Below are 115343 nucleotides of genomic sequence, written 5' to 3' on the forward strand. Positions count from 1 at the left end.
CGAAGGTGTTCGAGAGCCAGGAGGACGCCGTCGACGGCATCCTGAACAAGCAGATCGCGCCCGGCGACGTCGTCGTCATCCGCTACGAGGGCCCCAAGGGCGGCCCCGGAATGCAGGAGATGCTCTACCCGACGAGCTTCTTGAAGGGCCGCGGCCTGGGCAAGGCCTGCGCGCTGGTCACCGACGGCCGGTTCTCCGGAGGGACCTCGGGCCTGTCCATCGGCCATGCCTCTCCCGAGGCCGCCCAAGGCGGCGACATCGCCCTGGTGCGCGACGGCGACACCGTGGTCATCGACATCCCCAACCGCTCGATGCGGCTGGATGTGGGGGGCGCGGAGCTGGACTCCCGGCGCGCCGAGCTGCTCGCCGAGCTGGGCACGTACCGGCCCCGGGACCGGGAGCGCCCGGTCACCCAGGCGCTGCGCGCCTACGCCGCGATGGCCACCTCGGCCTCCACCGGCGCGGCGCGCGACGTCGCCCAGATCGAGGGCTAACCCCCGCAGCACCCGCCGCCGCAGCATCCGCCCGCGGCGGCGGGCGCCTGGGCGACACCGCCGACGGCGACGGTGGAAAGCAGCTTGACCGTGTCGTCGTGGCCGCGGGAGCACGCCGCGGGCTCGGTAGACTCCGCCATGGGGCGGGAGCGCTCGAACGTCTCACCGCATTCGCGGCAGCGGAACTCATAGCGTGGCATGTGCACAAGAATAAGCGCCCGGCCGCGGGTGGGACCCTTCGGGCCCGCCGCCGGGCGCCGCACCGTGCGTCGCCGCCCGCGCCCGCCCGGCTCAGGAGCCCCGGGGCAGAGGCGGACCGGCGGGTCAGGCGGCCGCCCGCGCCATGTACGGCGCCCACTGCGGGTCGCCGTGGTTCTCCCCGTTGATGAGCCGCCAGTGCAGCCCGCGGGGGACGGTCGGGGTGACGTTCAGCTTCCAGCCGAGCTCGTCGAGCAGCCGGTCGGCCTTGCGGTGGTTGCACGGCTTGCAGGAGGCCACGACGTTCTCCCACACGTGGGCACCGCCCCGGCTTCGGGGGATCACGTGGTCGATGGTCTCGGCCCGCTTTCCGCAGTAGGCGCAGTGGTTGCCGTCGCGGCGCATCAGCGCCACCCGTGTCAGGGGCACGCGGCGCCGGTAGGGCACTCTGATGTAGCGTCGGAGCCGGATGACCGAGGGCACCGAGAGCGCGGTGGTGGCCGAGTGCAGGGCGGTGCCGCCGGCGTCGCCGTGCACCACCTCGGCCTTGTCCCGGAGCACGAGCAGGATCGCCCGCCGAAGCGGTACGGTGGTCAGCGGCTCGTAGCTGGCGTTGAGCAGCAGAACATGGCGATACATTGAGCCGCCCTCCGTACTGCGCGCGCCGCTCACGGCTTCTCCCCGGCCGCCGCTGCGAGCGGCCGTGTCTCATCCCCGGCAAGCCGATCGGCCAGCCAGGAGGCCTCCTTGTCGACCGGTCGGATGACCGGTGGTGTTCGCGTTGCCACACGGACCTCCCGTGGGTGGTTCCCGCCGAGTAACGTCCCGCATTCAGTGTGCTTGGTCGGACCGCTCCGCCGCCACCCCAATTATGTGTAGGCGGCGAAAACCACCGGGTAATCCATGGTCATGCCCGGACGTACGACTGTGTCCGAGGCGCGCCGCGCCGGGCGGATAGAGTTCTGGACATGCCTGAACCTCGCTATCCCGCCGCCGAGCGCACCGACTGCGTCGAGGTGCTGCACGGGCGCAGCGTCTCCGATCCCTACCGCTGGCTGGAGGACGCCCGCTCGCCGGAGGCGAAGGAGTGGAGCGACGCCCAGGACGCCCTGTACGCCGAGCGGGCCACGCGGTGGCAGGGGCGCGAGGAGTTCGCCGGCGACATCCGGGCGCTGCTGGGCGCGGGTTTCGTCGGCGCGCCGGCCTGGCGGGGCGACCGCTGCCTGTACATGCGGCGCACGGGCGGGCAGGAGCACGGGGTGCTGTACCTGGCCGAACCCGGTTCCGGCTCCGGCTCGGCCGCCGAGCGCCCGCTGATCGACCCGGTGGCGCTGGATCCGACCGGCGGCACCACGCTGGACTCCTGGCGGCCCGATCCCGAGGGGCGGCTGCTGGCTTACCAGCTCTCGGCGGGCGGCGACGAGGAGTCGCTGCTGCGGGTCATGGACGTCGGCACCGGCGAGGTCGTCGACGGGCCCATCGAACGGTGCCGCTACTCGCCGGTGGCGTGGCTGCCCGGCGGGGAGGCGTTCTACTACGTGCGCCGCCTCGCGCCCGCGCAGGTGCCCGAGGGCGACGAGCAGTACCACCGCCGCGTCTACCTGCACCGCGTCGGCACGCCCACCGAGCGGGACGTGCTGGTGTTCGGCGAGGGCCGCGACAAGACCGAGCACTACGGAGTCGAGGTCAGCCGGGACGGGCGCTGGCTGGTGCTGACAGCCGCCAAGGGGACGTCGGCGAGCAACGACGCCTGGATCGCCGACCTCGCCGAGGACGGCTGGGAGCGGCCGCGCTTCGTCACGGTACAGGAGGGCCACGACGCCGAGGCCCTTCCGTCGGTGGGCCGCGACGGGCGGATGTACGTGTTCACCGACCGAGGCGCGCCGCGCGGGCGGCTGTGCGTGGCCGACCCGCGCACCCCCGGCCCTGAGCACTGGCGCACGCTCGTGGCGGCCGACCCCGACGCCGTTCTAATGGATTTCGCGGTTCTGGACGGGCCGCAACCGGGCAGGGACGTGCTGCTGGTCTCGTGGCAGCGCCACGCCATAAGCGAGGTCAGCGTGCACGACCTTGAGACCGGCGGGCACCGCGGCGCGGTCGAGCTTCCGGGACTGGGATCGGTCGGCGGGTTCACGGCGCGCCCGGAAGGCGGGCACGAGGCGTGGTTCGGCTACACCGACACCACCTCGCCGGCGTCGGTCTACGTCTACGACGCGCGCATCGGGCGGCTGTCGCAGTGGGCGGCGGCCCCGGGTGCGCCCGAGGTGCCCGACGTCCGCACCGAGCAGGTGGCCTTCACCTCGCGCGACGGCACGGCGGTGCGCATGCTGGTGGTCTCCCCCGCCGACGGGGAGGGTCCCCGCCCGGCGATCCTCTACGGCTACGGCGGTTTCCGGATCGCGATGACGCCCGGCTACTCCGCGACCGCACTGAGCTGGGTGCGCGCGGGGGGCGTCTACGCGGTGGCCAACCTGCGCGGCGGGCTGGAAGAAGGCGAGGAGTGGCACCGCGCGGGCATGCTCGGCGCAAAGCAGAACGTCTTCGACGACTGCGCGGCGGCGGCCGAGCACCTGGTCGAGTCCGGGCGCACCACACCGGGTCAGCTCGCGGTGATGGGCGGAAGCAACGGCGGCCTGCTGGTCGGGGCGGCCGTCACGCAGCGGCCCGACCTGTTCGCCGCGGCGGTGTGCTCGGCCCCGCTGCTGGACATGGTGCGCTACGAGAACTTCGGGCTGGGCGAACTGTGGAACGTGGAGTACGGCAGCGCGGCCGATCCCGAGGCGCTCGGCTGGCTGCTGGACTACTCCCCCTACCATCGGGTGGCCCAGGGCACCGTGTACCCGGCCACCCTGTTCACCGTCTTCGACAACGACAGCCGGGTCGATCCCATGCACGCCCGGAAGATGTGCGCCGCCCTGCAGCACGCGACCGGCGCACCGCTGCGGGAGCGGCCCGTCCTGCTGCGCAGGGAGTCCGAAGTCGGGCACAGCAACCGGGCCGTCTCGCGCACGGTCGGCCTCAGCGCCGACCAGTTGGCCTTCCTCGCCCATTTCACGGGGCTGGTCAGCGCCGCAGCGTGAACGCAGCGGTGCGGGCCCGGCGGCCGTGCGGGACCCGGGGGCCGATAGCGTGGCAGGCGGGCACGGAGATGTTCGTGCCCGCCGAGTCGCGCCGTCGGGAGGGTGGACCGCAGTGGTGGAGGCCGTTACGCAGGCTGACGCGTCGAAGCCGGGCCGCGGGCAGCGCCCGCACGTGTTCCACGCGCAGGTGCGCTTCGCCGACCTGGATCCGCTGAACCATGTCAACAACGTGCGGATGCTGACCTACCTCGAGGACGCCCGCATCGCTTTCCTGCGGCCGGACTTCGGCACCGAGGGGGGCAGCCCGTTCGGCGGGCTGGTCGTGGCCCGCCACGAGATCGACTACCTCAGGCCGATCCTGCTTCGCAGCGAGCCGCTCCGCGTCGAGACACGGGTGACCGAGGTCCGCAACGCCAGCTTCCGGCTGGCCTATCAGATCTGCGACGACGACCACGTCTACGCCCGCGCGGTCTCGGTCCTCGTCGGCTACGACGTGCAGGGCCAGGCCATCCGCCGCCTCGACCAGGCCGAGCGCGACTACCTCGACGGCTTCCTGCTGACCGAGGCCGAGTTCTAGGCCCGCCTTCCACCGCGCCGGGCGGTGCCCGGCGCCCTGGCATGCCCGGACTCCGGTCCGGCGGCCGCCGCGGCGGGCGCCCGAGCCCTGCGTGTGTTCCGCGGGGCACCTCCGCCTGCACTTCCGCCCGTGCGCTTGCGGGGTGCGCGGCACCGGCCGCATGGTCTTCGCGCGGAACGACCGCCCGGGAATCGGCGGGGCGCCCCCGAGCGCATCTTCAACCCGAAAGTTTTCGGAAACCGAACGCGGCCACGGCCGCCGATTCGACGATCCTTTCAGCGCGCCGAGCGCCCCCACAGCCGAGCTGGGCCGATGAACAGCACAAACGGCTCAGTTTCCGGCAGGCTGCCGTAACCCTTGTTACCGCAATATTTCCGGAAAGTATTGACAACCTACCGGAACCGGGCCAACACTGTCTGTCTCGTGACCGAACCGACGTCGACCAGGGCCGCCCACGGCGACCCGCCCCTGCGGCCGTCGACCGGACGCGAGCGGGTCGTCCCCGCCGCACCGTCCGGCGCCGACGCCCGGCGCCGCACCCCCGGCCGCCGGAACACCGTCGGGCCGCATCCCCCAAAGTCCGGCCCAGCCGGCTTCGACCAGGAGGAGACACGCATATGACCGAGCCCGAGGACCACGGGGTCAGCCGCCGGAGACTCATCGCCGGCGCCGGCGCCATAGCGGCGGCCGTGCCCGCCGCGGCGATGCTGCCGGGGACGGCCCTCGCCGACACGACCATCACCTCCAACCAGACCGGCACCCATAACGGCTACTACTACTCGTTCTGGTCCGACGGCGGCGGCTGGGTGTCCATGACCCTGAGCTCCGGCGGAAGCTACCGGATGTCCTGGCAGGACACCGGGAACTTCGTCTGCGGCAAGGGCTGGAGCAACGGCGGATACCGGACCGTGAACTACTCCGGCAGCTTCAATCCGTCCGGCAACGGCTACCTCTGCCTCTACGGGTGGACGTCCAACCCGCTCGTCGAGTACTACATCGTCGACAACTGGGGCACCTACCGCCCTGAAGGCGAGTACCGGGGCGCCGTCAACAGCGACGGCGGCACCTACGACATCTACCGCACGATGCGCTACGACGCCCCCTCCGTGGAAGGAACCGCGACCTTCCCCCAGTATTGGAGCGTCCGGCAGTCGAGGAGGACGGGCGGCAACATCACCACCGGGAACCACTTCAACGCGTGGGCCGGAAACGGCATGAACCTCGGCGACTTCGCCTACTACATGATCATGGCGACCGAGGGGTACCAGAGCAGCGGCAGCTCCGACATCTCGGTGAGCTGACCCCCCGAAGTCCGGCGCACGACGCCGCCGGTTGATCCCCCACCCCTGCACCCGAACCGCACCTGTGGCGCGGCGGGCGCGGCCCCCCCCCCCCCCGCCACAGTGCTTCCCGCCGCTTTGCGCACCGCCCCCGGCCCCCGGCCCGCGGTCAACGGTGCTGACTAGGCTGGCCCGGTGGGCAACAGGCGTTGGATCATCCTGTGTATCGCCGTCGTATCGCAGATCGCGAGCGTCGGGGCGCTGTTCGGGGTGCCGTTCGTGCTGCCCGCGCTGCGGGAGGAGTTCGGGCTGAGCATCGCCCAGGCCGGGACGCTGGCCGGACTGCCCGCGCTCGGGCTGCTGACGACCCTGTTCGGCTGGGGCGTCGTCATCGACCGCTACGGCGAACGCTTCACGATGGCGGTCAGCTTGGCGCTGACCGCGGGCTGCCTCGCGCTGCTCGGCACCGCCGACGGCGTGTTCGGCGCCGGAGCCGTCCTGGTGTGCGTGGGCGCGTCGGGAGGTCCGGTCAACGCCGCCGGGGGACGCCTGGTGATGTCGTGGTTCGAGGTCCGCCGGCGCGGTCTGGCGATGGGCATCCGGCAGACGGCCCAACCCCTCGGCATCGGCGGATCGGCCGCGCTGATGCCGCTCGTCGCCGAGCGCTGGGGCTTCGTCGCCGCGATGACGCTGCCCGCCGTCCTCGCGGTCGGCATGGTCCCGCTGGTACTGGTCTTCGCCCGCCCTCCCCGGACCGCGGACTCCGCCCCCGATGGGGGCGCCGAGGCGGGCTCGTCGCCGACCCACCGCGACTCCCTCGCCGAGACGACCGCGCGCTCGCCCTACCGGCACGCGGTGATCTGGCGCGTCCACGGCGCGAGCATGCTGCTCGGCGTGCCGCAGTTCAGCGTCATGACCTACGCCCTCGTCTACCTGGTGAGCGAACACGGGTGGTCGGCGCCGTCCGCGGGCGCCGCCGTGGCGGTGACCCAGGCCTGCGGCGCGATGAGCCGCATGGTGCTGGGCGTCGTGTCCGACCGGATGGGCAACCGCCTGCGGCCGGTACGGGTGCTCGCGCTCCTCTCCGCGGCGGCGCTGCTCCTGCTCTCCCTCTCCCCTGCGCTCGTCCCCGAGGCCTCGGTGCCGCTGCTCCTGGCCTGCCTGGTTCTCGCGGTGAGCCACAACGGCCTGACCTTCACTGCCGTCGCCGAAACCGCAGGCATGGCCTGGTCCGGGCGTGCGATGGCCGCACAGAACTCGCTGCAGGCCCTGAGCAACACCCTGACTCCCGTGCTCATGGGCGTGGTGATCACGTGGCTGGGAATCGACGCGATCTATGCCGCGGCGGCCCTGTTCTGCGCGGCTGCGGCGGCAGTGGTCCCGGCAGGCGCCCGCGCCCGCGGAGTGTGCCGGCATTCCCGTTGATCTTGTAGCTATCGTGAAGTAAAACGATTTCCAGTGATGATGGCTACAAGATCAACAGCCCCTGGCGCGACGACGGCGCCCCGCGATCCGGCCGACGGCGGGCGCGTCCGGGGCGCCGGCGGGCCTACTCCGGAGGCGTCTGCACGCCCAGCCGGGTCTCGCCGCCGGGAGCCTCGTCCGGCGCGTTGACCATGCTGTGGGCCGCGTAGACCAGGTACTCCCAGAGCTGGCGGTCCAGCGACTCGGGCAGGTCGAGCTCGTCGACCGCGGCGCGCATGTGCGCCAGCCAGTGGTCGCGCTCTCGCGTCCCGACGCGGAAGGGGAAGTGCCGCATGCGCAGCCTCGGGTGGCCGCGCCGCTCGCTGTAGGTGCGGGGGCCGCCCCAGTACTGCATGAGGAACAGGCACAGCCGCTCCTCGGCGGGAGCGAGATCCTCTTCGGGGTAGAGCGGCCGCAGAACGGGGTCCTCGGCCACGCCCTCATAGAAGCGGCGGACGAGGCGGACGAAGGTCTCCTCGCCGCCGACGGCGTCATAGAACGTCTGGGGTTCTTCGCGCGGGGAAGTCATAGTCGATGGTTAGCCTATGCGGTGGCGCACCGCGACGCGAGTCCGCGTCCCCCTGCCGATCACCGGCGGAGCGGGCGGCGGCCGCTCCGGGGGCGGCGGGCGCAAAAGCGCGCCGCCCCCGGAGAAACCGGTGCCGGAGGTTTGCCGTCCGGTGGTCAGTCGCGGGTCAGCTTGCGGTGGGTCACCGCGTGCGGCCGCGCTGCGTCGGCGCCCAGCCGCTCGATCTTGTTCTTCTCGTAGGCCTCGAAGTTGCCCTCGAACCAGAACCAGTCCGAGCCGCCCTCCCAGGCGAGGATGTGGGTGGCGACGCGGTCCAGGAACCAGCGGTCGTGGCTGGTGATCACCGCGCAGCCGGGGAAGTCCAGCAGCGCGTTCTCCAGCGAGCCGAGGGTGTCGACGTCGAGGTCGTTGGTGGGCTCGTCCAGCAGCAGGAGGTTGCCGCCCTGCTTGAGGGTGAGCGCGAGGTTGACGCGGTTGCGCTCGCCGCCGGAGAGCACCCCGGCCGGCTTCTGCTGGTCGGAGCCCTTGAAACCGAACGCGGCGACGTAGGCGCGGCTGGGAATCTCGACGTTGCCCACCCGGATGAAGCTCTCGCCGTCGGAGATCACCTGCCAGACGTTCTTGTCACCGGCGATGCGGGCGCGCGACTGGTCGACGTAGGAGATCTGCACGGTGTCGCCGACGTTGATGGACCCGGAGTCGGGCTTCTCCTCGCCGACGATCATCTTGAACAGGGTGGTCTTGCCGACACCGTTGGGGCCGATGACACCCACGATGCCGTTGGGCGGCAGGGAGAAGTTCAGGCCATCGATCAGCACGACGTCACCGAAGCCCTTGGTGAGGTTCTGAGCGTCGACCACGCTGGTGCCCAGGCGCGGGCCCGGCGGGATCTGGATCTCCTCGAAGTCGAGCTTGCGCGTCTTGGCCGCCTCGGCGGCCATCTCCTCGTAGCGCTGCAGCCGGGCGCGGCTCTTGGTCTGGCGGGCCTTGGCGTTGGAGCGGACCCACTCCAGCTCCTCGGAGAGGCGCTTCTGCCGCTTGACGTCCTTCTGACCTTCGACCTTCAGGCGGGCGGCCTTGGTGTCGAGGTAGGTGGTGTAGTTGCCCTCGTAGGGGTAGAGCTTGCCGCGGTCGAGCTCGAGGATCCAGGTCGCGACGTTGTCCAGGAAGTAGCGGTCGTGAGTGATCGCGATGATGGTCCCGGCGTAGTTCTCCAGGTGGGACTCCAGCCACTGGACGCTTTCGGCGTCCAGGTGGTTGGTGGGCTCGTCGAGCAGGAGCAGGTCGGGCTGCTCCAGCAGCAGGCGGCACAGCGCCACGCGGCGCTTCTCGCCGCCGGAGAGGGTGGTGACGTCGGCATCGGGCGGCGGGCAGCGCAGCGCGTCCATGGCCTGGGCGAGCTGGCTGTCGAGGTCCCAGGCGTTGCGGTGGTCCAACTGCTCCTGGAGCCGGCCCATCTCGGCGAGCAGGTCGTCGGAGTAGTCGGTAGCCATCTTCTCGGCGATCTCGTTGAACTGCGCGAGCATCGCCTTGGTCTCGGCGACACCGTCCTCGACGTTCTCCAGGACCGTCTTGTCGGGGTCGAGGCGGGGCTCCTGGGCCAGGAGGCCGACGCTGTAGCCGGGCATGAGCCGGGCCTCGCCGTTGGACGGCTGCTCGACCCCGGCCATGAGCTTGAGCAGCGAGGACTTGCCCGCGCCGTTCGGCCCGACCACACCGATCTTCGCACCGTAGAGGAACTGCCCCGAGACGTCGTCGAGGACGACTTTGTCTCCGTGCGCCTTGCGCACGTTCTGCAAGCTGTAAATGAACTCCGGCATGTTTCCAGCCTAGGGCGTGGCGCAGGGGCTTAAGACCAGTCGCGGGAACGGACGGCACCCGTCGCCCGGTACCCGTCGCCCGTGCGACGCCGGTCCGGATGAACACCGGCCCACAAGGCCCGACCCTCCGTTGATCTTGTAGCTATCGTATACGGAAATCGCTTTCCCTCACGATGGCTACAAGATCGACGGTGGAGGGCGTCCCGCCGTCACGGGGCCTCCAGCGGCCAGGCCGCCTGCAGGCTCTCCGGAGGGTAGCCGCGCCAGGGCAGGCCCGCACGCAGGGCCCGGTGGACCAGGGCCGCCATGGAGTAGTCGGGATCGGTCCGGCTCACGCGTTCCAGCGCGGCGTCGGCTAGGGCGGTGTCGCCCCGCGCCCAGGCCGCGACCGCCAGCAGCGAGCCGGGGGCCGCCCGGTAGCCGGGCTCGCAGTGGCACAGCATGTGCCGCCACAGCCGCTGGTGCGCCTCGGCGGTGTCGGGTGCGATCAGGCACCAGGCCTCGTCGCGCACGCGCACACACCCCAGCAGCACCCCCAGCCAGGCGATGTGGCCGGGGTCCTCGGGTAGCGCGCCGCGCTCGGCCGCCGCGACGGCGGTGCGGACGACGCGCGCGCCTTCGACGCGGAACCGCGGCCCGTAGGCGTCGCGGTGCCCGGGCGCGCACAGGCGCGCGGCGCGCTCCTCGGCCGCGCGGGTGGCCGCGCGCATCAGGGCGCGGCGCGCGCCCTCGGCCGGGGCGAGGTGGTCGCGGATGGCCTCGCGGCTGGGCCATGCGCTCAGTCCGTTGGCCACGGCGGCGGCCGCCACGGCCGAGGTCGCGGGGTCGTGGGGCACGCCTTCGGGCGGACAGCACTCGGGCGAAGTGCAGTTGTAGGACCAGTACCGCCCTTCGGCCACCCGCAGCGCCTCGCGCAGCGCGATGCCCGCCCGCGCCGAGGCCCGCCGCAGGGCGTCGACGTTGGCGGTGACCGCGCCCGCAGGGCCGTAGCCAACGGCGAGCGCGACGGTGCAGCCCTCGTCGCGCAGGGCCGCGGCGAGGCGGTCGGCGGCCGCCTCGCGGTCGTCGTCCGCCCCGTCCGCGGCGAGGTCGCGGCAGAAGGTGGTGTGCAGGCGCGGCGCGTCGCCGCGCAGGCCGAGAACCAGGAAGGTGTCGCTCGGGTGGTAGCCGACGATGTAGGGCACGGCGGCGAGGATGTCGGAGGGGCCGGAGAGGGTGAGGCGGGAAGGGACCTGGGGCGACTCTTCGTCCTGTTCCATGTACCCACGGTCGCCTCGCTACGGTTCCCCGCACAACGCCGATCCGCGGCCTGTGGACGGTGCCGCGCGGCGCGGCGCGCTCAGTCCGGGTCGTCGCTCTCGGGCGCCGCGCCGCCGGGCGCCGACGGCACCGCCTCGCTGTGCGTGACACCGTGCGCGCCGAGCTGAGCCGGGATCTCGGGCCGGGCGAGCACCGGCAGGCACACCCGGTCGCGTCCGGCTCCCTTGGCGCGGTAGAGGGCGAGGTCGGCGGCCGCGAGCAGCCCCACGAGGTCGTCGCTGTGCTCCCGCAGGACGGCCAGGCCCAGCGAGACGGTGATCGCCACCTCCGTGCCGTCGGCCTTGAGCCCCATCCTGCCCACCCGGAGGCGCAGCCGCTCGGCGATGCGGCACGCCTCGGCCGTGTCCGCGCCGGGCAGCAGCACCACGAACTCCTCGCCGCCGAACCGCCCGACGACGTCGCTGGAGCGCAGCTGTCCGGTGAGCGTGGTGGCCACCCCGAAAAGCACGTGGTCGCCGAACAGGTGGCCGTAGGTGTCGTTGACTGCCTTGAAGTGGTCGATGTCGACGATGAGCACCGCCACAGACTCCCCCGCGCGCCGCGACCGCGCGATCTCGGTGCCGGCCTCGGCCTCCCATGTGCTCGCGTTGAGCAGGCCGGTCTTGGGGTCGGTGCGCGCGGCCGTCTGCAACTGCTGGAAGAGCAGGCTGCGCTGGAGCAGCAGCACCGGTGGCAGCACCACCGCAAGAAGCAGCGGCGACAGACCGGTGACGATGGCCGCGGTAATGCCGGCGCACAGCTCGACGCCGTCGACGATCAGCGCCTCGCGGTCGCACAGCATCTTGCGCCACGGTGCGCCGGTGCCGCTCAGGTACATCGCCACGGCCACGGCGAGGTTGTTGAGCACGGTGAACACGGCGCAGCAGGCCAGCGCCAGCAGCGCGCCCTGCACCGAGGACATGGCGCCTTCGGTGGCCGCCAGAGGCAGCGCCACCGCCTGGGACCAGTCGTCGGCCACCGCTCCGTGGAAAAGCGTCGAGGCGGCGAACCCGGCGGCGCCCACCGACGCGGCGTTGAAGACCCTGCGGTGCACCACGGCACGCCGGATGCGGAACTGCAGCAGCAGGTACACCGGTATCGGGATCATCAGCGAGTACAGCGGCGGAAGCATCAGCACGGTGGGCAGCCACCAGGCGCCCAACAGGTCGCGGGTGAGCCCCGACGGCTTGCCGAGCCGGCGCATGGCCTCGACGCACAGGCCCGCGCACACCACCAGCGCGCCGAAGGTGGCCAGCTCCGCACCCCGGATGGGGGTGAGCGCCGCCGCACCGACACCGAGCAGGGCGGCTCCGCCCACGACGACGCCGATCAGCACGGCCAGACCGCGGGGCTGGGACAGCAGCGGCCAGGAGGGCTGGCGATGCCACCATCGCAGTTTGCGGCCCACCGCGCCCCGCTCGGCCACCGCCACGTGGATCTCCCCCGCTCGCGTTCAGTGCGTCCAGCGCGGCACCGCGGAGACGGCGGCGCGGGCCGCGCTGAGCGTGCCCTCCGCGCATCCGGTGCCGATCGCTGAGGCCCCACAATGAATCACAGTCAGTGATATTCTAATCGCCGATTGTGCAGAATTCAGCTGAACCGGTGGATTGCGGGCCCGAAACGCCCGCCCCCGCGGCCGAATCGAATCGCAGGAGCCTTCCACGCACGCCCGGGCCGGAATCGACGACGCACTTTCGGTCACCGGTCACGTGCGGTAAGTGACATCTGTCCCAGGGGGATTCGGCATCGCGGCAGAATGCGGGGGCCGCGCAGGCACGGCGAGTGCGCCGAACGCCGTCCCGGCCGAGCGTGCGGGAGGGCTCAGGCCTGCGAGCCCTGCGCGGTGGCCAGGGCGCTGCACGCCTCGGCGTAGCGGGCGAGCTCCTGCTCCACCGGGGCGAGGATGCGCTGCTCAGCGAGCTCGCGGGCGCGCTGGGAGCTGCGCTGCTCGACCTGCTCGCGCCGCTGTACGGCCGACACGGCGATCAGGTTGGCGCATCCGGTCCCCAGCAGCCAGCCCGCCACGGGCGTGGCCACCGCCGTCGCGGCGGCGAAGCCGAGGAAGATCGGGGCGTCCAGCATCGCGACACCCGTCAGTCCGCCGGCCAGCCAGCTGACCAGCACCGTGCAGAACCACAGCACACCCGTCGCGGCCAGGCCGACCAGCACGTACTGCAGCCCCTGCACGAACCGCCACCACGCGGGCGTGTCTCGGGGGTCGGGCACCGAGGCGGCCACGGCCTCGCTCAGCTCCCGGGGGAGCCGGTCCAGGCCGCTGCGAGCGGCCGTCCGCACCCGGCGCGGCCAAGGGGCCGGCAGTGCGCCGGCGACGTGGTCGGCGACGTCGACGGCGGCCTTGTCGATGCCCGCGCCGTAGGCCTCGACCGGCGCGGAGCGGTCGGTGCTGCCGGCGAACTCGCCGCCGACCTTGCTCAGCGGGTCGCGGCGCAGTCCCTTGGCCCACCGGGCCAGCGGCCAGCCGACGCGGCCCTCGCCGCGGTGCTGGTAGGCGGTCTCGGCGGTGTCGGCGATGGCCTCGACACCGCCGGCCTCCACCAGGTCGCCGACCAGCCCGGAGCGCACCTTGTCAGGCACAACGGTGGCGGCTTCGCCGACGTCGCCGTGGTAGCGCTCGAACTCCGCGACGACGCGGTCGAGGTCGGCCGCCAGCCGGTCGATCATCGCCCGGCGCTGCGAGACGGTCTCGGCCAGCAGGGAGCGCAGCGTGCGGATGCCCTGGCCGGTGGCCGTGGAGGTGGTCAGCACGCGCGGATGCACGCCCGACTCGGTCTCCAGCAGCCGGCGCAGGTCGGTCAGCAGCTCCTCCAACTCCTCGGGAGCGACCCGGTCGACCTGGTTGAGCACGGCCACGGTGACCGAGCCGTGGCCGGTCATCTCGGCGAGGTAGCGGTGGTGCACGGCGGCGTCGGCGTACTTCTGCGGGTCGAGGACCCACACGAGCAGGTCGGAGGAGCCGATCAGGCGGGCGGCCTCGGCGGTGTGCTCGGCGCGCACCGAGTCGTGGTCGGGCAGGTCCAGCAGCAGCAGCCCGGACAGCTCGGAGTCGTTCCTGTCGAGCTCGCTGGTGCGCGAGTGGCGGTTCCGCCGCGGCACGCCCAGCCAGCTCAGCAGTCCTTCGGCGCCCTCGTTGCCCCACACGCAGGCGTGCGCGTCGGAGGTTGTGGGGCGAGTGATGCCCACACGTGAGAAGTCAAGCCCGCACAGGGCGTTGAACAGGGACGACTTGCCGCTGCCGGTGCCGCCGGCCAGGGCGACCACCGTGTGCTCGCCTGAGAGCCGGAGTCGGGCCCCGGCGTGGTCGAGCAGGTTCTGGGCCCGTTCGACGAGGTCGGGGTCGAAGTCGTCGGCCCCCATGCCCACCAGCGCCGAGACCGCGTCCAGCCGGGCGATCAGCTGCTCGCGGGTGACCTCGGGCATCGGCTCCCAGAAGTCATCGGCGACCGCGGGGCTGTACTCCTCGCCGCCGGGGTCGCCGGGGTCCGCCCAGTAGCGCGTCCCGGCTGCGCCTCCGGCGGGCGCCTCGTGCTGCGCGGCGGGCTCCGGCAGCGGCCGGAGCCCGGCATCGGCAGAGGTGTCCTCAACCGGGTCCACGACCGGCATCGGCCCGGTGCGGCGACCGGCGATCATGCCGGTCTCTTCGGCGTCGGCGAGGCTGCCGACCCAGTCGGCCAGGCGGTCGGGGTCGTCGGGGTCGCCTCGGCGGACACCGCGGCCCGCGCCCGCCGGGCGGGTCGGAGCCGACCCGGGCGGCGCCGCGGCGGCGTGGCGGCCGTGGCCGGAGGGCTCGGCGGCCCCGGCGCCCGGGACGGACTCGCCTTCCTGCTCGCGCCGGGCCTGGCGCGGCCCGGACTCGCCGGCGGACCGGCGCGGGAGCCGCTTCGGCAAGGAATCGGAACCGTCCGGGGCGTCGGAGTCCCCGGCGCTGTCGGGCCGTTCCGAGGAGGACTCCGCAGCTTCGGCGCGAGGCGTCCCCGGCTCCGGTTCCGCCTCCGAAGCGACGACGGGCACCGGTGCGGTGGGTACTTCGGCCGCCGGCGCACCGCCGCGTGGCGGCTCCGCCTCGGACCGGCCCTCCTCCGGATCGTCGGTGCCCGACTGCTGGTCGACGGCGCGCCGCAGCGCAGGGTAGGACGAGGCGGGCGGTCCGACCGGGCGCGAGGCCGGCCAGGCGTCACCCTCGGGCGGCGCCCAGCCCGCCCTGGTGCGCTCCTCGGTCTCCGGGACGACGTAGCCGTTCCACGGCTGGTCGCCGCTGCGCGCGTCCTCCTCGGCGCCCGGAGTCCGGCTCTGCTGAGGGCGGTCGGCGCCGCCGTTCCCCGCCGGCCCGGGCCCCTCGTCCGCGTGAGCGGCGTTCCAATGAGTCGTCATCGCGCAATCTCGAGGTTGTACGTCGCTTGGTAGAGCTGGACCGCGTCGTCCTCTTCGGGCAGCTTGACCGCCGCCAGCGTGTCGGTGAAGCGGGTGCGCTCCTCGTAGAGCAGCGTGCCGATCCGCCGCCGCAGATCATCACGGGCCCGGCTACTGATGTTACGCAGTGAATCCGCTCCGAACACACCTTTGAGCAGGCGGTTGGGCGAGGGCCCGGATCTGCGCTCGGAAGCGGCGCCCGCGGCGTCGTAGCCCAGCAGCTCCACGATCAGCACGAGGGTGAACGCCTGCTTGTCGAACCGGATCACGCGCGCCACCGAGCGCTTGGTGGCGCCGTCGGCGGAGACCATCTCGCCGACGCGGTGCATCCACTCCGAGACGGTCCCTCCGACGCGCTCGACGAAGGACTCGGGCAGCCGGCGCCCGCCGGCGCGCTCGACGATGTCCTCGCCGCCGGGCACGGCCTCCCACTCGTCGGCGGCCTTCTCGACGGCCCGCTCGGCCGAGGCCACCACCAGCGACTCGAGGCTGTCGCGCACGGCGTGCTCCAGCCCCCGCACGCGCGACTCCTCGTCCTGGTCGCCGCGCGGCTTGCGCCTGCCGCGGGTGCGCATCATCCGCATCAGCTCGCCGCTGGAGGCGATGTCCTGCCAGCGAGCCAGCAGGTTGCCGCGCATCAGCTCACCGTCGCGCAGCGCCTCGTCGATCTCGGCGCCGGCGCCCTCGTAGGCCGACTTCACCGCCGACTCCAGCGCGCGCCGGGCCTCGACCTGGACCTCCACCTGCTTGGCGAGGTCGGGTACCCGGGTGCGGAAGCTGTCGATGACCCCGATGAAGGTGCGCAGCGACACCCGGTCGCGCTGCACCAGGTCGCCGGCGACGTCGGCGAGGTACTCGCGGATGTGGTCGGCCACGTTGGAGGTGAAGCGCTCCTCCGAGATCTGGTCGGTCTCGGGGACGATGAACCGGGGCGCGTCCCCCAGCCCGTTGGCCTCCAGCATCGCGCCGAAGTGCTGGACGAGCTGCGTGTGGCCGCGCTCGGGCACGCGCGAGAGCACCACGGCCAGCGACGTGCCGCGGTCGCGGGCCACCTGGAGGAACTCCCATACACGGGCGTCGGCGTAGCGGCGGCTGGTGGTGACGAACACCCACAGGTCGGCGGCGTCGAGGAACTTGGCGGCGAACTCGTGGTGGGCCGAGACCGCCGAGTCGACGTCGGGCGTGTCCAGCAGGGCCACGCCGCGGGGCATGGCCTCGCTCGGGGCCAGCACGAGCATGCCGTCCTTGCCGGGCATGGCCAGGCCGTGCTGGCGCACGCGCGGAAGGGTGGGCAGGAACGACGCCTCGCTGAACCAGTCGACGTCGGCCGGGTTGCAGGCCAGCACGGGGCTGTTGGTGGTGGGGCGGCGCACCCCGGTCGTGGTGACCTGCTCGCCTACCAGGCTGTTGACCAGGGTGGACTTGCCCGCTCCGGTGGAGCCTGCGACCGCGATCAGCAGTGGGGTCTCGGGGCGGCGCACGCGCGGGAGGACGTAGTCGTCGAGCTGGTGCAGGAGGTTGCTGCGGGCGGTGACGCCTTCGCGGGCTCCGGGCAGGCCCTCGGCGAACTCGGTGGCGCGGATCCGACCGCCCAGATTCTCCAGGACCTTCTCGAATCGGGCGTCGAAGGAGTCGTCGCCGCGGTGCTTGGCGCCCTGGTTCTCCTGGGCGGCGGCGGGGGCGCGTTCATGGCGCCCGGCGGCGACCCGGTCCCCGTCGGCCGCCTCGCCGGTACGCGGCTCGGGCCTGCCCGCCCCTGTGGCTTCCGTCGTCGCAGACGGCCGGGACATAGCGCTTCCGCCCTCCTCATCGGTCGTCGCGGTCACAAGATGCGATTCCCCTCGGGTGGGTCGCCGACGGCGGTATCGGCGGAGGCGCCGCCGGGCCCCGACTCAGCGCGCCCCATGTGCAGTATGTCAAGTTCACCGGCCACGTCGACCACTTCTCCGATGACGATCACGGTCGGCGGGCGCACCTCGGATTCGCGGACGGCGCGCCCGGCGGTGGCGAGTGTGGCCCGGACGGTGCGCTGGGTGGGCATCGTGGCCTCCTGGACGAGCGCCACCGGGGTCTGGGGCGCCCGCCCGTGCTCCATCAGGGCGGCGGCGATTGCCTCGATCCGCTCGACGGCCATCAGGGCAACGACGGTACCTCCTGCGCGGGCCAGCGCGGGCCAGTCGACAGTGGACCGCGGGTCGCCCGGCGGCACATGGCCGGAGACCACGTGCACGTCCTGGGCAACGCCGCGGTGGGTGACGGGGATGCCCGCGCCGGCGGGAGCGGCCAGTGCGCTGGTGATACCGGGGACGACGGTGACCGGCACCCCCGCCTGCGCGCACGCCAGCGCCTCCTCGCCGCCGCGCCCGAAGAGGAAGGGGTCGCCGCCCTTGAGGCGGACGACGAACCTTCCGGCGCGGGCGTGTCGGACGAGGGCGTCGTTGATGTCGTCCTGGGTCATCGACCGCCCGTAGGGGATCTTGGCCGCATCGACGATCTCGACGTCGGCGGGCAGGGACTCCAGCAGCGAGTTGGGGGCGAGGCGGTCGACCACCACTACGTCGGCCTGGGCGAGCAACTGGCGGCCGCGCACGGTGATCAGGCCGGGGTCGCCGGGCCCACCGCCCACCAGCGCCACTCCCCGGTTGCGCTCGCGGCCGCGCCGGGCGTCCAGCGAGCCGTCGGCCAGGCCCTCGACGACGGCGTCGCGCAGCCCGGCCGCGCGCCGGGGGTCGCCATTGGCCACCACGCCGACGGTGACGCCGGCCGCGCCGCCGGTGGCGGGGGTCCAGGCGGCCGAGGCGTGGCGGTCGTCGGCGCGTACGCACCACACCCGCTCGCCTTCGGCCTCGGCGGCGACCGCGGCGTTGGTCTCGGCGGAGTCGGTCGCCGCGTGCACCAGCCAGAAGCTGCCGAGCCCGCCTCCCGCGACGTCGCCCGCGCGGAACCCGCGCCGGTGCCAGGTGATGCGCCCCGAGTCGGCGAGATCCTCAAGGGTGGCGGTGACCTGGGGCGCCACCAGGGTGACCCGGGCTCCCGACTCCAGCAGGACGGGCACGCGCCTCTGGGCGACGCGGCCGCCGCCCACGACGAGGGCGTCGCGTCCGTCCATCCGCAGGCCGAGAAGATAGGTCACCGAGGCTGCCTCCACATCGCGCCGTGCACTTCAGCCCCCGCGGGGCTCGCCGGTGCCCGCGCCGTGTCGCGGATCGCGGGCGGCAGCGCATGCACCCCGCCGATCACTGTGTCAAACGGGGGTCACGCTTTGATTGCGGCATCAACCGGCGCATCCTGTGCCGTTGTTCACTCTAATACCCGCACACGGGTACGGCCTGTCCGGTGGCTCACCGTTTCGCCGCGCCGTCAGCGACGGGACGTGCGGTCCGCGGCTCCCGCGGAGCCCGCGGCGCGGCGGAGGCTCCGCGGCGCCGCGGACCGCACGTCCCTTCGGTACTGGCCGGTGCTAGCCGCGCTCCGAGACTCCCGCGGAGTCGAAGGTCGCGACATTGCGCAGCGCACGCGCCGACCCCTGCAGGATCGGCAGCGCCAGCAGCGCACCCGAGCCCTCGCCCAGCCGCATCTCCAGGTCGACCAGCGGGCGCAGCCCGATGTGGGAGAGCACCGCGGCGTGGCCGGGCTCGGTGGAGCGGTGCCCGGCGAAGCAGGCGTTGAGCGCCAGCGGCTCCAGCTTGGCCGCCGCCAGCGCCGCGGCACCGGCGATCACCCCGTCGAGCAGGACCGGTACCCGCATCGCGGCGGCGCCGAGGATGAACCCGGCCAGCGCGGCGTGCTCCAGGCCGCCCACGGCCGCCAGCACGCCCACGGGGTCTTCGGGGTCGGTCTCGTTGGCTGCGAGCCCGCGCCGCACCACCTCGATCTTGCGCTCCAGCGCGGCGTCGTCCGCGCCGGTGCCGCGGCCGGTGACCTCGGCCGGGTCGGTCCCGGTGAACACGGAGACGAGCGCGGCCGACGGGGTGGTGTTGGCGATGCCCATGTCTCCGGTGACCAGGCAGCGGTTGCCGGCCGAGACCAGGTCGCGGGCGACCTCGATGCCGGCCTCGATGGCGTAGTCCGCCTGGGTGCGGCTCATCGCCGGGCCCCGGGTGAAGTCGGCGGTGCCGCGGGCGACCTTGCGCGGCAGGAGACCCGGCACCGCGGGCAGGTCGGAGGCCACGCCCACGTCGACGATGGTGACCTCGGCTCCCACCTGCTCGGCGAACGCGTTGACCACGGCGCCGTCGCCGAGGAAGTTGTGCACCATCTGCGCGGTGACCTCCTGAGGCCAGGAGGTCACGCCCTGGGCGTGCACGCCGTGGTCGCCGGCGAAGATCGCCACGGCGGCGGGCTCGGGTATCGGCGGAGGGCACTCCCCGGCCAGTCCCGCCAGCCGGATCGAGACCTCCTCCAGCACACCGAGCGAGCCGGGCGGCTTGGTCATGGCCGCCTGGCGTTCCTCGGCGTCGTTGACGGCACGCTGGTTCAGGGGGCCGATGGCCGCGATGGTCTCCTCCAACAGACTCGTTGCCGCCTGGCCGGGCAGGCCGCGGCGGCCGTAGTGCTCGCGGTGGACCGCCCAGTGCAGCGGGCGCCCGCGCGCCCAGCCGCCCATCGCCAGCTCGGGTTCGGGCGGGAAGTCCTCGACGTAGCCCACGCACAGGTAGGCCACGACCTCCAGGTGCGGCGGCAGGTCCAGCGACGCGGCGAGCTCGCGCTCCTCGAAGAAGCTGACCCAGCCCACGCCCAGACCCTCGGCGCGCGCGGCCAGCCAGAGGTTCTCCACGGCGAGTGCGGTCGAGTACGCGGCGGTCTGCGGCTGAGAGTGCCGGCCCAGGGTGTGGCGGCCGCCGCGGGTGGGGTCGACGGTGACCACGATGTTGACGGGGGTGTCGAGGACGGCCTCGACCTTGAGCCCGGAGAACGCGCGGGCGCGGGCGCCGGGAAGGGCGCGGGCGTAGGACTCGCGTTGCGCCTGGACCAGCTTCTGCACGCGCGAGCGGACGTCCTCGTCCTGTACGACGATGAAGTCCCACGGCTGGGAGTAGCCGACCGACGGCGCGCGGTGGGCGGCGTCGAGGATGCGCTCCAAGACCGCGTCGGGCACGGGGTCGAGGCGGAAGCCCATGCGCACGTCGCGGCGCTCGCGGATTGCGCGGTAGACGGCGTCGCGCTCGGTGTCGCCGTAGGCGTGGGCGTCGGGACTGCCCCTGCCGGGGGCGGCGGCGTGCTCCGGCGCCTGCTGTTGCGCGCCGGCCGCGGGGGCCTCGGCGCGTTCGCCGTCCAAGTCGTCGGGGTGCTCCGGGTAGGAGGCTGCGGCGTGTGCGTTCACAGGTGAATCAACTTCGTTCGGGGTCGGTGGTCCGTGTTCGGCGCCGCCCGCGGCGGGCGCCTCGCGGTCGGGCGCCGCGGGTGTTCCGGGCCGGGGCGCTGCGCGCTCGGGCTGTCCCGCGGGAGCCCCGCGCGAGGCGGGTCCCGGCGCGGAGGCCCGGGAGGGCGGCGGGTACTGCGGTGCCATCGGGGCGGGCGCCCGCTGATCGGCGGCGCGCTCCCGGGTACGGGCGGGCTCGGGTGCGGGAGAGGGTGCAGGCTGCGCGGCAGGGGGCGCGTCGGCCCCGGGTCTGCGCTGCGGCCCTGGGGGATGCTGCTGCCCGCGGCCGGTCTCGCGGGGCTCGCTTCGATACTGGTGGCGTGCCTGCGGCGCGGCGGGCGCGCTCGCGTGGTCCCGCTCGTGTGCGGCGCCGGCGTCCCGCCCGGAACCGCTGGCCCGTGCGGAGTCCTGCTCGGCGGCGTCCCATTCGCGCTCGGAGGGGTCCTCTCGCCCGCGGTCCGCCTCCACGTCCGCGTCGCGGTCCTGGCCGGCGCCGCGGAAGGGAATCACGTTCGGACGCTCGTAGGGCGTGTGCGCACCGCCGGCTCCCCCGCCGCGCCGCCGCTCGACCGGGGCGTGGAAGGGGTTGGGGCGCTGCTGCGCGGTGCGTGCGTCGGACTCCTGCTCTCGCGAGGGCGCGCTCCCCGAGCCGCGGCCGGTCTCGGGCAGATCGTCGAGCAGCCCTTTCCACCGTTCGGACTCGGGGTTGTCCTCGGCGCCGCGGCGCCGGTCCTCACCGGTCATCTCGTCCCCCCAGGACGGGCCGGCGGCATGGGACGCCGGCTGTCGTCAGCACTGGATACACGCATCGCAATCCTCACCACGCCGCGCGGGCACCCGCCGCCTCGCAGCGATCTCATCGCAACTCTGCCAGAGTCCGGGTAAGGCGGAGCGAAGTATCCCGGTCGCGCACCGCCACCCGCAGCCAGTCGGAATCCAGCCCGGGAAAGGTGTCGCCGCGGCGTACGGCGATGCCCGCGTTCCGCAGCCGGTGCCTCAACGGCTCCCCGCCGATAGCCTTGACCAGCAGGAACGAAGCCGCTGCGGCGGGCGTGACGTGCAAGCCCGCATCGCCCAGTTCCGCGGCGAACTCGGCGCGCCGACCGGTCAGCCACCGCGCCCACGCCTCGGCCTCCGCCAGGGCGCTGGGCTCGCAGCAGGCCGCGGTCGCCGCGAGCGCGGGAGTCGAGACCGACCACAGCGGCTGGGCTCCTGCCAGCAGCTCGACGGCGGAGGGCTCGGCGAGCACATAGCCGGCGCGCAGCCCGGCCAGACCCCAGGTCTTGGTGAGGCTGCGCACCACCACGAGCCCGGGAACGCCGGTGCGCTCGGCCAGCGACTCCGCCTCGCCGGGGACGCAGTCGGCGAAGGCCTCGTCCACCACGAGGACGCGGCCCGGCCGGGCCAGGCGCTCCAGCGCGGCGGCCGGGTGCAGTACCGAGGTGGGGTTGGTGGGGTTGCCCACCATGACCAGGTCGGCCTCCTCGGAAATGAGCCCCGGGTCCAGCTCGAAGCGGGGCGGCGGGAGCACGACGCGTTCGACGGGGTGGCCGGCCGCGCGCAGCGCCGCTTCGGGCTCGGTGAACTGGGGGTGCACCACGACGGCGCGGCGCGGCCGCAGGGCCCGTGCGAGCAGCACGAACGCCTCGGCCGCTCCAGCGGTCAGCAGCACCTCGGCCGGGTCGCGGCCGTGGCGGCGGGCCACCTCCGCACGGGCCGGCGCGGGATCGGGATAGGCGGCGGCACCGGACAGCGACGCCGCGATCCGCTCGGCCAGCCAGTCCGGCGGGGTGCCCGCGCGTACATTGACCGCGAAGTCGAGCAGACCCGGCCCCGCCTCGGCGTCGCCGTGGTGGCGCAGGTCGGGGCCGCCTTCGGCGGCGGTGCGGTCGGGCGCCTCAGTGCCCATGGCCGTGCCCGTGGCCGTGGCCGTGGCCGTGCGCGGGGTCGTCGGGGTGGTGGTGGGGTGTCTGGGCGGCGCCGACCTTGTCCTCGAAGCCGGGCAGCGCGATGCGGTAGACGCAGGTGTCGCAGTTCATCCGGATGTCGCCCGCTCGGGCCTCGTCGTAGCGCTCGGCGATCACGTCGGCCAGCCCGTCGCAGTCGCCGACGACCTGCGCACAGCGAATGTCGAGGTCCGGGTGCCCGCCGGCGAACTCCGTGGTCTGGTCGGCCACGCGGTCGGGCAGCACGCCGGAGAACAGGAAGTAGGGCAGCACGACGATGCGCCGGGCGCCGAGCCGGCGGATGCGCTCCAGGCCCTCGGGGACGCTGGGCCGGGCAAGCGAGATGAACGCGGGCTCGACGAAGTCCACGCCCCGCGCGGCGGCGTGCCCCTCCTGCAGCAGGCGCGCGACCTTGCACACCTCGGCGTTGGCGTCGGGGTCGGTCGAGCCGCGGCCGACGAGGAGCACGGCGGTGGTCTGGGCTTCGGTGTCGTCGCCGTCGGCGCCGCCGTCGGACGGCGCGGTGTCGAGGACCTCCGCCAGGCGCTCGGCGAGCAGCCGCAGGACCGTCGGGTGGGGGCCGAGCGGGCGCCCGTAGGCGTAGTCGAAGCCGGAGTGGCGCTCCTTCTCGCGGGCGAGCGCGCCGGGGATGTCGCCCTTGGCATGGCCGGCGGCCACCAGCATGAGGGGCAGGGCGACCACCCGCTCGTGGCCCTTGGCGTAGAGGTCGCCGACGGCCTCGGTGAGCGGTGGCGGCGAGAGTTCGATGAAGCCCCCGGCGACCTCGCGGTCGGTGAAGCGGCGGCCCAGGCGCTCGACGAACGCCTCGAAGTCCGCTACGCCCTTGTCGTCGCGGGTTCCGTGTCCGACCAGCAGCAAAGGGGGTTGCATCCGATTCCTAACCGGTGAGTGGGGTGTTTCGGACACGCCTGCGGGCAGCGCTGTCCGACTTGTCGGTTCGGGGGGAGAGCCGCGTTGCGACGGCGGTGTGCTCGGAGGCGCAGGAGGCCGGACCCGCGGGGTCCGCCGCTGCGCGGCGCGGTCGGCTGGGCACCGTGCGGCGCCGACTGCCGCCGCCTGTTCGCGGTGGCCGGCTCCTCCTCTCTCACTCCTCGTTCAGCGGGCCGTGCCGGCGCGCGCTTCGGGGCGCGCCGCCGACGGCGGCCGGCTCACTCGGGTACGGGTACGGGACCGTACAGCAGAGCGTTCAGCGCCGCAGCGGCGACCGCCGATCCGCCCTTCTCCGAGACGTTGCTCACCTGCGGAAGCCCGCTCGCACGCAGTTCGGCTTTCGACTCCGCAGCGCCCACGAACCCCACGGGCAATCCGATGACCAGCGCGGGCTCGACCCGGCGGGCGACGATCTCGGCCAGCGCGGTGGGGGCGCAGCCCACCACCCAGACGGCCCCGGGTCCGACGTCGGAGAAGGCGCTGCGCACCGCCGCCGCAGACCGGGTGATCCCGGCCGTGCGCGCCAGGCGCTCGGCGCGCCGGTCACAGATGTGGCACACGCAGTCGCGGGCGGTGATGCCGGCGGCGACCATGGCGACGTCGGTCACCACCGGTGCACCCTCGTCCAGCAGCCGGGCGGCCTTCTCGACCGCGGAGTCGTCGATCACCAGGTCGGCGGCGTAGTCCAGGTCGGCGCTGGAGTGGATGACCCGCTCGGCCACGGCGCGGCTGAGCGGCGGCATGTGGCCCAGGTCGACGCGGGAGCGCAGGATGGCGAAGGACTCGGTCTCGATCGGGTGCACCCGCCGCTGCACGGTCGTCTCCTCCCCCTCGCTCCGGCTCGGCCGGCGCGGCCGGTCCTACAGGACGGCGATCGCGTCGGCCGGGCAGATCTCCACGCACTCCAGGCAGCCTGTGCATCTGTCGCCCAGTACGGCCAGGCGCCCGCCCTGCGGCCGGAGCGCGTGCTCCGGACAGGTCAGCAGGCAGGCTCCGCAGGCCGTGCACGACGATGTCACAGCCACCGGGACGGCGGGCTCGGCGGGGTCGGCCAAGGCGCTCCTTCCGTGCGGCGCCGGCGCTGAGACCAGTGCCACCGCGGCGGCGCGGCGGACCCCTCAAGCGCGGCGCAGGCCCAGCGTACACGGGGCTTAGGCGACACCCGAGGCGGCGCGGCCGGGATGTCCTCCCATTGCGGATCCGCCATTCGGGCCGTACGTTCGATGGGCCGTGGTGTTCGGGAAGTCCGGTACGAAACCGGCGCGGCCCTCGCCACTGTGAGCGGGAAGTCCGATGCCCCGCCCGCCGTTCGCGGCGGGTCGGCGCAGGCCACTGGAAGCACCAGCGACGCTGCTTCTGGGAAGGCCGGCGGAGGGCGGCGACCCGTCAGCCAGGAGACCGGCCACGGCGTGACGACCGTCCACGAGGTGCTGGAAGTTGGGTCCCCCGAGATGCATATCGCTGAAGGCTATTTGCCCTGGCAGCACGCTGCCGCCTGGACCGCCGCCGCGGCCCCGTTCGTTGCGCACGGTGTCCGGTCGCTCACGCAGGCCGTCCGCGCCGACCCCGACGCCAAGCTGCTCGTCGGCGCCGCCGGGGCGTTCTGCTTCGTGCTGTCGGCGCTCAAGATCCCCTCGGTCAGCGGAAGCTGCTCCCATCCCACGGGCACCGGTTTGGGCGCGTTGCTGTTCCGCCCGCCCGTCATGGCCGCGCTGGGCACGATAACCCTGCTGTTCCAGGCGCTGCTGCTGGCGCACGGCGGGCTGACGACCCTCGGCGCCAACGTCTTCTCCATGGCGGTGGTGGGACCGTGGGTCGCCTACGGCGCCTACCGGCTCGTGCGCGCGGCCACCGCCTCCGCCGGCGAGCAGACCTCGCTGGGCGCGGCCGTGTTCTGCGCCGCCGCGCTGGGCAGCCTGGCGACCTACACCATGACCAGCGTCCAGCTGGCGCTGGCGTTCCCCGACTCCGCCTCCGGGTTCCTCGGCTCCTTCACGAAGTTCGCCGGGATCTTCTCGGTGACACAGATCCCGCTGGCCGTCATCGAGGGCCTGGTCACCGTGGTGCTCGTGCGACTGCTGTGCCGGGTCAACCCGGACCAGTTGCGTCGGCTGGGAGTGCTTCCGCGGCGCACCGCCGAGGCCTCCTCCGCCGATGCGGCCGTGGCGACCGAGAACAAGGCGGGCTGAGAGATGCCGAGGACCGCGACCACTTGGCTGCTGATCGCCGCCGCCGCGCTGATCGCCGTACTGCCCCTGCTCATCGGTTCCGGCAGCCACCTGGAGGAGCCCTTCGCCGGTGCGGACGCGCAGGCCCGGGGCGCCGTGGCCGAGATCGACCGCGGTTACGAGCCGTGGTTCACCGCGGTCTACGAGCCGCCCTCCGGCGAGATCGAGTCAGGCATCTTCGCCCTGCAGGCCGCGATCGGCGCCGGGATCATCGGCTACTACTTCGGCGTCGTGCGCACGCGCAGCAGGCTGGCGCAGGAGGGGGCGGTCCCGCCTGAGGCCGCGCCCACCGAGACCGCCGAGGCGGACTCCGGCTCCACCGAGCGGTAGCCGCGCGTGCTGGCCATCGACGCAGCCGCCTATGCCAGTCCTTGGCGGCGGGTGCACCCCGCCGCCAAGGGGCTGTTCTTCGGCGGGCTGCTGGTGTGCGCGCTGGCGCTGCCCACCTGGCCCGCCGCGCCGCTGGTGGCCGCCGTCGCTCTGTCCGCAGCCTTCGGGCCGGCGCGGGTGTCGCCGCGGGCCTTCGCCCGCACGGCCTGGGGGCCGCTGCTGTTCATCGTGACCGGGTCGCTGACGCTGCTGGTGACCGTCGGCGGACCAGAGGGCGCTGTCGCTCTCGATCCCGAGGGCCCGGCCCGGGCCGGCGAGATCACCGGGCGCGCCGCCGCCGCGGTGTGCTGCCAATTGCTCTTCGCCTTCACGACCCCGCTGGCCGACCTGCTGCCGCGGCTGACGCGCATCGGGCTGCCCGCCGCGCTGGTGGAGGTGGTCGCGCTGATCTATCGCATGCTGTTCGTGACGCTGGACAGCGCCCGGCGCGTGCAGACCGCCCAGGCGGGCCGGCTGGGCTACGTCGACCGGCGCGCCTGGGTGCGCTCGGTCGGGTCGCTGGGTGCCGCACTGTTCGTGCGCACCTTCCACCGCGCGCAGCGCATGCAGCGCGGCCTGGAATGCCGCGGCTACACAGGAGAGCTGACGGTACTGGTCGACGAGCTGCCCCTGCGGCCCGCCGCGCTGGTCGCCGCCGCCCTTCCGCCGCTGCTGGTGGCCGCGGCGACCGCCGCTTACGTCTTCATTGGAGCACGCCCGTGACCACCGCTCCCGGCGGCGACGCAACCGCCGCCCCGCCCGCCGCGCTCGCCGGTCTGGGACTCTCCTTCGGCTACCCCGACTCCGCGCCGGTGTTCGCCGGACTCGACGTGCACATCGCTCCCGGCGAGGTCGTGGGCGTGCTCGGCCCCAACGGGGGCGGCAAGACGACTCTCCTGCGGCTCCTGTCGGGCAGCCTGACACCCGGCGAGGGCGAGATCCGCCTGAGCGGCGAGCCGGTGCGGCGCGGCCGCCGCGCACTCGCCGAGCTGCGGCGCAGCGTCCAGCTGGTCTTTCAGGACCCCGACGACCAGCTTTTCTCCGCCAGCGTGACCCAGGACGTGTCTTTTGGCCCGCTCAACCTGGGCCTGGACACCGACGCGGCACGCGAGCGGGTGGCCTGGGCGCTGGAGGCGCTGGAGATCACCGACCTGGCCGAGCAGCCCACGCACCTGCTCTCCTACGGGCAGCGCAAGCGCGTGGTGCTGGCGGGCGCCCTGGCGATGCGGCCTTCGGTGCTGGTGCTCGACGAGCCCACCGCGGGGCTGGACCCCGAAGGTGTGGAGTCGCTGGTGGAGACGCTGGAGGGGCTTCGTGCGGCGGGCACCACGCTGGTGGTCTCCACTCATGACGTGGACCTCGCCTGGCGTTGGGCCGACACCGTGCTGCTGCTCGACCGCGGGCGACTCGCCTCGGGACCGGCCCGCGAGATCCTGGCCGATCCCGCCCTGCTCGCGGCCGCCCGGCTGCGCCCGCCCTGGGCTCCCGCGACGGACCGAGCCCTGCGCGCGGCGGGCCTGCTGCCTCCCGGCGCCCCCGGCCCGGCCACCCCCGAGGAGGTCCAGCGGCTCCTCGACGAGGCCGACGGTGCACGCGGCTGATGCGCCCGGCCGGGTCGGGCCTCAGCCGCGCCAGGTGTAGCCGCGCGGGGTGACGAAGCGCCCCGCGACGGTGCGGCTGGCGGAGCTGCCCACCAGGACGACCGTGTACATGTCCACCTCCTCGGCCTCGCCGTCCAGCATCGCCGCCAGGGTCGTCACCGCGGCGTGCTCGTCGCCGCGGGCAGCGTTGCGCACGTAGCCCACGGGCGTGGCCGCGGGCCGGTGCCCGGCGAGGACGCGCAGCGCCTCCGGCAGCTGCCAGTCGCGGCGGCGGCTGCGCGGGTTGTAGAAGCAGACAGTGAAGTCGCCTTCGGCGGCCGCGCGCACGCGGCGCTCGATCGCCTCCCACGGCGTGTGCAGATCGGACAGCGAGATGTAGGCGTGGTCGTGGCCGAGAGGGGCGCCGAGCCGGTGCGCCGCGGCGACGGCGGCGGTGATTCCGGGCACACCCACGACGTCGATGTCCCTACCGGCGAAGTCCAGTGCGGGGCTGGCCATGGCGTAGACCCCGGCGTCGCCCGAACCGATGAGCGCGACGGCCGCCCCCGCCCGTGCCTCGGCCACCGCGGTGCGGGCCCGCTCCTCCTCTTGGCCGAGGCCGCTCGCCATTGTGCGCGTGCCCGGGCGCAGCAGGTCGCGCACCTGGTCCAGGTACTGGTCCAGCCCCACGACGACCGAGGCGCGGTGCAGCTCGGCGAGCGCGCGCGGCGCGGCCAGGTCGCGGGCGCCCGGCCCCAGTCCGACCAGGGCGAGGCGGCCGCGTGGCCGCAGCCGCGCGACGGCGGCGGTCGCGTTGGCCGACTTGTGCTTGGCCGCCACGAGCTCGGCGGCGGCCCCGTCCTCCCCGGCGGCGCGCAGCGCGGCGGCCTCGGCGACGCTGGGCGTACCGACCTCGGCGCGCACCACGTCGCTGGGGTTGGGAACGTCGACTCCGGCGAGCTCGTCGGCGGAGAAGATCCGCACCGGCCAGCCGCGTTCGGCGGCCGCGCGCAGGATCCCCTCCTCATCCGCCTTGACGTCGACGGTGGCCAGGGCGCGCACCGACTGCGCGGCCAGGCCCGCTTCAGCCAGCGTCCGGTCGACGAGCGCTCCGACCTCCTCGCCGGACGCGCCGCGCGCCGAGCCGACCCCCACCACCAGCGACGGCGGGCGGTAGGTGACGGTCGGCACCGCCGGTGCGGCCTCCGGAGCCGCGGCGCGGTCGGTGATGCGCAGCAGCGCCTCCGCCGATTCCGCCGGTGTGCCGGCCGAGGCGTTGGGGGGAAGAGGCGGCAGCGGCCAGGCCGGGGCGCCGCCGTACTCCAGGCGCACCGGCCGGCCCGAGAGCAGCGCGGCGCCGGCGGGCGCCAACGGCGCGGTGTCGGCGACGGTGAAGCCAAGGTCGGCGCCGTAGGAGTCGAGCGGTGCGGCCGAGGCGGCGTCGCTGGCGGTGGTGACAACCGGTCGGCACCCCAGCACTCCGGCGACCTCGCCGGCCAGGGCGTTGCCGCCGTGGTGGCCGCCCAGCACCGCGACCGCGTGCTGCAGCGCCTCGTCGACGCAGACCACCGGCGGGTCGGTGTGCTTGTCGCCGAGGACCGGCGCCAGGGCGCGCACTGCGGCGCCGACGGCCAGGAAGGCCACCACGGCGCCGCAGTCGGCGAAGGCGCTGCGCAGCTGCTCGCCCGCGCGGTCCTCGGTGAAGGTGCGGACCCGGTCGGGCCAGGCCGCCTGCAGGCGGCCGGCCGCGGTGCGGCCGCGCTCGGTCACGGCGATGACGCCGATGGCGCCGCTGTCGGTCATCTGGGCCCTTCCGGTCGGTGCGTCGGCGGAGCGGGGGTGGGGGCGCGTCTCAGGTCTCGTCCCGGCGGACGCCCCACAGGACGGTCACCGGGTTGGCGGCGGCCAGCCGCAGGGAACCGCTGGGCAGGCCCGCCAGGCCGGAGGCCTGGAGCTGGGTGCCCTCGGCGGTGTAGCCACCTGCGGCGAGCATGTCGTGCAGCGGGCGGATGCGGTCGAGCGAGGCCAGAGCGGCGACGACCCGCCGAGGGCGGTGGGCCAGGACCGCGGCCGCGACCGCGTCGTCTCCCCCGCCGACGAACGCCGCGTCGGGCGCCAGCCGTGCGGCGGCGCCGTGCAGGTTCGCGGCGGCCTCGCCGGGGTGCACCTCGACCCCGACCCCGTGGGCGAGCGCGTTGGCGCGGATGCGGTCGCAGTCGGCGGCGTTGCGCTCGAAGGCGACGGCGCGTGCCCCGAACCTGGCGCACTCCACGGCGACCGAACCGCTGCCCGCGCCGACGTCCCACACCACGGTGCCGGGCCGCGGAGCCAGCCGCGCCAGGGCGAGGGCCCGCACCTCGGGCTTGGTGATCAGCGAGGCGCGGTGCTCGAAGGCGTCGCAGGGCAGGGCCCACTGGGGCGGAGCGCCCTGGTGGCCGGGCAGCCAGGCCATGGCGGAGGCGAGCGCGCGCTCGGGGTCCACGGCCAGCACGAGGTTGGGCGCGGCCCAGTCGCGCTCGGGCACCGGATCGCCCGGGGCGATGCGCACGACCTCCTCGCCGGGCGATCCGAGGCGCTGGGCGACGTGGACCTCGCGGCCGGCGCGCAGCAGCTCGGGCAGGAACGCTTCGGGCCCCGCGCCGCCAGGGGCGGTGAGCACGGCGGCCTTGGGATGGGCGAGCGCGGCGGCGAGCGCCCGCCGCACGCCGCGTCCGGAGTCGGCGCGGCCGTGTGCCGAGACCACGACGGCGTCGTCCCAGGGCAGCCCGATGCGCGCGAACGCGGTGGCCACCGAGGACACAGCGGGCACCACCTCCGGGTCGGCGCCGCGGGAGCGCAGGCTGCGCAGGACGCCGAAGAAGCCGGGATCGCCCGAGGCCAGCACGGCGGCGGGACCGCGCGCGGCCAGCACCGCGTCCGTGGCCGCGCGCAGGTCGCCGATGGGCACCCGCTCGGCGCCGTCGCCGATGCCACCGGCGACGGCGTCCAGGTGGCGCGGGGCTCCGGCCACGCACACCGCCGACGCCAGCGCGTCGGCGGCCCGCGGCGGCAGGGGCCCGCCGTCCACTCCGATCACGGTGATCATGCGCGCGGGTCCTCCAGCGCCAGCTTGAAGCCGACGTGCGAGGCGGAGAATCCCAGCCGGGTGTAGAAGCGGTGCGCGTCGGCACGGGCCGCGTCCGAGGTCAGCTGCACCATGCGGCAGCCGTGGGAGCGCGCCTGCTCCACGGCCCAGGCGACCATGCGGCCGCCCAGCCCCCTGCCGCGCTCGCCCGCGGCCACCCGCACCGCCTCGATCTGCGCGCGGGTGCCGCCGCGGTGGGACAGGCCGGGCAGGTAGGTCAGCTGCAGGGTGCCGATCACGGTCCCGCCGCCCACGGCCACGGCCAGCAGCGTGCGCGGGTCGGCGTCGATGCGGGCGAAGGCCTCGCGGTAGGGAGCGAGGTCGCCTGGCGTCTCCCGCGCGGCGCCGCGGACGTCGTCGGCCAGCAGCCCGACCAGCGCTGCGAGGTCGTCGGGGCGCGCCCGCCGGATCGCGGCACCGCCGGTCGCGCCGGCCCCGACCGGCCCTCCCTCGGCCGCCCTGGCCCGCGCCGGGCGGGCGCCGTCGGCGTCCCGGCCGGTCACGGCGCCTCCGGGACGGCGGCGACCACGTGCTGTCCGGTGAAGTCGACCATGGCGACGTCCACCTCCACAGCTCCCTCGGTGAAGCGGGTGAGGACTTCGGCGACACGCCGGCACAGCTCGTTCCCGGCGGCTTCCAGCAGCCCGGCCCCCTCCCAGATCTCGTAGGCGTGGCGGCCGGTGTTGGCGGCGTCGACCTCGGCGGCGACGTCCTCTCCCCCACCGACGTGGCGGGTGACGGTCCCGAGCAGCTCGGTGGAGACCTTGGAGCGGGTGTAGTGGGTCATCAGCACGCCGGAGGCCAGCTTGGTGAGCTTGCCCGCCATCCCGACGAAGGACACGCGCTCAAGCCCGTACTCGACCGCGCGGCGCAGCGCGGCGCCGGTGAAGTCACCGACCTCGACGAAGCACACCTGCGGCAGGCCCGGGTGGCGCAGCATGGCGCCCTTCTCCGTGCGCCCGCCGGTGCAGAGCACGAGGGTGTCCTCCCCCTGCGCGGCCATCACCGACACCGCCTGCTCGACGCTGGCGCGCCAGGACGCGGTGGAGAACGGCCGCACGACGCCGGTGGTGCCCAGGATGGAGATCCCGCCGATGATGCCCAGCCGGGCGTTGGTGGTCTTGCGCGCCATCCTCTCGCCCTCGGGGACGCTGATGACCACGCGCAGACCCGCTGCGGCGGTGTCGCCGACCTCGCCCACGGCCTGCTCGATCATCTGCGCCGGCACCGGGTTGATGGCGGGACCGCCCAGCTCCAGCCCCAGACCGGGCCGGGTGACGACGCCGACCCCCACGCCGCCGTCCAGTTCGAGGCCGGGATCGCCGCGCCGGGTGACCGTCGCGGTGATGTGGGCGCCGTCGGTGGCGTCGGGGTCGTCGCCCGCGTCCTTGACCACCACGGCCTCGGCCCGGTCCGACGCGGTCAGCCCGCAGCGGTCGGTCGCGAAGGTCACGCGCCGCCCCGAGGGCAGCGCCACCTCGACGACCTCGACCGGCTCGCCGGTGGCCAGCGCCGACGCGGCCGCCTTGGCGGCCGCCGACGCGCACGTCCCCGTGGTCCAGCCGGTGCGCAGCGCCTTCTGCCGCACCTTCATGGTGCGCGGGAGGTCGGGTTCGCGCGGTTGCGGCTGCTCGTGGGCGCCGGGCGCGGGCCTCGCTTCGGCGTCGCGCCCGCGCCGCGGACTGTCGGTCACGTCTCTCTGCTCCCCGGTTCTATGCGCCTCGGCGCGCCTCGCGCAGTCGGCGGCGCGCCTCGCGGTCGGCCCGGCGGTGGGTGTGGAAGTGGCCCGGGTGGTACAGGTGCGACCGGGTCCCGCCGGCGTTGAGGGCGGGACCCACCAGCACCAGGGTGTGCTTCCACAGCCGGTGCTCCTTGACGGTTGCCTCCAACTCGCCCAGCTCGCAGTGCACCACCAGCTCTTCGGGCCAGGTGGCCTGGTAGGCGACGACACAGGGCGTCTCGGGCGGGTAGCCGCCCTCGACAAGCTCCTCCTGGAGCCGCCCCGAGCGCGCCGCCGAAAGGAACAGCGCCATCGTGGTGCCGTGCCGGGCGAACTCGCGGACCTCCTCGCCCTCGGGCATGGGGGTCTTGCCGCCGCCCAGGCGGGTCAGGATGACCGACTGGGCGACCTCCGGCACGGTCAGCTCGCGCTGTGCGATCGCGGCGACCGCGCTGAACGCGGACACGCCCGGGATCACCTCGACCTCCAGACCGAGCTCCGCGCAGGCCTCGACCTGCTCCTGCATGGCGCCCCACAGAGCCGGGTCGCCGGAGTGGATGCGGGCGATGCGCAGGCCCTCCTCGGCGGCGCGGCGGTAGTAGGGCAGCACGCCCTCCATCGGCAGCTTGGCCGAGTCGACGATCTCGGCGCCCGGACCGGCGTGCTCGAGCACGTCCTCATGCACCAGACTGGCAGCCCAGATCACCACGTCGGCCTCGCCGATGGCGCGCGCAGCGCGGACGGTGAGCAGGTCCGCGGCGCCGGGACCGGCACCGACGAACACGACGGTCCCGCTCGTCGCTCCGCCGCTGTGCTCACTGGTGTACTGGCTGGCCATGCCGTCGTTCACGCACCTTTCGTGGGTCGGGGCTCGGGCCGGGGGTCCGGGCTCACAGCTTCCCGCCGCGCCCGGATTCGCGGCGTGCGGGCGCGATGAGGGTGGACAGGTAGGGCAGGCCGTCGCTCTCCAGTTTGTCCAGAGGGGCGATCTCCTCATCGGGCAGGCCGAGCCGGGCGCCGTAGACCGCGTCTTCGCCGCGGCCCGCATCGCGCACGGCCTCGGCGACCTGCGGCGCGAACCGGCCGAACTTGTAGGCCACCACGGTGGCGTCGGAGTCCAGTGCCGAGCGCAGCCGCTCCGCGCCGCCGGTGAACGGCAGCAGAGTGAGGGGTTCGGAGCCTTCGACCAGCACCCGCCCGGACCGCGCGGCGAGGTCCTGCATGGCGGTGACGCCGGGTACGGTCTCCACCTCGGTGTCGGGCGCCGCCTCGCGCACCGTCTGCGCCAGGTAGGTGAAGGTGGAGTAGACGTTGGGGTCGCCGATGGTGGCGAAGGCCACGGTGGCCCTGCCCTCGCCGAAGTGCCGCAGGACCGTGCGGGCCGCCTCGTCCCAGGCGCGCACCCGCCGGTCGCTGAGGCCGTGCCGGTCGTTGAGCGCGAAGACGGCGCGTTCGATGCGGGAGGCGTCGACGTGGGCCCGCACGGTGGCCTCGGCGCGCCCGGGGTCGCCGCCGGCCAGCACCGGGACGATCACGGCGTCGGCCTCGCGCATGCGCCGCACCGCCTTGACCGTCACCAGCTCGGGGTCGCCCGGCCCCACTCCGACCCCGACCAGCCGTCCGCCCGTTCCCATACCGCCGCTTCCTCGTCGACTGCGCTGCGCGCCCTCCGCCGCGCGGGCGCGCTGCGCGCCGCTTCGCTGCGGCCGCTGCGCAGGCGGGGGCCGGGGCAAGCGTATCGGTGCGGCCCCCGCCGCCCCTCGTCCGGGACCGGTCTGCGCCGGAGCCGCGACCAGGGGAGGCGCGCCGGATGCGGCCGCCGACGGCCCTAGCATGGCCACACCGGTGCCTGGTCGGCGGCACCCCGGCGGTCCCGGAAACGAGGAGGAGGAAGCGCGTGCCCGTGCTACCGCGAGTGGTGATCGCGGCCCCGTCGTCGAGCAGCGGCAAGACCACCGTCGCCACCGGCCTCATGGCCGCGCTGGCGGCGCGCGGCGACCGGGTCTCCGGGCACAAGGTGGGCCCCGACTACATCGATCCCGGCTACCACGCGATCGCCACCGGGCGCCCCCCGCGCAACCTCGACCCGGTGCTGTGCGGCGAGGAGCGCGTCGCGCCGCTGCTCCTGCACGGTGCGGCGGGCGCCGACATCGCCGTGGTCGAGGGCGTGATGGGCCTGTTCGACGGCGCCGCCGACTCCGCGGGCTTCGCCGGGCCGGGGGACGCGGGCTCCACCGCCCACGTGGCCGCCCTGCTGGGCGCGCCGGTGGTCCTGGTGGTCGACGCCTCGCGCAGCGCGCGCTCCGTCGCAGCGCTGGTGCACGGGTTCTGTACCTACGACCCGCGGGTGCGCATCGCCGGAGTGATCCTCAACCGGGTGGGCTCCGAGCGCCACGAGCGCATCCTGCGCGCCGCGCTGGAGGACGCAGGCGCCGCTGTGCTGGGCGCGATCCGGCGCCGCGAGGAGGTGCACACTCCCTCGCGCCACCTCGGTCTGATCCCCGCCGCCGAGCGGGCCGGTGAGGCCCGGCGCGCCGTACGGGAGCTGGGCGAGCTGGTGTCCTCCTCCTGTGACCTGGAGGCGGTGCGCGCCGTCGCCAGCGCAGCTCCCGCGCTGCCGGACGAGCCGTGGGACCCGCAGGCGCAGCTGCGGCCGCCGCGGGAGGCGGCTCTGCAGCGCCCTCCGCGGATCGCCGTCTTCGGCGGTGCCGCCTTCACCTTCGGCTACAGCGAGCAGGCGGAACTGCTGCGCGCCGGGGGCGCCGAGGTGCACACCGTGGACCCGCTGCGTGAGGAGGCGCTGCCCGAGGGGGCCGATGCGCTCATCGTCGGCGGCGGGTTCCCGGAGGTGCACGCCGCCGAATTGTCGGCCAACGCCGCGCTGCGCGGCGCCGTGGCCGGCCTCGCCGCGCGCGGCGCGCCCGTGGCCGCCGAGTGCGCCGGACTGCTCTACCTCTCCCGCAGCCTCGACGGCGCGCCGATGTGCGGCGTGCTGCCCGCCGACGCCGCGATGACGGGCTCCCTCACCCTGGGCTACCGCTCGGCCGTGGCCGTGGCCGATACGGTGCTCGCGCACCGGGGCGCCCGCGTGCGCGGCCACGAGTTCCACCGCACGATGGTCGAACCGCGGTCCGGACCGCGGCCGGCCTGGCAGTGGGAATCCGGTGGCGGCGAGGGCTACGGCTCTGGCAGCATCAGCGCTTCCTACCTGCACGTGCATTGGGCCGGCCGACCCGCGATCGCCGAGCGGTTCCTGGCGGCCGCGCGTGCCTACAGCGAGGGGGTGGCCGAGTGACCGGCGCCGAAGAGACGCCGCTCATGCCGTCGGTGGTGCTGTGCACCGAAAGGCTCGTGCTGCGGGCGCACACCGGCGACGACGTCGACGCCGTCTTCCACGGCGCGGCCGACCCCGGGGTGCAGCGCTGGCTGCCCATGCCGCGCCCCGGAAAGGCCTACACCCGCGCCGACGCGGAGCACTGGTGCCTGGTGGCCGCGCCGCATGCCCGCGTGAGCGGCGACGGCCAGCAGTGGGCGGTCGTCGATGCCGAGACCGGCGCCTTCGCCGGCGCGGTGGGTCTGAACCGCACCATGTGGCGCGCCGGCTCCACCGAGGTCGGTTACTGGCTGGGCCCGGGGGCGCGGGGACGCGGGCTGGCGACCGAGGCGGTGGTGGCCGTGTCGCGGTGGGCTCTGGCCGACCAGCGGTTCGAGCGGGTGGAGCTGAAGGCCGCCGCAGGCAACACCGCGTCGCGGCGGGTGGCCGAGAAGGCGGGGTTCACCTACGAGGGGACCGAACGCAACGCGATGCCGCTGCACGAGGGCCGTGCCGACCTGGCGGTCTACAGCCTCATCCCGGCCGATCTCGGCCCGGGGGGCACCGCCTAGCCCAGCGGCGCCCCGGGCGACGGCCGCTCAGACCATCGGCGACCGGGCAGCCACACGTCTGCACGCGCCGCATCATCGTCGATCTTGTAGCCATCGCAAATGGCAATCGCTTTCCTTCACGATAGCTACAAGATCGACGGGGTTCGGACGGTTAGTCGGCAGTCTGTCAAGCGGGCGGCGGTTCGCCGGGGGCGCCCAGGACCGCAGCCATCAGCTCGGTGTCGGAGTACTCCTTGACCTGCACCGCCCGGCCCTTCTCCATCCGGAAGACCCAGCAGTACTCGTTCTCGTAGGCGCGGCCGGTCGCGGTCCTGTTGCCCGGGCCGGCGGCCTCGACGACGACACGGTCGCCCTCGGCGGTGAAGGCGCGCGGCGTGACCTTGGCGTCGGGCGCGAGTTGCGCCTGCAGGGGGCCGAGAAGCTCGGTCAGCACGGCCTGCCTGCCGTTGTAGGTACCCGACCACGGTGAGGTGCCGATGACCGTCCAGACCACGTCCTCGTGCAGACAGGCCGCCCACGGCCCGGTGTCCCCCTCGGCCAGGGCCGCATAGGCCTTCTCCAGCAGTTCCCTGTTTGCGGCCGCGTCCACGGCGCCTCCTCTGCGTTGCCGGCGGGTGGGACCGGTGTCCCGCCCCGGTCCGGCCGAGAATAGCCCGCGAGCAGGCGTGGGCCACCACCGGGTTCCCGGCACCTTGCGGCCGCCTCCGGGACGGCGCGCGGCAGGGCGGCGCGGCTCACCGCGGGGCGGCGGGTCTCACCACTCGATGCCGCGCTGCCCCTTCTGACCGGCGTCCATGGGGTGCTTGACCTTGGTCATCTCGGTGACGAGGTCGGCCGCCTCCCGCAGCCGGGGGTCGGCGTCGCGGCCGGTGACGACCACGTGCTGGTGGCCGCCGCGCTGCGCCAGGGTCTCGACCACGTCGTCCACGTCGACCCATCCCCACTTCATCGGGTAGGTGAACTCGTCGAGCACGTAGAGCCCGTAGGTCTCGGCGGCCAGGTCGCGCTTGATCTGGGCCCATCCCTCCGCGGCGTCAGCGGCGTGGTCCTCCTCGGTGCCGCGCCGCTGGATCCACGACCAGCCCTCGCCCATCTTGTTCCAGTCGACCCGGCCGCCTTCGCCCGACTCACCGAGGACACGCAGCGCGCGCTCCTCGCCGATGCGCCACTTGGCCGACTTGACGAACTGGAACACGCCGATGTCCCAGCCCTGCGACCAGCCGCGGGTGGCGAGCCCGAACGCGGCGGTCGACTTCCCCTTGCCGGGCCCGGTGTGCACGATGAGCAGCGGACGGTTGCGGCGCTGGCGCGTGGTCAGTCCGTCTTCGGGCACGTAAGCGGGTTTGCCCTGCGGCATGTCGGTCTCTTCTCCTCGGTTCTCGGGCTTCTTCTCGCGTTCTGCGGTGCGCCGGGTGTTGGTGCCGGGTGCCCCGGGCGTCGGCGGGAACGCGGCTGCGGACGGCCGGCCGCCCTCCGGTGCACTGCCTCGGGCGCCCTTCGCGCGCCGCGCGCCCGCCCGGCCGCCCTCAGGCGGCGCGGCGGGTGGACCGCACCAGGCCGCTCAGCGCGTCGGCGCCCAACTCCTCCAGGCGCACCGACTCTCCGCCCATCTCGGCGGCCAGCCGCTCGGCCAGGCCCAGGCGCACCGGCCCCGACTCGCAGTCGACGACGATGCCGTGCACTCCTCGGGCGCCGATCCGCGCGCCGGCGCGCAACGCCTCGTCGAGACCGCCGCGGGTGGCGCGCCCGTCGGTCACCACCACGAGCAGCGCCCGGCGGCCGGCGTCGCGCAGCCGCTCCACGCGCAGCACCTCGGCCGAGCGCGCCAGCCCCGCCGCGAGGGGAGTGCGGCCACCGGTGCGCAGCTCGCCCAGCCTGCGCGCACCCGCCTCCACGGACGAGGTCGGCGGCAGCTCCACCTGGGCGCCGGTGCCGCGGAAGGTGACCAGGCCGACCTTGTCGCGGCGCTGGTAGGCGTCCAGCAGCAGGCTCAGCACGGCGCCCTTGACGGCGCGCATCCGCTGCCGGGCGGCCATGGAACCGCTGGCGTCCACGCAGAACAGCACGAGATTGCCTTCGCGGCCTTCGCGCACGGTCTCGCGCAGGTCGCCGGGGCGCACGACCAGGCCCGGGCCGGTGCGGCCGCGGGCGCGCTGGTAAGGAGCCGCCGCGCGCAGGGTCGCGGTCAGGTGCAGGCCGCGCACCCCCGAGCGGGGCACGCGCGCCCCCGACGTGCGGCCGAAGGGCGTCTCGGCCCGGGAGCGGCGGCCGGGCGCGCCCTCGCCGACGCCGTCGAGGCTGAACAGGCGCGGCCGGTAGGTCTCGCCGGCCTCCGCCTGCGGTCCCCGGCCCGGGTCCTGCGGACGAGGCGGGGACTGCTCGTCGCCGGGGTCGTCTTCGGCGCCGCCGGAGCCCGCCGGCCGGGGGGCGGAGGGGGAGGGCCCGGCTTCGCCGCCGGGCGCCTCGCCGGAGTCGGGGCCGGAGTCCTGCCGGCCCGGGGCCTCGTCCTCGCCCGACGGTTCGGAGGAATCCTCCGCCGATGAATCGGAGTCCGGGGCCCGTGCCTCGGTGCCACCGCCTCCGCCGCCCGTCGCGTCGGAGGGGCCGCCGGACTCACCCGGGTCTTTTGGGTCCGCATCACCCGCCTGGTCCAGCGCCTCCTGCAGCCGGTCCTCGTCCAAGTCGGGGGCGTCGAAGGGGTCGCGCCTGCGCCGGTGCGGCAGCGCCAGGCGGGCGGCGTCGCGCACGTCCTCGGGGGTCACCTCGTTGTGGTCGCGCCAGGCGGCCAGCGCCATGGCGGCACGCGCGGTGACGATGTCGGCGCGCAGGCCGTCGACGTCGAAGGCCGCGCAGACCGCCGTCACCTGCCGCAGCGCGGCGTCGGTGAGCACGACTCCCGGCAGCCGCTTGCGGGCGGCCAGGATACGGCCCGCGAGCTCGGCCTCGTCCCGGGCATAGCCTGCGGCGAAGCCCTCGGGGTCGGCCTCGAACGCGAGCCTGCGGCGTACCACGTCCGCGCGCAGCTGCGGGTCGCGGGTGGCGGCGACCTCCACGGTCAGGCCGAAGCGGTCGAGCAGCTGCGGCCGCAGTTCCCCTTCTTCGGGGTTCATCGTGCCCACGAGGAGGAAGTGCGCGGCGTGGCGCACCGAGACGCCTTCGCGCTCGACGTGTGAGGTGCCCATGGCTGCGGCGTCCAGCAGCAGGTCGACGAGGTGGTCGTGCAGCAGGTTGACCTCGTCCACGTAGAGGACGCCGCGGTGCGCCTCGGCGAGCAGGCCGGGCTCGAAGGCTTTGACGCCTTCGGTCAGCGCCCGCTCGATGTCCAGCGAGCCCACCAGCCGGTCCTCGCTGGCGCCCACCGGAAGTTCGACGAGGCGGGCGGGACGCTCACCGGGCACCTCGGAGTCGGCGTGCGGGCCGTCGGGGCACTGGGGGTCGGGGGCGGCGGGGTCGCAGCCGAAGCGGCAGCCCTGCACGACGTCGAGGTCGGGCAGCAGCGCCGCGAGGGCGCGCACCACGGTCGACTTGGCGGTGCCTTTCTCACCGCGGACCAAGACGCCGCCCACGTCCGGGGACACGGCGTTGATCAGCAGCGCGAGCTTCAGGTCGTCCATGCCGACGACCGCGCTGAAGGGGTAGCGAGCAGGAGCGCTCACGCAGGCCAGTCCTTCCTCGGGAGTCCACGCCCATAGGGGTCTTGCCCGGTGCCGCGCAGTCTCCTGACTTCCAGATCACCGCTCGCCCGCCGCCTTCCCACCGGAGGGGGTTCCGGCAGTGGCGCTCGTTGCGGGGCCGCTCCCTGGTCACAGTGGCGGGACCGTCCCGGATTCACACCGGGTTCCTGCGCGCCGCGGCGCGGCCGGGACGCTCCCGGCCGGGTACGCCCGGCGTCGGCACCGCCAACAAGAGTCTCACACCGCCCCCGTCCGGCCTCCATCGCCTCCGCCGCCGCTCAGCGCAGCGGGTCTCGGCGAGATCCGCCCGCCCGAGGGGCGGCGCTCCGGCGACGATCACCCTTGCGGCGGCGCCCCGATCGGGATGGGATGGTCGCACCCGGACACCAGCGCCCGCCCGGCCCGGCCTGCGGGGCGGCACCAGACCACCCGGAGGGCCCCACCGCGATGCGCGACGACGAGACCGCCGACATCACCAGCCGACCGGCCCGCGAGCTCGCGCGGATGCTGCGCGCACGCGAGGTCTCCGCCCGGGAGGTGGTGGCCGCGCACCTGGAACGCGTCGAGGCGCTGAATCCGGCCGTCAACGCCGTGGTGACCCTGTGCGGCGAGCGCGCCATGGACGAGGCGCGCGCCGCCGACGAACTGCTGGCCGCGGGCGGCGAACCCCCGCCGCTGCACGGCCTGCCGGTGGCGCACAAGGACACCCACGAGGCCGCGGGCGTTCGCACCACCTTCGGCTCGCCGGTTTTCGCCGATCACGTGCCCGACCGCGACGAGCTGGTGGTGGCGCGCATGCGCGCGGCCGGGGCGATCACCATCGGCAAGACCAACGCCCCCGAGTTCGCCGCCGGGTCGCACACCTTCAACCCCGTGTTCGGGCTGACCCGCAACCCCTACGACACCGCGCGTTCGGCGGGCGGCAGCAGCGGCGGCGCGGCCGCGGCGCTCGCGGCGGGCATGCACGTGCTGGCCGACGGCTCGGACATGGGCGGGTCGCTGCGCAACCCCGCCTCGTTCAACAACGTGGTGGGGCTGCGGCCGTCGCCGGGTCGGGTGCCGCAGCACCCCGCACCGCTGGGCTGGTCGCAGTTGTCGGTGCAGGGCCCCATGGCCCGGGAGGTCGACGACGCCGCGCTGCTGCTGTCGGTGATCGCCGGCCCCGACCCGCGCAGTCCCGTCGCCCTCGACGAACCGGGATCGGCGCTGGCACCGCCGCTGGAGGCCGGCTTGCGCGGGCTGCGCCTGGCGTGGTCGCCGGACCTCGGCGGATCGGCGCCCTGCGAGCGGGCGGTGGCACAGGCGCTGGCGCCCGCGCTGGAGGCCTTCTCCGGCTTGGGCTGCGAGATCGCCGAGGACGCCCCCGACCTCTCCGGCGCCGACGACGTCTTCCGCACGCTGCGGGCCTGGCAGTTCGAGGCGACGCTGGGGCCGCTGCTGGACCGCGAGCGCTCGCGGATCAAGCCCAGCCTGGCCTGGAACATCGACGAGGGCCGCAAGCTCTCGGGCGCCGACGTGGCGCGCGCCGAGCTGGAGCGCACCCGCATCTACCACCGGGTGCGCGGGTTCTTCGAGCGCTACGACGCACTGCTACTGCCGGTGAGCCAGGTGACGCCCTTCGACGCGGACCTGGAGTACCCGACCGACATCGACGGCGCCGAGCAGCGGACCTACCTCGACTGGATGCGCTCCTGCTACCACATCACCGTCACCGGATGCCCGGCACTGGCCGTGCCCGGCGGGTTCACGCCGGGCGGGCTGCCGGTGGGCCTGCAGATCGTCGGGCCTCACCGGGCCGACCGGCGCGTGCTGGAGATCGGCCGCGCCTTCGAGCGCGCCACCGGCCACGGCCGACGCCGACCGCACCTGTAGGCCGGGAGGCCGCGTCAACCGCCGCCGGATGCGGCCAGGCGCGGGCTCAGTCCCAGACGCGCGCCAGCAGCCACCGGTCCGTGGCGGAGTCGTGCCGCAGCTCGTAGACGCCCAGGGCGCCGGAGGAGCCGGCTTCGACCCGCCAGTGGACGCGCTGGGGCAGATGCTCCTGCACCTCGGGCGACCAGTCGGCGCGCAGGGTGACCCAGTGGTCGACGATGTGGCGGACGTTGTAGACCCGGTGCTCCCATACGAAGCGCACCGGCCGCCCCTCGTGCTCGGTGACCGCGACCGGCACACCGTAGACGTGACCCACTGGCGACACTCCCCTCTAACGGCGGCGCCCTCGATCGGGCGGCCTCGGCCTGCGGGGAAGGACAGGCGAATTCGAACGTATGTACTAAGACTAGCCGATCCTGCACGCCCTCGGAACCACGACGCGCCGCGCCCTGTCTAAGATCAGGAACACTTGCCCCAACTCGGCGAAGTCGCGCGATCTCCGCCCCGACACGCCCTGTCCGGGGCATCTGTACGCTGAGACCCCCGAATCGCCTGCCGGCCTAAGGAATGCAGCACTGTGACGGACAACGGGCACGAGCGCGCCAAACCCCTCCGCACCGGCGACCCCCACCAGCTCGGCGACTACCGGATCGAGGGCAGGCTGGGGCGCGGCGGCATGGGCACCGTCTACCTCGCCCGCGACACCGCCGAACGGCTGGTGGCCGTCAAACTGATCCACCCCGACCTCACCGACGCCCCGGACTTCCGCCGCCGCTTCGCGCGCGAGGTCGAGTCCGCCCGCAAGGTTGCGCGGTTCTCCACCGCCGGTGTGCTCGACGCCCGCCTGGACGGCGACCCCCTGTTCATCGTCTCCGAGTACGTGCCCGGCCCCAACCTCGCCCAGGCCGTCAGCGCCGACGGCCCCATGAACGGCGGCACGCTGGAGAGCCTGGCCCTGGGCGTCGCGGCGGCGCTGACCGCCATCCACCGCGCCGGCGTCATCCACCGCGACCTCAAGCCGGGCAACGTACTGCTGTCGGCAGTGGGGCCCAAGGTCATCGACTTCGGCATCGCCCGCGCGATGGACGACGAGAGCGCGGTCACCCGTTCCAGCCAGCTGATGGGCACGCCGTCCTACCTGGCTCCCGAGCTGATCGCCGGCGGCCGGATCACGCCCGCATCCGACATCTTCTCGTGGGGCTGCCTGGTGGCCTACGCCGGTATCGGCAAGGCCCCCTTCGACGCCCAGACGGTGCCGGCCGTGCTGCACCTGATCAGCTCCGGCGAGGCCGACCTGGAGGGGCTCGACCCGCGCCTGTGCGACCTGGTCCGCAGCGCGTTGGACAAGGACCCCGGCAACCGCCCCACCGCCCAGCATCTGCTGAGCATGCTCGTGGGCCAGGACGACCCGGCCGAGGCCATCGTCGACAGCACCGTCGTCGAGTGCTGGACCCCGCCCTCCGTCGTGGGGGCCGCCGGAACGGCGGGCGCCGGGGCCGCGGCCGGATCCGCCGAGGCCCCGACCGAGCCGTCGACGCGGGCATTCGCGCCAGAGTCCCCCGCCCGACCGCCGAGCACTCAGCCCTATACCGGAACCGCGCCGCCGCCACCGGGGCGGCCCGCGTCGGGCCCCCAAACCTCCTACGGCCAGGGCGCCCCGGGACACGCGCCTCCGGGCGGCCATCCCCCGCCCGGCCCGCCGGAGCAGCCCTACGGCCACCCCTCCGGCCCGCAGCCGCCGTACGGACCGGGATCGGGCCCGCAGCAGCCCGACGCTCCCACGCGCGGCAAGGGCCGCACCGGACTGCTCATCGGCGCCATCGCGGGCGTGCTGCTGCTGGTCGCCGGCGGCGCGGTCGGCTCTGTGCTCCTGCTGGGCGGCGGACCTCCCGAGGGCACCCTGATATACCAGGACGACTTCGCGAGCAGCGCCTGGGAGTCCGACGACTACGACCCCGAGGACGAGTTCCTCGAGTACGCCTACCACGCCGAACACGGCCTGATCCTGCGCGTATCGGAGTACAACGACGACAACGGCAGTGTCGGCTCCTTCGCTCCCTACACCGGCACCTACCCCGAGGCCGTCCTGGTCGAGGCCGAGGCCGAGGCGCTGGCCGGCCCCGCCTACAGCGAGCACGGCGTCCGGTGCTTCCACCGCAGCACCGAGGACGACGAGGTGGTGACCCACTATGAGGGCCTGGTGCGGTTCGACGGCGGCAGCGCGCAGATCCGACGCGTCGGCGGCGACTCCGGAGAGGCGGCGATGGCCACCACGGACGACGTCGACGGCTTCGCCCAGCCCCCGAACAAGCTGCCCATGCGCAACGGCACCGACGGCGGCGGCGGCGAGACCGTGACCAACACGCTGGCCATGGCGTGCGAGTACGACGCGGACGCGGGAACTCTGGCGGTCGACCTGTGGGTCAACGGCGCGCACGTCCTGGAGGCGACCGACGACCAGCCGCTCGCGGGCGGAAAGCCGGGCGGAACGGGAGTCACCGTCAAGCGGCGCGGCAGCGAGACCGACACGCCGATGGCCGGGTTCCACCGCTTCGAGGTGGAGCGGCTGAATTCGGCCGGCTCCGGCGGCGACGCCTAGGTCCTGTTCAAAAAGCCCGGGTTGATCGGGGCTGCCCGGCATGTCGGGACTGCGCACAAGCGAGGTCTCCGGTAAATGGGACAACGACCAAGCAGCCCACATACACGGAGACCTCGGTGGCCAGGGTACCGATCGGAGGACGCAAAGACCTCACCGACAAGCAGTGGCGGGTCCTGCAACCGCTGCTGCCCCCGCGTCCCGGAGGCGGGAGGCCGCCGACATGGACACGGCGCCAACTGCTGGACGGCATCCGCTGGCGCACCCGCGCCGGTGTGCCCTGGCGCGACGTTCCCGAACGCTACGGCCACTGGCAGTCGGTCTACCACCTGCTGCGGAGCTGGCAGCGCGCCGGGATCTGGGCGCTGATCGCGGCCAAGCTGCGGGGCTGGTCCGATGCCGCCGGGCTCATCGGCTGGACGGTGGCAGTCGACTCCACGACCTGTCGTGCCCACCCGCACGCCGCCGGGGCGCGCCGCAGTCCCGGCCGCCAGGCCGAGCCGCCCGGCGACGAACCCGGCGACCACGCTCTGGGGCGTTCGCGCGGTGGGTTCTCCACCAAGCTCCACCTGGCCGGCGAGCAGCACCGCAAACCGCTGTCGGTGGTCCTGACAGCCGGCCAGCGCGGCGACAGCCCGCAGTTCGCGCGGGTTCTGGAGCGCATCCGTGTGGCCCGCACCGGGCCGGGGCGCCCGCGTATCCGGCCTGAGCGGGTGTTGGCCGACAAGGCCTACTCCTCGCGGGCCAACCGGGCCTACCTGCGGCGGCGGAAGATCTCGGCGACCATCGCCGAGCCCCGCGATCAGGGGTGCCATCGCAAGGCGAAGGGGTCGGCGGGCGGCCGGCCGCCGAGGGTGGACCGGGAGGCCTATAAGCAGCGCCATGCCGTGGAGTGCGGGATCGGGCGGCTCAAGCAGTTCCGCGCGGCGGCCACCCGCTTCGACAAGCTTGCCCTGCGCTACGAGGCCACGATCCAGGTCGCAGTGATCGACATATGGTTGCGGGACCTCGCAGCGACACCTTCTTAAACAGGGCCTAGGTCCGGCCGCCCGGCATCGGCGGCGGTACGACGCGGCTCGGCTCGGCTGCGGGGGTCAGCGCGTCGTGCCGGTGCGCAGGTGCGCGGACGGCGCCCGGTCGCGGCGGCGCGGCGCCGTCGCCCAGGAGGGGAGCCAGGCGCCGTCCGGGATCGGCGCCAGGCCTTCGAGGTGGTCGATGACCGCCCCAAGGCCCGGGTGCGGATCCGCTGCGGGCAGCATGAGGGAAAGCGGATAAGCGGGCACCGGGTCCACGAGCGGGATGCGGCGCAGGTCGTAGCTGGTCGGCCAGATGTACCGGTCGCGCGCGCCGACGAAGGTGGCCACGTCCGCGGAATCGGCGAGTGTATCGAGCAGCACCTCGTTGCCGAAGTTCGGGCCGGCCGCGTCGATGCGGAGACCGAATGCTGCGGCGAGCTGATCGTAGAACTCCGCCCATTCGCTGCGGGGCACGATGCCCGGCATCCAGACGCGGTGCCCGCGCAACCGGTGGGGGGTCAGTGTGCGTGCGGAGGCGAGCGGATGCCGCGGGCCGACGAGGAGCTGCAGCGGTGAGTCGAAGGCGTGGATCATCCGGACGCCGCGCGGCAGGGTGGCCGGGTCGGTGACGGTGCGGAACGCGGCGTCGACATCGCCCGCTTGGACGGCGGAGGCCGCGGTGTGGGGGTCGTCGACCCTGAGGGTCACCACGTCGAGGTCGGTCTCGGGATGCGAGCGCCAGTAGTCGTGCAGTACGACGGCCTGCGCGCTTCGCAGACCGAGGACGTCGATCCGAAGGGCCCGCGAGCCCGGCCCGACCGCGGTGACCGCGCGGTCGACGCCCGCGACGATGCTCCGCGCATGCGGGAGGAACGCCTGGCCGTCGAGCGTCGGTTCGACCCCGCGCGGAGTCCGGATGAACAGGCGGACGCCGAGCTCGCGCTCCACGGCGGCGATCCGCTTCGAGACCGCCTGCTGTGTCACGCCCTGCTCGTCGGCCGCGTGCTGCAGTTGTCCGAGCTCGGCCGCCCGGACGAAGGATCGCACGGCCTCGGTATCCACCGGTCCAGCCTAAGTCGCCGACGGGGGCGCCCCGTCGTGCGGGCCCGGCGGTGCATCGGCCGGGTGAACCGCCATCACGACGCTTGGGGCCACAACCGATCGTTGTGGACCACCGGAAGGAGGTTGTTTGATCCCGCTGCCGTGGATCCGATGTGATTCAGGGACTCGAACAGCGGTTGTGGCGAGGGAGTCGTGTGCGGGTGGAAGCGGGGGCAGGCCTCGGCCGGCTGTGGTCGGCTTACGCCGTCAGCACGTACGGCACGTGGATCGCATTCGGCGCGTTCCCGCTCATCGCGGTGCGTGTGCTGGACTCGTCGCCGTTCGAGGTGTCGCTGCTGGAGGCGTCCGGACTCGCCGTCGCGGCGGTCGCCGCCTTCCCGCTCGGACCGTGGGTCGACCGCCGGCCCAAGCGTCCGGTGATGGTCGCCATGGACCTGGCGCGGTTCCTCGCGATGGCGAGTGTCCCCGTCGCCTATGTCCTCGGTGTGCTGTCCTACCCCCACCTGGTCGTCGTCGCGGTACTCAGCGGCACAGCGGGCATCGCCTTCACCGCCGCGTCGGGCGCGTACCTGAAGCACCTCGTCCGCGGTGACCGCCTCCTCGCCGCGAACGGGAGGTTCGAGGGCACGCGGTGGATGGCGACCGCAGTCGGACCTCCCCTCGGCGGCGCGCTCATCGCCCTGTTCGGCCCGGTCGTCACGGTCACGGCCGCCGCCGGGGGCTTCCTGCTGTCCGCCCTGGGGATCCTGCGAATCCGCGGAGGCGACGTCGCGGCACCCCGCGATCCGGCCACCGGACTGCGCAGGGCCGAGGTCCTCGGCGGCTGGCGGCTCATCCTCGGAGACCCCGCACTGCGGCGCCTGTTCCTCAACTCGATCCTGGTCGGCGGGCTGATCACGGCCGCCTCCCCGCTCCTGGCCGTCCTCCTGCTGGGCGAGTACCGCATGCCGGCCTGGCAGTACGGTCTCGCCTTCGGCATCCCGGCGCTCGGCGGATTCGCGGGCGCGCGCCTGTCCGCACGCCTCGTGCAGCGCTACGGCCGGTACCGGGTCATGGCCGTCTCCGGGTGGCTGCGATCGCTCTTCCCGCTCGGTCTCGCGTTCGTCCATCCAGGCCTTACCGGGCTCCTCACAGTGATCCTCGTCGAGAGCCTGCTGATCACGTCCATGGGAGTCTTCACCCCGATCTGCGCCGCGGAACGCCTGCACCGCACTCCCGCGGACCGTGCCGCCCGGGTCCTCAGCGCATGGACGGTCAGCAGCAGGCTCCTCCAGGCCGCCCTCATGGTGACCTGGGGCGTCCTCGCCACGCTCACCAGCCCGCTCGCCGCGATCACCGCCTCCGGCGTCCTCCTGCTCGCCACACCGCTCCTGCTGCCCGCACGGGCCAACCTGTCCGCCCCCGCACCCGTCGCGCCCGCCGACGAAGCCTCGGCCGCATGAACCGCCGCAGCGCGCCCTCCCCCGCGCGCACGCCCGGACGCGGAATCGGCCGGCCTCCCGCGACGCCGGCCTCCCGGCCCTCCGAACCGGCGGACCGCCCGCTGCCCGCACCCCGGCACCGGCGTCGGACCGGCCGACCTCCGGCACCTAGGGTGGGGGCGCGGGCGGCCCTCGTCGCCGCCCGGAGGACACCCGCACCACAGGCGACCGGGAGAGGTCAGGCATGCGCGCCATCGTCATCGAAGAGCAGGGCGGCCCCGAGGTCATGCGCCTCACCGAGACCCCCGAACCCGAGCCGGCCTCCGGCGAGGTGCTGATCGACGTCGAGGCCCGCGGGGTCAACTTCATCGACGTCTACCAGCGCAGCGGCGCCTACTCGGTCTCCACGCCCTTCACCCCCGGCGTCGAGGCGGCCGGCCGTGTCGCGGCGGTGGGCGCCGGCGTCACCGGGTTCGCCCCCGGCGACCGGGTGGCCTGGGCGATGCTGCCGGGCGGCTACGCCGACCGCGCGGCGGTCCCGGCCCAGCGGGTCGTGCCCGTTCCCGACGGCGTCAGCGCCGAGCAGGCCGCAGCGACACTGCTGCAGGGCATGACCGCCCACTACCTGACCCACTCCACCTACGCCGTGCAGCCGGGCGACACGGTGCTCGTGCACGCCGCCGCGGGCGGCACCGGGCTGCTGCTCGTCCAGATGGCCAAAGCGCGCGGCGCGACCGTGATCGGCACCGCATCGACCGAGGCCAAGCAGGCGCTCGCCCGCGAGGCCGGCGCCGACGAGGTCGTCGACTACACCCGCCGCGAGGTGGCGCCCGCGGTCCGCGAGCTGACGGGCGACCGCGGAGTCGCGGCCGTCTACGACGGGGTCGGCGCCGACACCTTCGACGCGAGCCTGGAGTCGCTGCGCCACCGCGGTGTACTCGCGCTGTTCGGCCAGGCCAGCGGCGCCGTGGCGCCCGTGGACCCGCAGCGGCTGAACACCGCCGGCTCGGTCTTTCTGACCCGGCCGAGCCTCGCGCACTACGTGGCCTCGCGCGAGGAACTTCTGGAGCGCGCCTCGGACGTGTACGGGCTCGTCGCCTCCGGGCGGCTGGACGTGCGCGTCGGCGGGCGCTACGCGCTGGAGGAGGCGGCACGCGCGCACGAGGACCTCGCGGCCCGGCGCACCACCGGCAAGCTGCTGCTGGTCTGATCCGCTGGGGGCCACCCGGTGCGGGCGGTCCCCAGCTGGGACTACTCCTGGTCGCGCGGGCGCGGTTCGGGCACGGGGCCGGCGGCACCCGCTGCAGCCGCGGCCTCCTCGCGCGCGCTCGCCACCGCCTGAGCGGCGATCTCGGCGGCGTGGCCGGCGGCCTCGGTCGGGGTCTCGCGGCGCTGCCCGGTGGTCAGCTCGCCGGGCGCCTCGCCGCCCTGGACGCCTTCGGCCTCCGAGTCCTCCTCGGCGGAGCCGGTCGGCGCGGCAGCGCCGGCGTCGGCGGAGAAGGCCTTGGAGACGTTCTGCACCGCCTGGCTGAGCTCGCCGGGAATGACCCAGAAGGTGTTGCCCTCACCGTTGGCCAGGTGCGGCAGAGTCTCCAGGTACTTGTAGGCGAGCAGCTTGGGGTCGGCGTTGTTGGCGTGCACGGCCTTGAAGACGAGCTCGATCGACTGGGCCTCGCCGTCGGCCCGCAGGATACGCGCCTGCTGGTCGCCCTGGGCCTCCAGGATGGCCTGCTGGCGCGCGCCCTCGGCGGTGAGGATGCGCGACTGGCGCTCACCCTCGGCGTGCAGCACGACGGCGCGCTTGTCGCGCTCGGCGCGCATCTGCTTCTCCATCGCCTCCTTGATGGAGGGCGGCGGGTCGATGGCCTTGATTTCGACCCGGTTGACCCGGATGCCCCACTTGCCGGTCGCGTCGTCGAGGACGCCTCGCAGCATGGAGTTGATCTCCTCGCGCGAGGTCAGCGTCCGCTCCAGGTCCATGCCGCCGATGACGTTGCGCAGCGTGGTCACGGTGAGCTGGTCGATGGCGGCCAGGTAGTTGGCGACCTCGTAGGCGGCGGCCCGCGGATCGGTGATCTGGTAGTAGAGGACCGTGTCGATGTTGACGACGAGGTTGTCCTCGGTGATCACCGGCTGCGGCTTGGAGGAGAAGACCTGTTCACGCAGGTCGTACTTGGTGTTGACGCGGTCGACGACCGGGATGATGAAGTTCAGGCCCGGCTGCAGGGTGCGCTGGTAGCGGCCGAACCGCTCGATGTTGTAGGCGCGCGCCTGCGGGACGATCCGCACGGTCGAAATTACGGCGAGTACGACCAGGACGGCGATGACGATGAAGAGGATGTCGATCCCCATGGCGACCTCCCGGGTGCCTGTGTGGACGGAGCCGAGCGGGCAGTGAGGCACGGCGCGCTGCCCGGCGCGTTCACGGCAGCGCTTCTCTGGGGTAGACGACCGCCGTCGCGCCGTCGATCTCCATGACGTCGACCCGCGTTCCGGGCGGGATCACGGTGTCCTCGTCGATGCAGCGGGCCGACCACTCCTCACCGGAGAGCTTGACGCGGCCGTGCTCGCCGGTGACCTCGTCGACCACCACGGCCGACTGGCCCACCAGGCGGGCGGTACCCGAACGCAGCGGGGGCGGCTGCCGCAGGTGGCGCTTGGCGATGGGCCGGACCACCAGCAGTCCGGCGGCCGAAGCGATGATGAAGGCCGCGACCTGCGTCGCGAACCCCATGCCGATGGCGCCCACGACTCCGGCGATCAGCGCGGCGACCGCCAGCAGGCCCAGCGCCAGAGTGAGGGTGAAGACCTCAGCCACGCCCAAGGCGGCGGCCGCGATCAGCCAGAGGACCCAAAACGGCATCGGTACCGACCTCCCGTCCGAGCGCGGCTTGGTCTCAACGTACCCCCTCGACGTGAGCAACCACACAGCAGCGGGCCGCATTCCGGACCCGGATCGGGGGCGGACACAGGGGCGGGGCCGTCCCCGCACGCGCGCACCTCCGCGGACCGCCGCGGGCGGGCACGGGTGCGATCAGACGATCAGTCCTCGTCCTCCAGGTCGCCTTCAAGGGCGAGGTAGGTCTCGCGCAGCCGGTCGAGCGTCTCGGGGTCGGGCTCCTCCCACAGCTTGCGTTCGGCCGCCTCCAGCAGGCGCTCGGTCATGCCGCGCAGCGCCCAGGGGTTGGACCGCTCCAGGAACTCGCGGTTCTCGGGGTCGAACACGTAGGTCTCGGCGAGCTTGGCGTACATCCAGTCGTCGACCACGCCGGCGGTGGCGTCGTAACCGAACAGGTAGTCGACGGTGGCGGCGAGCTCGAACGCGCCCTTGTAGCCGTGTCGGCGCATGGCCGCCACCCACCGGGGGTTGACCACGCGGGCACGGAAGACCCGCCGGGTCTCCTCACCCAGCGTCCGGGTCTTGACCTGGTCGGGCACGGCCGAGTCGCCGACGTAGGCGGCAGGGTTGCCGCCGGTGAGCCGGCGCACCATGGCGACCATCCCGCCGTGGTACTGGAAGTAGTCGTCGGAGTCGACGATGTCGTGTTCGCGGGTGTCCTGGTTCTTCGCGGCCACGGAGATCCGGCGGAACGAGGCCTCCATGTCCGAGCGCGCCTCGCGGCCGTCGAGCCCGCGGCCGTAGGCATAGCCGCCCCAGACCGCGTAGACCTCCGCGAGGTCGGCGTCGTCGCGCCAGTTGCGCGCGTCGATCAGCGGCAGCAGGCCGGCGCCGTAGGCGCCCGGGCGGGAGCCGAAGATGCGGGTGGTGGCGCGCCGCCAGTCGCCGTGGTCGGCGTGGTCGGCCAGCGCGTGGGCGCGCGGAAAGTTCTGCTCGGCCGGTTCGTCGAGGTCGGCGACCACCTTGATCGCGTCGTCGACCATGCCGATGACGTGCGGGAACGCGTCGCGGAAGAACCCGGAGATGCGCAGCGTGACGTCGATGCGCGGCCGACCCAGCTCATCGAGGGGCACAACCTCGAACCCGGTGACGCGGCGCGAGGCGTCGTCCCAGGTGGGGCGCACGCCCAGGAGCGCCAGCACCTCGGCGATGTCGTCGCCCTGCGTGCGCATGGCGGCGGTGCCCCACACGGTCAGCCCCACCGACCGCGGGTACTCGCCGCTGTCGTCGAGATGGCGGCGCACCAGCGAGTCGGCGAGGGCCTGGCCCACGTCCCAGGAGTTGCGGGAGGGCACGGCCTTGGGGTCGACCGAGTAGAAGTTGCGGCCGGTGGGCAGCACGTTGACCAGGCCGCGGGTAGGCGAGCCGGAGGGGCCGGCGGGTACGTGCCCGCCGTCCAGCGCGTGCAGGACGGCGCCGATCTCGTCGCTGGTGGCGGCCAGTCGCGGCACGACCTCCTCGGCGGCGAAGCGCAGTACCCGCACCGCCCGGCGGGCGTGGTCGGCCTCGGCGGAGGAGGCTGCGAGCGCGCGGGACACCACCGGCTCGGCCTCATCGGCGGTCCAGCCGCTCTCCTCCATCGCCTCGACGAGGCGGCGGGCCAGCGCGTCGACCAGGTCGAGGGCGTCGGAGGCGGTGCGTGCGGGCCCGTCGGCCACGGCGGTCAGGCCCTCGGGCACCTCGACGCGCGCACCCGGCTCGGCGAGCAGCTGCTTCTCGTCCAGACCGAAGGCGCCGGCCAGCACCGCGCGCAGGCCCGGCAGCGCTCCGGCCTGGCCGGCCCAGACCTGCGAAGCGCGCAGCACGGCCATGACCAGGTTGACGCGGGCCTCGCCCTCGGGGGCGTCGCCCAGGATGTGCAGGCCGTCGCGGATCTGCACGTCCTTGATCTCGCACAGGTAGCCGTCGACGTGCATGACGAAGTCGTCGAACTCGTCCTCGCCGGGCATCTCGTCGCGGTGCAGGTCGTGGTGGAGCTCGGCGGCCTTGATCAGCGTCCAGATCTGGGCGCGCAGCGCGGGCGCCTTGTCCGGGTCGAGGTCGTTGACCATGGCGTACTCGTCGAGCAGCTGTTCCAGCTTGGCGATGTCGCCGTAGGTGTCGGCGCGCGCCATCGGCGGCACCAGGTGGTCGACGACGGTGGCGTGGGCGCGCCGCTTGGCCTGGGTGCCCTCGCCGGGGTCGTTGACGATGAACGGATAGATCAGCGGGAGGTCGCCCAGCACGGCGTCGGGCGCGTCCTCGGCGGCCAGGCCCAGACCCTTGCCCGGCAGCCATTCGAGGGTGCCGTGCTTGCCCAGGTGGATCACCGCGTCGGCGCCGAATCCTGCGGCGCGCCCTGCGCCCGCGGGCTCGGCGGGGGCCTCCAGCCACCGGTAGGCGGCCAGATAGTGGTGCGACGGCGGCAGGTCGGGGTCGTGGTAGATGGCGATGGGGTTCTCGCCGAATCCGCGCGGCGGCTGGATCATCAGCACCACGTTGCCGAACCGCAGCGAGGCCAGGACGATCTCGGGCGTGCCGCGGGACTCGTCGACGTAGAGGTCGCCGGGCGGCGGCCCCCAGTGCTCGGTGACGGCGTCGCGCAGCTGCCGCGGCTGCGCCTCGAACCACCGGCGGTAGTCCTCCAGCGGGACGCGGTTGGTCGCCGCGGCGAGCTGCTCCTCGCTGAGCCACTCGACATCGTGGCCGCCGGCGCGGATGAGGGTGTGGATGAGCGGGTCTCCGTCGTCCTCGCGCCGATCCTCATCGCGGCCGGGCACCCGCCACAGCGCGTCGTCGTCGCCCAGGTCGTATCCGCGCTCGGCGAGCAGGCGGAACAGGCGCACCGCCGAGGCGGGGGTGTCCAGGCCCACCGCGTTGCCCACACGGGAGTGCTTGGTCGGGTAGGAGGACAGCACCACGCCCAGGCGGCGCCGGGCCGGCGGCACCGCGTGCAGGCGGGCGTGGCGCACCGCGGTTCCGGCGATGCGGGCGGCGCGCTCGGGGTCGGCGGCGTAGACCGGGATGCCGCTGTCGTCGGCGATCTCTTTGAAGGAGAACGGCACGGTGATCAACCGGCCGTCGAACTCGGGGATGGCCACCTGCATTCCGGCGTCCATGGGCGTCAGCGCGGCGTCGGAGGCCTGCCAGCGCTCGCGCTCGGAGGTCAGCACGAGGCCCTGCAGGATGGGGACGTCCAGGGCGGCCAGCGCGCCGGCGTCCCAGGCGTCCTCGTCGCCGCCGCCGCTGGCGTCGGCGGCCACCGCGCCGCCCGCGGCGAGCACCGTGGTGATCACGGCGTCGGCGCGGTCGAGGATCTCGAACAGCCCGGGGTGGCTGTCGCGGGTCAGGCCGCGCAGGGAGCCGGAGAACACCGCCAGCGGGCTGCCGCCTGCGTCCTCGACGGCGTGGCAGAGGGTGTCGACGAAGGCCGTGTTGCCGGACAGCTCGTGGGCGCGGTAGAAGACCACGGCGACGGTGGGGCGGGGGTCGGCGGCCCCCTGCTCCGGCCGCCCGGTCGGGCGCGGGGCGACCTCGTGGACCCCGTACTCGGGCATGGCCAGCGGCGGCTCGAAGCCCTCGCCGGTCAGCAGCACGGTGTCGGACAGGAAGCGGGCCAGCTCGCGCATGTTGGCGATGCCGCCCTCGCGCAGGTACGCGTGGGCATCGGTGGCCACGCCGGAGGGCACCGTGGAGTGCGCGATCATCTCGGCGTCGGGCGCCGCCTCGCCGCCCAGGGCCACCAGGGGCACGCCGGCTGCGCGCAGCCGCTCCAGCCCGGCGGGCCAGGCCTCGCTGCCGCCGAGCAGGCGCACGACGACGACGTCGGCGCCGTCGAGCAGGCCGCCCACGTCCTCTGGACCGGTGCGGGCCGGGTTGGCGGTGCGGTAGCCGGCATCGGCGGCCCGGGCCGCCAGCAACTCGGTGTCGGCTGTGGACAGCAGCAGAATGGTAGCCACGCGTGGACGTCCTTCTAGGCAGTGCCGGGGTCCTCGCCCCGTGACCGGACATGGGCGCGACGGTCGAAGTTCCTGGCTCGGGCGGCGCCGGGCGGGGCGCAAGGAGCAGACCCTGACAGTTGCGGGACAGCCGCGGACTCGCACCGCGTTCCTTCGTGCCGTCGCCGCCCATCCTGGCAGACGGCCCGGGCGCCGCCCCGAGCGGTGGCGGCCCGGGGCGGCGATCGCGGCCGATGCCGGGGATTCGCCGCCGACGCGGTCCGCCGATACGGTTCCGGCGGTGCTCCGGTTTTGCAAGAATCGACGACTATGAGCTACCCCCAGCCCCCGCCGGATCCGGGCGACCCCTACAACCAGCGACCACAGGGCGACCCGTACAACCCGTACGCACAACCGGGGACGCCCTCGGGCGGCTATCCGGCCGCCGACCCCTCCGCCGGATCCCTGGTTCCCTACGGGCAGGGCCCGCAGACGGGAGGCTGGCAGGCTCCCTACGCACCGGTTCCGGAGAACGACACGGTCTTGACCACGATCGGCGACATCGCCATCACCCAGACCACGGTGATCACCCCCGCGGGCCGGATCCCGATCAAGGGCAGCACCTGGACCGTCACCGACCTCACCCACACCACGCAGGGCATCGCGACGACGGGCATCGTGCTCGCGGTGGTGTCCTTCCTCCTGTTCGCCTGGGCGTGCGGGCTCGGACTACTGGGCCTGCTCTTCCTGCTGATGAAGGAGGAGAAGATCACGGGCAATGTGCAGGTGACCGTCCAGGGCTCGAACGTCTACCACTCCACCATGATCCCGGCGAAGGGCATGGAGACGATCACGCAGGTGACGCAGTCGGTGAACTACGCCCGCTCCCTCGGCTCCGCCTGACGAGAGCGCAGACGGCGACGGCGCCCGGCCCGGCCCCGATGCGTGCGGTCGCACGCCGGTCCGGCAACCGCCCCGGGGGCCGCCCGGGGCGGTCCGCCGGCACCCGCGCCGGCGGACCGATACGCGGCCGCCGCTACCCCGGCTGCCCGCCCTCTCCCGTGCCCGGTCCCGCGGGAGCGGCGCCCTGAGCCGGGCACAGAAGCCCGGCCAGCAGCTCGCGTAGGTAGTCCGCCACCGGGCGGCCGTCGGCGGCGTCGCTGAGTGCGCCGAACTCGGCGTCGCTGAAGCCGACGGAGACCGAGCGGGCGGAGTCCTTGCGGCGTGGCAGGCCCAGCATCCGGCGGTGGACGCGCTCCAGCGCCTCGGGCGGCAGCGGCCCGTAGGCGGCCTCCAGCTGCGAGAGCCAGTCCCGCAGCTCGTTCCAGCGCGCGTAGCGCCCGGCGAGCACATAGAGGTAGGAGGCGACGTCCCGGTGGCCGGCGGCGCGCTGCAGCTCCTCGTGGGTGACGGGGTCGAGGGCGAGGGTCACCCGCCGCGCAAGGGGGCCCGCGGTGTCGTCGGTGGAGCAGGGGTCGCGGAGTGCGGGGCTTTCCGGGCTTTCGGGTGCGGTCGGGGACGCGGGCATCGTGGCGGTGTTCACCTGAACCTCCAGGTCGAGAGCGAAAGCGGACTCGGCCGCGCCCTGCGCGGCCCGCGGCCGCCTCCGCGACGGGACCCGCCGGATATCCGGCGCCCATGACCACCTGGCCGCTGCAACACACCCAAGGTAACGCGCCGCGCCCCGGCTCGGACGGTTGTCCACAGCCTTCTCCCCCGCCAGGCCGAGCAGAGTCGCAGCAGCCCCGGCCGGGCAGGACGCCGTCGAGCTGATCGGCCCCCGGACGGCGACCGGACGCCGCGGCCTCGGCGCGCACCCCTCCAGGAAGAAAGCCGCACCGAAGCGGTATTCGACGCCTTGGGAGCGGATTTCGGCCGATGCCGGCGGGGTCGCTCCGCTACCGCTCGCGCAGGGAAGCGGAACTCCGCCAAGTCTCCGAGGTCGGGCGATGCACCGACCCTTGTCGCTGATTGGTCGATCAGTTAGTATGCTGATCATGCGATCAGCATCGGAGAACAACCCGGACGACCTCACCGCGCGCGCACGGATCCGGGACGCCGCCGTCTCCCTCTTCGCCGAGCGCGGCATGCGGGGGACGAGCATGAAGCAGGTCGCCGCGGACGCGGGGGTCTCGCAGGCCCTCGTGTCCCACCACTTCGGCTCCAAGGAGGGGCTGCGCACCGCCTGCGACGAGTATGTGGCGGCGATCATCGAGGAAGGCAAGCGCGCCGCCTTCAGCAAGGGGCCGCGCATCAACGTGCTGGATGCGCTGCGCGAGCAGTCCGACTCCCGCCCGCTGATGCGCTACCTGGCCCGCATGCTCATCGAAGGCTCCGAGCACGCCGACGCCCTCGTGGACGGGATCGTGGCGGCCACCTCGGCGTCCATGGAGGAGGCCGAGCGCACCGGCATCTTCAAGCCCTCCGACCGCCCCCGGGACCTCACCACCGTGCTGGTGCTGTGGTCGCTGGGACTGCTGGTGCTGCACGACCAGGCCGAACGGCTCCTCGACATGTCCCTGGACGGTCCCGCTGAGCACCAGGTCCGCTACGTGCGGGCCGCCATGGAGGCCTTGAGCGGCCTGTTCACCGACGAGGCCCGCGAGCAGATGCTTGCCGCGTTCCCCGCGGACGGGGAAGAGGAAGAAGGCAGTGATGAGTGAACAGGCGCCCGTGATCGACATCCGAGGGCTGCACAAGTCTTTCGGGGCCGTCACCGCCCTGGACGGGCTGGACCTGGGCGTCGACGGGGGCGAGGTGCACGGCTTTCTCGGACCCAACGGGGCCGGCAAGACCACCACCCTGCGGGTACTGCTGGGACTGCTGCGCGCCGACTCCGGCCACGCAGCGATGCTGGGCGGCGACCCGTGGAAGGACGCGGTCGAACTGCACCGCAGACTTGCCTTCGTGCCCGGCGACGTGGAGCTGTGGCCCAACCTCACCGGCGGCGAGGCGATCGACCTGTTCGCCCGGCTGCGCGGGTCGTTCGACCGCAAGCGCCGCGACGAGCTGTGCCGGCGCTTCGACCTCGACCCCGCCAAGAAGGGCCGCACCTACTCCAAAGGCAACCGGCAGAAGGTCGCGCTGATCTCCGCCCTGGCCTCTGACGTCGAACTGCTGCTGCTCGACGAGCCGACGGCAGGGCTGGACCCGCTGATGGAGGCGGTTTTCCAGGAGTGCATCCGGGAGGCGAAGGCCGCCGGCCGCACGGTGCTGCTCTCCAGCCACATCCTCGGCCAGGTGGAGGCCCTCGCCGACCGGATCTCCATCATCCGGCAGGGCTCGATCGTGGAGACCGGGACCCTGGCCGAACTGCGCCACCTCACCCGGACCACCGTGGTCGCCGAGACGGCCCGGCCGTCCGACTCCCTGGCCGCCCTTCCGGGGGTGCACGGCCTGGAGCGCGCCGACGGGCAGGTCCGCTTCGAGGTCGACGGCGACCGCCTCGACGAGGTCGTCGCAGCACTGGGCCCCCTCGGCGTGCGCTCCCTGGTCGCCCACCCGCCCACGCTGGAGCAGCTGCTGCTGCGCCACTACGGCGGCGCGCCGGGCGAGGGCGCAGCGACCCCGGCGGGGGCGGCGACATGACCCCCGCAGCAGCGGCTCCCCCGAGGACGGTGCGCGCCGGCGGCGGCTTCACGGGCACCTGGCCGCTGACCCGCTTCCTGCTGCGCCGCGACCGGGTGCGGCTCCCCGCCTGGACCGCGGGCTTCGCCCTGTTCATGGGCTACCTCACCGCGGCGCTGCCCGCCGCCTACGGGGACCCGGGCCAGTTGCGGGCCATCGGGCAGATGTTCCGGGACCCCGTCGGCAGGCTCATGGTCGGCCCCGGGTACGGCTTCGAGGACCCGACCCTGGAGCGATTCGTCGCCAACGGGTACGGGCTGTACTTCCTGGTCCTCGCGGCGCTGATGAGCATATTGCTGGTCAGCCGGCACACCCGGGTGGAGGAGCAGAACGGCCGCGCCGAACTGGTGCGCGCCAACGTGGTCGGCCGCTATGCCGCCCTGACCGCGACGATGGTCGTCGCCGCGGCCACCAACGCGGCGGCGGCTGCGGCGGTCTTCGTGATGATGGCGGCCGTCGGCGGCTACGGCTCGTATGGCTCCCTTGTGTTCTCGGCCGGGATCGCCGCAACGGGTCTCGCATTCGCCGGGGTGGCCGCGGTCGCGGTCCAGGTGACCGAGTACTCCCGCGCCGCCTCCGGCATGGCCGGGGCGGTGCTCGGCGCTGCGTTCGTGGTCCGCTCCGGCGGGGACATGGCCGAGCAGGGCGGAGCGCCGCTCTCCTGGTTCTCTCCCCTGGCCTGGGGGCAGCAGACCGCGCCGTTCGTGCTCGACCGCTGGTGGCCGCTGCTTCTCCCCCTGGGGACGGCCGCAGCCGGCTTCGCGGTCGGCTACGCCCTGCTGAGCCGCCGCGACCTGGGCTCCGGCCTCCTCGCCGTGCGGGCGGGCCGTTCCCGGGCCCCGGCCTCGCTCGGTACCCCACTGGGGCTGGCCCTGCGTCTGGATCGGGCGGGCATCATCGGCTGGTCCGCCGCATTGGCGATCGGTTCGCTGGCTTTCGGTGCCTACGCCCAGACTCTGCTGGACGCCGCCGACGACATGCCGACCGCGTTCGTCGAGCTTTTCGGCGGCGCCGACCGGATGCTCGCCGGATACCTCGCCTACATGGCCGGGTTCATGTCCTACATCGTCGCCGCGTACGCCGTTCTGGCCGTGCAGGGCCTGCGCACCGAGGAGACCGGGGGCCGCGGCGAGCCGGTACTGGCCACCCCGGTCAGCCGCTGGGCCTGGCTCGGCAGCAACCTCGCGGTCATCGCGGCCGCGGTCGTGGTGCTGATGGCGGCGGCCGGTGCGGCCATCGGCGCGGGCGCAGCGTTGGTCACCGGAGACGCCGGGCACGTCGGCGACCTCACCCTGGCGCACCTGAACCACGTACCGGCGGTGCTGGTCGTGCTCGGGGCGGCCGTCCTGCTCTTCGGGGCGGCGCCGCGGACGATACCGGCGGTCTGGGCCGTCGTCGGCTACGGCGCGGTGATGGGCACCTTCGGCCCGCTGATGGACCTTCCTGACGCGGCCATGGACGCCTCCCCGTTCCACCACACCGCCCAGATGCCGGTGGAGTCCTTCGAGGCCGGCCCCTTCGCCGCCCTCGTCGTGCTCGCCGCCGCGCTCGCGGCGCTGGGGTTGGCTGCCTTCCGCAGGCGCGGCATCAACGTCTGACGAACCGGCCACGACCCCGGCCCCACCTCGCCCCGTGCCCCGACCAGGCGCGGCGGCGAGGCCGTCGATGTCCGCCCAGGGCCCGCGCTGACACGGCCGAGGAGCGGCGCATCGCCGACCGTATAATCTGGCCCGACCCCGCTGGTGCCAAGTCGAGGAGGGCGCTCGCCGTGCGACTCCTGCCTCGGGAAGGCGGCGGACGCAAGCGGGCGCGAAACACCGGCTCACGACCCGCGCGCGGCCCAGGCACCGACCCGGCCGAGCCCGGGATCGGCGCCATCGCCACCGACGCGGCGGTCGCCTGCGGCTATGCGATCGTCTTCGTCTCCCCCGGGCAGATCGGCGGCGACCAGCGGGGATGGCTGCTCGCGCTCGTCGTGTCGGCCGTGGCGCTGCCGCTGGCATTCCGGCGGCTCCGGCCGGTACCGGTCTTCCTCGTCGTGCTGGCGGCGAACGCCGCTGCGCTGGCCGCGGGGGCGGTACGCGATCCCATGCTCGCCGCCGCGTTCGCGCTGTACCCTGTGGCGCTCCAGGCCCCTCCCGCCCCCCGCGACCGAACCCGGTGGTCGGTGCTCGCCTGGGCGGCGCTGGTGCTCGCGGCCGTCGCCGCGGGCGGCGCCAATCTCTCGGCGCTGCCGACGGTCGCCGTCAGCGCCGTCGCGCTCGGCGGGTCCTGGGTCCTGGGGCGTGCCGTTGCCGAACGACGGGAGCAGGCGGCCCGAGCGGTGCGGGAAAGCGTGCTCCGGGCGGTGGCCGAGGAGCGCCTGCACCTCGCCCGGGAGCTGCACGATGTCGTTTCGGGCACGCTCAACGCCGTGCTGGTGCAGGCTTCTGTGGGAAATCACGTCGCCCGGCACCAGCCCGGTCGCGCCGAGCAGGCGCTGCAGTCGATCGAGTCGGCCAGCCGGGAGGGGGTCGGTGAGATGCGGCGCCTGCTGGACGCCCTCACCGGCGACGGCCGCGAACCGACCGGCGCGCAGGCGGCCCGGCCGCTCGCGGACCGGTTGGCGCGCGCCGCCGAGCGGGCTCGCGGGGCCGGCGTCGACGTGTCCTTCGCGCCGGAGCGGGTGCCGGACGGTCTCGGCGCCGAGACCGAACTGGTCGTGGAGCGCGTCGTGCAGGAGGCGCTGACCAACGTCGTACGCCACGCCGCTCCCACCGCCTGCCACGTATGCGTCGAACAACGGGGCGAGGCGGGAGTGCGTATGGAGATCGCCGACACCGGACCGGCAATGCCCGGCCCGCCCGGCGGCTCCGGCGCGCCGCGCTCGGCCGGGCTCGGACTGCGCGGGATGCGCGCACGTGTCGCGGCCGCAGGCGGTGCGCTGAGCGCCGGCCCCGAACCCGGGGGCGGGTTCCGGGTGGAGGCGTCCCTGCCGATCTGCCCGCAGAACCGGAACGTGTCCCCCGACGCGCCCCCCGATCGCCCGGAGCCTTCCACGTGACAGACGCGCCTTCCCCCGCCCGCGGCGACCGCACCGGCCGGGGCCCGTACCGCGTGGTCGTCGCCGATGACCACGACCTCATCCGGTCCGGGTTCGCCATGCTGATCGACTCCGCCGAGGATCTGGCGGCCGTCGGCGAGGCCGGAACCGGGCGAGACGCGGTCGCCGCGGTCGAAGGCGAGCACCCCGATGTGGTGCTGATGGACGTCCGGATGCCGGACGTGGACGGCATCGAGGCGACCCGGCGCATCTGCGGCGACCCGCGGACTTCGGGCACGCGCGTACTGATCCTGACGACCTACGACAGTGACGAGCACGTCTTCGGCGCGCTGCGGGCCGGCGCCAGCGGGTTCCTCCTGAAGACGGCAAGGCCGCCGGAGCTGCTGGCCGCCATCCGGGTCGTCGCCCGCGGCGAGGCCCTGCTCGCCCCCAGCGTGACCCGCCGGCTCGTCGCGACGTTCGCCGCTCTGCCCGGGACGGCCGCCGCCGCCCTTGCCGGCGAGTGCCCGGCCGGGTTGACCGAACGCGAGCGCGAGGTGCTGGTCCTCGTCGCCCGAGGGCTGTCCAACGACGAGATCGCCGCACACCTGCGCGTCGGCGCGGCGACGGTGAAGACCCACATCAGCCGCCTCCTGGCGAAGACCGGGTCGCGCGACCGCGCCCAGCTCGTCATCGCGGCGTACGAGGCGGGGCTGGTCACGCCGCGCCTCGGAGCCGGCGGCGACGCGCGGGGCATCCGCCCGCAGGGGGAGCGCAGGCCTCCGCCCACGGGCTGACGACATCTCCGGGCCCTGTTGGCAGCCTGTCGGCATGATCGAAGTGGAAGACCTCGTCAAGCGCTACGGGACGGCGACCGCGGTCGACGGCGTCGGGTTCTCGGCGCCCGCGGGCACGGTGACCGGCCTGCTCGGCCCCAACGGCGCCGGTAAGACGACAACCGTCAAGATCCTGCTCGGGCTCGTCCGCCCCGACCGGGGCCGGGCCCTGGTCGACGGCCGCCCCTACACGTCACTGGCCCGTCCCTTGCGCATCGTCGGCACACTGCTGGAGGCCGACTCGCTCCACCGCGGCCGCACCGCCCGCCAGCACCTGCTCTGGCTGGCCCGCAGCAACCGGATACCGCCCGAGCGGATCGACCGGCGGCTGGAACAGGTGGGGCTGGCCGACCAGGCGCGCACCAGGATCTCCGCGTTCTCGCTGGGGATGCGCCAGCGCCTGGGACTGGCGGGCGCCCTGCTGGGCGATCCGAAGATCCTGCTGCTCGACGAGCCCGTCAACGGCCTGGACGCCGAAGGCATCGTGTGGATGCGCTCCTTCCTGCGCGACCTGGCGGCCCGGGGCACGGCCGTGCTCGTCTCCAGCCACCACATGACGGAAGTCGCACGCACCGCCGACCACGTCGTCGTCATCGGCTCCGGACGGGTCCTGGCCGACCTGCCCACAGGCGAGCTGATCAGCCGCTACACGCAGCCGAAGGTGCGCGTGACCAGCGCGGAGCGGGAGCGGTTGAGCGCAGTCCTCGAGGACGCCGGGTACGCGGTGCGCACGTCGCCCGGCGGCGGGCTCGACGTCGCTGGGGCCGGCACCGCCGAGATCGGGGCGCTGGCGGGCGAACACCGCATCGTTCTGGAGGGCCTCACGCAGGAGTCGGGGTCGCTGGAGGAGGCCTACCTCGACCTCATCGGCGCGCCCGGCGGGGGGCGCGCGCACGGCACCGAGCCGTTGGCGGCGGACGGACGGAGGAACCGGCGATGAACCTCGCGGCGATCGCGTCGGAAGCGAGCAAGATCCGCACTCTGCGCTCGGCCGCGGCCGCCCTCGCCACACTGTTCGCGCTGAGCGCGGGCCTCGGCGCGGTGAGCGGATGGTCGGTCCGGCGCGCCCTCGACGAAGGCACGGGCGTCGTGCGGGACGGGTTCGACCCGGTCTCCACGGGCGTCGCGATCACCGGATACGGACAGTTCGCCCTCATCGTGTTCGGGGTCGTGATCGTGGGCCACGAGTACACCTCCGGGATGATCCGCCAAGCGCTGACGGCGGTGCCGCGCCGGGGCGCCTTCTACTCCGCGAAACTGGTGGCGGGCGGCGCGGCCGCGCTGGCGGTCGCGGTCCCGTCGGTGCTGGCGGGCTACCTGGCGACCCAATGGGGCCTGGGGGCCCACGGGACCGGGTTCGACGAGCCCGAGGCGGCCCGGGCGCTTGCAGGCGCGGTCGCCTACCTGGTTCTGACGACGGTGTTCTGCATCGGGGTGGGGACGGCTCTGCGCAGCCCGGTGGCGGCGCTCGCGGTGCTGGCGCCCCTCTACTTCTTCGTGTCCCAACTCCTCACCACGCTCGAGGGCACGGCGTGGTTCGCCAAGTACCTGCCGGACCAGGCGGGAATCCGGATGTTCGCCGTCGGCTCCGGAGAGGCGGCGTTCGTCCAGGCACAGGACCCGCTCAGCCCGGCCGAGGGCGGGACGGTCCTGGCGGCCTGGGCATGCGGGGCGGCGCTCCTGGGGTATCTGCGGCTGCGGCGCTTGCAGCTGTGAGAGCGGCGTCCGGGCCGCCGGGGCGGCCCGGACGCCGCGTGGCGACCTCAGGCGTCCGGCACCCCGGCGGGCGGAACGGCCGGAAGCCCCTCGGGGGCGCCGTCCTCCAGCAGCCGCAGCAGTGCGCCCGTGTCCATGTGCTGCTCCACCAGGTCGCCCAGCGCGTCCAGGCGGGCGGACCGTTCCGCGGCGAAGTCGGTGTCGGGGGCGGGCACGAAGTCGCGGCCGGCGCGGCGGGCCACATCGGCGAGGAACGCTCGGCGGAACCCGTCGTTCTCCAGAGCGCCGTGCCAGGTCGTGCCCCACACTGCGCCCCGGCGCCAGCCGTCCAGGAACGGTTCGGCGTCGCCGTCGGCGCCCGCGTCGAGCACGCTGTGGCCGTGGTGGATCTCGTAGCCCTCGACCGGGTGCCCGTAGGCCTCACCCACCGGGCGGCCCAGGGTCTTGTCGGCGGCGAAGGTGACCGCGGTGGGCAGCAGGCCCAGCCCGGGCACCGCGCCCGCCCCGGACTCCACGTCGTCGTGGATGCGCCGTGCCAGCATCTGGTAGCCCCCGCAGATGCCCAGCAGCGGGCGGCCCTCGCGGGCGCGCGCGAGCACGGCGTCGTCGAGGCCTCGCTCGCGCAGCCAAGCCAGGTCGGCGACCGTGGCGCGGGTGCCGGGCAGCACCACGAGGTCGGCGTCATCCGCCTCCTGCGGCGAGGTGACGAAGCGCAGATCGACCCCCGGTTCCACGGACAGGGCGTCGATGTCGGTGAAGTTGCTGATGCGCGGTGTCCGCACCACGGCCACGCGCAGAGTGCGGCCCTGAACCGGCGCCCGCGCCGGAGCGCGCTCGGCGCTCAGCGCCAGCGAGTCCTCCACGTCGATCCACTGGCCGTCGAGCCAGGGCAGGACGCCGTGCACCGGGCGTCCGGTGAGGCGGCGCAGCATGTCCAGACCCGGCTCCAGCAGTTCTGGGGCGCCGCGGAACTTGTTGACGACGAAGCCCGCGACCAGCGCCTGGTCGGCGGGCTCCAGCAGGGCGAGGGTGCCGTGCATGGCGGCGAAGACGCCGCCGCGGTCGATGTCGCCGACGACGAGCACGGGCAGCCCGGCCGCACGCGCCAGGCCCATGTTGGCGATGTCGCCGGCGCGCAGGTTGATCTCGGCGGGGCTGCCCGCGCCCTCGCAGATGACCGCGTCGTACTCGGCGCGCAGTTCGGCGAGGCTTTCGGCCGCGACCGTGCGCAGCCTGTCCTTGAACCCGCGGTAGCCCAGGGCATCGGTCTCTCCGACCGGGCGGCCGCGGACGACGACCTGGCTGCTGCGGTCGCTGCCCGGTTTGAGCAGCACCGGGTTCATCGCGGCGGTCGGCTCGACCCCGGCGGCCGCGGCCTGGGCAGCCTGCGCCCGCCCGATCTCGGCGCCGTCGGCGGTGACGACCGAGTTGAGCGACATGTTCTGCGCCTTGAACGGCGCGACCTTGACGCCTTGGCGGGCCAGCCAGCGGCAGATTCCGGTCACCAGGACGCTCTTGCCCGCGTCCGAGGTGGTCCCGGCCACCAGCAGCGCCGGGGCGCCCGCGGGTCCGCGGCGCATCACGACCGCCTGCCCGTTGCGGTGCACGCGAGCGACCGGGCGCCGGTGCGGCGCGAGCTGCGGGCGAGGGCGCGCACGTCTGCGCTCCGCACCCCCGGAGCCGGGCGCGGACGCCGACGCGATGCGCCGTCGCCCCGGCCCGCGGTGCCCCGCCCGGCGAGGGCGACGGCCGAAACGGCCGCGACGACTGCGGCGGCTCCGTTGACCGCGCGCGCCAAGCACACCGCGCGGCGGACGTCGGCGACCTCGGGGCGGCGCCCTTCTCCCAGTTCCGGACGGTCCTCGACCCGGGATCCGTACACGTTCCTCCCTCCCAGGCGCACGTCCAGCGCGCCTGCGAACGCCGCCTCGCAATGCCCGGCGTTGGGGCTCGGATGGCGGCGGCCGTAGCGCGCCCCCACGCGCAGCGCGCGAGCGGGCGATCCGCCCACCACCGGCGCTGCCGCGGCGGCCAGCACCGCGGTCAGCCGCGCCGGCGCCCAGTTGGCCACGTCGTCGAGCCGCGCGGCGGCCCACCCGAAGCGCTCGTAGCGGGCGGAGCGGTGGCCCACCATCGCGTCGAGGGTGTTGACGGCGCGGTAGCCGAACAGGCCGGGCACTCCCGTGAGGCCTCCCCACAGCAGCGGGGCCACCACGGCGTCAGAGGTGTTCTCGGCCACAGACTCCACCGCGGCGCGTGCGATCCCCTTCTCGTCCATGGACTCCGGGTCCCGCCCGCACAGCCCCGGTAGACGGCGCCGGGCCTCCGCGAGGTCGCCGGCCTCCAGGGCGTCGGCGACGGCCTCGGCTTCGCGGCCCAGCATCGCTCCGCCCACGACGGCCCACGTCGCCGCGCAGACCGCCAGCGCACGGCCGGCGCCGGTCGTCCGCGCCTGCACCAAACCGCCGGCGGCGGCCGCCGGAGCCGCGGCGAGCACCGCGAACGCGGCGCCCCGCGCGCGGGAGGACCGGTAGAGCGCCCGCTCCAGCAATGCGGCCGCCTCGCCGTAGGCGGCCACGGGGTGCCCGCGCCGGGGATCGGGCAGCACACGGTCCAGGCCGGCGCCGCACAGCATCCCAACACCGACCGGCCAGGCCGAGCGTCGATCGAGCTTCTTCATCCGCTCAACGGTAGTGCGCGGGCCGCACGCGCTCTCACCGTCCCCCGCGACACACGACGAATGATCACTATCCGTGCATGACAACTACTTAAAGTGATAATCATGCAGCCCTGAGAGCCCTTGAGGACTCGGGGAGAGCGGTCCGCCGACCCGTGAGGAGCCCACCCGATGACGACCCTCGCGATTTCGGCACTCCTGCTGGCCCACGGCGGCTGGTGAGCGTTCTAGCCGTCTGGCCTGCCGACTCGCCGCGCCCTCGCTCCCCCCGGTTGGCGAAACACCGGTAACAGGCACCCCACCTGCGGTTAATCGCGGGTAACGTGTTCCAAGAGGCCGGTAGGGACCGATTTGGTGGAGCGCGTGTGCTAACGAGACGCAACTACGAATGTCCGTAGTTGTTATTGTTTTGCCCGACGATGGGTGACATCTTCCGAATACCCTAGAATGTCACCGCAGCCAGCACCGCCCCGGCCACCACCCCGCCGCTCGAGACTCCCGGCCGCTCGGGCAGGCCGTAACTACGCCAGCGCGACGCGCTCCGCCAACACGCAGGTCACGATGTCGTTACAGCCAGGGCATACAAGCCACAATTGAACCCAAGCACCTGTAGCTCAGTGGAGAGAGCACCGGACTTCTAATCCGTAGGTCGCAGGTTCGAATCCTGCCAGGTGCGCCCATCATCGCAGGTGAGCGGCTTGAACGCAGCCACTCACCTCCGAGATTCGGGCCGCGTGTGCTCCACGTGTGCTCTTATTGCGGCACCGTGTCGAAGCCGCAGGTCAGCGAGACAACGGCCCCCGGACTCTTGCGCGGGGGTTCACCGCACGATCCCGACCGACCGGGCGCTGGCCGATCCGGCACGCCGGATTCGGCCGCCGCAGCGGCACGTAGCGCCGCACACGCGCGCTCAGGCGACCAGGCGCCCAGCCCGTCACCGACCCGCCCGGCCGCTCACGCCCCACAGGAGCGCTTGCCGGTGGCCCCGGATCGCAGCTTCTGCGATCGGCCGGACCCCTGCACCTGAGCGGCGAGCTCATCGGGGTGGGAGGTGACCTGTCCCACCTATCACACAGGACCGACACGTACGCCTCCGCAAAGACCGGCCGTGACCGCATCGGCCGCCCTTCTCTTAGAGGGTGTTTTGTGGGTTGACGCCCGAGGTGTCCTGCTGCGGTGAGAGGGATTTGTAGCGATACCCCTGCCCGGCGGGCTTGGACGTGCTGGGATAGCCGGGTGACCCAGCGCAAGCCCTACCCCAGCGACCTATCCGACGAGCGATGGGCCCTGATCAAACCGGTCATCGCGGCCTGGAAGGCCGCCCACCCCTCGGTCAGCGGCCACCAGGGCGCCTACGACATGCGCGAGATCGTCAACGCGATCCTCTACCAGGGCCGAACCGGCTGCCAGTGGGCCTTCCTGCCTCACGACCTGCCGCCCTCCAGCGCGGTTTACTACTACTTCGCCGCCTGGCGCGACGAGGGCACCGACCAGACCATCCACGACCTGCTGCGCTGGCACACGCGCGAGAAGCGGGGACATTATCCGACCCGAGCCTGCTCGTGCTGGACACCCAGAGCATCCGCGCGGCGGCCGGCGTCCCCGCGGCCACGACCGGCAACGACGCGGGCAAGCGTGTGCGCGGGCGTAAGCGGGGCTTGGCCGTGGACGTGCTTGGCCTGGTCGTGGCGGTAGTGGTGCTGGCCGCCTCCGCCCACGACAACACCGCCGGCACCGCGCTACTGGACCGGGCGGCCGCCCAGACCGGCACCGTCACCACGGCGCTGGTCGACCAGGGCTTCAAGAACGCCGTCGTGGACCACGGCGCCGCGCTGGGCATCGGTGTGGACATCGTTCAACGCAACCCGGCCGATCGGGGGTTCGTCCCCCAGCCCAAGCGGTGGGTGGTCGAGCAGACGTACGGCACTCTGGCCCTGCACCGGCGGCTGGTCCGCGACTACGAGCACCGCCCGACCAGTTCCGAGTCGCGGGTGTACTGGGCGATGAGCGATGTGATGGCCCGGCGGCTGACCGGCACCTCCGCTCCCACGTGGCGCGGAGCATGACCGGCGGCCAGGCGCAACCGCTGCTGGAGGCCATCGATGCGCGCGAGCGGGCGCTGTGCCGCGAGGCCGAGCAGGCCCGGGCGCGCATCGGCGAGCTCACCGCGGCGCTGGCAGAACTCGACGAGGCGATCGCGCATCTGCAGATCACCCGCACGACCCTGCTCTCCCTGGCCGAGGATGACGGCGCCGATCCGGTAGCACCGCCTGCCGTGCTGCCCGACCATCCCGCCTACCAACAGATCATGGACGCCTTCGCCGACCTCGCCCGGCCGCTGCGCGCGCGGGACCTGTGCCAGAGCCTGGACCTGCCCATCGTTTCCAAGAACGTCGAGAACACGCGCTCCAAGCTCAAACGCCTGGTCAGCCGCGGCCTCCTCGTGGAGACCGAGCCGGGCTTGTTCACCCAGCCGCGCCCATAACCCCCCAGCGGCCCCTGACCAGCGCGCCTCATCCAGCCCCTGCGAGGAAGGGGACATCAACCCACGAAACGCCCTCTGAGCGCGTTGATCCGGTGGGTCTGGTTCGGACCGTCCGGCGTGAGGCCGAGTATGTCGACCAGTCGTTTGGTCAATACCTCCGCGAACAGGCGGGCCTTGTACATGGCGACGTTGGGATCGGAGTGGACATAGGACTCCGCCTGCGCGCCGAGCAGGACAAGCTCGGGCTCGTGCTCCAGCAGGTGCCCGAAGTTCTTGGACTTCCGGGCGATCTCGGTGATCCGGGGGTCATTGGGGGGTTCGGCCATCGCGGGGGGGACTCCTTCTCGCGCCGCCCGTACGGACAAAAGCCTTTCAGGGTAACGCGAATCAAGAGCGGTGTCACCCGGATCCACCATGAGACCTACGATTATGACCACACCACCGGCGGTTACGCGAAAAGAGGGCATGGCTCCAGAAATTACCGCGGTGTCGACTCATCCACGCGGGAGAACTCGGCTCTGGGGGCGGACACCACCGCCTGCAGCGCAAGTGCAGTTGACCACCCGGCTGCAGCCGGTCTGATCATCGGGCCTGGAGGACGCGCTGCGCCCAATCCGACGGGCACCGGCGTGGGCACGTGTTTTTCGACCTTACGCTCATCGCCTGCGACCGCGTGGCCGCCGATCAGCACGTCTACTCCCGAAGCACCGCCACCATGGCGTGGACACGCAGGTCGTCGCCGATCCCAAGGGCGACCGGTGTGGGTCTCCGCCGTCCTCCCGGGAGCAGTGCACGGCACTTGCGCCGCGCGTGTGGCGCGTGGCGAAGCGCATCGTAGCCGCCGGCCTACTCGGACTGAGCGAAAAGGGATACGCCGGGTACTCGCCGACGGTGCTCACCCCGTCCAAGGTGGGAGGGGCAAGCCAGGGTGGAAGAAGGAGGCCAACCGCACCCACGCCCGCCTGCGCGGTCCGGGCGAGCAGGCGATGGCCCAGCTCAAAGAGCTGGCGCCACCTGCGGTGCTGCCCGCACCGGGCCACCGACATCTCCCGTGCGGCGCTGGCAATTCAGCTCCGCGAAGCACGATGAAAAAGGTCTCCATCCATCAAAACAGTACTGCCTTGCTACTAGTATGCGATGCCGTGACGGCACATGAGGGGTCGGAAGACGCGCAGGCCACAGAGCCCACACCTCCATCATTGCGACCGCTGAGTCCTCAGTTCAACGAGGCTCACCACGGCCCGCATGCCACTCTTCTGGTACAAGCGCTGCTCAAGCCACCTGACCAGGGGCCACGGAACATCGCCGTCACCGGACACTACGGGAGCGGGAAAAGCAGTGTCCTCGGGGAGGTGGAACGGCGCTTCAAACTGAGCGAATACTCTCCAGGTAAACGGAAGTTTTGGACCAAGTCGCGCCTTTGGCAGAAGTGGCGACTCTGGAGGAAGCGCCACCGAGTCGTCAACGTGTCCGTGCCAAGTCTTGGGCTAGGCTGCCAGGGATCACAGAGCGGAGACCGGGATGCGACGACGAACACGATCCAGAAGGAGATCGTAAAGCAGCTCCTGTACCGCAAGGCACCGTCGTCCATGCCGGCGTCGCGCTATCGCCGCCTAACCTCCGTGCGCTGGCGCACAGTCGTGAGCGAAGGTGCAGGCGTCGCGCTCCTCGCAGGGGTAATTGGCTTCCTCGCCGATGTCCCTTCCAGGATCGGCTCGTTGCTGCCTGCCGCACTCGGGCAAGACTTGGCCTGGCCCAGGTGGAGTGGACTCGCGATTCTGGCACTGATGGCCGGTGCGATCTGGATGATCGGCCGATGGCGCATTCGCCATTCGCGAGTCTCGGAGGTAGTGGCTGGACCGACCAAGGTCACATTGGAGAACCAGAACAATTCCTACTTCGATGAATACCTTGATGAAATCGTCGAGTTCGATGGCGGCCCGGTCGGGGATGAAGCAGCCGGGGGCGCCGCCTCCGGCGCCCGGCGCGCAGATGACGAGCAGTCACGCCCGATGGCGAGGTCGCCTGTCCGGCCTTCCCGGACGGTATTCCACCGGAGATCCTCCGCAACCGCCACGACCACCGCGAGCCCTAACCGGGCGATAGCGGGTATCGGTGGGAATCGCGTCGCGCGCTGATCGCCGACACAGACTCAAACGCACTCGCGAGACAAACTCCGGACTCCGGGACGCATTCATCCACCCGGGACCGGTTCCATAGAGGGGCGACCGCGAGAGATGGGTCCGGCCCAGATCTCGCCCTCTGCACCCGAGATGTGCGGGGAGAATCTCCGCCTTTATCTTGGACGCTAATTAACAGACCAGCAGAGGGAGGAAGGAGCCGCCGAAAGTGCACCGACGAGGCGGCGCCGGTTCATTTCACCCGAAAAGAAAGGCGCATATAGTCTCGAAGAATAGAAATACTGAGCATAACGGGACTAAAAACTCCGCAAACAAAACTTGACGCCCACTCGGTGAAACCGAGCCCCTCCCTTGCCCCCCAATAATTGTTAATATAAATAAGCAAAACAAAAGATAGGAAGAACAAGGCAACACACAAGAATGAAACCACACTAAACAACATCAGGCACTTCAACCCAGAAACATCGACACCCCCCGATTGCTTTAAATATGCGAGATGAACAAGAAAGAATAGGCCAAATAGCGTAACCCCAACACCGATCCCCAATGATACTATAATCAACGGAGTTGATCGAAAATACAGATAAACGGAAAAGGCAAGCGATGCACCTCCACTCACCAAGAAGGAAAACATAAATAGAGCCACAGCGACTTGCCCTCGATGTCTAGTGCCATCGCCTTCCATTGGCCCTCCAATCGCACTAGGTCCGTCTACTACTCTTGAATGACCTCTTTTTGATGGTTTCGAGCCACACCTTCTTCAACACTCCGCGAGCCGCGGCGGGCCTCCCTGATTTCGTAGTTTCCTTCCACCGCCCAGGCCAGCGGATAACTATTTATGTGCCCTTTTAAGCAGTATAGATTGGAATAGAGGGGCCGGGTCGGTCTTCGATTGCCGGAACAAAGGATGGACCCAGCGGGTCACCGCCATCCATGGATTCGCTACCGGAACGCCCAATTCGGTGCAGTTGCCTCATGAAATAGCGATACCCGTATTTGGGGAGAATGATATTGAGAGCAATCGCAGCACCAACGATGCCGAAAATGATCCCTAGCCCGAGCGCTCCGGAAACTGTACCAATTCCGGGGAGAACCAGAGTTCCAACTCCAGCGCCTATAGTTGCACCTAGGGACGCAGCACTAAAAGTTACAATAAAGAACAACGCTACATCAGACGCAACGGTTCCCCAATCGAGCACGAGATCGAGCAGGTCTCTCAAGTCACTTTCGCCAGTGGAGCACCCATCGTAGGGGGGAAATCCGCAACCATGCATTCCGCCGCCGACTGAAGTTGTACCTTCGGCCCCTGTTGGTTGCATCGACTTGGCGTCGTCCTGGGCCACATCCACCGGATCAGGCTTATAAGACTCGTTGTCGTAGGGATCGACGTAGACGGGACCGGATCCGCCACCACCGCCTCCTCCCGTGGGACCGTCGTAATAGCCGCCGCCGGTGGAACCGCCGCCGCCCCAGTAGCCGCCGCCACCACCGCCGCCCCAGCCCGGCGTGGTGATCACACCGGTGAACCCACCGCCACCGCCGCCGGAGCCAGAGCCGCCGTGGTGACCAGAGCGGCCACCACCACTACCTCCGCTGCCCCCGTGATTGCTTCCCTTGCACCCCCGGTCATCCTTGCACGGCGCCGTTCCCGCCGGATCCGACATACTCACCGGACTGTTGTTGGCATAGGCATAACCGTGCATCATCTGCGAATCCGAGTGGTCCATCAGCGGATCCACCGAAATGAAACGGCCCAACTCCGCGTCATAGGAGCGCGCCCCCAACCGGGTCAGACCGATCGCATCATCCACAGTCCCGCCCACGAACCCCTTCTCACCCGGCCACGCCTCGGTGCTGCTGCGCGCCTGGCCGAACGCGGTGAAACGGCGCTGCTGCACCGAGCCCCACTCCGCATCCACCGCGATCTGCGACGTGCCGTTGTGGTCGGCGAACAACCAATGCAGCGTGGAGTCGTCCTCGCGCACCGCCACCGTCCCCCCGGCGTGGGAATAGTAGCGGGTCGCCGCCGTCCCCTCCCCCGCCGTCCAGGTGACCTCCTGGCCCGGCAGATACAGCGTCCACTCACCGCCCTGGCGGCGGATCAGCCGCTGGCCGTCGGCCCCGTAGACGAAACTCGCACTACCGGCCGAACCCTGCACCGAGGCCAGGTTGCCCTCGGCATCCCAGACCATCTCCTGGTCGCGGTCGCCAGTGCTGCGCGAGACCATGTTCCCGGCCGCGTCGTAGTCGTAGGTCGAGGTGGACGCCGCGCCCCCGGAGTTGCCGGAGTCCCCGGCTCCTTCAGCCGTCGTGCTCACCTCGGCCACCCCGTGGGCCGGCCCCTCCCCCTCCGCCGGCGGGGTGTAGGTCGACAGCGTCGTGCCCGAGGCGGCGTGGTCGGTCTCGCTCACCCGGTTGCCGGAGGCGTCGTAGGTACAGGAGGTCCAGTACGGGGCCGCACCGCCCAGGCCGTCGGCGGCGGGCTCGGCCGCGCACGCGTTCTCGCCGGTGGCATCGGGGGTCCACACGTCGGTCAGGCGGCGCAGGTAGTCGTAGTCGAAGCACTGCACGTCCGAGGTCCGCGCCTCGTCGGTGGGCTCGTCGCGGATGGAGAGGATGTTGCCGGTGTCGTCGTAGCTGTAGTGCTGGGTGGTCAGCGACCCCTCGCCGTTCTGGTGGACCAGGCTGGTCATCGACAGCCGGTCGGTTGCCTCGTCGTAGTCGCGGGTCAGCCACGTCTTCTCCGCACCGAAGGTGCCGCGGCTGAACTCGCGCTGGACCAGGTCACCGGTCTTGGAGTAGAGGGTCTGGTTGACGACGGTCTCCCACCCGGTGATGGCGGTGGGTTGGCCGAGGTCGTCGTAGGTGTGGGAGACGGTTTCGCTGTTGAGGCCGCCGGCGGCGGGGAATCCGCTGGCCTGGGTGCTGCCGTCGGGGTTGTAGGTGGTGCGGTAGAGGTAGCTTCCGGCCAGCCCTTCCTCCGACTGGGGGATGGTGATCCGCTTGCCGCGCACCCGGTAGACCTCGTCGTAGGCGACCACGCTCGTGGTGTAGGCGTCGCCGTCGGCGTAGCGGGTCGAGGAGGTGAGCTGGCCCTTCTCCAGAGTGTCGTAGACCCATTCGGCGCGCAGGATGCCATTGGCCGAGTCGTCTCGCAGCTCCCTCTTGCGGCCCAGATCGTCGTAGGTGGTGTGCACCGTCTGCCCGCGGGCGTCGGTGGTGGCCACGAGCCGGTCGGCGGCGTCGTAGGTGAAGGTGGAGGTGCCGGTGTCGGGGGGTCCTCCACCCGAGTCTTGCGCCCGCGCAGGTCGTAGGTGTACTCCCACCTCGCGCCCTCGGGGTCGGTGAGCGTGGCGATCTGGTCGTTCTTGGCGTAGGTGTAGGTGGTGGCGCCGTAGTCGCCCTGGGGCTGGGTGCCGTGGTGCTTGCGCAGCTCGGTGGTGCGTCCGCGGGCGTCGGTGAGGGTGGTGGTGCCGGTTCCGCCTTCGGGCTTGGTGACCTTGGTGCGGTCGCCCAGAGGAGGAACTGGTCCCGGCCTTCACCCGGGGCACCACGCGCCGCAAGAACCGGGAACACGGCAACGTCACCGCGGCGATCGGCTACTGGAGACGCAAAGGGGACCGCACCAAGGTGCGGTCCCTGCGCCGAACCCAGCACTCGATCCCGAGTATCGACGTCAACGACCCCGGCTACCGGCGGCTGCGCTATATCCGGTACGCCGACGATCACCTGCTCGGGTTCGTCGGCCCGAAGGCCGAAGCCGAGGAGATCAAGGAACGGCTCGCCGTGTTCCTGCGCGATGAGCTGAAACTCCGGCTCTCCACCGAGAAGACCTTGATCACACACGCCCGCACCCACAAGGCGCGGTTCCTCGGCTACGACATCTGGACCAGACACGACGACACCTGGCACACCGCAGGGCGGCGGGTCCTCAACGGATCCATCGCTCTCGGGGTGCCGCCGGAGGTCGTCAACACCCGATGCCGGACCTATCAGCGCGGACAGGGCAAACCCCTGATCCGCAATGACATCATCCGCACCAGCGACTACAACATCGTCGCCACATACGGAACCGAGTACCGCGGCTACGTCCAGTACTTCCAGATGGCCGGGAACATCGACTGGCTGAACAAGCTCCGCCAGTACATGGAACGGTCGCTGTTCTCGACCCTGGCGGCAAAGCACCGCCGCCCGCCCTGGACCATGCGGGAGCGCCACAAGAGCACCGTCGAGACCCCGTTCGGGAAACGCCGGTGCTTCGAAGCGGTCCAGCGCACCCCGGCGGGCAAGGTGTTCACCGCCAGGTTCGGCGGCGTCCCCCTCCGCCGGCGCAAACACGCCCGACCGATCATCGACGGAGCGTGGCCGACCAGGAAGGGGCGCCAACTCACGGCCCGGTTGACCGCCGGAATCTGCGAACTATGCGAGTCCCACGACGGGATCACCGTCCACCACGTCACGCGACTCGCCGACCTCGACCGATACAGCACCACGGCTGCTCCCCGATGGGTCGAGGCCATGCGCAGCAGGCGACGGAAAACCCTGATCGTCTGCGACCGCTGCCACGCCGATATCCATCAGCAGCCGACCGCTCAGTAGCACCGCTGGAGAGCCGGATGCGGGGAAACTCGCATGTCCGGTTCGGGGAGGAGCCGCGCGGAAACGACCTTCAGGTACCGCGCCGCGCGGCTTACTCCACACCCACACTGTTCGAGCAGGTCACACGATTGCCGTGGGCACAGGCCCCCACGGGCGACACCGACCGGCACCGCGCACACGGCCGGGCCGAGACCCGCACCGTCAAGGCGCTGAGCATCGAGGGCCTCGGATTCCCCCACGCGGTTCAAGCGGTGCGCATCCGCCGCCACGTCACCGACCTGCGTACCGGCAAGGCGTCGTGGACCTTGGCTTATGCGGTCACCAGCCTCCCGGGCGAGCAGGCTGGAGCCGGCCGCTTGGGCGCGCTGGTACGCGGCCATTGGGCGATCGAGGTACTGCACCACGTCCGCGACACCACCTTCGCCGAGGACGCCTGCAAGGTCCGCACGGGCCACGGGCCGGTCAATCTCGCCGCGCTGCGCAGCCTGGCCGCACTACTACTCACCGAGCTCAAGTGCCCGACCACTCCCGATGCGATCCGGTGGGTCTCCCACGGGTGCTTCACCCGCCCGCTCGATCTCATCGGGATCGCCTGACCAGCGAGAACCGGAACGATCACCGACTTTGAATCAGCCCTGGTGCGCTTCCGGCGGGGCCTTGACCGAATGATGACCGCTACCACCGCCACGCGCCGGTGTTGTTCCCGCAGAGCAGGGCAAGAGAACGTCGAGAACTTCGGGCAGGAAGGTTTTAGGGGCATCACCGGCCGCCAGTACCCTCGGACGTGTGGAGGGGAAGCATCTTCTTCGATCTTCATGACCCGTTCCTCCTCTCGTCGCTGCTGTTCGACGGGCGCGATGAGGACGAGATCCTTCGGCTGGCACTGGGGGCAGTCGACGCGTTCGCTTCGCTCCAGCCACTTGCCGGCTACAGGATGTACGCCGGTTCCCTCCGACCGCTCGATGATGAGCGCTGGGCGCCCGCTGCCGGGCTGGACGCCGAAGTAGCCGAGCTGGACGGGCAGGACGAAACCGTTTCCAGCGTGGGCGTCCCGTGGGTACGGGCCTTCGCTCTGAGGCACTCCGACGACGTGCGCGGGTATCTCGTGGTCGGTTCGACGGCGGAACCCACCGAGGGCCAGTTGCTTCCGTTGAGGTTCCTTGTCCAGCAGACGGCGGCGGCCATGGCCAATACCGAGACCCACCGCCGCGAGCAGGCCGTCACCGCTCGGCTCCGCCGCCTCAACGAGGAGAACGAGAGAGCCAACGCGCGATTGAGCGCCCACAACGCAGAACTGGAGTTTCGCGAGAGGCTCTATGAGGCGTTGGTCGACACGGCGGCGGCCGGCGAGGGAGCCGGCGGGATCGCACGGACGCTGGGCAGCTTCACTGGATTCCCTGTCGTGATCGAGAACCGCTTCGGCGATCCGATCGCCTGGTCCGACGAGGACTCCCCCTGGGTTGCCGAGGCGGCGACGCCGCAGCGGAGAGAGGCGGCGATCGAGGAGGCTGAGCGCCTGCGCCGCCCGGTCAGGGACGGCAGTTCGCTGATCGCCCTGGCGCAGCCGCGCCACGAAGTCCTGGGGGTCATCGTTCTTGTCGATTCGGCCCATCTGAGCGGGGGGCGGGAGATCGCCGCTCTGGAACGGGGCTCCCTCGTACTCGCCACCGAACTCACGCACCTCCGCAGCTTCGCCGAGGTGGAGTTGCGGTTGCGCCGCGATCTTGTCGAGGACCTCATCAGCGGCTCCGACGAGGTGAGCGCATACTCTCGCGCCGAAGCCATCGGCCACGACCTGCGCGTCCCGCATCGAGTAGTGGTGATCGACCGATTGCGCGGTGACGACGATGCGGCGCTGGCCGCGGCTGTCGCCCGGGTCGCCGACGAACAGGAGTTGGCCCCGCTCCTCGCCAAACGTGGGCCCAACGTGGTCATGCTGGTAGGGGCCGGGATCGACGGCGCGAAGTTCCATGACGCGCTCGACCGCCAGATCGGCGGCGTCGCCGTCGGAGTCGGAGCGCCCTGCGCGGAGCCGGAATCCTTCCCCCGGTCGTTCTGGGAGGCCGAGCATGCCCTGGATGTCCGGCGAAACTCGCGGCACTCGAGCGGGATCACCACCTACGAGACATTGGGCCTGTACCGCATCCTGGGCGCACGGGACGCCGTCGGTGACGTCAACGCCTTCGTCGATGAATGGCTGGGCACCCTTGCGCGCTACGACGGAGCGCACAGCACCGAACTGGTACGCACCCTCGCCCATTACCTGGACTGCGGCGGCAACTACACCCTCAGCTCCAAAGGCCTGCGAATCCATCGCAGCACCCTCAGATACCGGCTGCGCCGGATCCGCGAGGTCTCAGGCTTCGACCTCGGCGACGCCGAGCACCGGCTCAACCTGCACGTGGCCACACGCATCTGGCGCCTCCACTCCGACGGAGCCCAGTGACGTCGGCACGCGGTCCCCGCACCCGCTCCAGGCGTGGCGGGGCCGGGTGAGCAGGCCCCGCAACCGGTCGCGGTCGCGGGTGGCGCCGGCGGCCGAGTAGTCGTCGTGGCCGGCCCGTGCGCGTCCGCTTGATACCCGCCGCTGCACCGCGTGGACCGCCCCCCGATGGCACCGCGTTGCCCTCGCGGGGGGAACCGGACGTCCGGATTCGTCTTCTCGTGCGGAGGCGTTCCACACGGCGGTTTGCGACGCTGCAGAGGAGCGTCGCCGTTCCGTGAAGCCGCGGATGGGACGAGTGGCCCGAAGGGGGCCGTAGTCGCGATGTGTTCTGCGCGCAGTGCTCGCCGGGACCGGTGCGTGCCTGCGCCGCAGGTTTTCGAACTGAACGTCATCGACGCGAGGTGACGGCGCGGACCACAGGCGTGTCCGCGCGGTTCGCGCCAGAATTCTATGGGAGGCAGGCAATGACTTTGATGCGCTTCGAACCGCTGCGGGAGATGGACCGCCTCAGCGAGCAGTTGATGGGCGGCCCCCGCGTTTCGCGGACGATGCCGATGGAGGCGTTGCGGCGTGGAGACGAGTTCATAGTCTCCCTCGACGTACCCGGAATCCATTCCGATGACATTGACGTGACCGTCGAGAACAATGTGGTCACCGTAACCGCGCAGCGTCGTCCGATGCGTGAGGACGGCGACCAGGCAGTCGTGGACGAACGTCCGAGCGGAGTGTTCACTCGTCAGCTCTTCCTCAGCGACAACCTCGACGCCAGCGGGCTCACCGCCAACGCGGAGAACGGTGTCCTGACGCTGCGAATCCCGGTGGCGGAGTCGAGCAAGCCCCGCAAGGTCGAGGTCGGTTCCCAGGCGGAGCCGCAGAGGATTCCGACGCAGCAGCACGCCGCGACGTGAAGCTCCTGAGGTGATTGCGGCAACCAGGATGCGCTGCGGCGGGGTGTGACCCCGCTCCTGCGAGCGCCAGGCCTGCCACCGCGTGCGATCCAGCAGGCCGCAGGGCATCGGAGCCGATCCGTGGATCGCAGTGAAGTCGACGAGAAGGCGGCCGGCGATGCCGATCGGGTGCCGGTCAACAGCGGACAGCACACGCGCGAGAGCGATGACGAGGAGGTTGTAGCCGCCCGGCGACTGAGGGGGTACGCCCGCGTTCCGCGGTACGGCCTGTGGTGGCGCGCTTCCTGCGGAGTCCGGAAGGAGCAGGCCATGGCTAAAGCAGTCGGTATCGACCTGGGAACGACGAACTCGGTGATCGCCGCATGGGAGGGGAGCGAGGCCGACGTACTGCCCAACGCCGAGGGCGCGCGGACCACCCCCTCGGTGGTCGCGTTCACTGAGGAGGGCGAGCGCCTCGTCGGGCAGCTTGCGCGGCGTCAAGCGATCTTGAACCCGAAGGGGACCATCTACTCCGCGAAGCGATTCATCGGCCGCCATTACGACGAGGTGCCCGAGGAGTCCAAGGCCGTGGCCTTCGACATCGCGGAGGGGCCCAACGGGGAGGCGCGTTTCGAGGTGCGCGGCAAGCAGTACTCACCCGAGGAGATCAGCGCGCTCGTCCTGCGCAAGCTCGCCGAGGACGCGGGCAAGTCGATCGGCGAACGCGTGACAGAGGCCGTCGTCACGGTTCCGGCCTATTTCAACGACGCCCAGCGCACCGCCACGAAGGACGCCGGCCAGATCGCGGGCCTCGACGTGCTGCGGATCATCAACGAGCCGACGGCCGCGGCCCTGGCCTACGGGTTGGACAAGCGCGAGCACGAGAGCGTGCTCGTCTTCGACCTCGGGGGAGGGACCTTCGACGTCAGCCTGCTCGACGTCGGTGAGGGGGTCGTCGAGGTGCGCGCCACTGCGGGCGACTCCCATCTGGGCGGCGACGATTTCGATCGGAGGGTGGTCGACCACCTCGCCGCCGAGTTCCGCCAGGCCAGCGGGATCGACCTGCGCGAAGACCCCCAAGCACTGCAGCGGCTCTTCGAGGCTGCGGAGAAGGCGAAGGTGGAGCTGAGCTCGGTGACCCAGACGCAGGTGAACCTGCCGTTTATCACAGCGGACGCATCGGGCCCCAAGCACATCACCACCACGCTGATGCGTTCGACGTTCGAGCAGCTCACTGAGGATCTGGTGGAGCGCTGCAGGGGACCCGTCCAGCAGGCGATGAGCGACGCCAAGGCCTCCAACAACGACATCGACGAGGTCGTCCTGGTCGGCGGCTCCACTCGCATCCCGGCGGTCCAAAGCCTGGTGCGCAAACTCACCAACGGCAAGGATCCGAACATGAGCGTCAATCCGGACGAGGTGGTGGCCGTCGGCGCCGCTATCCAGGCGGGCGTGCTCAAGGGCGAGGTCGAGGACGTCGTGCTGCTCGACGTCACCCCGCTGTCGCTCGGTGTCGAGACGCAGGGCGGCGTGATGACCAAGATCGTCGAGCGCAACACCACCATCCCGGTGCGTCGCAGCGAAGTGTTCTCCACCGCCGACGACAACCAGCCCGCGGTCGACGTGGTCGTCCTCCAAGGCGAACGCGAGCGCGCCGCCGACAACCGCGTCCTGGGCCGGTTCCGGCTCGAGAGCATCAGGTCGGCACCGCGCGGGGAGCCCCAGATCGAAGTCACCTTCGACATCGACGCCAACGGCATCCTCAACGTCACCGCGAAGGACAAGGACACCGGACGCGAGCAGAGCATCACCATCAGCGAGAGCTCCAATCTGGACCGTTCCGAAATCGAGCGGATGGTCCAAGAAGCAGAGCGCAACCGCGATGAGGATCGGGCGCTGCGCGAGGCTGTGGACGCCCGCAACACCCTGGACAGCGCCGCCCACCAGGTGGAGCGCAGGCTCGGCGAGCTGGGCGAGGCGGCTCCGCAGCATGAGAGGGCGCGGGCGGAGATCCTCGTCGGAGAGGCCCGCGAAGCCGTCGAGGAGCAGGCGCCGGCGGAGCGAGCGCGTGGGCTGACTTCGGACCTGCAGCAGGTCCTTCAGTCGTTGACGAGCCAGCAGCCCGGCGGCCAGGGGCCCGAGGTTCCCAGGAGCAGGGACGGCTCCGCCGACACGACATCAGACGATGACGTGATCGACGCCGAGTTCGACCGGGGGTGAGGAGCGCGCATGGCGAACGAACAGCCGGATCCCGGCTGGGGGCCCGAGGTCCGCTCCGCGGAGCAGACCTCCGCGGAACCGGAACCGGAAGCGGAACCGGGGCCGCCCCGGCCTGAGGAGGGCAACGAGGCCGAAGCTCGCGCGCAGGAAATGGAGGAGCGGTGGCACCGCGCACTGGCCGACCGGGAGAACCTGCGCAAGCGGCACGTGACGGAGCTCGCAAGGGCGGTGGCGGCCGAACGGGGCCGCGTCGCCGAGGCATGGCTGCCCGTCGTCGACAACCTCGATCTGGCGCTCGGCCACGCCGACTCACAGGAGGGGGCCTTCGTCGAGGGAGTGCGGGCCGTCCGCGAGCAAGCGGTAGGGATACTGGCGCGCCTGGGCTACCCGCGCTACGGGGAAGCGGGTGTGCCCTTCGATCCCCTGTGGCACGAGGTCGTCGAGGTGCGCGGGGTCTCCGAGGTGCCGGCTGGGCGCGTGCTGGAAGTGCTGCGGCCCGGCTATGGCACAGCCGACCAGCAGCTGCGCCCCGCGGCGGTGGCCGTCTCAGGCGAAACCGCCGAGGGAGCTGCGGAAGCCGAGGAACGGGTGTGAGCCGCTCATGGCACGCGACTACTACGAGGTCTTGGGGGTCGGCCGGAACGCAAGCGCCGAGGAGATCCAGCAGGCCTACCGCAGGCTGGCCCGCCGCCACCACCCCGACGTCAACTCCGACCCCTCGGCCGAGGAGCGGTTCAAGGAGGTCAACGAGGCCTACCAGGTGCTATCGGACCCGCAGACCCGCTCGCGCTACGACGCCTTCGGCCCGGACTTTCAGCGGGTGCCCGAAGATGTCGACCCCGGCGTATACGCGCGGGCCGGAGGGGACGCAGGGCAGCAGCGCCGGTGGTGGAACCGAGCGGAGACGCGGCCGGATTTCGACGAGGCCGGGTTCGACTTCGAGGACCTGTTCGGCAGCCTGTTCGGTGGCAGGCGGGCCGGCGGTCCCCTACGCGGCGCCGACCAACAGGCCGATCTGGAGCTGAGCGTCGAGGAAGCTTACCGGGGCGGGACCCGCCACATAACCCTGTCGGGTCCGCAAGGGCCGCGCGAGTACGACGTCACCATCCCAGCGGGGGTGGTGGAGGACCAGCGCATCCGGCTGGCCGGACAGGGCGCGCAGGGCGAAGGAGGAGGGCCACCCGGCGACCTGTACTTCACCGTGCGAATCGCGCCGCACCCTCGCTATCGGCTGGTCGGCCGCGACATCCATGTGGACCTGCGCGTCGCGCCCTGGGAGGCGGCGCTCGGCGCCACCGTGCCGCTCACCACCCCGGGTGGGGAGACCAAGGTGCGGGTGGTGCCGGGCACCTCCAGCGGGCAGCGCCTGCGGCTGCGCGGCGAAGGAATGCTCAACCCGAAGGGGACTCCGGGCGACCTCTACGCGAAGGTCCGGATCATGGTGCCGCCCACGCTCGCTCCCCGTGAGCGCGCGCTGTTCGAGGAGTTGGCGGCGGCCTCGGACTTCGACCCGAGGAGGTGAGGGGAATGGCTGCAGCACCCGGCCCGATTCCGAAGACCTACCCGCTGGCCCGGCCGCGCGGGCTCAGTCTCGACGACGCCGCGCGGCTGTGCGGTCTGCACCCGCAGACCCTGCGCCGATTCGTGGTGCTGAGCCTGGTCGACGCCGACCGCGACCAAGCGGGCGAACTCCGGTTCGGCACCGACGTGCCACTGAGGGTCGCCCGCATCCTGCGCCTGCGCCGCGACCTGTCGCTCAACTACGCGGCGCTCGGACTTGTACTGGACCTACTAGAGCGCATCGACCTGCTCGAAGCCGAGTTGCACCACGCGCGGGAAGGTAGAGGGCCATGGATGTGAACCGCCTGACCCAGAAGTCCCAGGAGGCCCTGCAGCAGGCCCAGACGCGCGCGGAGCGCTCCGGGCACGTCCAAGCCGACGGGGAGCACCTGCTGCTCGCCCTCCTGGACCAGACCGATGGGCTGGTGCCGCGATTGCTTGAGTCCTCCGGCGTCGATGTCGCGGCGCTGCGCTCCGGCGTCGAGGCCGATCTGGCCCGGCTGCCGCGCTCCACCGGGCCCGGGGCCGAGCCAGGCCAGGTTTCGGTAACGCGGCGGCTGGCACGGCTGCTAGAGGCGGCGGAGCGCGAGGCCGCCCGCCTCAAGGACGAGTACGTCTCCGTCGAGCACCTGGTGCTCGCCCTGCTGGAAGAGGGCTCGTCCTCGCCGGCGGGTCGGCGGCTCAACGAGCACGGCGCCGGACGAGAGGGGTTCCTCGCGGCGCTGACCCAGGTCCGAGGCAGCCAGCGGGTGACCTCGGCCACTCCCGAGTCCGCCTATGAGGCCCTGGAGAAGTACGGCCGCGACCTGGTCGAGGAGGCTCGCGGCGGTGCGCTGGACCCCGTGATCGGCCGGGATGCCGAGATCCGGCGGGTCGTCCAGATCCTGAGTCGCAAGTCCAAGAACAACCCGGTCCTCATCGGCGATCCCGGTGTCGGCAAGACGGCGATCGCCGAAGGGCTGGCCCAGCGGATCGTCCGTGGCGACGTTCCCGAAGGTCTGCGCGACCGCACGATATTCGCACTGGACATAGCTTCGCTGGTGGCCGGGGCCAAGTACCGGGGCGAGTTCGAGGAGCGGCTCAACGCGGTCCTGTCCGAGGTGAAGGCCGCCGAGGGAAGGATTCTGCTCTTCGTCGACGAGCTGCACAACGTCGTGGGCGCCGGCGCCGCCGAAGGCGCGATGGACGCCGGCAACATGCTCAAGCCGATGCTTGCGCGCGGCGAGCTGCACATGATCGGCGCGACGACCCTCGACGAGTACCGCAAGCGCATCGAGACCGACGCCGCCCTGGAGCGGCGCTTCCAGATCGTCCTGGTCGACGAGCCCAGCGTCGAGGACACCGTGTCGATCCTGCGCGGGCTGCGCGAGCGCTTCGAGGTCTACCACGGCGTGAAGATCCAGGACAACGCGCTTGTCGCCGCCGCGACACTGAGCCACCGCTACATCTCCGACCGGTTCCTGCCGGACAAGGCGATCGACCTGGTCGACGAGGCGTGCGCGCGGATGCGCACCGAGATCGACTCCATGCCGGCCGAACTCGACGAGATGACCCGCCGGCTGACCCGGCTGGAGATCGAGGAGGCGGCGCTGTCGAAGGAGACCGACCCCGGCAGCCGCACCCGCCTGGACGAGCTGCGGCGAGAGATGGCCGACCTGCGCGCCGAGGTCGACGCCGCCCACGCTCAGTGGGAGGCCGAGCGCCGGGCCATCCGACGCGTCCAAGAGCTCCGCGGAGAGCTCGAACAGGTCCGCCACGAGGCGGAGGAGGCCGAGCGATCCTACGACCTTAACCGCGCCGCGGAGCTGCGCTACGGTCGGCTGGGCGAACTCGAGCGGCGCCTGGCCGGCGAGGAGGAGCAGCTTACGGCCAAGCAGGGGCAGAGCCCCCTGCTGCGGGAGCTCGTCACCGAGGGCGAAATCGCCGACATCGTCGCCCAGTGGACCGGAATCCCGGTGGCCCGGATCCAGGAGGGCGAACGCGAGAAGCTGCTCCGCCTCGATGAGATCCTGCGTCAGCGGGTTGTAGGACAAGACGAGGCCGTTCAACTTGTGGCCGACGCCATCATCCGGTCTCGCTCGGGTATCCGCGACCCGCGGCGACCGATCGGTTCCTTCGTCTTCCTCGGCCCCACCGGAGTCGGGAAGACGGAACTGGCCAAGACGCTCGCTGCGGCCCTGTTCGACACCGAGGACAACATGATCCGGCTGGACATGAGCGAGTACCAGGAGCGCCACGCCGTGAGCCGGATGCTCGGCGCCCCACCCGGCTACGTCGGCTTCGAGGAGGGCGGACAGCTCACCGAAGCCGTGCGCCGCAAGCCCTACTCCGTGCTGCTGTTCGACGAGATCGAGAAAGCGCACAACGACGTGTTCAACACGTTGCTCCAGGTGCTGGACGACGGCCGGATCACCGACGCCCAAGGCCGCACTGTCGACTTCCGCAACACCGTGATCATCATGACCTCGAACATCGGCTCCGTGCACCTGCTCGACGGGGTCACTCCCGACGGGCGTATCACACCGGAGGCGCACGAACTGGTCATGGCCGATCTGCGGGCGCATTTCCGGCCCGAGTTCCTGAACCGGATCGATGACGTCGTGCTCTTCGCCCCACTGGGTATGGAACAGATCGAGCGCATCGTCGGCCTGCAGTTCGACGGGCTGCGCGAGCGCCTCGCCGAGCGCCGAATAGCGCTCGAACTGACCGAGGAGGCCGCCAGGCTGGTGGCCCGCGAAGGGTTCGACCCGGTCTACGGGGCGCGGCCGCTGCGCCGGTTCATCGCCCACGAAGTCGAGACCCGGATCGGTCGGGCGCTGGTGGCGGGAGAGGTCAGCGACGGGGACACCCTGCGGATCGGGGTGCGCGACGGCGCCGTCGCGGTTGAGCCCGCCGGTACGCGCGCGCCGCGGGAGGCCGCGGCCTAAGTCCCCGCGCCGAGGACGGCGCAGGGACGAAGGAAAGGGGGCGATGACGACGCCGCCGACGACATGCCCGCAATGCGGGACGAAGAACCGGATTCCCCCGGATGAGCAGGGAACACCCCGCTGTGGGGCGTGCCACAGCCCGCTCCCGTGGGTGGTGGAGGCCGGAGACGCCGACTTCGCCGAGATCGCCGACCAGGCGTCGATGTATGTCCTGGTGGACCTGTGGGCGCCCTGGTGTGGGCCGTGCCGGCAGGTCAGTCCCGCGCTGGAGGAGGTGGCCGCGGAACAGGCCGGCCACCTCAAACTGGTCAAGGTCAATGTAGACGCGGCGCGCGGTGTGGCCGAGCGCTTCGACGCCTATTCCATCCCGACCCTGGTGCTGCTGAAGAGCGGGCGAGAGGCGTCGCGCCAGGTCGGAGCGTTGCCCAAGCGGGCCCTGCGCGAGTGGGTCGCCAACGCGACCGCCTCCCAGTGAGCGGCGGATCGCGGCCTTCGGACGGGCCGTTCGGCCGACCCGTCACCGCGTTGGCCGCTTTGCAGTCGTCGGTGTAGAGCGTTGCCATCCTGCAACATCGAGCTCAATCGCCTGGAAGGCACCTGCTCATTCTCGTTCAATACAAAAGGCCGCCATATCAACTGGAAATCCATTAGCAAGCGCGCGTGTGCTCCATCGTCGCTCGGCGGTCACGGGCGCGGACAGTACACGGCGTCACATTGCGGCATTGACGGCGGAGATCCGGTCGATTAAATGGCAGGTAGCGGCACTATTCGGGAGCGGTCGGAACCAAATCAGATAACTTCTAATCCGTAGGTCGCAGGTTCGAATCCTGCCAGGTGCGCCCATCATCGCAGGTGAGCGGCTTGAACGCAGCCACTCACCTCCGAGATTCGGGCCGCGTGTGCTCCACGTGTGCTCTTATTGCGGCACCGTGTCGAAGCCGCAGGTCAGCGAGACAACGGCTCCCGGACTCTTGCGCGGAGGTTCACGGCACGATCCCGAACCGACCGGGCGCTGGCTGATCCGGCACGCCGGATTCGGCCGCCGCAGCGGCACGTAGCGCCGCACACGCGCGCACAGGGCACGTGCCACCGAGCCCGGCAACGACGAACCAGGCCGTGCCCGATCTCAACTCCGCTCCGGCACGTCGGCCGGACCCAGCCAATCAAGGCCCATGCCGCCCTTCTGCACCGTAGACGCCTTCGCCGACGCCCCCTTAGCCGGCAACCCGCACTCATCACCCCCTTGGACGAGGACTACACCGACACCCGGTCGAAGCGGATCGGGACGAGCCGTGATCACGCGAGGACGTCCGGTCGCGCCTGCACGATGGTGCGCCGGCTGACGGCCCAGATGAGGAGTCCGCAGAGGGCAAAGGCGCCCCCGAGAACGGCGGATCCCGTCCACCCCGCAGCGGAGTACACCGCGGTGGTGGCGGTTGCCCCGAGGGAGGAACCAAGCGAATAGAACAGCATATAGCCGCCGATGGCGCTGCTCGTCTGGTGCGGGTAGGCCTCGGTGAGCAAGTGCTGATTGCTGACGTGCACCGCCTGGACAGCGAAGTCGAGGGCTAGGACACCGACGGCGACCAACCAGAGCGACCAGGTCGCCTGTCCGGATGCCAGCCAGGACGCGGCTAGCAGTACGAGTGCGCCTACCGTGACGAGTTGGGCGTGACCGGCGTCAGCCCATCGCCCCGCTCGTGCAGCCCCCAGGGCGCCGGCGAGTCCGGCGACTCCGAAGAGGCCGATCTGCGCTGTGCTCAGGTGCCACGGTTCGGCTGCAAGCGGAAGCGCCAGCCCGCTCCAGAGCGCGCCGAAGGAAGCGAACAGGAAGAACGCGATCAGCCCGCGCGAAACGAACAGAGGCTCGCGGAAGAGACGCCCGAGTGAGCCCAGCACCTGGCCGTATGTCGCCTGAACGCTGCGATGCTCCGCCGACAGCAGCCTCAGGACGAGGAGGCTGAGCACGATGAGGAGCACGGCCAGCGCTAGGTAGACGCTTCGCCATCCCCAGAGCGCAGCGAGACCTCCCGCGAACACGCGCGCTCCGAGAATGCCGATGATGACCCCGGAGGTGACGGCTCCGAGCGTGCGGCCCCGATCCGCTGCTGTCGCGAGGTCGGCGGCGAACGCGACAGCGGTCTGGACTACGACCGCGAACAGGCCAGCGACGGCGAGTCCGGCAAGCAGGAGCCAGAGCCGGGTCGCGGCCGCCGCCACCATCATGGCGGCTGCGGCGAGGAGCAGTTGGCCAGCGATGAGCTTGCGCCGATCGAGCATGTCTCCCAGAGGCACGAGCAAGGCCAGGCCGATCAGATAGCCGACCTGCCCGGTTGCCACGATCCATCCCAGGTCGGCTTCCGGCACCCCGAGGTCGCGACCAATCTGAACGAGTACGGGCTGCGCCACGTAGATCGTCGCAACGGCGACCGAGCAGATCGTTGCGAGCAGCATCCTCCGGCCGAACGTGAGACTCACGACCCCTCCAATCAGTAGCAGATTGCAACCGATTGACGGTAAGGCAGAATGGTTTCAATCCGCAACTCACCAGGAGGCGCGATGACCCACACCGCCCGTTGCGGCGACATGGACTGGACCGACCCTCCATGCCCGGTCGCGCGCACGCTCGACCTAGTCGGAGAACGGTGGAGCCTGCTGATCGTGCGCGACGCGATGGACGGCGCGCGATCGTTCGGTGACTTTCAGCACCGCACCGGAATCGCACGCAACATCCTCAGCGACCGCCTCCGGCGCTTGGTCGAGCGCGGCATCCTCAAACGACAGACGGCGCCCTCGGGACGTCGACAGCTCTACGTACTTACCGACGCTGGACGCGACCTCTTCACCCTCATCGTGGCGATGCGCCAGTGGGGTGAGCGACATGCGTTCGCCCCAGGTGAGGCCCACTCTGTCCTCGTCGGCGACAGCGGGCTCCCGATGGCCGAGCTACGCCCCACCGACAGCCACGGCTCCACCGCGAATGTCAATACGACCGCTGTCCTGCGGGAGGACTGAACGCCCGACACTGCACTTCGCTTCCAAGGGGACCACGTCAATACCCACGCGGCTCGGCCAGCCTCGAGCCGGTGCCACTTTCAACACTCCTGCCGCCCAATACCCAGCAGCACGATCTCACTCGCGGTTCTTCCGGGCATGAGCAGCAAGAAATCGTCGAAGCTGTGGCTGATGAGCCGCTCCAACTCGTCCACGCTGGGCCCGTCGCGGTGGCCGTAGTGCCCGATCAAGGCCGCGTAGCGCGGGATCCAGGTGTAGCCGGGTCCGAGACGGTCGTTGACGGGCCGGAAATGAAGCAGAGCTGACGTCTTGCTGGCGCCCTCAATCCTCATATCCGTGGAGGCCGCGGTCACCGAGGGATAGTGCGCTCACGGACCGAGGGTGGCCGCGGCTGCCGAGCGGAGTATCAGGAGCAGGTCCGGCCCTCCAGGGGGCGGCGCGGCCGCCCCCTGGAGGGCCGGAAAGCGTCCATCCGGGCCGTTGCACCGCCATTGAGGGCGATCAACGGCCTCGTCCACTCCCCTGAGGTGTGAGGGCGTGCTTGTGCTCGACCGCAACGCAGTCGGCTGCGGCCATTTCAGCGAGGTCGGCGACACGGGCGGAAGCCCGGCCGTCGCCGAACGGGCTAGCGCATCGCGCAGGCTGAGCGGTGGTCAGGGTGGCGATGACGCCACCCGCCGACGGAGGCTCGAGAACGGCATCGGGTACACACGCCTTCGCCAGCGTTCGCACCGGCGGCGTCAGCGCAATCGCGCGGGATCCCAACCGGGCTGTGGCAGACGGCAGCCGACACCTTAGCCCTGACATCACCCGGCAACCACCGTCTACCCTGCTCCCGCCCTCCGGCAGATCCTCACTGCTCGTCGGTGGGTTGCGATGCCTCGACGCTCTCGGCCAGCGCACGGGTCCGGCGCGCCGAACGCACCGTCCACGGCAGCACGCACAGAAACCCCCCGAAGACGACGATGCCGACCATGTTGATCCACCTCAGGCCGTGCGGGGCCATCAGGAGGGCGGCGATGTTGGAGCCCAGCCCGAGGCTGAAGACCACACCGCAGACCCAGGCCAGCCACCGCGGATCCGACCAGCGCTTGACCGCCCTCATCTGCCCAAGCAGGTGGACGACGAGCCCGTCGACCTCCGGATCCTGCGAACGCCGGCCCTGGCGCAGCTTCCGGCGCGCGGCAATGAGCGCGTCGGGGTCGGTCTCCGGCGGCAGCGGTGCGGGATTGACTCGGCGGGCGAACCGCCAGAAGAACACACCGCCGACCCCACCCGCGGCCCACGCCAGCCACGCGGGCATGTCCTGCCCGGTGCGCGACCCGATCTGCCCAGTCGCCGTGAGAAGACCCGTCATCGCGCCGAACAGGACGCCGGCGAGCACACCGGCGACCAGGGCGGCACGCTGCGGCCGGCTCTGCACTCGGAGCTGCATCCGCACCAGACTGCGGTGCCACCCGCGAAGGACCCGCTCGTCCACGGACGCACCCTCTCCTTCCGAACCCGATCACACGCGGCCCCACCACCGAACACCGTATCCCCGCGGCGCACCCCCACGGAGAACGACGACTGGCCGCGCAACGCAGCCCGACGCCGCGAGACCGCGCCCGCCCGACTCCCTCCCCCGGAGGCAGAGGCAGCCTCCGGGGGAAGGCAGGGCGGGGCTACGCGCTACTCGGGCAGGCCACGGCCGAACTCGGCGCTACTGCCGTCCAAATGAGGGTGGCGCCGCCGAATGTCAGCGACCCCTGCGCGGCGAGCCCCTCAGGGCGGCGTAGAGCACGGTGATGGCGCCGTTGCCGCCGTTCTTCCGGGTACGCCCGCGACCAGGTCGAGGTGGTCATAGCCGGTGAGGTAGCCGTCGCCGTCGACATCGGCCGTGCGCACAACCTCCCCGAACCGGTCGCCCGCGGAAGCACCGCACCCAGCAGCAACGCAGCGTGACCGAAGTGCCCGCCTGACGGTGTCGCGGGGTCTCCACCGGTCACGGTGGGGTAGCCGGATGCGGACGATCGGCTCACGCCGCAGCACCCCGTCCGGTGGGTGCGGGCGGGACACTCAGGCGTCGTGATCTTGCTGTGCCCCGTCTCCGGGACGCGTGCTGCACGGCCGCGCTGAGCCCGCCCCGCGCCCGAATACCGGCTCGGTCCGCCAACCGCGTGTGGCCGTTTCCGCCAGGAACGGGAACGCCGCGGACACGCAGCGCCATCACCCGGCGGGCTCCAGTTTCCCCACGCCCACCGGGTGATCCGCATCATCCGCACGACCACCGAGATCGCCTCCGGCAGGCCCCGGCGCACGACGGCCTACGTCATTACTGACCTCGACACCGCCCGCGTCGGCCCCGAACCGCTGGAGCACCTCATCCGGCGCCACTGGGGAATCGAAGCCCTGCACTATCTGCGCGATACCGCCTTCGGCGAGGACGCCTCGCGGGTGCGGTGCGGGCCGCACCGCAGAACATGGCGATGCAGCGCAACCTGGCCATCCCCGTTCTGGCCGCGGTGGGAAACTGCCGGTGGATCACCGAGGCCATCCGCTGGGTGTCCTCCGACGCGTTCAATCGGCCGCTCGACCTCATCGGACTTCCCTGACCAGCACGGACCTCACAACAACCCGACTTTGCGTTGCCCGTGCTACGCGGGGGGCAGGGCGACGTGGCAGGCGGGGTTGAGGTGGATGGGGATGTCGGGTCCGGACAGGGTCCGGTCTCGGCCAGGATCGCGGCGATGAGATCCCGGCCGCCGGCCCAGCTTGAATGCGTTCACCTCAACTACCGCCCGGACGAAGGAGCAAAACCGCCGCGCAACCCGATCAGTACGGGAATTCCGGAGCAAATAGTACAAAAAACCCCCAAGAAAACCCCACACCCCCAATAAACAAGCGTGGAAAATCCACCACCCTGGACATCGCCGCGAAGCCTGTGTCAATGAAGTAATCCAGCGCATCCCTCGCCCCCTCTTCCAACAATGAGCAACCATTATAGGGGGACATCCACACTTTTCAGCCGGGGGAGGAAGCAAGGCCAGTGCCGACTGGCTGCAGCGCCTTGGCGTCGTCCTGGGCCACATCCACCGGGTCGGGTTTGTAGGACTCGTTGTCGTAGGGATCGACGTAGACGGGACCGCCTCCTCGCGTTGGGCCGTCGTAATAGCCGCCGCCGGTGGACCCGCCGCCCCAGTAGCCGCCGCCACCGCCGCCGCCCCAGCCCGGCGTGGTGATCACGCCGGTGAACCCACCGCCACCGCCGCGGGAGCAGTTGGCGGCCCACTGGCCGATCGCGGCCAGGCAGCGGGCGCCGGCCAGCACCGCGCACAGGCTGGTGAGGATCACGCAGCTCAGCGGGTGGCGGGGTGCTGTTGTCTACGGCGGTGGATTTGAGATGCACTCGTTCACGCTCGCTCAGTATGATATCCGTGGTGGGGACTTTAGTTTTCCGATTTTCACCCCGAAGGGCTGGCCGCCAGACATAGGTTTATTTCTGACGAAAGGTGATCAATGGACGGTATGCAATATGTTGCCATATTGACAGTTGCCATAATCTTTCTAGGTGCTTCGTTCGCGAATTTTAGATACTGGCACCATTTGCAAATGTTTTCAGTGTCGAGGGTGCCCATTTTACGGCGCAGGTACGAGGAAATTAGAGATTCTCAGTATGACGCCTTTAATCGGGTGTTCACGACCGGTTTCCTCCTTTTTGTTTCAATGACATTGTTCGTCAGTTCGAGTATGCACTACTTCAGTTGATGGCGTTCCGTGCACGCACTCGTAGTTGCGGACGGTGGCGTCGCGCAGGCCGAAGCGGGTGGCCAGCCAGTCCTCCAGTCATTCTCCGATAGTCAGTCCGCCGCTGCGCGACTCCGGGGCGTCGGTGGCGATCAGTTCGTCGGCCGACCGGCGAAACCGGCTACCCGCCGGTTTTTCGTTCGCGGCGTCACGGCATCCGAACCGCTTTCTGCTCAGGGCGGTTTCAAAGTCGGGTGTGGATGATGGCAGGGCTGGTCACAGCCCCGTAGCGATCCAGACGAAGCCCGCACACATAACAACGGAGCCCGCTAGAAGAGCAGGGACTCTCACATCTCTGACTTCCAAGGGACTCCGTTGCGCCTCCAGTCTGCCATGCCCTCCTCCGCCCTTACCGCGCCCGCGGCTGCCCCTATTCTGCCCACCGAGGACGCTGACCCCCGCCACGGCCCCGAAGTTCTCGCGATAGGTCCGGAGTGTGCCAGCAAGCACAAATGACCGGAGTGGGGCGGTATGAGCGGATCGCGGCATGAGAAAACGGGCACGGCGCCGTTGGATCATGGAGTTGCTGAGACAACACGATCCATGAAAGCGCCATGCCCGCCCTCACATCCTCCCGCACACGGGCCCAGGCTGCGACCGATGCCGCAGAAGAACCCCTCGCCGGCCTGCTGGACCACCTCGCCCACATCCCCGACCCTCGCCGGCCCCAAGGCATCCGCTACCCGCTGCCCGCGATCCTGGCCATGGTGGTCTGCGCGATGAGCGGCTCCGGCCACGACACCGCGACCGCGGCCGTCGAATGGGCCCACCGCGCCGATGACGCCCTGCTGATGCGGCTCGGCCTGCGCTTCGATCCCCTCACCGGCCGGGTGCCCGTGCCCGCCGAACGCACCGTCGCCGAGGTCCTCAAACACCTCGATGCCCACGCCATCGCGGCGGCCGGGGCCGCCCACGCCGAAGCCGTCGCCGCTCGTTCCGCAGACACGCCCGCCGGGCGCACTCCCGACGGCGTACCCGAACGCGAGCACCACCGCCGGCACAGCGCTCCCGCGAGTCGGCCGCGCCAGGCGTGCCTGGCCGCCGACGGCAAAGCCATGCGCGGATCGCGCCGAGCCGACAACACCCGCGCCGGGGTGTTCCACCTGGCCCGCCACAGCGACGCGGTGGTCACCACCGCCCAGCCGATCGGGGCCAAGCACACCGAGACCGCGGCCTTCACCGGCGCCCTGGACCGCCTAGCCGACGAGGAGCTGGCCGGGCGTGTGACCACGGCCGACGCGCTGCACACCGTGAAGGCCCACGCCTGCTACCTGCACCGGCGCGGGGCCCACTACCTCTTCTACGTCAAGACCAACCGGGCCGCGCTGCACGCGCGCCTGGCCGGCCTGCCCTGGAAGCAGGTGGGCTGGGCCCACGACGAGGGGTGGCGGCGCAACCGCGACCGCTTCGAGCGGCGCCGCATCAAGGTCCTGGCCGCCGACGGCCTGGGCATCGCCTTCCCCCACGCCGCCCAGGTACTGCTCATCGAGCGCCGCACCCGCCGCATCGGCACGGCCCGTACCGCGAAGAAGACGGTTCTGGCCGTCACCGACCTGTCGGCTCACCAAGCGCGGCCCGCCGACCTGGCGGAGTGCCTGCGTCGGCATTGGTCCATCGAGGCCGTTCACCACATCCGGGACGTGACCTGGAGGGAAGATGCGCGCCGGGCCCGCACCGGGGCGCTTCCGGTGGTGCTCGGGTGCCTGGCCGACATCGCCCGCCAGGCCCTTCAGGCTGCGGGGTGGGCCAACCTCGCCTCCGGACGCCGCGCACACACCGATCCGGACAAAGCTCTGCGACTACACCGGATACCGCAGATCAGCGCACCACCGCCATAACGCGAGAACTTCGGGGCCGTGGACCCCCGCGACCGGCGGGGGCGCCGCCACCCGCTGAGCTGCGTGATCCTCACCAGCCTGTGCGCGGTGCTGGCCGGCGCCCGCTGCCTGGCCGCGATCGGCCAGTGGGCCGCCAACGCTCCCCAGCACACCCTCACCCGGCTCGGCGCCCGCATCGCCGACCCCGCCTCGGGCACCCGCCAGGCGCCCAGCCCCGCCACGATCCGCCGGGTGATCACCGCCCTCGACCCGCGGATGCTCACCGCAAGCCCTGCAGCCGAGGACATCGCGGTGCTGGTCCTGGACGGCAAGAGCCTGCGCGGCTCGGCCACCCGGACCACACCGGCCACCCACCTGCTCTCGGCGATGACGCAGACCGGCCACACGGCTGCTCACGTCCGCGTCGAGGACAAGGCCAGCGAGATCGACGCCGTGGCCGGCCTGCTGGCCGGCATCGACATCACCGGGTGCGTGATCAGCGCCGATGCACTGCACACCCAGCGGGCCACAGCCCAGCACCTGGTCGGGCGCGGCGCGGACTACCTGCTGACCGTCAAGGCCAACCAACCCACACTGTTCGCCCAGGTCAAAGCACTTCCATGGGCGCAGGCCCCGGTGCTGGAGGCCGCCCGCGAGCACGCCCACGGGCGCACGGAGGTGCGCACCACCACGGTGCTCACTCCGCTGCGCCCGGCGTTTCCGCACACCGCTCAGGTGGTGCGCGTTCACCGGTGGGTGCGCGAGGCCTGCACGGGCCGAGTCCGGCGCAGCTATGCCTACCTGGTCACAAGCCTGCCGGCCGAACGCGCCACGGCCGCGGAACTCGCGCGCCTGGTGCGCGGGCACTGGAGCATCGAGGCCCGCCACCACATCCGCGACGTCAGCTTCGGCGAGGACGCCTCGCGGGTGCGCGCGGGCAACGCTCCGCAGAACATGGCGCTGCTGCGCGATCTGGCGATCGGTCTGCTGAGCGGGCTGGGGCTCACGAGTATCCCCGCGGCCTACCGGTGGGTGGGATACGACTGCTTCACTCGCCCGCTCGACCTTCTCGGGATCGCGTGACCAGCGGTTACGCCACCGGACTCAGAGAATGAAATCGCCCTGACCGCCACCCCAGTAGCCGCCTCCACCGCCGCCGCCCCAACCCGGCGTGGTGATCACGCCGGAGAACCCTCCGCCACCGCCGCCGGAGCTGGAACCACCGTGGTGGCCGGAACGGCCACCGCCCCCACCGTGGTGACCGCTCCTGTCGCCGCACCCGCCCCTGCGGTAATCCACCAAGGTCGAACCCGAACACGGCGCCGTTCCCGCCGGGTCCGACATGCTCACCGGACTGTTGTTGAAGCGGCGCTGCTGCACCGTGCCCCATTCGGCATCCACCGCGATCTGCGACGTGCCGTTGTGGTCGGCGAACAGCCAATGCAGCGTGGAATCGTCCTCGCGCACCGCCACCGTCTCCCCGGCGTGGGAATAGTAGCGGGTCGCCGCCGTGCCCTCCCCCGCCGTCCAGGTGACCTCCTGGCCCGGCAGATACAGCGTCCACTCACCGCCCTGGCGGCGGATCAGCCGCTGGCCGTCGGCCCCGTAGACGAAACTCGCACTACCGGCCGAACCCTGCACCGAGACGAGATTTCCCTCGGCATCCCAGACCATCTCCTGGTCGCGGTCGCCGGTGCTGCGCGAGACCATGTTCCCGGCCGCGTCGTAGTCGTAGGTCGAGGTGGACGCCGCGCCCCCGGAGTTGCCGGAGTCCCCGGCTCCTTCAACCGTCGTGCTGACCTCGGCCACCCCGTGGGCCGGCCCCTCCCCCTCCGCCCACGGCCCCGAAGTTCTCGCGATAGGTCTGGAGTGTGCCAGCAAGCCTGCAACGACCGGAGTGGGGCGGAATGAGCGGATCGCGGCATGAGAAAACGGGCACGGCGCCGTTGGATCATGGAGTTGCTGAGACAACACGATCCATGAAAGCGCCATGCCCGCCCCCACATCCTCTCGCACGCGTGCCCGCGCCGCGGACGAGACCGCAGAAGACCCCCTCACCAGCCTGCTGGACCATCTCCACGGTCGGCGACCCCCGCCGGCCCCAAGGTGTCCACTACCCCTTGGCCGCGGTCCTGGCCATGGTCGTCTGCGCGATGAGCGGCTCCGGACACGACACCGCGACCGCCGCGGTGGAGTGGGCCCACCGCGCCGATGACGCCCTGCTGATGCGGCTGGGCCTACGCTTCGATCCCGTCACCGGCCGGGTGCCCGTGCCCACCGAACGCACCGTCGCCGACGTGCTCAAACACCTCGACACCCACACCATCGCGGCGGCCGGGGCCGCCCACGCCGAGGCGATCGCCGCTTGCGCCCGGCCCGCACCCGCGCGCCAGACCCCCGACGACGTGCCCGAACGCGAGCACCGCAGAACACTGCGGCGCCCGGCCGCGGCCGAGGGGTCCCGCTGGATCCGCCTGGCCGCCGACGGCAAGGCCATGCGCGGCTCCCGCCGCAGTAACGGCACCCGAACCGGGGTGTTCCACCTGTGCCGCCACAGCGACGGTGTCATCACCGCCGCCGAACCCATCGGGGCCAAGCACACCGAGACCGCGGCCTTCATCCGGGCCCTGGACCGCCTGGAGGCCGCCGACTGCCTGATCACGGCCGACGCGCTGCACACCGTCAAAGCCCACGCCTCCTACCTGCACCGACGCGGGGCCCATTACCTGTTCTACGTCAAGGCCAACCGCGCCCGCCTGCACGAGCGCTTGGCCCGCCTGCCCTGGCGGCAGGTCGCGTGGGCCCACGACGAGGGGTGGCAGCGCAATCGCGACCGCTTCGAGCGGCGCCGGGTGAAGGTCCTGGCCGCCGACGGGCTGGGCCTCGCTTTCCCGCACGCGGCCCAGGTGCTGCTCATCGAGCGCCGCACCCGCCGCATCGGCGCGGCCCGCACCGCCAAGACGACGGTCTTCGCCGTCACCGACCTGCCCGCTCACAAGGCGCGGCCCGCCGAGCTCGCGGACTGTCTGCGCGGGCATTGGCGGGTCGAGGCCGTTCACCATATTCGGGACGTGACCTGGAGGGAGGATGCGCGCCGGGCCCGAACCGGGATGTTGCCGGCGGTGCTGGGGTGCCTGGCCGACATCGCCCGCCAGGCCCTTACCGCCGCGGGGTGGGCCAACCTCGCATCCGGGCGCCGCGCGCACACCGATCCGGACAAAGCTTTGCAACTCCACCGCATACCCCGGATCAGCACATCACCGCCATAGCGCGAGAACTTCGGGGCCGTGCCCTCCGCCGGCGGGGTGTAGGTCGACAGCGTCGTGCCCGAGGCGGCGTGGTCGGTCTCGCTCACCCGGTTGCCGGAGGCGTCGTAGGTACAAGAGGTCCAGTACGCGGCCGCCCCGCCCAGGCCGTCGGCGGCGGGCTCGGCCGCGCACGCGTTCTCCCCGGTGGCCTCAGGGGTCCACACGTCGGTCAGGCGGCGCAGGTAGTCGCAATCGACCCGCCCCGGCCCTCGGACTGATCCCGCCGAGGGTCCGAGCCCGCACCAGAGCCGGGGCGCACCACTCAGTCGTTGGCGGGCGCCCCCGGTCCCGTCGTGGCGTACCGGGCGGTGATGGTGCGGACGGCCTCGTCGACTACTTGGGCGACGCGTTCGGCACTCACCTCCCAGCCCGGCACGAGGAGTGTCGGCCAGAAGACGTAGTTGGAGATCATGCCCAGAAACTGGGTGGCCGCGAGGTCCACGTCCTCGACCCGCACCGTTCCCGCGTCGCGCTCAGCCAGAAGGTAGTCGCGCACGGACTCGAAGTAGGGCATCTTCCCGTGCGAGAACTGCGCGTCAGCCAGCTCAGGGAACCGCGGCAGCTCGGCGATGACGATCCTGAACAGGTCGGTCATCTGGGCACGGCCCAGCAGTTCGGCGTAACGGCGACCGATGATGCTGAGCCCGTCGACGACGTTGCCGGCAGGCGGAGGCTCCTCCTCGTCAGCGGTCGACCAGGACTCGGTCACGATGGCGTCGAACAGGGCGGCTTTGCTCGGGAACTGCTTGAACAAGGTGGCCCGCGAGACGCCCGAGCGCTCTGCAATCCGCGCCAGCGACGTCCGGTCGTAGCCCAACTCGAGAAACAGTGCGGTCGCGGCCGTCACGATCAGCGCGCGCTTCTCCTGGGCGACGCGCTGGTGATACGTCGTCACGACCCTGCTCATGCGGCGAGTATACGAGGTGAGTGGCTTGACTCGCTACTGCCGCCGACCTAGTGTCGAGGGGATGGTGAGTCACTCGGCTCACCACTGGCCGCCGTTCACAACTGGTGATCCCGGTCATTCACCCACGCACTGAAGGAACATCTGATGCCCCGCTACGACAACCAGACCGTGCTCGTGACCGGTGGGACCGGCGGCCAGGGCTCGAGCCACGTGCGCGCCTTCCACGCGGAGGGAGCGAACGTGGTGATCGGCGACATCGACGCGGAGCGCGGCGCCGCTCTCGCCGACGAGCTCGGGACCCGCGCTCGCTTCACCCGCCTTGACGTTACCGACGAGAGCTCGTGGTACTCCGCTGTGCTGGCCGCCGAGAGCTCCTTCGGCGCCCTGAACGTGCTCGTCAACAACGCGGGCGTGCAGAATCCGCCGGCAACGATCGAGAACACCGACCCGGCCACGTGGTCGCGCATCCTCGACGTCAACCTCACCGGGACCTTCCTCGGCATCAAGGTCGCAGCCCCCGCTCTGCGCCGCGCAGCAGGGGGAGCCATCGTCAACGTCGCCTCCACCATGAGCCTGGGCGGCACGGGTCACTACGCGCCGTACGTCGCCGGCAAGTGGGCCGTGCGAGGCCTCACCCGAACGGCGGCACTCGAGCTCGGCCGCGACAACATCCGCGTGAACACCATCCACCCCGGCGTGATCGCGACCCCCTTCATCCACGAACCGGCGGCTGGCGCAACCGCGGCAATCGCCGACTTCTACTCACCCGAGCCGTTCGCCATCCCCCGGCTCGGGGAGCCGACCGACGTCAGCCGTCTCCTCCTGTTCCTCACCTCATCAGACGCGTCGTTCATCACGGGGTCGGAGTACGTCATCGACGGTGGACTCCTCCTCGGCCCCGCCCTTCAGGCCGAGGCCGCATGAGCATTCCAGACACGACCGGTTCGAACGGCTCCGCAGGAGACGCGTCTTTGTCACACCTGCCCAACCGCATCCGAGGAGCCATCGAGATCACCCCTGCCGCAGGCACCCGAGAACGGATCATCGACATCACGACGCTGGGGCGCCGCACCGGCCGAGCACGCCGCATCGAGATCTTCTTCTACCGAGCTGCGGGCACCACCTACCTGTGCAGCGGCGCCGGCGGCGCCGCAACCGACTGGCATGCGAACCTTCTCGCCAATCCCGACTTCACCTTCCACCTCAAGAACGGGATCCGTGCAGATCTGCCTGCGCGGGCCACGCCTGTCATCGACCCAGCCGAACGTCAGGCCGTGCTGGCGGAGATCGTCGCGGATCTCAATCAGCCCCACGATCCCGGCACCATCCGGCCGACTCGGCTCGAAGACTGGGCTGACAGCCGGCTGATGCGCATCACCTTCCGCCACCGGCCGTGATCGCGGATCCCTCGACAGACGACCTGCTCCCAGGGAGCAGGTCGCGCCGCGGGATGCGGGGGCGCCAGTGCTGTGACCGGAAACGTTGACCGGGTCGCATCAGGCGGACACTGACCGATCCGGCGCGCCGGATCGGCCGCCGCCCCGGCACGTAGCGCCGCACAAGCTCGCTCGGGCGAACCGGACACCCAGCCCGTCAACCCGGGTGCCGCTGTGTCGGAGCACCCCTGGGCCTTCGGGCGACACCCCGCCCGGTCCGTGGGGCGCGCGACCTCATCGGACCGGGCGGGGGTCGGCGGGTTCCGGCGTGCTGCCGGGGCGGTGGTCCGCGGGCGGGCGTGTGCAGCGGCAGTGGTGGTGGATGTGGACTTCGCCGACGCTCGCGGCCTGCACCGCCGTCCCCGTCACCGCGCCGTTCACCGTATTGAGGGCGGCCGCACGGGCCTCAGCACGCCGAAGGCGGGCGGCGCGGCCCCGAAGCAGATCCACCAGGGCGCCTGCCAGCGCCCAGCCGAGTCGGGCCAAGAACGCGGCGACCGCGACGGCCAGGCACGGTAAGAGGAGGTCGGCGAGGTGGGGTTCCCGATTCTGGGCAGGGGCGGCTACCAGCAGGGCGCTGCATAAAACGAGCTAAGGACTCCTGGCGCCATGGTCTGCTCTCGCTTCGTCCCTTTCGCGTCCCCGGTCGAGACGGACTCCCGCCTCGATGTGTCCGGGCTCAAGATTGTAGCAACCGGCCTCCTGCGGGCCCCGGGAGGCGCCGCGGCGCCTTTTCCGTTGCCGCGCCTACGCCGTCGGATGGCACCTCGCCTGGGATCCCGCCTTGCAGACTTGCCGGCACCGGCAAGGCTGCTCGCCGACACGGCCAGAACAGCCGGGCGCCACCCCGCCGGCATCCAACACCCGATCGCCTCAACGACCTACCTCGCGGCTGCTGCGGTGGACCTCGTCGCGGTCGTGCCCGCGGCGCAATGGTTCCGGAACCGGTCGGAGTACGCGTACGTCCGTTCCCCTGGAAACCAGTGTCACGCCCCGGACACCGACAAGGGACGGAGACCTCCGTGGACGAGTTCATGAGCGGACTGACCGATCCGCTGATCATCTTCGCGCTGTTCTACATCGCCTGCGCGATCGCGTTGATGTTCACGCCGACGTGGCGCCTCCTTCGGTCCAGCATCTACAGCGGGAGTGAACCCTCATCCGGGGCCATGTGGGTCCTGCGCCTCGCCCTGCTGTCGACCATCCTGATGGTCGCCGTGTTCGCGGTGCTGTACCGCTGATGTCGGGGATCATCGACGCCCTGGTCGACCCGATGCATCTGTTCGTTCTGGTCGGCGTGGTCGCGCAGATCGCGGTGCTGGTCAATCCGACGATCGTCTGGCGGCAGCGAGGCCGCAATCGCCTCGACGCCCTGCCTCCCCGCCTTGCCGCGGTGTTCGTGTGGACGACACGTGGGGCGGCTCTCGCGGCCATCGTGGTGCTGGTCGCCTTCCTGTTCGCCTGATGCCGGGGGTGCGGGGGCGCGCGTCGGGCGCTCTCCGCACCCCGACGCGCGTGGGGGTGCGGGCGGGTGGAAAGAAACCGGAGGAACTGAACTCCTGGCGCGGAGGATTCATATAGTCGGGCTCGCATCGCATCGCCGCGCACCACGTGATCCACAGCAGCAAACCGGCGCTACGCGCGTCGTAGAACAACAGGTCGCCGACCTGGAGGGAGTCGAATGGGTCGGCAGCGCCCTCTCCACCTTGTCTGAGGAGCGACCGTCACGAACTCTGCGGCAGAGTGGCAGATCGAACCGGCGATCGACACCTGATCAGCCTTTCGCTTCGCGGACGTCCTTCCCCTCTTCCGCGAACGCCTTGAAGTCCTGCATGTGCTGTTGCGACTGCTTGCGGAAGGCGCCGGGCATCAGGCGCCCCACCAGACGCATCATCAAACCGCTGAAGCGGTATTCGCTCTCGCTCACCCAGAGCGTTTTCTGCGGACCGCCTTCGGTCAGCGTTTCGCGCACTGCGCTCCACATTCCCTCGCCGACGATCTCGCGATCGAAGTGGACGGCGTGCCCTTTCGGGATCCCGCGCAGGTCTGCCGGTTCCCGACGGGTGATGGTCTCGGTGCACTCCATCCTCTGCTTCCCCATCTGCATCACGACCCGCGATTCGGTACCGACCTGCCCGTGCACCCCACTCAGCGGTTCGTGCAGTACCAGACCCCGCAGCCATTTCGGCATGTGTGCCGGGTCGGCGAGCAGCTGGACTACCCGCTCCCGCGGTAGGGCGATCTCGATCGAGACGGTGTACTTCATGGGGAGTGCTCCGGTGCCGAGTGATAGGGCATGCACATGCAGCCTCACCTCATGCTATTCAGTTACGCCATGTAACCGATTCGCCCGTTCGGCGTGGTCGTGGCGCCTGTCGGTCCGGCACTGCACGCCCCCTGCGGCCCGGACGTCGAGGATGGCGTGAGTGGGGCCGCCCCGAATGTCGTGGATCGCGCCCGGCAGTGCTGGCGAGGGGGCCGCACGCGCGTACGCCTCTTCTGCACCGTGGACAGCCACCTCCCCCGGGCAGCACCGGCAGCAGGCGCAATGGGCGTCCCGGTGAACGGTGAGAGCTCGAAAACGACGGCGAAGAGGGGCGGGGCGGCTCCCGGGCCACCGGGGCCAGCGATTGCGCGCTGCCACGGCCCCGTCCGGCGCAGTCGTGTCCCACGCCCGCGAGGGAGGTCTCAACCGAGGCAGGACCGGACGGCCTTGCCCAGGTTCGACGCCTGCGGGTCGTCGGGCCGGAAGTTCCAGAGGTTCGTGACGTAGCCGAAGCCGACACCGCTATCGGGGTCGCCGAGGGCGATCGAACCGCCAGGGCCCGGGTGGCCGAACGACCCGGGCCGACATGCATTGTCAAGAAACGGAATCAGGTTTCGACCGGTGAAGCCACTAGTGAGCCAGTGGCCCAGCACCGGCCTCGCCGATCAGGCAGGAATGCCCCCAGCCGCTGCCGCAGCGCAGCTACGATCGCCGATGCGGCCTTATCGGCGACTGCCGTTCCCCTGTACCTGCCGCCGAGGCAAACGAATCGACTATTCGCGCTGAAGTTCGGCGTCCGAGGCTCGCCGGCCGACTCGAATCGTCCGTCGCCCCGGTCACCTGGGCGGCGTCGCCGAACTCCGGGGGGGCTCGATGCTCCCGCTGCGCCGAAGTCCACCAGCGTGGACGGCGATTCCCCCGCGGTTCTTCCCGCACCGAACCGAGATCGAGCAGACCGTCGCGCATCCGTGCGTGACGGCCACAAGAGATAGGGAACCGCCCACGTGAAACTGATGGCCAACATCCAGGTGTCCGTCGACGGCGTCTTCCAGTCCAACGGCGGACGCCACCCGGAATTCGACCCGGGTATGGAGCGCGGCGGCTGGGCCAGGCCGCTGTTCGACGACGAGTCGCTGGCCTTCGTCGGAGAGTACTACCAGCGAGCCGAGGCATTCCTGTTCGGACGCCGCACCTACGAGATGTTCCTCTGGTCCTGGGGAACCGGCACCTGGGGCGCCGCCCAAGGCGACAACCCGATCTCCGCGGCCCTGAACACGCGACCGAAGTACGTGGCGTCCACCACGATCACCGATCCGGCGTGGGCGAACACGACCGTGCTCTCGGGTGGCCTCGCGAGCGCGATCCGCGAGCTGAAGGCTCGCCCGGGAGGCGAGTTGCAGGTGCACGGCAGCGGCGCACTGACCCGCTGGTTGCTCGCCCACGAGCTCGTCGACGAACTCGCCCTGCTCGTGGCGCCGGTGATCGTGGGGCAGGGTGCGCGCCTGTTCCCCGACAGCGGACCGGATCTGGCGCTCGACCTCGTAGAGTCGCGGGCCTTCCCGAAGGGCATCGTCCTCCAGGTCTACCGGCCCGCCGGACGCCCCGCATACGCCTCCGACCCCACCGCATGAGAACCAGCGCGCGGGTGGGGCACGCGTGCGGACGTCATCCTGTAGACGTCGATTTCCTGGGCGGGTACGTCGGCAGCGATCGCGAGCACCCCCGGAAGGGCGGTTCCCGGGGGTGCTGAGCCGAGGCGGTGGAAGCTCGACCGGATCAGCGAGACCCAGCCGGCAGTCCGGTTGCGGTCTGGCGTCATCACCGGCAGAGGGTTCGCGGCGCCCCGCGAACCGCCGCCTTCACATCTAACGCCGCGTCGGCGTCGGAGCCGGGGCCGGCTCGGGTTCGCCGCCCTGCGGAGGCGCCGGCGCGCTGTCGTCGGCGCCGACCGGTCCGGCGGGATCGTTGGGCCCCATGTCCATCCGGAAGGGCGGATAGCGGTCGGTCATCAGCCAGGCGTAGGCGGCGACCCGCAGGACCCAGCGGTCCATGCCCAGCACGAAGTCGAATATCGACCGCGGGTAGCGTCCTCGGACGGCGAGGCTGAGCGCGGCGAAGAGCACCAGCAGGCCGATGAGCCCGATGCCGCCCCAGTTGCGGGTCTCGTCGCCGGAGCCGGTGGTCAGGTACACGGCACCGCTGAGGAACACCGCCACCACCAGGTACTGCGGGATGGCGAGCAGCCACCACTTCACCAGCACCAGACCGCGGGAGAGCTGCGCCGGATAGTCGATGTGCAGCCGTGCCGGATAGTCGGGCACGTCGGCCAGCGTGAACGGCGGGTAGCGGTCGGTGCCCAGCGCGCCGTACGCGTAGTAGTGGACCCGCCAGCTCCAGCGCAGCACCCCGACGTCGAAGTCGAAGAGGGCGCGCGGGTACCTGCCGGTGATCAGGATCGCGACGAACGCGACCACGGTGAGCACCACGACGACGAGCCACAGCACCGCCAGTACCACCAGATGGGGCAGGACCAGCAGCCACTTGACCAACCACAGCCATCGGGACAGCGGTTCGTCCAGCCGGGCCTGCACGTGGACGGGATAGGTATCCGCGACACTCATTTCCCTCTCCTCCCAAGCTCCGCGGCCGCCCCCGGGCCGCCGCGCAACGGTCGGCCCCCGGTCGCCGGGTGCGGTGCCACGTGCGGGAACCCCCGGAGCCCACCGGTCCGTCGGGCCGAGCCGATGCCAGCGAGTGTCGGCCGTTCGGACACGGCTCCAGCCTCGCCGCCGGATCCGGCGTGCACCATGTGCATTCGGCCTGTTCTCCCAGCCCGAAAGGCCCAGGTCAGCCGAAGTGGACGGGCCGGCGCCGAGGGGTACGTCCGGGGCGGCACAAGGACGAGCAGACCGACCACGATGACTGCTCAGGCAGCACGGAGCCGATGATGGTGAGCACGGCGAGTGCCTAGAGCGCCAGGACCCGGCGTAGGACCGAGTGCCCGCGCAGCGGATGTCTGCACCGGGCTCGCGGACGGTAGAGGAGTCCGGTCGCCGCTGAGGCTTCCTATGCGGCGGCGCGTCGGCGGTGCTTCGGGTCGGCCAAGGCGGCCGCGCTGTAGCCCGTGTCATCGGGGTTGAGGTCGGTTCCGGGCGCCACGACGCGGTCGATGCGGTCAAGCAGGTCGGGTTCCAAGACGGTGTCCGCGGCGCTCAGCTGGCTGCGGAGGTGCTCGGCGGTGCGGGGGCCGACGATCGCCGCGGAGACCGCAGGATGCGCGGTCGCGAACGCCAGCGCCATCTGGATCAGCGTCAGGCCCGCTTCCTCCGCGATGCCGGCGAGCTCGGTTGCGGCGTCCAATTTGGCCTGGTTGCCCGGGACATCCAGGTCGTAGTGGGAGAGCGTGGTCCGGAAGGGCATCGTCTTCGTGCGGTGGCTGGACGGCTCGGCCGCGTCGCGGTGCCAGCGGCCGGACAGCCAGCCTCCGGCCAGCGGGCTCCAGGCGAGCACCCCCATCCCGTAGGTCTGGCAGGTGGGCAGCGCGTCGGCCTCCACGCCCCGGCTCAGCAGGGAGTAAGGCGGCTGCTCGCAGACGAATCGCTCTCGCCCGCGCCGCTCGGCCGTCCACTGCGCCTGGACGATGGTCGAGGGCGCGAACGTCGAGGACCCCGCGTAGCGGATTTTGCCTGCGCGGACGAGATCGGACAGCGCGCCCAGGGTCTCGTCGAGGTCGGTAGCGGGGTCGGGCCGGTGCACCTGGTACAGGTCGATGTGATCGGTGCCCAGGCGGCGCAGGCTCTCCTCGCAGGCCCGCACGATCCAGCGCCGCGAGGCACCGCGCTGGTTGAGACCAGGGCCCATGGGGCTCGACACCTTGGTCGCAAGGACGACGTCGTCGCGCCGTCCGGCGATCGCCTTGCCGACGATGGTCTCGGATTCGCCGCCCGAGTAGACGTCGGCGGTGTCGATGATGTTGACCCCCGCGTCGAGGGCGGTGCGGACGATGCCGATCGCGTCGTCGTGGTCCGGATTGCCCCATGCGCCGAGCATCATCGCGCCCAGGCACAACGAGCTGACGTGGACTCCGGTACTGCCCAGCGTGCGGTACTGCATGGTGGGGCGGCCTTCCTGTGGGTGCGGCTGAGGCGTTGGGGCGGCCGGCGGCCGGCTGCTACCGTCCGAGTAAGCGGAGCAGGGTCCGCTTGAACGCAAATCTAAGCGGATTCGACTCCGGATAGCAAGGCGAGAGGAATCCACCCGCATGCCCGCTCCATCCGACCGGCCGATACGGGCCGACGCACGCGCCAACGAAGACAAGCTGCTCGCCGCGGCCGCCCGAGCCTTCACCCGCGACGGCGCGGCCGCAACCCTGAAGCAGATCGCCAAGGACGCGGGCGTCGGAATCGGCACCCTGTACCGGCGCTTTCCCACCCGCGAACAGCTCGTCGACGCCACCTACCGCTACGAGACGGCCCGGCTCGCCGCCCGAACCGAGCAGCTCCTGGGCGAACTGCCCGCCGACCGGGCCCTGCGAGCGTGGATGTCGGAGGTGCTGGACTACCTCGCCACCAAGCACGGCATGGCTGACACGCTCAAGACCCTCCTGCGGAGCGACGCCGAACTGAGCTCGCAGACGCGGGAGCAGCTGACCGGAGCGGTCGAAGGGTTCCGCATCGCCGGGATCACCCAGGGGGTGATCCGTGAGGACACACCTGCCACCGACATCCTCATGACCCTGGCGGGAGTCACCCTCGTCGCCGGAGCCGACCACCAGCGGGAGCAGGCCGAGCGGCTACTCGACCTGCTGATGGACGGCATCGCCCCCGCGCACGGCCGCTGCCGGAATACGGAGCGGTCCGCGCCCGCACCCCGGACCGAAGAAGGGTAGCCACTCGCAACCGGGCTGATCGAACGTGAAGGCGTTCCGACGACGAAGTCAGTCCCGCCCGGCCGGGTTCTGCCGGCCCAGCGGCGGGTAGCGGCTCCCACCCTCGATCGACGCGCCGGCACGCTGAACCTGTGGACGTCAGTTCCAAGCCCGATGACCTGGCGGTCGGTTGGAGGCCGGGGACTTGACCCTCACGTCGCGTGAGGCCGGAGGGTGGCGCCATGAGCGATCACTACAACGCGTTCGAGACGAGTCCCGTGCCGCCACCCGGCCCGGATGCGATTCCGCCGGAGCCGTTCCGCGGCATCTATGGAATGCCGGCGTTCGCGACGATCCCCACGAGCGACCTGGAGGCGTCGGTGGACTTCTGGACTCGCGGACTCGGGTTCTTCGAGCTGTTCAGCATCCCCGACAGCCTGGTGCATCTGCGCCGGTGGGCGTTCCAGGACGTACTCCTCGTCTCGGGGCGGGCGCTCCGGAGCGGCCGCCAGCGATGAGCGTCGGTTTCGCGTGCGTGCTCAGCCAGGTCGACCCCTTCGTCCAGGCCTGTCGTGCGTTGCGCCCGAGCTCGGTCGACGGACCGCGGGACACTCCCTGGAACACCCGCGATGCGGTGGTGGCCACCCCCGAGAACGCGCGGATCGTCTTCACCGCCGCGAAGCCCTTCGATCCGGCGAGTCAGGAGGCGCGGAATCTGAAAGCCGTCGGGATCACCCCACCGGCCGCCGGGCGCGGGGACACTGGGGAAGATGTCTGATGCCGCTGGCGCCGACGGCCTGACCGTCGGTCAGGTCGCGAAACGTCTGGAGGTGACGGTCCGCGCGCTGCACCACTGGGATGAGATCGGTCTGGCGCGGCCGTCGCTGCGCACGACTGCCGGATACCGGATCTACACCGCCGATGATCTGGAGCGCCTCCACCGCATCGTCGTCTACCGCGAGATCGGTCTCGGCCTGGAGGGGATCCGGGCCGTCTTGGACGACCGCCGACGTACCGGGCGCGCTGCGCGCGCAGCGAGCCCGGGTCGCTGAACGGATCGACCGCCTTCAGAGTCTCAGCGCCGGGCTGGATCGGATGATCGACGCCCACGACCGCGGCCTGCTGCTGACCGCCGAGCAGCAGGCCGCGATCTTCGGTCCCCGGTGGGACCGGACTCGCCCGCCCGCGCCCGTCAGCGCTACGGAGACACGACGCAGTGGCAGCAGTACGCCGAACGCTCCGCCTCTCGCGGTCCCAAGGAATGGCAGGCCGTCGCCGAAGCCGTCGCCGAACTCGACCGCGCCCTGGGGAATGCGATGGAAGCCGGTGTCGCACCTGGCAGCCTGGAAGCGAACCGGCTCGTCGAGCGGCACCGCGATGTCTTCGCCGCCTCGTACTTTCCGCTCACCAGGCGAATGCAGGTCTGCCTCGGCCGCATGTACGAGGCCGATCCGGGGTTCTCCGCCCACTACGACGGCGTCCGCACCGGCCTTGCCCCATGGTTTCGTCGCATCGTCGACGCCAGCGCTCGCGCCCACGGCATCGACCCCGACACCGCGACCTGGCGGTAGGGCGCGGTCGGCAGCCTGCCGGGGAGCGCTCCGCACCGGACCGTGCGGACGGTGCGCGGGGGCGGTGCTGGGCACGGAAGTGCGCGGGTCCTGCACCCGACCGCGACAGGGATGCCCGGAATCAGGTGCGGCGTGCGGCCCACACCGTGCGTTCCGTGCGCATCACCAGGTCGTCGCGGTGCAGGAGGCTGCGCGGGTCGCCGGTGTCCAGGAGCCGGTCGAGCGCGGTGAGGTCCTCGGCGGAGAGCCAACCGGCGGCGGCGCTGCGGATGCGCTGCAGGCCGCCGAGGGCGTAGCGGCCGATCGCTTCGCTGCGGGAGCCCTCGATGTTCACGGAGACGGCCCGTTCGCCCTCGACCGTGAAGCCGGCGGCAGTCAGCATCGGCCCCCAGTCGGCGCCGCGGTGGGGCAGGTGCTCGGCGTGGAGGCGGTCGGTGACGGCATGGCAGCGCTCCTCCAGGCCGGGCTGCTCTTCGGGGGCGCCCTCGGGCAGGAAGCGGGGGAAGCCGGCCAGCTCCACGACGGCGAGCAGGCCGCCCGGTGCGAGCGCGCCGTGGACGTTGCGCAGAGCGCGTTCGGGGTGGGCCATGTGATGCAGCGACGCCGACGCCCACACCAGGTCCGGTGAGCCGAGGTCGGGCCAGGCGGGGTCGTCGAGGTCGGCCTGCACGGTGCGCACCTGCCCCTCCAGGCCACGGGCGCACGCCTTGGCGTGCAGGTGCTGAAGGTGTCCGGCGGATGTGTCGACGGCGGTGACGTGCGCGTCCGGGAAGCGGTCGAGGAGGGTGAATGTGCCCGCGCCTGTGCCGCAGCCCAGATCCACGATCCGGCGGGGGCTCGTCGTCAGTGGCAGCCATGCGGCGATGGAGGCGATGTGCTCGGCGAAGACCTCGGCGTCCAGGTCGAGGAGCTCCGCCTGGCCGTCGGCGTCGTGCTCCTGGTGGCGTCCGTGCTGAGCGCCGTGGTCGGGGGTGTGCGTGTGTGCTCGGTTCATGCCTCCACGGTAGGAGTGCAATGCGTATGCGGCATAATGGTTCCCTGTTTACGCAAGACAATCGCTGCCCGCGCTGCCTGACGCGCAAGATGTCGCCGTCGCGTGTGCCCCGTCACGCGTCCGTGCTCTGAGGATCGTCGACGACGCCCTCGCGCTGGTGGCCGCGGCGGGCATCGCGGTCGAACATGCCCAGGATCTCGCAGGGCCCGCCCTCGGCACCGATCGCGTGCGGCATCATCGTGGGGAATTCGGCGGCCTGGTTGGTCTCGATGCGGAAGCGGCGGTGGCCGAGCATGAGGGTCGCGGTGCCGGACAGGACGACGAGCCATTCGCGTCCGGGGTGGGCGCGCATGCGTGCGGGATTGTCGGGCGGCGGGTCCGTCATGCGCTGGCGTACAACGGTCATCCCGGGGTCGCTCTTCACGGGCCAGCGCATACGGCCGTGGGCGCCGTCGACCACCGGGCTGGTGACGATGTCGTCGGCGGCGGTCTCCACAAGCTGGTCCAGCGTGGTGTCCAGGGCACGGGCCAGGGTGACCAGCTGATCCAGTGCGAGTCGGCGCCGACCGCTCTCAATGCGGCTCAGTGAGGACTGGCTGAGGTGGGCGCGGGTGGCCAGCTCCTCCAGGGACCAGCCCTGCGCCACCCGCAGGGCGCGGATGCGCTTGCGCACCAGGCCGTCCAACTCTCCATCTTCTTGCGTCATGGGCATTATCGTATGCTCTTTATGCAAGGACGGGTAGCGCCGTCCGCAGACGGCCGGAGTGTCCGGCCGGGGCCCTACACGGCGTCATAGTCCACGGCGGCACCCTGCCCTCCGAGGTCCTCCGGCGGAGTCGGGAGCGGATACGCCGCGACGTCGGCGCATCGCCTTCGCCGCCACCGCGGCCGCTCCCCGCATCGAGCATCCCTGACACGCTGCCGCGCTGCAGCGGAGGCACCCGCCGGGCACGACCGGAACGGCGGCAGGCGATGCGCGCTGGGAAGCCGGGTGGCGCTACCGCCGTGTGCCGACGGTCTTCGGTCCCGACGCTCGCACCGCCGCCGAAGGTCGCAGACGGTAGGCGACGGCCACCAGTACGAGGGTCAGCACCAGCAGGCCCGCCCAGATCACCCATTGCTCGGGCCAGAGCCCCGGCGACGCGCCCCCCGGGGTGCGCCCGCCGTCGGCTCCGGTGATGACGACGGCCAGCAGTCCGGGGACGGCGGCCGCGACGGCGAGTCGTCCGGCGATCCGCGCCGTCAGGGGCAGCGGCCGCGACTCCCTGCCCGCTCCCCGCAGGCGCAGGCGTTCGCTGGGGCGCGCGGGCGTGAGCAGGCGCAGCAGCAGCAGCCCGGCGAGCGGCATCTGCAGCGCCCACACCAGGGTGCGGAACGGGCCGTCGTACCAGACGTTCGTGCCGTACAGCAGGGTGTGCCACACGCTGAGGACGTAGACCACGATGATGAACCGGTGCAGGGCGCGCCACATGCGGGAGCCGGTCCGCTGCCGCAGGTAGAAGGCCAGGCCCAACGGGATCGCGAGGTAGAACGCGAGCAGGCCGAGCAGGATGGCGATGCGGCCGGTGCCGGAGGCGTAGACGCCGGGAACGAAGACGTCTGCGAAGGCCGTGAGGATCCCGCCGGCCCAGGAGTGGTCCTGCTGGTTCGACCGGACCTGGTCGGCGAAGAACATGAAGGCGTGCATGAACATCAGCCCGACGGTGGTCAGGCTCGTCGTGCGGTGCAGCTTCTCCACCCGCGGCACCGTCAGCCATCCCCACGGAGGCCGGGGCCCGGATCGGAGCAGTCCGAACAAGACGGTGATGTAGGCCCACAGCAGCCCCGACCAGCCGAACGCCTGGGACAGCCAGTACATCCAGAACTCGGGCGCATCGGCAAGCATCGGCATGACCCGGGTCGTCGCCGAGGTCCCGTTCTCCACCCGGACATAAAGCCAGACGAAGATCACGCCGGTGATCACCAGGGCGATGGCGGCATCGGGCACCGCGCCGCGCAGATCGGCTCTGAGACCCCGCCAGTCGAACCGTCCGCCTCCCTCCCGCTCCCGCGCTGCAGACGCTGCCGACTCAGACGATCCGGCCATAGGAGACACCACTTTCCGCGCCGCTTCGTGCGGCCTCGGCGACGGACGATCTGCAGCCTCGCCGTCAAGAGTCTCACATTTCCACTTAAGGCGGGTATCCCTTGCTTCCGTTATCGGCGGCCCCGCGACCGCTAGCTCCTATTCGCCATCTGTGAACAGGCATTTCGCCGCCCAGACAGCGACGGACGAGGCGGCGTTCCACAGCGACCCATAATGAGCGCACCGCGGCATCCGCCCGTTCGTTGCCACCGCTCTCAATCCGCACTGACCTGGGAGAACCAGGCTGACCACGGAATTCTCCAGGTGCGTCCGAGTTTCGACGGCACTCCGGAGAAGCGATCATTCCCCGCGCCCTTGGAATGGACAACTCGCTGGAAACCCGCGAGCAGCCGGCGAGAGCGCCGGTCGATACTTTCGAGCAATCGGGCGCGGCAATTACCCGCGGAAGCGAGGGATTCGCCGTGCACCGCCATGGGGACGGCAGCTTCCGGACCGATTTCTTCGATGTCATGTTCTCCGAGGCGAGGCGCGCGGGGACCGCGGAGACGGTGGACGCGTCGCCGCTGTTCGACGCCGGAGGAACCTTCCGGCCGGCGCGGCACGACCGCCTCCGGCCTGGCCACCCTGCCCTTCATCCCGGGGCTCGCCGTGCGTCCTACACCGCCGCAGCGCCGGCGCTCGTCGTCGCCCGCTGGCGCCCCGAGGCCCGAGGATGGGCGGCTCTGGCCGGACTGAGCTGCTACGGCTTCGCCCCGCTGAGCGCAGGAAGTGCAGGAGGCCGGCATCAGGAGGCCCTTTCAGGCCCGGCCGGTGCTCACCAGCTGATTGCGGCCGCCACCGGCAGATGGTCGCTGCCGGTTGCCGAAAGCACCCACGAGCTCTCCGCCTCCACGCCGCGGACGAGGACCTGGTCGATCCGCGCGACAGGGAACGCCGCCGGCCAGCTGAAGCCGAAGCCGTGCCCCGCCTCGTCCTGAGCCGAGTGCAGCTGCGAGGTGATGCCGTCGAACGCGCGGTCGTCCGTAGTGCCGTTGAGGTCGCCGAGCAGTACCACCCGCTCGTTCTGTTCTGCGGCGACGGCCTCGGCAAGCGCCTGCGCGCCTCTGTCGCGCGAGTCCGTCCAGAAGCCTCCCCTCGGCATCACCCGTACGGACCCCAGGTGGGCGACATACACCGCCAGCGGACCGCGCTCCGTGGCCACCGTGGTGCGCAGCGCCCGGTCGTCGGCCGCCATCACGTCGGGCGGCTCGGTTTCCGCCAGCGGCCCGTAGTCCATCCTGAGGTCGACCGGCTCGGTGTCCGACAGCGGCAGCCTGCTCCAGAGCCCCACCGTGCCCCGCACCGCGTGGTAGGGGTACACCTTCGCCAACTCCTCGTCATACAGCGTCTTCGTCTGCGCGGTGATCTCCTCCAGCGCCAGCAGGTCCGCGCCGGAAGCGGCCAGGTCGCGGGCGGTTCCGCCCGGGGCGGGGTTGCCGGCGCCGACGTTGTGGCTGACCACCGTGAGGTCGCCACCCGGTCGGGACTCGTCGACGAGCGGCCCGCCGAATAGGTTCAGCCAGACCGTCACCGGCACCAGCAGCAGCGCCGCCACCGCGGAGGCGGAGCGGCGCCACAGCGCCGCCGCCAGCAGCACCGGGATGAGCAGGCCGAACCACGGTAGGAAGGTCTCCACCAGGCTGCCGATGCCCCCGATCCGGTTCGGGATCTCCGCGTGCAGCAGCATGAGCAGGCCCAGCAGCACCGCCAGCGCCGCCGGCACCGGGCCGCGCTTCCAGGGCCCGGGCCGGGCGGCGAGGCTCAGCGCCCGCCGGATGCGTGTTCCCGGCCGGGTACCGAAGCCGTCGTCGCCGAGGCCGGTGCCTTCCCGCGCCCTCTCCGCCGCGTCCCGCTGCGTCGCCGCCGGCCATTGTTCGCTGTCGGTCACTACTGCATCCCCGTACTGACGGCGGTGTTCGTGTCATGTCGCCGATCAGGCGGCGCGGTTGCCAACGGAACGTATGCGCTCCCGCATACGGCGACGATAAGAGGCGGTTCACGCCTCGATGCCTTGCTTGTGCCGATCGTCGAGGATGCACTCCTGTTGTCCGCCTCCGGCGGAGTGCTCCGGCGCCGGGCCCCGCTGCGCGGGCGGCGGCTGAGAGGCCCCAAGCCGCCCGCAGGCTCCCGGTTCAATGATCAGCCGGCGAACTCCAGGGGCGGCGTGCCCACCGGACCCGGCACGACCCGGAACAGGGCGCCCGCCTGCGGCCACCGCTCGGTGTCGATGCCCTCCGCCGACGTGGTGATGTACAGCTCGGACAGGTCCGGGCCCGCGAAGGTGCAGGCGGTCGGGCGCGGAACGGGCAGTTCCACCACGGTGTCGAGCCGCCCGCCGGGGGTGTAGCGGTGGACGGCGGAGCCGTCCCACAGCGCCACCCAGACCCCGCCCTCGGTGTCCAGGCAGATGCCGTCGGGGTTGCCCTGCTCGGGTGGGATCTCCACGAACGCGCGCCGTTCGCCCAGTTCCCCGTCGGGGGCTACGTCGAAGGCGTCGATGCGGTGCGTGGGCGTGTCGACGTAGTAGGCGCGGTCGCCGGGGGGTGCCCACGCCAGCCCGTTGGAGATCGTGACGCCGTCGAGGACCCGGGCCACGCTGCGGTCGGGGTCGAGCCGGTAGAGGGCTCCGCGCCCCGGCGCGGCGTCGTAGGCCATGGATCCGCAGTAGAAGCGGCCCCGCGGGTCGCACCCGCCCTCGTTCATCCGCACACCGGGGTCGTTCCACACCTCCGGCAGCCGGTGGAGCTCGGTGGAACCGGGTTCGATGAGCGCGAAGCCGCGCTCCACCGCCACGACGAAACCGCCGTTCCGGCGGGGGCGCACGGCAGCGGCGATGCGGCCGACCCCGGTGCGCTCGATGGCACCGTCGGTGTGGCGGCGGGCCAGGATGTCACCGGCCAGCATGTCCATCCACCGCAGTGAGCCGTCGGCGGGACACCACACGGGGCCTTCCCCGTGGTGGGCGAGGGGCGGTCCCGCCTGTTCGGCGCTCAGGCGGCGGGGGCGGTCGTTGTCGGGCGTTGTCTGCGGCACAGGGCAAACCTAAGGGACGTCCGGGCGCGGCCGTCGAGTGGATCCGCGGCGGGCGGCCCGGTCCCTCCAGGGCGTGCTCCGTTCTGCCCCGTGCACCGGGGCAGACACGGGCGCGACCTGTGCCGGGACCGGGCGCCGCGAACCGGCTCCTTGAGCACGGCCCTGTTGTGTCCGCAGCCGACCGGCGCTCCGCTCGGGCCGTCAGCTCCCCGACGCGGCATGTGCGTCCGTCCGCCGGGCACTGTCCCCCGCCGACGGTGCTTGGGCCGCGGGAGCGTCGTCTG

The 115343-nt window shown here is 71.9% G+C and carries 102 protein-coding genes, 1 tRNA gene and 3 riboswitches (2 of these 106 cut by a window edge); of the genes, 55 read left to right on the forward strand and 48 right to left on the reverse strand.

Features of this window, described 5'->3' with window-relative positions; translation table 11 throughout:
- A protein-coding gene (gene ilvD, locus RM446_RS03805) for a dihydroxy-acid dehydratase (RefSeq protein ID WP_311543675.1) crosses the window boundary here: on the forward strand, positions 1-494 show its 3' end. The gene continues 1369 nt to the left of window position 1, outside the view; only the last 494 of its 1863 coding nucleotides appear in the window; its start codon lies beyond the left edge, outside the window; the stop codon is at positions 492-494.
- Here ilvD and RM446_RS03810 read toward each other — a convergent pair.
- Together RM446_RS03810 and RM446_RS03815 are read right to left on the reverse strand one after the other, a co-directional pair.
- Entirely contained in the window at positions 491-694 is a 204-nt protein-coding gene (locus RM446_RS03810; protein WP_311543676.1) for an FmdB family zinc ribbon protein, read from the reverse strand. The two genes, ilvD and RM446_RS03810, sit on opposite strands and share 4 nt — an antisense overlap.
- Before the next feature lie 124 nt (positions 695-818).
- On the reverse strand, positions 819-1331 hold the full coding sequence (locus RM446_RS03815; protein WP_311543677.1) for an HNH endonuclease: 513 nt from the start codon (positions 1329-1331) through the stop codon (positions 819-821).
- 329 nt (positions 1332-1660) lie between these two features.
- On the opposite strand from RM446_RS03815, the gene RM446_RS03820 reads away from it, so the two are divergent.
- From RM446_RS03820 to RM446_RS03840, 5 genes are all read left to right on the forward strand, one after another.
- On the forward strand, positions 1661-3772 hold the full coding sequence (locus tag RM446_RS03820) for a prolyl oligopeptidase family serine peptidase (protein ID WP_311543678.1): 2112 nt from the start codon (positions 1661-1663) through the stop codon (positions 3770-3772).
- A 112-nt stretch (positions 3773-3884) separates the two neighbouring features.
- Complete coding sequence (locus RM446_RS03825) at positions 3885-4349, forward strand: acyl-CoA thioesterase (protein ID WP_311543679.1); 465 nt, start codon at positions 3885-3887, stop codon at positions 4347-4349.
- A 423-nt stretch (positions 4350-4772) separates the two neighbouring features.
- Complete coding sequence (locus RM446_RS03830; protein ID WP_311543680.1) at positions 4773-4970, forward strand: hypothetical protein; 198 nt, start codon at positions 4773-4775, stop codon at positions 4968-4970.
- Positions 4967-5650 (forward strand): glycoside hydrolase family 11 protein, encoded by a 684-nt coding sequence (locus tag RM446_RS03835; RefSeq protein ID WP_311543681.1) that lies wholly within the window; start codon positions 4967-4969, stop codon positions 5648-5650. The genes RM446_RS03830 and RM446_RS03835 overlap by 4 nt, the downstream gene beginning before the upstream one ends.
- A gap of 174 nt (positions 5651-5824) precedes the next feature.
- Positions 5825-7054: an MFS transporter gene (locus tag RM446_RS03840; protein WP_311543682.1), complete on the forward strand. Its 1230-nt coding sequence runs from the start codon at positions 5825-5827 to the stop codon at positions 7052-7054.
- A 124-nt stretch (positions 7055-7178) separates the two neighbouring features.
- On the opposite strand, the gene RM446_RS03845 is transcribed toward RM446_RS03840, so the two are convergent.
- The 12 genes from RM446_RS03845 to RM446_RS03900 form a co-directional block, all read right to left on the reverse strand.
- Positions 7179-7622 (reverse strand): globin, encoded by a 444-nt coding sequence (locus RM446_RS03845; RefSeq protein WP_311543683.1) that lies wholly within the window; start codon positions 7620-7622, stop codon positions 7179-7181.
- Positions 7623-7777: 155 nt separating this feature from the next.
- Positions 7778-9442, reverse strand: a complete 1665-nt coding sequence (ettA, locus tag RM446_RS03850) for an energy-dependent translational throttle protein EttA (RefSeq protein ID WP_311543684.1) — start codon at positions 9440-9442, stop codon at positions 7778-7780.
- A gap of 209 nt (positions 9443-9651) precedes the next feature.
- Positions 9652-10701, reverse strand: a complete 1050-nt coding sequence (locus RM446_RS03855; protein WP_311543685.1) for a DUF4192 domain-containing protein — start codon at positions 10699-10701, stop codon at positions 9652-9654.
- 80 nt (positions 10702-10781) lie between these two features.
- Positions 10782-12173, reverse strand: a complete 1392-nt coding sequence (locus RM446_RS03860; RefSeq protein WP_398694403.1) for a GGDEF domain-containing protein — start codon at positions 12171-12173, stop codon at positions 10782-10784.
- A 389-nt stretch (positions 12174-12562) separates the two neighbouring features.
- Positions 12563-15130: a GTPase gene (locus RM446_RS03865; protein ID WP_311543686.1), complete on the reverse strand. Its 2568-nt coding sequence runs from the start codon at positions 15128-15130 to the stop codon at positions 12563-12565.
- The gene (locus RM446_RS03870) at positions 15127-16959 is read right to left on the reverse strand and encodes a GTPase (protein ID WP_311543688.1); all 1833 of its coding nucleotides are present in this window, start codon (positions 16957-16959) and stop codon (positions 15127-15129) included. Before RM446_RS03870 ends, RM446_RS03865 begins: the two co-directional genes overlap by 4 nt.
- A 32-nt stretch (positions 16960-16991) precedes the next feature.
- Positions 16992-18302, reverse strand: coding sequence for a uroporphyrinogen-III C-methyltransferase (gene cobA / locus RM446_RS03875; protein WP_311543689.1), 1311 nt, complete (start codon positions 18300-18302; stop codon positions 16992-16994).
- A 327-nt stretch (positions 18303-18629) separates the two neighbouring features.
- Positions 18630-21275, reverse strand: coding sequence for a nicotinate-nucleotide--dimethylbenzimidazole phosphoribosyltransferase (gene cobT / locus RM446_RS03880; RefSeq protein ID WP_311543690.1), 2646 nt, complete (start codon positions 21273-21275; stop codon positions 18630-18632).
- Positions 21276-21387: 112 nt separating this feature from the next.
- Positions 21388-22440 carry an Rv2231c family pyridoxal phosphate-dependent protein CobC gene (cobC, locus tag RM446_RS03885; protein ID WP_311543691.1) on the reverse strand — a complete coding sequence of 351 codons (1053 nt, stop codon included), beginning with the start codon at positions 22438-22440 and terminating at the stop codon, positions 21388-21390.
- The gene (locus tag RM446_RS03890) at positions 22430-23368 is read right to left on the reverse strand and encodes a sirohydrochlorin chelatase (RefSeq protein ID WP_311543692.1); all 939 of its coding nucleotides are present in this window, start codon (positions 23366-23368) and stop codon (positions 22430-22432) included. Before RM446_RS03890 ends, cobC begins: the two co-directional genes overlap by 11 nt.
- A gap of 278 nt (positions 23369-23646) precedes the next feature.
- Entirely contained in the window at positions 23647-24243 is a 597-nt protein-coding gene (locus RM446_RS03895) for a precorrin-8X methylmutase (RefSeq protein WP_311543693.1), read from the reverse strand.
- Between the two features lie 45 nt (positions 24244-24288).
- On the reverse strand, positions 24289-24483 hold the full coding sequence (locus RM446_RS03900; protein WP_311543694.1) for a 4Fe-4S binding protein: 195 nt from the start codon (positions 24481-24483) through the stop codon (positions 24289-24291).
- A 159-nt stretch (positions 24484-24642) separates the two neighbouring features.
- A riboswitch (cobalamin riboswitch) is annotated at positions 24643-24849 on the forward strand.
- On the opposite strand from RM446_RS03900, the gene RM446_RS03905 reads away from it, so the two are divergent.
- The 4 genes from RM446_RS03905 (at position 24838) to RM446_RS03920 (ending at position 27626) form a co-directional block, all read left to right on the forward strand.
- Positions 24838-25617 carry an energy-coupling factor ABC transporter permease gene (locus RM446_RS03905; RefSeq protein WP_311543695.1) on the forward strand — a complete coding sequence of 260 codons (780 nt, stop codon included), beginning with the start codon at positions 24838-24840 and terminating at the stop codon, positions 25615-25617. (Overlaps the previous riboswitch by 12 nt.)
- A gap of 3 nt (positions 25618-25620) precedes the next feature.
- The gene (locus RM446_RS03910) at positions 25621-25986 is read left to right on the forward strand and encodes an energy-coupling factor ABC transporter substrate-binding protein (RefSeq protein WP_311543696.1); all 366 of its coding nucleotides are present in this window, start codon (positions 25621-25623) and stop codon (positions 25984-25986) included.
- 6 nt (positions 25987-25992) lie between these two features.
- Positions 25993-26748 (forward strand): cobalt ECF transporter T component CbiQ, encoded by a 756-nt coding sequence (gene cbiQ / locus RM446_RS03915; protein ID WP_311543697.1) that lies wholly within the window; start codon positions 25993-25995, stop codon positions 26746-26748.
- Complete coding sequence (locus RM446_RS03920; protein WP_311543698.1) at positions 26745-27626, forward strand: energy-coupling factor ABC transporter ATP-binding protein; 882 nt, start codon at positions 26745-26747, stop codon at positions 27624-27626. Before cbiQ ends, RM446_RS03920 begins: the two co-directional genes overlap by 4 nt.
- A 21-nt stretch (positions 27627-27647) precedes the next feature.
- On the opposite strand, the gene cobJ is transcribed toward RM446_RS03920, so the two are convergent.
- The 6 genes from cobJ to cobI form a co-directional block, all read right to left on the reverse strand.
- The gene (gene cobJ / locus RM446_RS03925; protein WP_311543699.1) at positions 27648-29408 is read right to left on the reverse strand and encodes a precorrin-3B C(17)-methyltransferase; all 1761 of its coding nucleotides are present in this window, start codon (positions 29406-29408) and stop codon (positions 27648-27650) included.
- A 49-nt stretch (positions 29409-29457) separates the two neighbouring features.
- Complete coding sequence (gene cbiE / locus RM446_RS03930) at positions 29458-30690, reverse strand: precorrin-6y C5,15-methyltransferase (decarboxylating) subunit CbiE (protein ID WP_311543700.1); 1233 nt, start codon at positions 30688-30690, stop codon at positions 29458-29460.
- Complete coding sequence (locus tag RM446_RS03935) at positions 30687-31139, reverse strand: GNAT family N-acetyltransferase (protein WP_311543938.1); 453 nt, start codon at positions 31137-31139, stop codon at positions 30687-30689. The genes cbiE and RM446_RS03935 overlap by 4 nt, the downstream gene beginning before the upstream one ends.
- A gap of 89 nt (positions 31140-31228) precedes the next feature.
- Positions 31229-32422: a cobalt-precorrin-5B (C(1))-methyltransferase gene (locus RM446_RS03940; RefSeq protein ID WP_311543701.1), complete on the reverse strand. Its 1194-nt coding sequence runs from the start codon at positions 32420-32422 to the stop codon at positions 31229-31231.
- Between the two features lie 19 nt (positions 32423-32441).
- Positions 32442-33299, reverse strand: a complete 858-nt coding sequence (gene cobM, locus RM446_RS03945; protein ID WP_311543702.1) for a precorrin-4 C(11)-methyltransferase — start codon at positions 33297-33299, stop codon at positions 32442-32444.
- 40 nt (positions 33300-33339) lie between these two features.
- On the reverse strand, positions 33340-34083 hold the full coding sequence (gene cobI / locus RM446_RS03950) for a precorrin-2 C(20)-methyltransferase (RefSeq protein ID WP_311543703.1): 744 nt from the start codon (positions 34081-34083) through the stop codon (positions 33340-33342).
- Positions 34084-34364: 281 nt separating this feature from the next.
- Between cobI and RM446_RS03955 the strand changes: the two genes are divergently transcribed.
- Both RM446_RS03955 and RM446_RS03960 read left to right on the forward strand, forming a co-directional pair.
- Positions 34365-35744, forward strand: a complete 1380-nt coding sequence (locus RM446_RS03955; protein ID WP_311543939.1) for a cobyrinate a,c-diamide synthase — start codon at positions 34365-34367, stop codon at positions 35742-35744.
- On the forward strand, positions 35741-36334 hold the full coding sequence (locus RM446_RS03960; RefSeq protein ID WP_398694404.1) for a GNAT family N-acetyltransferase: 594 nt from the start codon (positions 35741-35743) through the stop codon (positions 36332-36334). The genes RM446_RS03955 and RM446_RS03960 overlap by 4 nt, the downstream gene beginning before the upstream one ends.
- A gap of 166 nt (positions 36335-36500) precedes the next feature.
- Here RM446_RS03960 and RM446_RS03965 read toward each other — a convergent pair whose 3' ends face one another.
- The 3 genes from RM446_RS03965 to RM446_RS03975 form a co-directional block, all read right to left on the reverse strand.
- Complete coding sequence (locus tag RM446_RS03965; RefSeq protein WP_311543704.1) at positions 36501-36923, reverse strand: nuclear transport factor 2 family protein; 423 nt, start codon at positions 36921-36923, stop codon at positions 36501-36503.
- Between the two features lie 165 nt (positions 36924-37088).
- The gene (cobO, locus tag RM446_RS03970) at positions 37089-37691 is read right to left on the reverse strand and encodes a cob(I)yrinic acid a,c-diamide adenosyltransferase (RefSeq protein ID WP_311543705.1); all 603 of its coding nucleotides are present in this window, start codon (positions 37689-37691) and stop codon (positions 37089-37091) included.
- A 169-nt stretch (positions 37692-37860) separates the two neighbouring features.
- Positions 37861-39990, reverse strand: a complete 2130-nt coding sequence (locus tag RM446_RS03975; protein ID WP_311543706.1) for a putative cobaltochelatase — start codon at positions 39988-39990, stop codon at positions 37861-37863.
- 56 nt (positions 39991-40046) lie between these two features.
- A riboswitch (cobalamin riboswitch) is annotated at positions 40047-40178 on the reverse strand.
- Between the two features lie 199 nt (positions 40179-40377).
- Between RM446_RS03975 and RM446_RS03980 the strand changes: the two genes are divergently transcribed.
- A complete protein-coding gene (locus RM446_RS03980; protein WP_311543707.1) occupies positions 40378-41880 on the forward strand; it encodes an amidase in 1503 nt (500 codons plus the stop codon).
- 46 nt (positions 41881-41926) lie between these two features.
- On the opposite strand, the gene RM446_RS03985 is transcribed toward RM446_RS03980, so the two are convergent.
- Complete coding sequence (locus tag RM446_RS03985; protein ID WP_311543708.1) at positions 41927-42196, reverse strand: DUF6504 family protein; 270 nt, start codon at positions 42194-42196, stop codon at positions 41927-41929.
- Positions 42197-42457: 261 nt separating this feature from the next.
- On the opposite strand from RM446_RS03985, the gene RM446_RS03990 reads away from it, so the two are divergent.
- Positions 42458-44479: a serine/threonine-protein kinase gene (locus RM446_RS03990; RefSeq protein WP_311543709.1), complete on the forward strand. Its 2022-nt coding sequence runs from the start codon at positions 42458-42460 to the stop codon at positions 44477-44479.
- A 116-nt stretch (positions 44480-44595) separates the two neighbouring features.
- Positions 44596-45504, forward strand: coding sequence for an IS5 family transposase (locus RM446_RS03995; protein WP_311543710.1), 909 nt, complete (start codon positions 44596-44598; stop codon positions 45502-45504).
- A gap of 66 nt (positions 45505-45570) precedes the next feature.
- Here RM446_RS03995 and RM446_RS04000 read toward each other — a convergent pair whose 3' ends face one another.
- Positions 45571-46554 carry a LysR family transcriptional regulator gene (locus tag RM446_RS04000; protein ID WP_311543711.1) on the reverse strand — a complete coding sequence of 328 codons (984 nt, stop codon included), beginning with the start codon at positions 46552-46554 and terminating at the stop codon, positions 45571-45573.
- Positions 46555-46754: 200 nt separating this feature from the next.
- On the opposite strand from RM446_RS04000, the gene RM446_RS04005 reads away from it, so the two are divergent.
- A complete protein-coding gene (locus tag RM446_RS04005; protein ID WP_311543712.1) occupies positions 46755-47996 on the forward strand; it encodes an MFS transporter in 1242 nt (413 codons plus the stop codon).
- Between the two features lie 223 nt (positions 47997-48219).
- A complete protein-coding gene (locus tag RM446_RS04010; RefSeq protein WP_311543713.1) occupies positions 48220-49185 on the forward strand; it encodes a quinone oxidoreductase family protein in 966 nt (321 codons plus the stop codon).
- 41 nt (positions 49186-49226) lie between these two features.
- Here the strand turns inward: RM446_RS04010 and RM446_RS04015 are convergent, their stop codons facing one another.
- From RM446_RS04015 to cobN, 3 genes are all read right to left on the reverse strand, one after another.
- Positions 49227-50327, reverse strand: coding sequence for an SPFH domain-containing protein (locus RM446_RS04015; RefSeq protein WP_311543714.1), 1101 nt, complete (start codon positions 50325-50327; stop codon positions 49227-49229).
- Between the two features lie 70 nt (positions 50328-50397).
- A complete protein-coding gene (locus RM446_RS04020; protein ID WP_311543715.1) occupies positions 50398-50838 on the reverse strand; it encodes an NfeD family protein in 441 nt (146 codons plus the stop codon).
- Positions 50839-51017: 179 nt separating this feature from the next.
- Positions 51018-54812: a cobaltochelatase subunit CobN gene (gene cobN / locus RM446_RS04025; RefSeq protein WP_311543716.1), complete on the reverse strand. Its 3795-nt coding sequence runs from the start codon at positions 54810-54812 to the stop codon at positions 51018-51020.
- Positions 54813-54878: 66 nt separating this feature from the next.
- A riboswitch (cobalamin riboswitch) is annotated at positions 54879-54966 on the reverse strand.
- A 155-nt stretch (positions 54967-55121) separates the two neighbouring features.
- Between cobN and RM446_RS04030 the strand changes: the two genes are divergently transcribed.
- Positions 55122-55694: a hypothetical protein gene (locus tag RM446_RS04030; RefSeq protein WP_311543717.1), complete on the forward strand. Its 573-nt coding sequence runs from the start codon at positions 55122-55124 to the stop codon at positions 55692-55694.
- A gap of 133 nt (positions 55695-55827) precedes the next feature.
- Here the strand turns inward: RM446_RS04030 and RM446_RS04035 are convergent, their stop codons facing one another.
- A complete protein-coding gene (locus tag RM446_RS04035; protein ID WP_311543718.1) occupies positions 55828-56334 on the reverse strand; it encodes a hypothetical protein in 507 nt (168 codons plus the stop codon).
- A 454-nt stretch (positions 56335-56788) separates the two neighbouring features.
- On the opposite strand from RM446_RS04035, the gene RM446_RS04040 reads away from it, so the two are divergent.
- The 7 genes from RM446_RS04040 to RM446_RS04070 all read left to right on the forward strand — a co-directional run bounded on the left by RM446_RS04040 (position 56789) and on the right by RM446_RS04070 (position 63992).
- Complete coding sequence (locus tag RM446_RS04040; RefSeq protein WP_311543719.1) at positions 56789-57454, forward strand: TetR/AcrR family transcriptional regulator; 666 nt, start codon at positions 56789-56791, stop codon at positions 57452-57454.
- On the forward strand, positions 57447-58379 hold the full coding sequence (locus RM446_RS04045; protein WP_311543720.1) for an ABC transporter ATP-binding protein: 933 nt from the start codon (positions 57447-57449) through the stop codon (positions 58377-58379). The genes RM446_RS04040 and RM446_RS04045 overlap by 8 nt, the downstream gene beginning before the upstream one ends.
- Complete coding sequence (locus tag RM446_RS04050) at positions 58376-60016, forward strand: ABC transporter permease (protein ID WP_311543721.1); 1641 nt, start codon at positions 58376-58378, stop codon at positions 60014-60016. The genes RM446_RS04045 and RM446_RS04050 overlap by 4 nt, the downstream gene beginning before the upstream one ends.
- A 170-nt stretch (positions 60017-60186) precedes the next feature.
- On the forward strand, positions 60187-61461 hold the full coding sequence (locus tag RM446_RS04055; RefSeq protein WP_311543722.1) for a sensor histidine kinase: 1275 nt from the start codon (positions 60187-60189) through the stop codon (positions 61459-61461).
- Complete coding sequence (locus RM446_RS04060; RefSeq protein ID WP_311543723.1) at positions 61458-62237, forward strand: response regulator transcription factor; 780 nt, start codon at positions 61458-61460, stop codon at positions 62235-62237. Before RM446_RS04055 ends, RM446_RS04060 begins: the two co-directional genes overlap by 4 nt.
- A gap of 34 nt (positions 62238-62271) precedes the next feature.
- The gene (locus RM446_RS04065; RefSeq protein WP_311543724.1) at positions 62272-63216 is read left to right on the forward strand and encodes an ABC transporter ATP-binding protein; all 945 of its coding nucleotides are present in this window, start codon (positions 62272-62274) and stop codon (positions 63214-63216) included.
- Positions 63213-63992, forward strand: a complete 780-nt coding sequence (locus RM446_RS04070; RefSeq protein ID WP_311543725.1) for an ABC transporter permease subunit — start codon at positions 63213-63215, stop codon at positions 63990-63992. The genes RM446_RS04065 and RM446_RS04070 overlap by 4 nt, the downstream gene beginning before the upstream one ends.
- Positions 63993-64039: 47 nt before the next feature.
- Here the strand turns inward: RM446_RS04070 and RM446_RS04075 are convergent, their stop codons facing one another.
- Both RM446_RS04075 and RM446_RS04080 read right to left on the reverse strand, forming a co-directional pair.
- Complete coding sequence (locus tag RM446_RS04075) at positions 64040-65572, reverse strand: cobyric acid synthase (protein ID WP_311543726.1); 1533 nt, start codon at positions 65570-65572, stop codon at positions 64040-64042.
- On the reverse strand, positions 65572-66627 hold the full coding sequence (locus RM446_RS04080) for a cobalamin biosynthesis protein (protein ID WP_311543941.1): 1056 nt from the start codon (positions 66625-66627) through the stop codon (positions 65572-65574). Before RM446_RS04080 ends, RM446_RS04075 begins: the two co-directional genes overlap by 1 nt.
- A 645-nt stretch (positions 66628-67272) precedes the next feature.
- Here RM446_RS04080 and RM446_RS04085 point away from each other — a divergent pair.
- The 4 genes from RM446_RS04085 to RM446_RS04100 all read left to right on the forward strand — a co-directional run bounded on the left by RM446_RS04085 (position 67273) and on the right by RM446_RS04100 (position 69154).
- A tRNA-Arg gene (locus RM446_RS04085) sits at positions 67273-67345 on the forward strand.
- Positions 67346-67905: 560 nt separating this feature from the next.
- Positions 67906-68364, forward strand: a complete 459-nt coding sequence (locus RM446_RS04090; RefSeq protein ID WP_311543727.1) for a transposase — start codon at positions 67906-67908, stop codon at positions 68362-68364.
- Positions 68250-68735, forward strand: coding sequence for a transposase (locus RM446_RS04095; protein WP_311543942.1), 486 nt, complete (start codon positions 68250-68252; stop codon positions 68733-68735). Before RM446_RS04090 ends, RM446_RS04095 begins: the two co-directional genes overlap by 115 nt.
- Positions 68720-69154, forward strand: a complete 435-nt coding sequence (locus tag RM446_RS04100) for a hypothetical protein (RefSeq protein WP_311543728.1) — start codon at positions 68720-68722, stop codon at positions 69152-69154. The genes RM446_RS04095 and RM446_RS04100 overlap by 16 nt, the downstream gene beginning before the upstream one ends.
- 56 nt (positions 69155-69210) lie before the next feature.
- On the opposite strand, the gene RM446_RS04105 is transcribed toward RM446_RS04100, so the two are convergent.
- Complete coding sequence (locus tag RM446_RS04105) at positions 69211-69480, reverse strand: hypothetical protein (protein WP_311543729.1); 270 nt, start codon at positions 69478-69480, stop codon at positions 69211-69213.
- An 816-nt stretch (positions 69481-70296) separates the two neighbouring features.
- On the opposite strand from RM446_RS04105, the gene RM446_RS04110 reads away from it, so the two are divergent.
- Positions 70297-71292, forward strand: coding sequence for a YobI family P-loop NTPase (locus tag RM446_RS04110; protein WP_311543730.1), 996 nt, complete (start codon positions 70297-70299; stop codon positions 71290-71292).
- Between the two features lie 851 nt (positions 71293-72143).
- Here the strand turns inward: RM446_RS04110 and RM446_RS04115 are convergent.
- Complete coding sequence (locus tag RM446_RS04115; RefSeq protein ID WP_449657172.1) at positions 72144-74522, reverse strand: RHS repeat domain-containing protein; 2379 nt, start codon at positions 74520-74522, stop codon at positions 72144-72146.
- A 403-nt stretch (positions 74523-74925) separates the two neighbouring features.
- Between RM446_RS04115 and RM446_RS04120 the strand changes: the two genes are divergently transcribed.
- From RM446_RS04120 to trxA, 10 genes are all read left to right on the forward strand, one after another.
- On the forward strand, positions 74926-75894 hold the full coding sequence (locus RM446_RS04120) for an HNH endonuclease (RefSeq protein ID WP_311543732.1): 969 nt from the start codon (positions 74926-74928) through the stop codon (positions 75892-75894).
- A gap of 128 nt (positions 75895-76022) precedes the next feature.
- A complete protein-coding gene (locus RM446_RS04125; protein WP_311543733.1) occupies positions 76023-76490 on the forward strand; it encodes a hypothetical protein in 468 nt (155 codons plus the stop codon).
- Positions 76491-76678: 188 nt separating this feature from the next.
- Complete coding sequence (locus RM446_RS04130; RefSeq protein ID WP_311543734.1) at positions 76679-78340, forward strand: PucR family transcriptional regulator; 1662 nt, start codon at positions 76679-76681, stop codon at positions 78338-78340.
- A gap of 464 nt (positions 78341-78804) precedes the next feature.
- Complete coding sequence (locus RM446_RS04135) at positions 78805-79248, forward strand: Hsp20/alpha crystallin family protein (RefSeq protein ID WP_311543736.1); 444 nt, start codon at positions 78805-78807, stop codon at positions 79246-79248.
- A 309-nt stretch (positions 79249-79557) separates the two neighbouring features.
- On the forward strand, positions 79558-81447 hold the full coding sequence (gene dnaK / locus RM446_RS04140; RefSeq protein WP_311543737.1) for a molecular chaperone DnaK: 1890 nt from the start codon (positions 79558-79560) through the stop codon (positions 81445-81447).
- A gap of 9 nt (positions 81448-81456) precedes the next feature.
- Positions 81457-82041, forward strand: a complete 585-nt coding sequence (locus RM446_RS04145; protein ID WP_311543738.1) for a nucleotide exchange factor GrpE — start codon at positions 81457-81459, stop codon at positions 82039-82041.
- Between the two features lie 7 nt (positions 82042-82048).
- Positions 82049-82969 carry a J domain-containing protein gene (locus RM446_RS04150; RefSeq protein WP_311543739.1) on the forward strand — a complete coding sequence of 307 codons (921 nt, stop codon included), beginning with the start codon at positions 82049-82051 and terminating at the stop codon, positions 82967-82969.
- Positions 82970-82974: 5 nt separating this feature from the next.
- Positions 82975-83307 (forward strand): chaperone modulator CbpM, encoded by a 333-nt coding sequence (locus RM446_RS04155; RefSeq protein WP_311543740.1) that lies wholly within the window; start codon positions 82975-82977, stop codon positions 83305-83307.
- Positions 83298-85934 (forward strand): ATP-dependent chaperone ClpB, encoded by a 2637-nt coding sequence (gene clpB, locus RM446_RS04160; protein ID WP_311543741.1) that lies wholly within the window; start codon positions 83298-83300, stop codon positions 85932-85934. Before RM446_RS04155 ends, clpB begins: the two co-directional genes overlap by 10 nt.
- Before the next feature lie 151 nt (positions 85935-86085).
- Positions 86086-86409: a thioredoxin gene (gene trxA, locus RM446_RS04165; protein ID WP_311543742.1), complete on the forward strand. Its 324-nt coding sequence runs from the start codon at positions 86086-86088 to the stop codon at positions 86407-86409.
- Positions 86410-87230: 821 nt separating this feature from the next.
- Here the strand turns inward: trxA and RM446_RS04170 are convergent.
- Positions 87231-88412: an MFS transporter gene (locus tag RM446_RS04170; protein WP_311543743.1), complete on the reverse strand. Its 1182-nt coding sequence runs from the start codon at positions 88410-88412 to the stop codon at positions 87231-87233.
- An 81-nt stretch (positions 88413-88493) separates the two neighbouring features.
- Between RM446_RS04170 and RM446_RS04175 the strand changes: the two genes are divergently transcribed.
- Positions 88494-88949 (forward strand): winged helix-turn-helix transcriptional regulator, encoded by a 456-nt coding sequence (locus tag RM446_RS04175; protein WP_311543744.1) that lies wholly within the window; start codon positions 88494-88496, stop codon positions 88947-88949.
- Positions 88950-89029: 80 nt separating this feature from the next.
- Here the strand turns inward: RM446_RS04175 and RM446_RS04180 are convergent, their stop codons facing one another.
- Complete coding sequence (locus RM446_RS04180; protein ID WP_311543745.1) at positions 89030-89281, reverse strand: hypothetical protein; 252 nt, start codon at positions 89279-89281, stop codon at positions 89030-89032.
- A gap of 521 nt (positions 89282-89802) precedes the next feature.
- Positions 89803-90429, reverse strand: a complete 627-nt coding sequence (locus RM446_RS04185; protein ID WP_311543746.1) for a hypothetical protein — start codon at positions 90427-90429, stop codon at positions 89803-89805.
- A 961-nt stretch (positions 90430-91390) separates the two neighbouring features.
- On the opposite strand from RM446_RS04185, the gene RM446_RS24830 reads away from it, so the two are divergent.
- Positions 91391-91543: a hypothetical protein gene (locus RM446_RS24830; protein WP_398694413.1), complete on the forward strand. Its 153-nt coding sequence runs from the start codon at positions 91391-91393 to the stop codon at positions 91541-91543.
- A 409-nt stretch (positions 91544-91952) separates the two neighbouring features.
- On the opposite strand, the gene RM446_RS04195 is transcribed toward RM446_RS24830, so the two are convergent.
- Positions 91953-92282 carry a hypothetical protein gene (locus RM446_RS04195; protein WP_311543747.1) on the reverse strand — a complete coding sequence of 110 codons (330 nt, stop codon included), beginning with the start codon at positions 92280-92282 and terminating at the stop codon, positions 91953-91955.
- 1007 nt (positions 92283-93289) lie between these two features.
- Here RM446_RS04195 and RM446_RS04200 point away from each other — a divergent pair.
- Together RM446_RS04200 and RM446_RS04205 are read left to right on the forward strand one after the other, a co-directional pair.
- Positions 93290-94573: an ISAs1 family transposase gene (locus RM446_RS04200; protein WP_311543749.1), complete on the forward strand. Its 1284-nt coding sequence runs from the start codon at positions 93290-93292 to the stop codon at positions 94571-94573.
- An 18-nt stretch (positions 94574-94591) separates the two neighbouring features.
- Entirely contained in the window at positions 94592-95635 is a 1044-nt protein-coding gene (locus tag RM446_RS04205; protein ID WP_311543750.1) for an ISAs1 family transposase, read from the forward strand.
- A gap of 21 nt (positions 95636-95656) precedes the next feature.
- Here RM446_RS04205 and RM446_RS04210 read toward each other — a convergent pair whose 3' ends face one another.
- The gene (locus tag RM446_RS04210) at positions 95657-96361 is read right to left on the reverse strand and encodes a hypothetical protein (protein ID WP_311543751.1); all 705 of its coding nucleotides are present in this window, start codon (positions 96359-96361) and stop codon (positions 95657-95659) included.
- Between the two features lie 170 nt (positions 96362-96531).
- Here RM446_RS04210 and RM446_RS04215 point away from each other — a divergent pair, with 170 nt between their 5' ends.
- Complete coding sequence (locus tag RM446_RS04215; protein ID WP_311543752.1) at positions 96532-97821, forward strand: ISAs1 family transposase; 1290 nt, start codon at positions 96532-96534, stop codon at positions 97819-97821.
- A 301-nt stretch (positions 97822-98122) separates the two neighbouring features.
- Here the strand turns inward: RM446_RS04215 and RM446_RS04220 are convergent, their stop codons facing one another.
- A complete protein-coding gene (locus tag RM446_RS04220) occupies positions 98123-98767 on the reverse strand; it encodes a TetR/AcrR family transcriptional regulator (RefSeq protein WP_311543753.1) in 645 nt (214 codons plus the stop codon).
- A 144-nt stretch (positions 98768-98911) separates the two neighbouring features.
- On the opposite strand from RM446_RS04220, the gene RM446_RS04225 reads away from it, so the two are divergent.
- From RM446_RS04225 to RM446_RS04240, 4 genes are all read left to right on the forward strand, one after another.
- Positions 98912-99691 carry an SDR family oxidoreductase gene (locus RM446_RS04225; RefSeq protein ID WP_311543754.1) on the forward strand — a complete coding sequence of 260 codons (780 nt, stop codon included), beginning with the start codon at positions 98912-98914 and terminating at the stop codon, positions 99689-99691.
- Positions 99688-100164, forward strand: a complete 477-nt coding sequence (locus RM446_RS04230) for a nitroreductase/quinone reductase family protein (protein WP_311543755.1) — start codon at positions 99688-99690, stop codon at positions 100162-100164. The genes RM446_RS04225 and RM446_RS04230 overlap by 4 nt, the downstream gene beginning before the upstream one ends.
- 1061 nt (positions 100165-101225) lie before the next feature.
- Positions 101226-101444 carry a hypothetical protein gene (locus RM446_RS04235; protein ID WP_311543756.1) on the forward strand — a complete coding sequence of 73 codons (219 nt, stop codon included), beginning with the start codon at positions 101226-101228 and terminating at the stop codon, positions 101442-101444.
- Positions 101444-101668 carry a hypothetical protein gene (locus RM446_RS04240; RefSeq protein ID WP_311543757.1) on the forward strand — a complete coding sequence of 75 codons (225 nt, stop codon included), beginning with the start codon at positions 101444-101446 and terminating at the stop codon, positions 101666-101668. The genes RM446_RS04235 and RM446_RS04240 overlap by 1 nt, the downstream gene beginning before the upstream one ends.
- Positions 101669-101977: 309 nt before the next feature.
- Here RM446_RS04240 and RM446_RS04245 read toward each other — a convergent pair whose 3' ends face one another.
- Positions 101978-102469: an SRPBCC family protein gene (locus tag RM446_RS04245; protein WP_311543758.1), complete on the reverse strand. Its 492-nt coding sequence runs from the start codon at positions 102467-102469 to the stop codon at positions 101978-101980.
- A gap of 1013 nt (positions 102470-103482) precedes the next feature.
- Between RM446_RS04245 and RM446_RS04250 the strand changes: the two genes are divergently transcribed.
- Positions 103483-104100 (forward strand): dihydrofolate reductase family protein, encoded by a 618-nt coding sequence (locus tag RM446_RS04250; protein ID WP_311543943.1) that lies wholly within the window; start codon positions 103483-103485, stop codon positions 104098-104100.
- 234 nt (positions 104101-104334) lie between these two features.
- On the opposite strand, the gene RM446_RS04255 is transcribed toward RM446_RS04250, so the two are convergent.
- Together RM446_RS04255 and RM446_RS04260 are read right to left on the reverse strand one after the other, a co-directional pair.
- Positions 104335-105090, reverse strand: a complete 756-nt coding sequence (locus RM446_RS04255) for a DUF4389 domain-containing protein (RefSeq protein ID WP_311543759.1) — start codon at positions 105088-105090, stop codon at positions 104335-104337.
- 445 nt (positions 105091-105535) lie between these two features.
- The gene (locus tag RM446_RS04260) at positions 105536-106582 is read right to left on the reverse strand and encodes an aldo/keto reductase (RefSeq protein ID WP_311543760.1); all 1047 of its coding nucleotides are present in this window, start codon (positions 106580-106582) and stop codon (positions 105536-105538) included.
- 148 nt (positions 106583-106730) lie between these two features.
- On the opposite strand from RM446_RS04260, the gene RM446_RS04265 reads away from it, so the two are divergent.
- The 5 genes from RM446_RS04265 to RM446_RS04285 all read left to right on the forward strand — a co-directional run bounded on the left by RM446_RS04265 (position 106731) and on the right by RM446_RS04285 (position 108907).
- Entirely contained in the window at positions 106731-107357 is a 627-nt protein-coding gene (locus tag RM446_RS04265) for a TetR/AcrR family transcriptional regulator (RefSeq protein ID WP_311543761.1), read from the forward strand.
- 221 nt (positions 107358-107578) lie between these two features.
- The gene (locus RM446_RS04270) at positions 107579-107854 is read left to right on the forward strand and encodes a VOC family protein (RefSeq protein ID WP_311543762.1); all 276 of its coding nucleotides are present in this window, start codon (positions 107579-107581) and stop codon (positions 107852-107854) included.
- Entirely contained in the window at positions 107851-108114 is a 264-nt protein-coding gene (locus RM446_RS04275) for a hypothetical protein (RefSeq protein WP_311543763.1), read from the forward strand. Before RM446_RS04270 ends, RM446_RS04275 begins: the two co-directional genes overlap by 4 nt.
- Positions 108107-108388 (forward strand): MerR family transcriptional regulator, encoded by a 282-nt coding sequence (locus tag RM446_RS04280; RefSeq protein WP_311543764.1) that lies wholly within the window; start codon positions 108107-108109, stop codon positions 108386-108388. Before RM446_RS04275 ends, RM446_RS04280 begins: the two co-directional genes overlap by 8 nt.
- Before the next feature lie 111 nt (positions 108389-108499).
- Positions 108500-108907, forward strand: a complete 408-nt coding sequence (locus RM446_RS04285) for a TipAS antibiotic-recognition domain-containing protein (protein ID WP_311543765.1) — start codon at positions 108500-108502, stop codon at positions 108905-108907.
- Positions 108908-109028: 121 nt separating this feature from the next.
- Here the strand turns inward: RM446_RS04285 and RM446_RS04290 are convergent, their stop codons facing one another.
- The 6 genes from RM446_RS04290 to RM446_RS04315 all read right to left on the reverse strand — a co-directional run.
- Positions 109029-109901 carry a class I SAM-dependent methyltransferase gene (locus tag RM446_RS04290; RefSeq protein ID WP_311543766.1) on the reverse strand — a complete coding sequence of 291 codons (873 nt, stop codon included), beginning with the start codon at positions 109899-109901 and terminating at the stop codon, positions 109029-109031.
- 112 nt (positions 109902-110013) lie between these two features.
- Entirely contained in the window at positions 110014-110607 is a 594-nt protein-coding gene (locus RM446_RS04295) for a helix-turn-helix domain-containing protein (RefSeq protein WP_311543767.1), read from the reverse strand.
- Between the two features lie 291 nt (positions 110608-110898).
- Positions 110899-111987, reverse strand: a complete 1089-nt coding sequence (locus RM446_RS04300) for a ferric reductase-like transmembrane domain-containing protein (RefSeq protein ID WP_311543768.1) — start codon at positions 111985-111987, stop codon at positions 110899-110901.
- Positions 111988-112801: 814 nt separating this feature from the next.
- A complete protein-coding gene (locus RM446_RS04305; RefSeq protein WP_398694471.1) occupies positions 112802-113791 on the reverse strand; it encodes an endonuclease/exonuclease/phosphatase family protein in 990 nt (329 codons plus the stop codon).
- 374 nt (positions 113792-114165) lie between these two features.
- A complete protein-coding gene (locus RM446_RS04310; RefSeq protein WP_311543770.1) occupies positions 114166-115059 on the reverse strand; it encodes an SMP-30/gluconolactonase/LRE family protein in 894 nt (297 codons plus the stop codon).
- 201 nt (positions 115060-115260) lie between these two features.
- On the reverse strand, positions 115261-115343 hold the end of the coding sequence (locus RM446_RS04315; protein WP_311543771.1) for a PTS transporter subunit EIIC. Its footprint extends 1498 nt past the window's final position; 83 of the gene's 1581 nt are visible here — the last part of the coding sequence; its start codon lies beyond the right edge, outside the window; it ends in the stop codon at positions 115261-115263.

It is taken from the genome of Streptomonospora wellingtoniae (genome assembly GCF_031845375.1).
GTDB classification, from domain to species: Bacteria; Actinomycetota; Actinomycetes; order Streptosporangiales; family Streptosporangiaceae; genus Streptomonospora; species Streptomonospora wellingtoniae.

What these genes read in the sequence shown, in the direction of transcription:
- RM446_RS04225 (WP_311543754.1), top strand. Translation starts at nt 98,912, where the DNA reads ATGCCCCGCTACGACAACCAGACCGTGCTCGTGACCGGTGGGACCGGC.
- RM446_RS04270 (WP_311543762.1), top strand. Translation starts at nt 107,579, where the DNA reads ATGAGCGATCACTACAACGCGTTCGAGACGAGTCCCGTGCCGCCACCC.
- RM446_RS04070 (WP_311543725.1), top strand. Translation starts at nt 63,213, where the DNA reads ATGAACCTCGCGGCGATCGCGTCGGAAGCGAGCAAGATCCGCACTCTG.
- RM446_RS04135 (WP_311543736.1), top strand. Translation starts at nt 78,805, where the DNA reads ATGACTTTGATGCGCTTCGAACCGCTGCGGGAGATGGACCGCCTCAGC.
- RM446_RS04030 (WP_311543717.1), top strand. Translation starts at nt 55,122, where the DNA reads ATGAGCTACCCCCAGCCCCCGCCGGATCCGGGCGACCCCTACAACCAG.
- RM446_RS04200 (WP_311543749.1), top strand. Translation starts at nt 93,290, where the DNA reads ATGCCCGCCCTCACATCCTCCCGCACACGGGCCCAGGCTGCGACCGAT.
- dnaK (WP_311543737.1), top strand. Translation starts at nt 79,558, where the DNA reads ATGGCTAAAGCAGTCGGTATCGACCTGGGAACGACGAACTCGGTGATC.
- RM446_RS04155 (WP_311543740.1), top strand. Translation starts at nt 82,975, where the DNA reads ATGGCTGCAGCACCCGGCCCGATTCCGAAGACCTACCCGCTGGCCCGG.
- RM446_RS04230 (WP_311543755.1), top strand. Translation starts at nt 99,688, where the DNA reads ATGAGCATTCCAGACACGACCGGTTCGAACGGCTCCGCAGGAGACGCG.
- RM446_RS04250 (WP_311543943.1), top strand. Translation starts at nt 103,483, where the DNA reads ATGGCCAACATCCAGGTGTCCGTCGACGGCGTCTTCCAGTCCAACGGC.
- RM446_RS03980 (WP_311543707.1), top strand. Translation starts at nt 40,378, where the DNA reads ATGGTCGCACCCGGACACCAGCGCCCGCCCGGCCCGGCCTGCGGGGCG.
- RM446_RS04180 (WP_311543745.1), bottom strand. Translation starts at nt 89,281, where the DNA reads ATGAGGATTGAGGGCGCCAGCAAGACGTCAGCTCTGCTTCATTTCCGG.
- RM446_RS04265 (WP_311543761.1), top strand. Translation starts at nt 106,731, where the DNA reads ATGCCCGCTCCATCCGACCGGCCGATACGGGCCGACGCACGCGCCAAC.
- RM446_RS03870 (WP_311543688.1), bottom strand. Translation starts at nt 16,959, where the DNA reads ATGTCCCGGCCGTCTGCGACGACGGAAGCCACAGGGGCGGGCAGGCCC.
- cobJ (WP_311543699.1), bottom strand. Translation starts at nt 29,408, where the DNA reads ATGACCGACAGCGGCGCCATCGGCGTCATCGCCGTGACCGAGCGCGGC.
- RM446_RS04255 (WP_311543759.1), bottom strand. Translation starts at nt 105,090, where the DNA reads ATGAGTGTCGCGGATACCTATCCCGTCCACGTGCAGGCCCGGCTGGAC.
- RM446_RS04045 (WP_311543720.1), top strand. Translation starts at nt 57,447, where the DNA reads ATGAGTGAACAGGCGCCCGTGATCGACATCCGAGGGCTGCACAAGTCT.
- RM446_RS04295 (WP_311543767.1), bottom strand. Translation starts at nt 110,607, where the DNA reads ATGACGCAAGAAGATGGAGAGTTGGACGGCCTGGTGCGCAAGCGCATC.
- cbiE (WP_311543700.1), bottom strand. Translation starts at nt 30,690, where the DNA reads ATGATCACCGTGATCGGAGTGGACGGCGGGCCCCTGCCGCCGCGGGCC.
- RM446_RS04220 (WP_311543753.1), bottom strand. Translation starts at nt 98,767, where the DNA reads ATGAGCAGGGTCGTGACGACGTATCACCAGCGCGTCGCCCAGGAGAAG.
- RM446_RS04280 (WP_311543764.1), top strand. Translation starts at nt 108,107, where the DNA reads ATGTCTGATGCCGCTGGCGCCGACGGCCTGACCGTCGGTCAGGTCGCG.
- RM446_RS04300 (WP_311543768.1), bottom strand. Translation starts at nt 111,987, where the DNA reads ATGGCCGGATCGTCTGAGTCGGCAGCGTCTGCAGCGCGGGAGCGGGAG.
- RM446_RS04245 (WP_311543758.1), bottom strand. Translation starts at nt 102,469, where the DNA reads ATGAAGTACACCGTCTCGATCGAGATCGCCCTACCGCGGGAGCGGGTA.
- RM446_RS04010 (WP_311543713.1), top strand. Translation starts at nt 48,220, where the DNA reads ATGCGCGCCATCGTCATCGAAGAGCAGGGCGGCCCCGAGGTCATGCGC.
- RM446_RS04075 (WP_311543726.1), bottom strand. Translation starts at nt 65,572, where the DNA reads ATGCGCCGCGGACCCGCGGGCGCCCCGGCGCTGCTGGTGGCCGGGACC.
- RM446_RS04260 (WP_311543760.1), bottom strand. Translation starts at nt 106,582, where the DNA reads ATGCAGTACCGCACGCTGGGCAGTACCGGAGTCCACGTCAGCTCGTTG.
- RM446_RS04040 (WP_311543719.1), top strand. Translation starts at nt 56,789, where the DNA reads ATGCGATCAGCATCGGAGAACAACCCGGACGACCTCACCGCGCGCGCA.
- RM446_RS04240 (WP_311543757.1), top strand. Translation starts at nt 101,444, where the DNA reads ATGTCGGGGATCATCGACGCCCTGGTCGACCCGATGCATCTGTTCGTT.
- RM446_RS04105 (WP_311543729.1), bottom strand. Translation starts at nt 69,480, where the DNA reads ATGGCCGAACCCCCCAATGACCCCCGGATCACCGAGATCGCCCGGAAG.
- ettA (WP_311543684.1), bottom strand. Translation starts at nt 9,442, where the DNA reads ATGCCGGAGTTCATTTACAGCTTGCAGAACGTGCGCAAGGCGCACGGA.
- RM446_RS03835 (WP_311543681.1), top strand. Translation starts at nt 4,967, where the DNA reads ATGACCGAGCCCGAGGACCACGGGGTCAGCCGCCGGAGACTCATCGCC.
- RM446_RS04020 (WP_311543715.1), bottom strand. Translation starts at nt 50,838, where the DNA reads ATGCCGTTTTGGGTCCTCTGGCTGATCGCGGCCGCCGCCTTGGGCGTG.
- RM446_RS03815 (WP_311543677.1), bottom strand. Translation starts at nt 1,331, where the DNA reads ATGTATCGCCATGTTCTGCTGCTCAACGCCAGCTACGAGCCGCTGACC.
- RM446_RS04290 (WP_311543766.1), bottom strand. Translation starts at nt 109,901, where the DNA reads ATGAACCGAGCACACACGCACACCCCCGACCACGGCGCTCAGCACGGA.
- RM446_RS03810 (WP_311543676.1), bottom strand. Translation starts at nt 694, where the DNA reads ATGCCACGCTATGAGTTCCGCTGCCGCGAATGCGGTGAGACGTTCGAG.
- RM446_RS03890 (WP_311543692.1), bottom strand. Translation starts at nt 23,368, where the DNA reads ATGCAACCCCCTTTGCTGCTGGTCGGACACGGAACCCGCGACGACAAG.
- RM446_RS04065 (WP_311543724.1), top strand. Translation starts at nt 62,272, where the DNA reads ATGATCGAAGTGGAAGACCTCGTCAAGCGCTACGGGACGGCGACCGCG.
- RM446_RS04275 (WP_311543763.1), top strand. Translation starts at nt 107,851, where the DNA reads ATGAGCGTCGGTTTCGCGTGCGTGCTCAGCCAGGTCGACCCCTTCGTC.
- RM446_RS04175 (WP_311543744.1), top strand. Translation starts at nt 88,494, where the DNA reads ATGACCCACACCGCCCGTTGCGGCGACATGGACTGGACCGACCCTCCA.
- RM446_RS04015 (WP_311543714.1), bottom strand. Translation starts at nt 50,327, where the DNA reads ATGGGGATCGACATCCTCTTCATCGTCATCGCCGTCCTGGTCGTACTC.
- RM446_RS04050 (WP_311543721.1), top strand. Translation starts at nt 58,376, where the DNA reads ATGACCCCCGCAGCAGCGGCTCCCCCGAGGACGGTGCGCGCCGGCGGC.
- RM446_RS04215 (WP_311543752.1), top strand. Translation starts at nt 96,532, where the DNA reads ATGAAAGCGCCATGCCCGCCCCCACATCCTCTCGCACGCGTGCCCGCG.
- cobI (WP_311543703.1), bottom strand. Translation starts at nt 34,083, where the DNA reads ATGGGAACGGGCGGACGGCTGGTCGGGGTCGGAGTGGGGCCGGGCGAC.
- cobT (WP_311543690.1), bottom strand. Translation starts at nt 21,275, where the DNA reads ATGACCGGTGAGGACCGGCGCCGCGGCGCCGAGGACAACCCCGAGTCC.
- cobO (WP_311543705.1), bottom strand. Translation starts at nt 37,691, where the DNA reads ATGCCGCAGGGCAAACCCGCTTACGTGCCCGAAGACGGACTGACCACG.
- cobC (WP_311543691.1), bottom strand. Translation starts at nt 22,440, where the DNA reads ATGGGCACTGAGGCGCCCGACCGCACCGCCGCCGAAGGCGGCCCCGAC.
- clpB (WP_311543741.1), top strand. Translation starts at nt 83,298, where the DNA reads ATGGATGTGAACCGCCTGACCCAGAAGTCCCAGGAGGCCCTGCAGCAG.
- RM446_RS03855 (WP_311543685.1), bottom strand. Translation starts at nt 10,701, where the DNA reads ATGGAACAGGACGAAGAGTCGCCCCAGGTCCCTTCCCGCCTCACCCTC.
- RM446_RS04080 (WP_311543941.1), bottom strand. Translation starts at nt 66,627, where the DNA reads ATGCTGTGCGGCGCCGGCCTGGACCGTGTGCTGCCCGATCCCCGGCGC.
- RM446_RS03865 (WP_311543686.1), bottom strand. Translation starts at nt 15,130, where the DNA reads ATGACGACTCATTGGAACGCCGCTCACGCGGACGAGGGGCCCGGGCCG.
- RM446_RS04145 (WP_311543738.1), top strand. Translation starts at nt 81,457, where the DNA reads ATGGCGAACGAACAGCCGGATCCCGGCTGGGGGCCCGAGGTCCGCTCC.
- RM446_RS03845 (WP_311543683.1), bottom strand. Translation starts at nt 7,622, where the DNA reads ATGACTTCCCCGCGCGAAGAACCCCAGACGTTCTATGACGCCGTCGGC.
- RM446_RS03820 (WP_311543678.1), top strand. Translation starts at nt 1,661, where the DNA reads ATGCCTGAACCTCGCTATCCCGCCGCCGAGCGCACCGACTGCGTCGAG.
- RM446_RS04150 (WP_311543739.1), top strand. Translation starts at nt 82,049, where the DNA reads ATGGCACGCGACTACTACGAGGTCTTGGGGGTCGGCCGGAACGCAAGC.
- RM446_RS03910 (WP_311543696.1), top strand. Translation starts at nt 25,621, where the DNA reads ATGCCGAGGACCGCGACCACTTGGCTGCTGATCGCCGCCGCCGCGCTG.